Here is a 114,485-nt window from a genome sequence, read left to right on the forward strand (position 1 = left end):
CCCCGTTCCCGGTTCCCCGCTCTTTGGAGCTCCCATGCTAGAAAAAGTCGTCATCGCCAATCGTGGCGAAATCGCGTTGCGCGTGTTGCGCGCCTGCCACAGTCTGGGCATCAAGACCGTGGCGGTGCATTCCACGGTGGATCGCAACCTCAAGCACGTCGGCCTGGCCGACGAGTCGATCTGCATCGGCCCGGGGCCGTCGGTCGACAGCTATCTCAACATCCCGCGGATCATCGCGGCGGCGGAGATCACCGACGCCCAGGCGATCCACCCGGGTTACGGCTTCCTGTCCGAGCGCGCGGATTTCGCCGAGCAGGTCGAGCAGTCCGGCTTCATCTTCATCGGTCCCACCGCCGACGTGATCCGCCTGATGGGCGACAAGGTCGAGGCGATCAAGGCGATGAAGGCGGCCGGCGTGCCGTGCGTGCCCGGCTCCGGCGGACCGCTGGGCGAGGATGTCGACACCAATATCAAGATCGCCCGCGAGATCGGTTATCCGGTGATCATCAAGGCCGCCGGCGGCGGCGGTGGCCGCGGCATGCGCGTGGTGCGCACCGAGGCGCACCTGGGCAACTCCATCGTGATGACCAAGCAGGAGGCCAAGGCGGCCTTCGGCAACGACGTGGTCTACATGGAGAAATTCCTGGAGAACCCGCGCCACGTGGAAATCCAGGTGCTGGCCGACGGCCAGGGCAACGCGATCCACCTGGGCGAGCGCGACTGCTCGATGCAGCGCCGCCACCAGAAGGTGGTCGAGGAAGCGCCCGCCCCCGGCATCACGCCCGAGCTGCGCGCCGAGATCGGCAAGGTCTGCGTGGATGCCTGCATCCGCATCGGTTACCGCGGCGCCGGCACGTTCGAGTTCCTGTTCGAGAACGGCCGCTTCTACTTCATCGAGATGAACACCCGCATCCAGGTCGAGCACCCGGTGACCGAGTGGATCACCGGCGTCGACCTGGTCCGCGAGCAGTTGCTGATCGCCGGCGGCGAGAAGCTGTCGATCAGGCAGGAAGACATCGTGATCCGCGGCCATTCGATCGAATGCCGCATCAACGCCGAGGACCCGGACACCTTCATGCCGAGCCCGGGCACGGTGAAACGCTTCGAGGCACCGGGCGGCCCGGGCGTGCGCGTCGACACGCACCTGTACGATGGCTACCGGATTCCGCCGAATTACGATTCGATGATCGGCAAGCTGATCGTGCACGGTCCCGACCGCGCCACCGCGATCGCCCGCATGCAGCTGGCGCTGGCGGAAACCGTGATCGAAGGGGTGAAGTGCAACATCCCGCTGCAGCAGAAGATCATGGCCGACGTCGGCTTCCAGCATGGCGGGCAGAACATCCATTACCTCGAAAAGCGCATGGCCGAGCAGAAAGAGAAGGCCGGCCCGTCTCAATAAAGCAACGCGCTTCTTGCGTTTGCCTCCTCTCCCCTTGGGGAGAGGATCGTGACCGGAGGAAATCCCCTGGCGGGAAGGTGAGGGGGCGGACTTGCAGCACGCCCGATCAAAACTCGCTCATACACACTTCACCGCTGGCCCCGCCCCTCACCCCAGCCCTCTCCCTCAAGGGAAGAGGGGGACATCACCCCATGCCCTTTCTCGAACTCTCCCTGGTCGTCCGCCTCGAACAGCAACCCGGCGCGGAAGAAGCGCTGGAGGATCTCGGCGCGCTGTCGATCACCTTGCGCGACGCCGATGCCGAAACGCCGGACGAACAGGCGATCTTCGAACCCGGCGTGGGCGAGTTGCCGCTGTGGTCGACGATCACGCTGAATGCGCTGTTCGATGAAGACGCCGACCGCCGCGGCCTGGCCGCGGCGCTGGGTGAACTGTTGCCATGGCTGGAACCGGAGCAGCTGAGTTTCAGCGAGGTCGCCGACCAGAACTGGGAACGCGTCTGGATGGACCAGTTCAAGCCGATGCCGTTCGGCCGGCGCCTGTGGATCTATCCGTGGAACATCGAACCGCCGGTTGACGACGACCTCGTCGTGGTCCGGCTCGACCCCGGCCTCGCCTTCGGCAGCGGCACCCATCCCACCACGGCCCTGTGCCTGGAATGGCTGGACGGCCTCGACCTCGACGGCAAGACCATCACCGACTACGGCTGCGGCTCGGGCATCCTGGCGATCGCCGCGCTGAAACTCGGCGCGGCCAGTGCGGTCGGCGTCGACAACGATCCGCAGGCACTGGTCGCCTCGGCCGACAACGCCGGGCGCAACGGCGTGGACAACCAGCTCGCGCTGTTCCTGCCGCAGGACGTGGACGCCCCGCCAGCAGACGTGTTCATCGCCAACATCCTGGCCGGTCCGCTGGGCGAGCTCGCGCCCACCTTCGCCGCCGCCGCCAAGCCGGGCGCGCCGTTCGCGATCTCCGGCATCCTCGCCGGCCAGCAGGACGAACTGCTGCAGCGCTACGCCGAGTGGTTCGAGGATCTGCGGGTGGACACGCGCGAGGACTGGGTGCGCATCAGCGGACGCCGCCGCGGCTGAAACTTGGATGCAGGCTTGGCGGCGCGATCAGCCTGCTAAGCTTGGCCGATACCGATTCAAAACGGCCTGCATGTATACCCAATGCCCCGAATGCCTGTCCGTGTTCTCGCTGGATGCGCCGACACTCGCCAAGGCGCACGGCCATGTCGTGTGCGGCCATTGCCATGCCGGTTTCGACAGCCTGGCCACGCTCGCCGAACAGCTGCCGCCTGAACCGTTCGTCGAGTTGCCGCTGAACGAACCCGCATTCGAACCACCGCTGCTCGACCTGGTGATCTATCGCCCGCGACCGGAGCCGACGCCTGTCGTCGTGCTCGGCGAGGCGCCAGTCGCGGCGGCGTCGGCCACTCCCGTGGAGGACTTCTCGCAACTGGTGTTTGCGCCGCGCTTTGCACGCGAGCCGAAGGCCCGGGCGCCGAAGCGAACGGAACGAAGGGAACGGCGGCACCTGTCGTCATCGGACGAACGGCGCTGGCCATGGGTACTGGCCTGCAGCCTGCTGACACTGTCGCTCGGCGTCCAGCTGGCCTGGGCCAAGCGCAACGACCTGATCCGCGATCCGCTCACCGGCGGCTGGCTGCGCAGCGCCTGCGCGACTATGGGCTGCGAGCTGCCGCTGGTCGCCGCACCGGAACGGCTGCGGTTGCTGGCCAGCAACGTGCAGGCGCACCCGAGTGTCGCCCACGCGCTGATGATCAGCGCCAGCGTGCGCAACGATGCCGCCTTTGCCCAGCCGTACCCGGTGCTGACGATCACCTTGTCGAACGCGCAGGGCCAGCGCATCGCGATGCGCCGGCTGCAGCCGGAGGAGTACCTGGACGACACCTCGATCCTGCGCAGCGGGCTGGCGCCCGGGGGCACGGCGGTGCTGCTGCTGGAGGTGGAGGACCCGGGCGACAGCGCGGTGGCGTTCGAGATCGGTTTCGAATGAAGGCATCCCCGGTACTTAAAATTATCCGCCCGCGCGGGTAGACTCGACTCTTCGCGTCTGCATGCCTCGACCGCATGCAACAGGCGCCACGAAGCACCAGCATCATCCATAACCATTCGCGACGGCCCATGCAGTCGTCGTTTCGTACGTGAGGGAAAATGTCCGTGAATGCCGTAAGACTGCCTGCTGCCGAGCCCGCCAGAGCGGCCTCGTCGCAGAACGCAGGTTCGCCTGGCGCCAGCCACCATGGCCAGAGCGCCCTGAGCGAATGTGTCACCCGCACGGTGCGCCGCTATCTCGCCGATATCGGTGACACCGAGTGTGCCGAAGGCCTGCACGCGCTGGTGCTGCGGGAAGTCGAGGTGCCGCTGTTGCGCGAGGTGCTGGCCTTCCACGACGGCAATCAGAGCCGCGCCGCCAGCGCGCTCGGCATCAACCGCGCTACCCTGCGCAAGAAGCTGGCCGCACACGGCCTGCTGTAATTCCCACCCGCAAAAGCCGGCCTGCGTTTGGCCGGCTATAATGACCGGCTTTCCCCCTACGGAAACCCGCTCATGCCCGCTCCCCAGCTCGTCCCGGTTCGTCGCGCCCTGCTCAGCGTCTCCGACAAGACCGGCCTGATCGACCTGGGACGACGCCTCGCCGCGAAAGGCATCGAACTGCTCTCCACCGGTGGCAGCGCGAAGGCGCTGCGCGAAGCGGGCATCGCGGTCACCGACGTCAGCGACGTCACCGGTTTCCCTGAAATCATGGACGGCCGGGTCAAGACCCTGCATCCGAACGTGCACGGCGGCCTGCTCGGTCGCCGCGGCACCGACGACGCGGTGATGGCCGAACTCGGCATCGCGCCGATCGATCTGCTGGTGCTGAACCTTTATCCGTTCGAGGCCACGGTGGCGAGGCCGGACTGCACCCTGGAGCAGGCGATCGAGAACATCGACATCGGCGGCCCGGCGATGCTGCGTTCGGCGGCGAAGAACTGGAACGACGTGGGCGTGCTGACCTCGCCCGGGCAGTACGACGCGGCGCTGGCCGAGATCGAACAGCACGGCGGCCTGACCCGCGCCACCCGCTTCAGTCTGGCGGTGACCGCATTCAACAACGTGTCGAACTATGACGGTGCGATCAGCGATTACCTGTCGGGCCTGCAACTGGACGAGACGCAGCAGACGATCGCCGGCCACGCCACCTTCCCCGCGCAGATCAACGGCCGCTTCACCAAGCTGATGGACCTGCGCTACGGCGAAAACCCGCACCAGCAGGCAGCGTTCTACAGCGACCTGCACCCCGCTGCCGGCACGCTGGCCACCTTCCGGCAGCTGCAGGGCAAGGAGCTTTCGTTCAACAACATCGCCGATGCCGATGCTGCGTGGGAATGCGTGCGCAGCTTCGTCAAGCCGGCCTGCGTGATCGTCAAGCACGCCAACCCCTGCGGCGTGGCGGTGAGCCTGGACGGCATCGGCAAGGCCTACGACCTGGCCTTCCAGACCGATCCCACGTCCGCCTTCGGCGGCATCATCGCGTTCAACCGCGAAGTGGATGGCGCCACCGCGAAGGCGATCGTCGAGCGCCAGTTCGTCGAGGTGGTGCTGGCGCCGGCGTATGCGGACGAAGCGCTCAAGGCGTTCCACAAGAAAGGCAACGTGCGCGTGCTGGTCATTCCGATTCCCGAGGACGGCAACCTGCTCGGCGCGCATCCGGGCGGCCATTCCAAGCGCGTGGGTTCGGGCCTGCTGATCCAGAGCGCCGACACCGGCATGATCACCGCCGCCGACCTCAAGGTGGTGACCCGCAAGGCGCCCACCGAGGCGCAGATCCACGACCTGATCTTCGCCTGGAAGGTGGCCAAGTTCGTCAAGTCCAACGCCATCGTCTACGCCCGCGATCGCCAGACCATCGGCATCGGCGCCGGCCAGATGAGCCGCGTGTACAGCGCGAAGATCGCCGGCATCAAGGCCGCCGACGAGAATCTCGAAGTGCGTGGTTCGGTGATGGCATCGGATGCGTTCTTCCCGTTCCGCGACGGCATCGACGCGGCGGCCGCCGCCGGCATCAGCGCGGTGATCCAGCCGGGCGGCTCGATGCGCGATGCCGAAGTGATCGCCGCTGCCGACGAGCACGACATGGCGATGGTGTTCACCGGGATGCGCCACTTCCGTCACTGAACATGACGGAAGCAGATCCGGCATTGAGTCCGGGCGCGGACGGGCGCACGCTCGGCATCCACCCTCACGCGGGAGGCTGCCATGCATTATCAGCTGTTCTACTGGAGCGGCATCCAGGGTCGCGGCGAGTTCGTGCGGCTGGCGCTGGAGGATGCCGGCGCCCCGTATGACGACATCGCCCGCGAGCAGGGCGACGACGTCATGGTGCAGTATCTCGACGGTGTCCACGACGGTCCACTGCCGTTTGCACCGCCCTTCCTCAAGGCCGGCCGATTGCTGATCGCGCAGACGGCGAACATCCTGCACCATCTCGGGCCGCCGCTCGACCTGGTGCCGGACAGCGAGAGCCGCCGGCTGCTTGCGCAGCAGTTGCAGCTGACCATCGCCGACCTGGTCGCCGAAGTGCACGACTCGCATCATCCGATCGCGGGCAGCCTGTACTACGAAGAGCAGCGCAGCGAAGCCGTCCGCCGTGCCGCGGACCTGCGCGAGACCCGGCTGCCGAAATACCTCGACTACTTCGAACAGGTGCTGGAACGCAGCGGCGGGCATCACCCCCTGCATGCGCACTCGTACGTCGATCTGTCGCTGTTCCAGCTGATGAGCGGGCTGGAGTATGCGTTTCCGCGGGCGATGCTGCGCATCGGCCGGCAACTGCCGCTGTTGCGGGCACTGAAGGAGCGGGTGGCGCAACGACCTCGCGTCGCCGCGTATCTCGCCTCGCCACGACGCCTGCCGTTCAACGAGAGCGGCATCTTCCGGCACTATCCGGAACTGGACGACCCGGCCTAGGCGACCCGGGCGAACAGCGCCGAGCCCGGTGCGAACAGCAACCAGCTTTCACGCAGCTGCCCAGGACATCCTCACGACCGGCACCGGCCTGGCCGGGTGCCGGTGGAGCGCGCCGTCAGTGACCGCTGTCGTTCGGCGTGGCTTCGTCCGACTCTGCCGGGGGCCGCGCCTTGCCCCACTCCAGCACCTTGTACATCACCGGGCCCACCGGTTTCTGGCCATGCTCGTCGACCAGCCGACCCTGCGGGTCGACCATGTAGGTCTGGGCGATGCCGCTTTTCGGCGTGATCACCACCATGTAGACACGGCCGTTGCGGCTGTATTCCTGGATGCTGTTGTCGCCTTCCTGGTGCACCCGCACTTCCGGCGTCACTTCGTCGCGCGGATGCCGCGCGCCGTCGTCGTGCATCGCCGGCAGGGCCTGCGGCTTCAGGTTGAGGGACTTTGCGGGCGCGCTGGCGGCAGCGGCGCTCTTCGTCGCGGTCTTTTTTGCCGTCGGCGGACTGACGGCTTTCACTCCCGGGGCGTTGAGGCCAGGCGGCGGTGGCACGTTCGTCGATGGAGCGGATTGCGCCAACGCACTCGAGCCCGGCAGGCTCACTGCGAACAGGAAGCTGGCGGCAGCCAGCACGGCAACGGTCTTCATGGCGGCAACCTCGTTCGGGGAGGGCAGCATAGCAGCGCGATGCACCCGCTTTCGTGAAGCGCGGCGTTTCGCCCTGCATGCGAGAATGGCCGGCACTCTTCCCCGGGCCCGCCGGCCTGCAACGCCGGTGCGGCTGTTCCGCCCAGGTCACCATTGCCCATGCCCAAGCTCATCCTCATCGACGGCTCTTCCTATCTGTACCGCGCCTTCCATGCGCTGCCGCCGCTGACCAATGCGCAAGGCGAGCCCACCGGCGCGCTGTTCGGCGTGGTCAACATGCTGCGTGCCACGCTGAAGGCGAAGCCGGAGTACCTGGCTTTCGTCAGCGACGCACCCGGGCCGACCTTCCGCGACGCGCTGTACGACCAGTACAAGGCGAATCGCCCGCCGATGCCGGACGACCTGCGCGCCCAGGTCGAGCCGATGCTGGCAATCGTCGGCGCGCTGGGCTTTCCGATCCTGCGCGTGGGCGGGGTCGAGGCCGATGACGTGATCGGCACGCTGGCGATGCAGGCGCATGAGCTGGGCATCGAGGTGGAGGTGTCCACCGGCGACAAGGACATGGCCCAGCTGGTTGGCCCCCACGTCACCCTGGTCAACACCATGAGCAACACGGTGATGGACAGCAACGGCGTGATGGAGAAATTCGGCGTGCGGCCGGATCAGATCATCGACTTCCTCGCGCTCACCGGCGACGCCATCGACAACGTCCCGGGCGTGCCCAAGTGCGGCCCCAAGACCGCCGCGAAATGGCTGGCCGAATACGATTCGCTGGACGGCGTGATCGCCAACGCGGACAAGATCGGCGGCAAGATCGGCGAGAGCCTGCGCGAAGCGCTGCCGCGGCTGCCGCTGTCGCGGGAGCTGGTCACCATCAAGACCGACGTGCCGCTGGAATTCGGTCCCACCGAACTGGCCCAGCGCGACGCCGACGTGGCGCAGCTGCGCGAGCTGTACACGCGCTACGAGTTCAAGGCCGCGCTGAAGGAGCTGGATGGCCAGGAGCCGGGCATCGGGCATCCCGCAGGGGGACTTCCTGACGGTCGCCCGGCACCCGGCATCGATCAAGCCACGGCCGCCGGGAGCCCTGCCGCGCCTGATGCGGCATTGTCCGCGCCGGGTGACTACGAACTGGTCACCACCCGGCCGCAGTTCGACGCCTGGTTGGAAAAACTCCGCGGTGCCGAACTGATCGCCTTCGACACCGAAACCACCAGCATCGACGCGATGCGCGCGGACATCGTCGGCATCAGCTTGGCGGTGGAGCCGGGCAAGGCCTGCTACATCCCGCTGGGCCACGACTATCCCGGCGCGCCGAAGCAGCTCGACCGCGAAGAGGTGCTGGCTGCGCTGAAGCCGGTCTTCGAGGATCCATCGCGGCCCAAGCTCGGCCAGCACGCGAAGTACGACATCAACATCCTGGCGCACTACGGCATCGCGGTGCAGGGGCTGGCGCACGACTCGATGCTCGAATCCTACGTGTGGAACGCCACCGCCACGCGCCACGACATGGACTCGCTGGCGAAGAAATACCTGGGCTACGAGACGATCAAGTACGAACAGGTCGCCGGCAAGGGCGCGAAGCAGATTTCATTCTCCCAGGTGGACCTGGACACCGCCTGCCGCTATGCCGCCGAGGATGCCGACATCACCCTGCGCCTGCACCATGCGCTGTGGCCGAAGCTGGAGAGCGTGCCGTCCTTGCGCGACGTGTACCGGGACATCGAGATTCCGCTGGTGCCGGTACTGGCCGAGATGGAACGCCGCGGCGTGCTGATCGACGGCGACGAACTGCGTCGGCAGAGTCAGCAGCTGGGCAAGCGCATGCTGGAATTGCAGCAGCAGTCGTACGCGCTGGCCGGACGCGAGTTCAACCTGGATTCGCCCAAGCAGTTGCAGGCGGTGCTGTTCGACGAGCTCGGCCTCGAAGCGAAACTGAAGACGCCCACCGGCCAGCCTTCCACCAATGAGGAAGCGCTGGAGGCGATCGCCGAGACCCACGAGCTGCCGCGGCTGATCCTCGACTACCGCGGCCTGGCCAAGCTGCGCAGCACGTACACCGACAAACTGTCAGGCATCGTCAATCCGCGCACGGGCCGCGTGCACACCAGCTACCACCAGGGTTCGGTGGCGACCGGTCGGATCTCTTCCTCCGACCCGAACCTGCAGAACATCCCGGTGCGTACCGAAGAGGGCCGGCGCATCCGCCAGGCCTTCATCGCGCCACCCGGCTGGAAGGTGATGGCGGCGGACTATTCGCAGATCGAGCTGCGCATCATGGCCCACCTGTCCGGCGACGAAGGCCTGCTGCGCGCGTTCCACTCCGGCGGTGACGTGCATCGCGCCACCGCGGCCGAAGTGTTCGGCGTGGCGCCGGAGGAGATCACCACCAACCAGCGCCGCGCGGCCAAGGCGATCAACTTCGGCCTGATGTACGGCATGAGTGCGTTCGGCCTGGCCCGCCAGCTCGGCGTGGAACGCGGCGAGGCCGGCGACTACATGGGCCGCTACTTCTCGCGCTACCCCGGCGTGCGCGCGTTCATGGATGCCACCCGCGAACAGGCCCACCGCGACGGCTACGTGGAAACCATCTTCGGCCGCCGGCTCTATCTGGAGAACCTCAACGCTCGCAACGCAGGCTTGCGCCAGGGCGCCGAGCGCGCCGCGGTGAACGCACCGATGCAGGGCAGCGCGGCCGACATCATCAAGCGCGCGATGATCGCGGTGGCCACGTGGCTGAAGGATCGCGACGACGCACACATGCTGATGCAGGTGCACGACGAACTGGTGTTCGAGGTGCGCAGCGAGGCGATCGAGGAAGTGCGGGCGGCCGTGGTCGAACGGATGTCCGGCGCCGCGGCACTGGCGGTGCCGCTGCTGGTCGACGTGGGCGTGGGCGCCAACTGGGACGAGGCGCATTGAGCGGCGTTCCCGTTAATTTTCCATGAGACTGAATCGCTCGTAAATTTCTCTGCAACCCTTGCAACTTTTTCGATCCACCCCACTCTAATCCCACGGATGCACGCAACGGCATCCGCGGCGCGCTCACCTCCCTGAGCCGCCACAGGCACGAACCTCTCCCCTGGGTCTTCGTGTCTGCCCCGCCCCGGAGGCTCCCCCTAGCCTCCGGGGCTTTTTTTGCCCGCCGTCCATCCGCCGGCCTGCCGCCTCGCCTGTACGTTTCATGCACACCGGCGCACGGCATACTCCCGGGCACACTCACCAAGGGGAACACCATGCGCACAGGTCTGATCATCGTCGGCATCATCCTCATTGCCGCGGGTATCTGGGTGGTGGCCGGCCATGCCTTCTACCAGGACACCGACACCCTGGTGCAGGTCGGTTCGGCCAAGCTCACCGCCACCCACGACAAGGGCGTGCCGCAATGGATCGGCATTGCCGGCATCGTGGTCGGCGCGTTGCTGGCGCTTGGCGGCTTCATGCAGAAGCGCTGACGGCGACCATGCGCCAGCCGGAAACCGCCGCCTTCGCGGCGGTTTTCCTTTGTGCCCACTACAATGGGCACGATGGATGTCTCGTACCTGATCGACCCGCTCAACGACGCGCAGCGCGAAGCCGTCTGCGCCCCTCCCGGCCATTACCTGGTGCTCGCCGGCGCCGGCTCGGGCAAGACCCGCGTGCTGACCCACCGCATCGGCTGGCTGACCCAGGCCGAACGCGTGCCGCCGTGGGCGATCCTCGCCGTCACTTTCACCAACAAGGCAGCGGGCGAGATGCGCGCGCGGCTGGAGGCGCTGATCCCCGGCGGCACCCAGGGCCTCACCGTGGGCACCTTCCACGGCATCGCGCACCGGCTGCTGCGGCGGCACTGGCGCGAGGCGGGCTTGCCGGAGACGTTCCAGATCCTCGATTCGGACGACCAGCTGCGGCTGGTGAAACGGGTGGTCGCCGGGCTGGGCCTGGATGACGCGAAGTACCCGCCGCGGCAGGCCATGTGGCAGATCAACCACTGGAAGGACGAAGGCAGGCGCCCGGACGGCATCGAGCATCGCGATCACCCGGTCACGCAGACCTTCGTCAACATCTACAAGGCCTACGAGGACGCCTGCCGCCGTGCCGGCCTGGTCGATTTCGGCGAGCTGCTGCTGCGCGCGCACGAATTGTGGCTGAAGCATCCCGCCGTGCTGGAGCACTACCAGCAACGCTGGCGCCACCTGCTGGTCGACGAGTTCCAGGACACCAACACGCTGCAATACGCCTGGATCCGCGTGCTGGCCGGCGCCACCGGCCAGGTCTTCGCGGTCGGCGACGACGACCAGTCGATCTACGGCTGGCGCGGCGCCAGGGTGGAGAACATGACGCAGTTCCTGCGCGACTTCCCTGGCGCCCGCACGATCAAGCTGGAACAGAACTACCGCTCCACCTCGACCATCCTGAAAGCCGCCAACAGCGTGATCCAGCGCAACGGCAGTCGCCTAGGCAAGGAGTTGTGGACGGCCGGCGACGACGGCGAACGCATCGCGCTGTACGCGGCGTACAACGAGCAGGACGAGGCGCGCTTCGTGATCGAGCGCATCCGCGAGTACATCGACGAGCACGGCTCGGCGAAGGACTGCGCGATCCTGTATCGGTCCAACGCGCAATCGCGCAACTTCGAGGAACAGCTGGTCCAGCGCAACATCGGCTACCGCGTCTACGGCGGCCAGCGCTTCTTCGAGCGCGCCGAGGTCAAGGACGCGCTGGCGTATCTGCGCCTCACCGCGAACCGGCACGACGACGCCGCGTTCGAGCGCGCGGTGAACACCCCACCCCGTGGCATCGGCGATCGCACGCTGGATGTGCTGCGCCGCCGCGCCCGCCACGACGATACGTCGATGTGGGAAGCGGCGCTGCTCGAATTGGCCGGCGGCAGCGAACTGGCCGGGCGGGCGAAGAACGCGGTGAAGGCGTTCCTGGCACTGGTCGACGGGATGGCGCGCAGCTTCGCGGGAATCGGAGAAGCCGATGCTGCGCTTCCCGCTGTTGATCCTCCCATGCCCGACTCCCCATTGCCGATTCCCGGCCTCACCCTGGCCGAACAGATCGACCACGCGATCACCCACACCGGCTTGCGCGATTTCTACGAGAAGGATTCGCGGGGCAACGCCGAGTCGCGGGTGGAAAACCTGGACGAACTGGTCAACGTGGCCAGCCGCTTCGAGCGCAACGCCGAGGACATCGACGCGGGCCTGAGCGAACTCTCCGCGTTCCTGTCCCACGCCACCCTGGAAGCGGGCGAGAACCAGGGCGAAGCCTGGGACGATTGCGTGCAGCTGATGACGCTGCACTCGGCCAAGGGGCTGGAGTTCCCGGTGGTGTTCCTGGTCGGCATGGAGGAAGGCCTGTTCCCCAGCCAGCGTTCGGTCGACGACGAAGGCCGGCTGGAGGAGGAACGCCGGCTCGCCTACGTCGGCATCACCCGCGCCCGCGAAAGGCTGGTCGTCACCCACGCCGAATCGCGCCGCATGCATGGCACCGAGATGCTGGCGCGACCGTCGCGTTTCCTCGGCGAAATGCCGGCCGAACTGATCGACGAAGTGCGCCCACGCGTGCACGTGACCCGACCGATGTACAGCGGTCGTCCGCGCGAAACATCGTCATCGCTGGAAGAAACGCTGCCGGTGAAGCTCGGCCAGCGCGTCAGCCACCCCAGCTTCGGCGAAGGCGTGGTGGTCAGCGCGGAGGGCAGCGGGGCGCACACCCGGCTGCAGATCAATTTCGAAGGCGTGGGCAGCAAGTGGCTGGTGGCCGCCTACGCGAATCTGACGGCGCTGTAGCGGCGTTACCCCGGCAGGCGCGGCAGCCCGTGCGCGTCACGCTCCTCGATCGCGACCGGATGCGTGTCCGGCTGCAGCGGATTGGCGGTCTGCGCCAGCGGCGTGACGACGTCACCACGGGTGAACGCCAGCGCGTTGCGATAGCAGCGTTGCGCCTGGGCGGGGTCGCCCTGGCCGGCGAAGGTGTCGCCCAGGGCTTCCCACGCGGCGGCGCCCGGCGCCAGCGCCAGGGAGCGCTGCAGGTACTGATGGGCCTTGCCCCAGACTTTCAGTCGCACGCACATGCGGCCAAGGGTGAGCAGCAGGTTGGCGTCGTTCGGATGCGCGTCCAGCCAGCCTTCGGCGCGACGCAGGCGCGCCTCGACGTCATCGCCGGACAGGCTGCCGTAGGTTTCGATCAGCAACGGCGACCACTCGCGGCGCAGCGCGGATTCCACTTCATCCATGGCCGGCAGGGTCAGGCCGAAGCCGGCGGCGCGACGCGCGTAGGCATCGATCACGGCCGGCACCCGCCGCTGCGGCTTGGGCCATTGCGACCACATCGCGTTCAACGTGGCTCCGTCGGGCGCGGCGTTCAGCGTGGCAACCAGCACCTGCGCCTCCAGCACGGCGTAGGCACGATGGCCCAGCGCGCCGCTCTTCTGCAGCGGCGCCAGCGCCTCGCGGGCGCGCCGGGTGTCGCCGGTGGCCAGCGCGGCCTGGACCAGTTCGCGCCAGCCGCCGGGAGTCAGCGTGCCCTTGTCCGACTCGGGCAGCAGCAGGGCCAGCGCTTCGGCCGGCTTGCCTTCGCGACGCAGCACGCGGGCACGCAGCACGCGCGCGGCCTGCGGTACCGACTGCGCCGCCTGGTCCAGCGCCTCCAGCGCGCGGCCGGGTTCGCCGCGGCGCGAAGCGGCTTCGGCCGAGGCGAGCAGGGCCGGACCACGCAGGCTGTCCAGCCGCGAGGCACGATTGAGATCACGTTCGGCATCGCCGTGGCGACCTTCGATCAGCGCGATCAGACCCGCGCCGAGGCGCTGCTGGCTGAGCCGCCGATGCCGCCGCGAGAGCGCACCGAACGGCCAGCGCAGCAGCCGCCACAAGCTGGTCAGCACGGCCCACGCCAGCAGCAGGATCACCAGTGCGGCGACCACCGTGGTTTCGATCCTCCAGCCACGCAGGCGCAGCAGCACGTAGCCGGGGTCCTCCGCCACCCAGTGCCAGCCGAATGCGGCCAGCGCGGCGGCGAGCACCGCCAGCAACACCCCGTACCAGAGCCTCATGGCTGGGCCTCGGCCGGCGCTGCGCTGCTGGACGGTGCCGGGCCCAGTGCATGCACCGCGCGCAGGTTGCGCAGTTCGGTCAGCGCGGCGCCGAGCTGCACCGACGGCTTCGCCGGCAATTGCGCCGCCAGTTGCCGCAGCGTGGCGCGCGCCTGCTGCACGGCAGGCGCGGCGGCGTCGAACTGGCTGGCCAGGGTGGCGTCCGCGCGCTGCAGGGCCGCAGCATAGTCCTTGCTGTCGTAGGCCAGCAGCGCCGCCTGTGCCTGGGCCAGGTCGAGCGTCGCCAGTTCGCGGGCAAGACGCGCGTCGGCGACGGCCAGCGGTGCGCCGTTGTCGCGCTGCACGCTGACCACGCTGGCCAGCGCGCGACGAATCCGCGACCAGGTGTCGGTGCCGCCGGCGGTGCCGCTGTCCAGCGGCTTCAGCGGCAGCGTGGCCAGCTCGCCACGCAAGGCCAGCAACTGTTGCAGGGCGGCGGCCTGGCTGGCCGGCTGGCTCCTGGCCAGGGCCTCGCGCTCGGCCTCGATGCTCTGGCGCAGCCCGCCGAATGCGCCATCGTTGACCGCGGCCAGGGTCTGGTCGGCCAGCGCATAAGCCGCCGCCGCGCCCTGCGCGTCGTGGAACAGCGTGTAGCGTTCGCTGGCCATGCGCAGCAGCGATTCGGTTTCGTCCAGCAGCATGCCGTCATGGCCACTGAGGCTCTTCTCGGCAAGCCTGGCCACTGCGTCCTCGACATGGCGGGTGCGTTCGGCCTGACCCAGCAGCTCCTCGCGCAGCGAACGGTTGACCTGGGCTGCATCGTCCAGCCGCTGGTTGAGGCTGCTGCGCTGTTCGCTCATGGCGGTGAGGGAGGTTTCCAGGGTCTCCACGCGCTGCTGCAGGCTGGCCACGTTCCGCGTGTCGACCGCCGCGCCCTGCTCCTGCTGCCACTGGCGCCAGCCGACGTAGCCGGACGCGCCAGCCGCGACCAGCGCCAGCAGGATCGCCAGCGCCAGCGTGCCACTACCGCGGGGACCCGGTGCAGGGCGATGGGAAGCCGGCCGTGACGGACGCAGCGGCGGCTCGACCAGCACCGCATCGGGCGCGACGGGTGCGGAACGGGCGCCCTCGGGCGCGGCGGGCTCGTTGGGCATGTCGTGGTTGCTCATGAGCGCATGCTAGCAGCCCATACGCGCGCGTTCGTAGCAGGCGGATGTGAAGATTCGCTCAACCCGCGGTAGCGGCCTCGGCCAGCAGATCGGCCGACACGGCCGAAGCCGCCACGCGGATGCGCTGGAACCCGGCCGCCCGCGCCGCCTCGGCCAGGCGTTCGCTGCTGACCACCGCAGTGGCCGCGCACAGTCGCGCCCATGCCGGCGCCGGCAGCAACTGCTGCAGGTTGTGCAAAGCCTCGGCGCTGGACAGCAATACCCGCGCCGAGGCGGGCAGCTGCAGCAGCGCTTCCGCGTGACGGCGATCGAGTCGCGGCGGCACGCGATGGTAGACCTGCAGCTCGCGCAGGCGCGCACCCCGCGCCGCGAGCTGCTCGCGCAACACGCCGCGTCCGCCCGGCGCGCCGATCAAGGCCACCCGGCGGCCGCGCAACGACTGCAACTGGGAAAGTTCCAGCAGCCCCTCGCTGTCCTGCCGGCGCGGTGCCAGCGGTGCAGCGACACCGTGTCGACGCAGGGCCTGCGCGGTGCCCTGGCCCACCGCCAGGACGCACGCGGTGGTGCGCAGCGGCAGCAGCGCCGCCGCATGGCGGACGGCGGCAGGGCTGGTGAACACGATCAATTCGTCGCCCAGGGCGGCGCACAGGCCGGCGCGTACCGCGTCCGCATCGGGTGCGGCACGCAAGCCCATTCCGGGCAGGCGCAACGGCACGCCGCCCAGCACACGCACCTTCCGCGCCAGCGCGGAAGCGGTGCCCGCCGGACGGGTGATCACCACGATCCGGCCATGCAGGCCTGGGGTTTTCCGGCTGGATGGTCGCTGCATCCGCGCACCGCGCACGCTTACTGTCATGGCTCCAGTGTAGCGGTGGCTCAGGATGTTCTGATCTATTCAGCGCAGGCGGCATGACGTCCAGAAGGCCCCCAGGTGGCAGTGCGCGGTGCCGGCAAGGCTGGCCGCCTTGGCAAGCCGTGCGCTGCCGCCTGGGGGCCTTCTGGACGTCACCCCATCTTTGTATTCAATCGGTTGGGGCCGGCTCTGTCTGCCCGCATCTCCGCGGCGCGCCTCCTCGACAGGCCGACGCCTGTCTTCGTCCGCGCACCACGAATCTGCGGGCAGACAGAGCCGGTGACGCCAGTGCTGAATAGATCAGAGCATCCTTTACACTGCCGGGCTTTCCCCACGCGAATCCCCGATCACGTGAGCAAGACCGAAGCAACCCTGCTGGCCCGGCAACTGATCCAGTTCGTCCGCGACGAGATCCCGCTGGCCCATGCGATGGACCTGGAACTGGCGGACTGCGACGAGCACAGCCTGACCCTGCGCGCGCCGCTGGCGCCCAACGTCAACGACAAGGGTTGCGCGTTCGGCGGCAGCCTGGTCAGCGTGATGACCTTGAGCGGCTGGGCGCTGGTCGAACTGGCGCTGCGCAAGCGCGGCACGGACTGCGACGTGTTCGTCGCCGAGTCCAGCGTGCGCTACCTGGCGCCGCTGTGGGACGACTTCCACAGCCAGGCGCGGCTGGCCGAGGACGCGGACTGGGCGACCTTCTTCTCCACCCTGGACAACCGCGGCCGGGCGCGCATCGCGGTCGACTGCGTGGTGCCCGGCGAGAACGGCGAACCGGCGTGCGCCTTGAACGCACGCTTCGTGGCCAAACGCCGGGCCTGAGTGGACTGCCTGCGCATCAGGCAGAATGGGCGGGATTTCATCGGGGAGCAAACCACATGCGTCGGATCACCAGCCTTCTGATCGTGCTGTTGTCGGGCCTGCTGCTGGCCGGCTGCGCCACCAAGACCCGCAGCGATGCCCTCACCACCACGCTCAAGGCCTACGGCAGCACGCTGCGCTGGGGCGATTTCCAGAGCGCCGCCCAGTTCGTCGAGCCGAAGGTTCGCGCCGCGCATCCGCTGACCTCGCTGCAGCTGGCGCGCTTCCAGCAGGTGCGGGTCACCGAGTACAACGACGATGCGGGCCCGGTGCCGACCGGCGACTTCGACGTGCAGCAGACGGTGGTGATCAACCTGGTCAACATCCACAACCAGTCCGAGCGCAGCGTCGTCGACCACCAGACCTGGCACTACGACGAGGCGACCAGGCACTGGTGGCTGACCAGCGGCCTGCCGGACATCACCCAGGACTGAGAGGTTGTGCGTTTTTCAACCTCTCAGGTCGGCCAGGCATGGCCGACCGCGGATCGGGCACGCCGTGCCTGATTCGCGTGAGCGAGTCCGGGCGTGTACCGGACTCGCGATAGAAGAAACCACAGGATGTGGTTTTCTTCCCAGGCGCTGAGTCGACGCCCCCCGCGCAACTGGCGGCAACTCCGTATAATCGCCGGTTTACCCGAATTGGTGCGATCAAGGCACCTGTGGACTGACGATGAACGATTTCCTGCACAAGCTGCCCGAATTTGTCGGCAACCATGTGGCCCTGGTGGCCCTGTTCGCGATCCTGCTGCTGGCGCTGATCGTGATGCAGGTCAGCGCCCTGTTCAGCAAGGTCGGGGAACTTAGCCCGGCCGGCCTGACCCACCTGATCAATCGCGAAAACCCGCTGCTGATCGATCTGTCGGCGATCGCCGAATTCGAGAAGATGCACGTGCCCGGCGCCAGGCACGTGGCGATGAGCCAGTTCGATCCGGAGAACAAGGATCTGGCCAAGGCGAAGGAACTGCCGGTGGTGGTGATGGACAAGGACGGTCGTGGCAATTCGATCAAGGCCGCGCAGCGGCTGGTCAAGGCCGGCTTCGCCAAGGTTCATCGGCTGGACGGCGGCGTGCTGGCCTGGCACGCGGCGCAGTTGCCGGTGGCCAAGGGCAACCGGTAAGTAACCCGCTGGCGGGCCACGCTCCCGCCCCGCTGCCCGATCAGACAGCGATCGTCAGGTGTCTACGGCAGCGGCAAGTCATGGATGCCCGCGCGCCCGGCGATGATCTGCGCCAGCACGTCGGGGGCGTATTCGAACGAGTCGTAGTAGAGACGCTCTTCCGGCAGGCCGGCAGCCAGGAAGCGCGGATGCGCGGCATCGATCATCGCCGGCGGCCCGCTCATGTAAAGGTCGTGCCCTGACAGGTCCGGCTGGTCGGCCAGCACCGCCTCGTGCACCAGGCCGGTGCGCAAACCCGCCGCGCCGTCCGCGTCGGACACCACCGCGTGGAACGCGAGGTTCGGCAGTTCGCCCGCCCAGCGTTCGGCCAGCGCGCGCAGGTACAGGTCGCCCGCCACGCGCGCCCCCCAGTAGACCTGGATGGCGCGACGCGTGCCCAGCGCGATGAAGTGCTCGACGATTGCCTTCACCGGCGCAAAACCGGTGCCGCCGGCCATGAAGATCATCGCTCGCTCCGAATCCTCGCGCGGCACGAAGGTGCCCAGCGGGCCCTCCACGCGCAGGTGATCACCCGGCTTCAGCGTGCTGCTCACCCACGACGTGAAACCGCCGCCGGCCACGTGGCGCACATGCATCTCGATCATGCCGTCGGCCTGCGGGCCGTTGGCGATGGAGAACGGACGGCGCTTGCCATCCTCCAGCAGCACGTCGACATACTGGCCGGGCAGGCGCTTCAGGCGACGCTCGCCGCGTGCCGGCAGCAGGCGCAGGCCGGTGACATCCGGCGCCAGCGGCCACTTCTCGGTCACCACCATGCCGAGCTGGCGCCGCGCGATGTCCTCCACCGAGGTGACTTCGCGCGCTTCCAGCAACAAATCCGTCACCGGCACGGCCTGGCACAGCAGCACCGCATGGTGCGCCTGCTCATCCGCATTCAGCGCCAGCGGCGGATTGCGCGGATACTCGCAGCGCCCGTCCAGCAAGGTGGCCTTGCAGCTGCCGCAGACGCCGGCCCGGCACGAATAAGGCAAGGCCACACCCGCCCGTTGCGCCGCTTCCAGCACGGTTTCGCCCGCGACCACCGAAAACTGGCGGCCGGATGTCTTGAGGGTGACCTTGAACACGTGTGCATTGTCGCGGCGATGACCCCGGACGACAATGCGGGTTCGATCCACGGGAATCAACGATGAGCATCTGGAAACAATCCACCGACCTGGACCGCGTCAACGCATGGAGCGCCAACACCATGATGGAGACGCTGGGCATCCGCATCACCGCGATCGGCGACGACTGGCTGGCCGGCACCATGCCGGTCGACCATCGCACCCATCAGCCCTACGGCCTGCTGCACGGGGGCGCCTCGGTGGTGCTGGCCGAAACGCTGGGCAGCACCGCCGCGATGCTGACCTTGGACCCCGCGAAGGAGCTGGCGGTGGGACTGGACATCAACGCCAACCACATCCGCGGCGTGCGCGGCGGCAGCGTCACCGGCACCGCCAAGATGCTGCACATCGGCCGCACCACCCAGGTGTGGGAGATCCGCATCGAAAGCGAGGAAGGGGCTCTGGTGTGCATTTCGCGCATCACCATGGCGGTGATCGCGGCGCGCGGCATGGGCACGCGTTGAACATGCCGCATCTCGATAGAGCGTCCCCTCACCTCAATCCTCTCTCCGACACGGGGAGAGCAGGCGAAAGCAAGAGGCGCGTTTCCTGATGGCGGCTGCGCCGTATGAGAGCCTCACGCCCGATCTCGTGCTCGACGCCGTGAGCGCCTGCGGGCTGTGGCCGGACGGTCGCCTGCTGGCGCTGAACAGCTACGAGAACCGGGTGTGGCAGGTCGGCATCGAGGACGCTGCTCCGGTGATCGCGAAGTTCTACCGGCCGGACCGCTGGAGCGATGCGGCGATCATCGAGGAACACACCTTCGCGCAGGAGCTGGCCGACGCCGAACTGCCCGCGGTCGCCCCGCTGCTGTTCGACGGCCGCAGCCTGCTGCATCACGGTGGCTTCCGCTACGCGCTGACCCCGCGCCGGGGCGGCCGCGCGCCGGAGCTGGAAGCGCTCGACCAGTTGCAGTGGCTGGGTCGGCTGATCGCGCGCATGCACGTGATCGGCGCCCGCGCGCCGTTTGCACATCGCGGCCGGCTCGACCGCGACACGATGGTGCAGCAGCCGATGCATGCGGTGCTCGGCTCGTCGTTGCTGCCGGCCGGCCTGCAGGCCAACTACCGCGTCGCCGCGACCCGGCTGGACGCGGCGATCGGCGCACGCATGGAGGCGCTCGGCCCGCTGCGCCAGTTGCGCCTGCATGGCGACTGCCATCCGGGCAACGTGCTGTGGACCGATGCCGGCCCGCACTTCGTCGACTTCGACGACGCCCGCAGCGGCCCCGCCGTGCAGGACCTGTGGATGCTGGCCAGCGACGAACGCACGATGGAGGCGCTGCTTGAGGGCTACCAGCAGTTCCGCGATTTCGACCACGGCGAACTGGCGCTGATTCCGGTGCTGCGGGCGATGCGCCAGCTGCACTACGCCGGCTGGATCGCCGCGCGCTGGCATGACCCGGCCTTTCCCGTCGCGTTCCCGTTCGCCGCCGAATCGCGCTGGTGGGAACAGCACATCGCCGACCTGCACGAGCTGGCGGACGAACTCGAATAGCCGGACGGCCATCCGCAGCGCCCGCCGCGGTCATTCGCAAGAACTTTCATCCACCCGCCCGAACAGGCATGCTTGAGCGGATTCCCCTGGCCGAGCATCCCCATGAAACGATCCCGCACCGCCGCCCTGCTGCTGATGGGCACGGCCCCGCTGCTGCTGACCGCCTGCGACCGCAACGAGGCGCGCGAAGGCCTGTACACCTCGGTCGAGGCCTGCGTGGCGCAGACCAATGACAGCAGCACCTGCAACCAGGCCTTTGCCAAGGCCGAGCAGGAAGCGGTGGCCACCGCGCCGCGCTTCGCCAACCGCGAGGAATGCGAGGCCAGCTACGGCAAGGAAAAGTGCGCCGAACGCAGCGACGGCAACAACCATTCGTTCTTCGGCCCGCTGATGACCGGCTTCTTCCTGTCGCAGATGATGCGCAACGGCGTGGCCGCCAACGGCTTCAACAGCGCCCCTGCATTCCGCGACAGCAACGGCGGCTGGCAACGGCCGGCGGCGGGCGGCGCCAGTGGCGGCGTCTATCGCGGCGGCACCGCAGGCACCGGCATGGTGCCGATCAACGCCACGCCGAATCGCGCGGTCACCACCAGCCGCTCCGGCTTCGGCCGCTCCAGCGGCAGTCGCGGTTTCGGCAGCTGATGCGCCGCATCGCGCTGGCCGAGCGCCCCGACTGGCGCGCCAAGGCCGCGGATTGCGGTTTCGGTTTCCACACCATCGACGATGCGCCGTACTGGGACGAGTCCGCGTACTACGCCTTCAGCCTGCGCGAGATCGAGCACGACATCGAGTCGCCCACCGAAGAGCTGCACGCGATGGCGCTGGACATGGTCGAGCGCATCGTGGGCAGCGAGCAGCTCATGCAGCAGCTGGCGGTACCCGAGCCGTACCGGGACTGGATCGCCGAAAGCTGGCGCCGGCGCGAACCGCACCTGTACGGCCGGCTGGATTTCGCCTACGACGGCCGCGGTCCGGCCAAGCTGTACGAGCTCAACTACGACACGCCGACCTCGCTGTTCGAGGCCGCGTTCTTCCAGTGGCAATGGCTGGAGGACCAGCTCGCGCGCGGCCAGCTGCCGGCCGGCAGCGACCAGTTCAACTCGATCCAGGAATCGCTGGTGGAGGCGTTCGGCACGATCGCCCGCGGCATCGCGCGACCGTTCCATTTCGCCGCCGTGCGTGATTCGAACGAAGACCAGGGCACCATCGCCTACCTGCGGGACTGCGCGCTGCAGGCCGGCATCGAGTGCGGCACGCTGGCGATCGAGGACATCGGCATCTCCGAGGACGGCCGCTTCACCGACCTCGACGACCAGGTGATCGGCTGCCTGTTCAAGCTGTACCCGCTGGAAGACCTGTTCCGCGAAACGTTCGGCCCGTACCTGCCGCGCTCAGGGCTGCAGCTGATCGAACCGCCGTGGAAGGCGCTGCTCAGCAACAAGGGCATCCTGCCGCTGCTGTGGGATGCGCACCGCGGCCACCCGAACCTGTTGCCGGCCGAATTCGACCAGGGCGGCGCGCTGCCGCGCGGCTGGGTGCGCAAGCCGCTGCATTCGCGCGAGGGCGCCAACATCGCGATGCACCTGGACGACGGCCGCGAACTGCGCACCGACGGCCCGTATGACGGCCCGTGCATCCGCCAGGCCTGCCATCCGCTGACCGCGTTCGACGGCCACTATCCGCTGATCGGCAGCTGGGTGGTCGGCGACCGCGCCTGCGGCATCGGCATCCGCGAGGACAGCTCGCTGGTGACCCAGGACAGCGCCCGTTTCGTGCCGCATGCCATCGTCGAGGAAGCGCGCGGCGTGCTGATCGCCTAGGGCAACGCTGACCAGGTATCGCCGCCGTCATCACCTCGTCATTTCAGGTTCAACAGGTTGAGGCCCACCCTCTCTGTCCGCATGCCTTCGGTCCGTCGTCTCGACAGACGGCCAGTCTGCCTTCGTCGACGCCCCCGTGGTCTGCGAACAGAGAGGTGGGTGACGGTGGTGATACTTGATCAGCGTTGCCCTAAGCTTGCGTTTTTTTGCCAGGGCTACGCATGCGCACTGTTCTGTTCCGCCTGATCGGCGTCCTCGAAATCGCCGGCGGCTTCTACGGGGTGGCGGCGATGCTGCACCGGCTGCTGCCATTCGGCGCCCACGACAGCCTGATCGCCCTGCTCGGCCTGGCGCTGTACGGCTTCGTGCTGGCCGCCGGCATCCAGCTGGTCGCCGGCAGCGAGCAGGGCGTGCGGATGTCGCGCTGGGCGCAGCTGCTGCAGCTGCCGCTGATCGCCCTGCCCGTGTTCAGTTACGGCCTGCATTGCGGCGCCTTCGTCAACGTGTTCGCCACGCTGCAGTCGACGCCGCGGCTGGGCATCGACTGGCACCTCGGCTCGCAGGGTTTCCTGCTGGCGATCGCCGGGCCGTCGGTGTCGCGGATCGGCATCAACCTGCTGGCGCTGCTGTCGTGGCTGGTGCTGCGACTGCGCTGAGGGGTTATGTTTCAACCTCTCAGCCCGGCCATGGACGGCCGGTCGCGGAGCAGCCACGCAGGTGACTGATTCGCGTGAGCACGTCCGGGCACGTACCGGACGTGCGATAGAAGAAAACCACAGGAAGTGGTTTTCTTCACAGGTGCTGACCTGTTCAACCCCGGAGAGTCCGCGATGGCGCGTCCCAACTACATCGAATTGCCGGCCAGCGACATCGCGGCGTCCAAGGCGTTCTACCACCAGGCCTTCGGCTGGGAGCTGACGGATTTCGGTCCCAGCTACGCGGCGACCATGACCGGCGACGTGGACGTCGGCCTGCAGGGCGATCCGACCGAAGCCACCCGCGCGCCGCTGCCGGTGATCGCGGTGGACGACCTCGAAGCCGCCCTGCTCGCGGTGACGGCCGCCGGCGCCAGCATCGTGCGCCCGATCTTTGCCTTCCCCGGCGGGCGGCGCTTCCAGTTCCTCGACCCGCACGGCAACGAACTGGCGGTGGTCCAGGCCGACTGAGCATTCGCCGTCGCAGCGCGGCCGGCGCCCGGCCACCAGCTATCATGGGTGGATGAATACTCCCGCCGCGCTTCCCGTCATCCGCCTGAAATCCGACCGCAGCCCCGGCCACCCGTGGGTGTGGTCGGCACAGATCTACAAGCCCGAGTCGAAACTGCCGCCGGGCAGCGTGGTCGAGGTACAGGACGCGAAGGGCCGCTTCGTGGGCCGCGCGTTCTGGAACGGCCACGCGCGCATCGCGCTGCGCCTGCTCGACACCGATCCGCAGGCCACGATCGACGCCGACTGGATCGCCGCGCGCATCGCCCGCGCCGTGCAGCTGCGCCGCGACTGGCTGCAGCTCGATGCGGTCAGCGACGCCTGGCGCGTGGTGCACAGCGAAGGCGACGACCTTTCGGGCCTGATCGTCGACCGCTACGCCAACGTCATCGTGGTCGAATACTTCGCCGCCGGCATGTGGAAGTTCCGCGAGGCGATCCACGCCGCCCTGCTCGCGCATTTCCCCGGCGCGCAGTTGTACTGGTTCGCCGAGTCGCACGTGCAGAAGCAGGAATCGTTCGACTGCCGCAGCCCCGACGTGCCCGCCGCGTTCGAGGTGCACGAACATGGCCTGCGCTTCCACGCCGCGCCGGGCTCCGGCCACAAGACCGGCTTCTTCGCCGACCAGCGCGACAACCGCAAGCGCTTCGCCGAACTGGCCAGGGGCCGCCGCGTGCTCGACCTGTGCTGCAACGCCGGCGGCTTCGCGGTGCACGCGATGGCGGCCGGCGCGCGCGAGGCGGTCGGCGTGGACCTGGACGCCGGCATCCTCGAAGTCGCCCGCGCCAACGCCGCGGCGAACAACGTCGCGGTGAGCTTCGAGCAGTCCGACATCTTCGACTGGGTGCGCGCCGCGGTAGCCCGCGGCGAACGCTACGACGCGGTGATCCTCGACCCGGCCAAGCTCACCCGCGACCGCAGCAAGGTGATGGACGCACTGAAGAAATACTTCGCGATGAACCGCATGGCGCTGGACATCATCCCGCCCGGCGGGCTGCTGCTGACCTGCTCGTGCACCGGCCTGGTCGGCGAAGGCGAGTTCCTGGAAATGCTGCGCCGGGTCGCGCTCAACGCCGGCCGCGCGATCCAGGTGCTGGAAGTGCGCGGCGCCGGCGCCGACCATCCGTTCCGCACCGACGTGCCGGAAGGCCGTTACCTGAAGGCGGTGTTCTGCCGGGTGGATTGAAGCTGCTTCGACAGGAGGGTCAGGCGCCGCGTGGCAGGCGCCCGCGCAGCGACGCGGCATCGAACGGGCCAGGCTCGGCGATCAGCTCGCGCGCGGCGTCGACCTGGTCCCAGGTGTTCCACAACAGCACGCCGCGCACGCGACCGCCGTCGAGGTAATACACCACGCCTTCCCGATACGGCTCGCGCCAGTCCTCGACCACCTGGAGCCGCGTATCGAGCAGGCCGACGGCTTCGTAACCCAGGTCGAACAGATCCGAGTAGAAGAACGGCTGGACGACGTAATCCTCCGCCACGCCGGCCATCGCGCGTCCCGCATGCCGGCCCATGCTGATCGCGGCGTCCTCGTGCTCCACGCGCATCCGGCGATCCAGCGCGACACTGTGGAAGTTGGCCACGTCGCCAGCGGCCCAGATGTCTGCATCGCTGCTGCGCAGTTGCGCATCGACGACGATGCCGTTGTCGACAGCCAGCCCGGCCTGCTCGGCCAGCGTCACGTTCGGCGTCACGCCAAGACCGGCCACCGCCGCTTCGACCAGCATGATTTCACCGTTGGACAGCTCCAGCTTCACGCCATCCTGGGTGGCTTCGCCGCCGACCACGCGGGTTCCGGGATGCAGGTCCACACCGCGGCTACGGTAGTAGTCGTCCAGGTAGTGCGCCAGCACTTCGGGATAGCGTCCCGCGCCGATCGTCTCGCCGGGAAACAGCAGGCTCACCTTGCAGCCGATGCTGCACAGCGAGGCCGCCAGCTCGCAGCCGATGAAGCCGCCGCCGACCACGGCGACGTAGGCGCCGGGTCGGGCGTAGCGACGTAGCGCTTCGTAGTCGGCCAGCGTGCGGTAGTGGATCAGCCTTTCGCCGCCATCAAACGGCAGCAGGCGCGGCGTGGCGCCGGTGGCCAGCAGCAGCCGGCGATAGCGATAACTGTCGCCCCGGTCGTCGCGGGCCACGTGGGCGACACGATCCAGCGAGGCAATGCGCCGCCCCAGGTGCAGCGTGGCGCCACTCCCTGCGGTGGCCAGGTCGATGTCCGCGAGCGACTTGTCGCCCTTCCACATCGCCTTGCTCAGCGGCGGCCGCTGATACGGCGCCGATGGGTCGTCGCCCACGATGCCGACGTTCGCCGCGCCGTCGACTTCGCGGATGGCCTTGGCGGCAGCGTCCGCGGCCATGCCGCCGCCGATGACCAGGTAATCGTGGACGTGTTCCATGAAGCTCTCCCGGGCTGAACTTCCGCCCATGATGCACCGCCCCGGCGACGGCAACATGAATCCGGGCGCAGTCGATGAGACCGCTCGACGTACACTGGATGCCTGATCCCGGGAAAACGTTCCATGCCGCTCAATGAAACCCTGCTGATTGTCCTCGTCATCCTCGCCGCGCTGGTGTTGCTGCTGCAGGTGGCGTTGCTGCTGCGCCGCCGCGGCGATCCCGGCCTCGAAGCCAAGCTGGACGCGCTGAAGGACGACAGCGCCCGCGTCGAGCGCACCCTGCGCGAGGAACAGCGCGCCGGCCGCGAGGAATTGCAGCAGGGCTTCGACCGCTTTCGCGGCCACCTGGGGGAGCAGCTCAACGGCATGTCGCAGCAGCAGTCCGAGCGCATCGACGGTTTCGGCCAGCGGCTGACCCTGCTCACCGAACGCACCGACAACGGCTTGCAGTCATTGACCCAGCGACTGGTCGAGGACGCGCGCAAGGGCCGCGAGGAGATCGCCACCACCCTCAACCGGCTCGGCGAACAACAGCAGCAACGCCTGGCCGCGCTCACCGCGGACAATGAAAAGCGCATGGGCGAGATGCGCGCCACGCTGGAAGCCAAGCTCGGCGCGATCCAGCAGGACAACGCGGCGAAACTCGAACAGATGCGCGCCACCGTGGACGAAAAGCTGCACGCCACGCTGGAAACCCGCCTGGGCGAATCGTTCAAGCTGGTGTCCGAGCGGCTCGAGGCCGTGCAGCGCGGGCTGGGCGAAATGCAGAACCTGGCCACCGGCGTGGGCGACCTCAAGCGCGTGCTGACCAACGTGAAGAAGCGGGGCATCTTCGGCGAGGTGCAGCTGGGCGCCCTGCTGGAGGACATGCTCACCGCCGAGCAGTACGCGTCCAACGTGATCACCGTGCCGGGCAGCAACGACCGCGTCGAGTTCGCGATCCGCATGCCGGGCCAGGACGAGGGCGAACATGTCTACCTGCCGATCGACGCGAAGTTTCCGGTGGAGGACTACCAGCGCCTGCTCGACGCCCAGGAGGTTTCCGATGCCGAAGCCGCGCAGGCCGCCGGCCGCGCGCTGGAGCTGCGGGTGCGCGAGGAGGCCAGGCGCATCCACGGCAAGTACGTGGCGCCACCGCACACCACCGATTTCGCCGTGCTGTACCTGCCCACCGAGGGCCTCTACGCCGAGGTGATCCGTCGCCCCGGCCTGTTCGAGAATCTGCAGCGCGACCACCGGGTCACCGTGGCCGGACCGACCACGCTCAGCGCCCTGCTCAACAGCCTGCAGATGGGCTTCCGCACGCTGGCGATCGCCAAGCGTTCGAGCGAGGTGTGGAAGATCCTTGGCGCGGTGAAGAACGAATTCGGCAAGTTCGGCGTGGTGCTGGAAAAGACCCGCAAGCAGCTGGACGCGGCCCGCAACAGCATCGACAGCGCAGGCCAGCGCACCCGCGCGATCGAGCGCAAGCTGCGCGACGTGGAATCGCTGTCCGGCGACAGCCCGTTGCTGCTGGAAGATGTGCCGGCGCTGGACGACGGCGGTGACGACGCCACTGCACCGTAGGTCGAAAGCGTCTAGGAACAGACGGCGCTCACCGTTTCCACTGGAACACGTCTTCCACGCCCACGCCGAACACGCGGGCGATGCGGAACGCCAGCTCCAGCGAGGGCGCGTACTTGCCTGCCTCCAGCGCGATCACCGTCTGCCGGGTGATGCCGCAGGCATCGGCCAGCGCTTGCTGGGTCATCTCGTCATGCTCGAAGCGCAGCTTGCGGATCAGGTTGTCGATCGGCGTGCCGGTCATGCGCCGCGCCGGTCGTGCCAGCAGGTGATGCCCGTCACCGCGTACCCGAGCAGGCAGGATCCGGTCAGGCCGGCCATCAGCAGGCTGGATATCGCCAGCGGCCTTGCCCAGCCCGGATGACCCAGCGGCGAGAAGACGAACATCACCGCCAGCGCCAGCGCGAAGATCGACAGTCCTGCCCGCGCCCAGCCACTGGCGCGCGGCCCGATCTGGCGATCGCACTCGGCCTCCACGGTGTCGCGCCAGCGCTTGCGCAACACCTGCATCACCACCAGCCAGGCGACCACCAGCCGGCCGACGGACAGCGGGACCAGGACAAGGTAGCGCAAGGATCGAGGAGTCATGTCATCTCTACAGGACATAATGTAACTTATACATTACGTCATGCGTCGTCAGGAAGACCTTTCGCCTGGGTGTCGCGGTTCTCTCATCCCGTCGCGAGGAGCACTGCATCCGATATCGGAACGACTCCGTACCTACGGCGCTGCCAAGAGCGGCAACTGCATCAGCTCCGGCGCAACCGGTGAAGACCGGCATCCGGTTAAACTTTCCTTTCGAACGATCCAAGGACCCGGCATGAACGACCGCGCCAAGCACCCCGAAGTCACGCCCGAACAGGCCGAGGAGGCCGTGCGCACGCTGTTGCGCTGGGCTGGCGAAGACCCGTCGCGCGAAGGCCTGCTCGACACGCCCAAGCGCGTGGTGAAGGCATATCGCGACTGGTTCAGCGGTTATGAGACCGATCCAGGCGAGTACCTGCGCCGCACTTTCAAGGAAGTGGCCGGCTACGACGAGATGGTGGTGTTGCGCGACATCGAGTTCGAGAGCCACTGCGAGCACCACATGGCGCCGATCATCGGCCGTGCCCACGTCGGCTACCTGCCGACCAATCGCGTGGTGGGGATCAGCAAGCTGGCCCGGGTAGTCGACGGTTACGCGCGGCGCTTCCAGGTGCAGGAAAAACTCACTGCGGAAATCGCCCACTGCATCCAGGAAACCCTGCAGCCGGCCGGCGTGGCGGTGGTGATCGATGCCAGCCACGAATGCATGACCACCCGCGGCGTGCACAAGCGCGGCGTGTCGATGGTCACCAGCCAGATGCTGGGCACCTTCCGCGATGACGCCAGGACGCGCGCCGAGTTCCTGCAGTTCATCGGCATCCACGGCGGCCACCGCTGAACATCCGGATCATCGCTGCCGCCGCGGTTCTGCTGCTGGCCTCCACGGCGACCCATGCCCAGCAAAGCCGCCAGGCGTACCTGCAACGCTTCGACGACAACGGCGACGGCCGGGTCAGCGCGGCGGAATACGTGGCCTACATGAGCCAGGGTTTTCGCAACATGGACAGCAACGGCGACGGCATCATCGAAACCGATGAACTGCCCGGTGGCCGCGGCCAGCCGATCACGCTGCAGGAAAACCGCGACAACCTGCGCCGCCAGTTCCACAAGCTGGACCGCAACCGCGACGGCTACCTCGACGCCCGCGAACTGACCGCGCCACCCGGCTGACCCCTTGCCGGAAGAGACGCGCTTCGCGGCGCGAGATCAAAAGCCAACCCCCTCCCAACCTCCCCCTGCACGCAGGGGGAGGAGCATGGCGTCGCCATGCTTCCCCCTCCCCGCTTGCGAGCGAAGGAAGTCCCTGTGGGACAGGGGGAGGGCCGGGGAGGGCCGGGCTCAGGCCGAGATCGCCAGCTTCTCGGAGCGATACAACTGGGCGGTCACCAGCACCGCCACCAGCGCCGCCGCCAGACTGCCGGCCAGGCACAGGCCGATCTGTTCGCCGGTGACGCCATCGCCGCGCAGCAACTGCATGATGCCGAGGTTCTGGCCCAGCAACGGGATCGCGTACATCCACGCCTGCGCCTTGATCGGCATGAACGACAGCAGCGCACTGGGGATGATCGGCACCAGCATCAGCAGCGAGATGTAGGTCTGCGCCTCGCGATAGCTCTTGGCAAACGCAGCCACCAGCGACTGCAGCGCGGACAGCAGCAGCACCAGCGGCAGCATCAGCAGCAGCACGTAGGTGGCGAAGTGCAGGCCAAGGTCGAGCTCCATGCCGATCTTCTCGGCGGGGATGAAGCGGCCGACCACCGCGAAGCCCAGCAAGGTGATCAGCAGGCTCGCGGTGGAGAACGCGCAGATCGCCGCCAGCTTGCCGCAGAGGATTTTCCAGCGCGCCACCGGGTTGGCGAACAGCGGCTCCAGCGATTGCCGCTCGCGCTCGCCCGCGGTGAGGTCGATCGCCAGGTACATGCCGCCCATGAAGATGGTGATCACGAAGAAATACGGCAGCATCGCGAACATCAGCACCGCGCGCGACTGCGGCGTGGCCTGGTCGCGCCTGGCGACCTGCAGCGGCCACGCGGTGCCGGGCGACAGCCCGCGCGCGACCAGTCGCATCGCCCCCTGTTGCCGGGCATAGTTCTCGACCAGGTCGCTGACCCGCTCCACCGAAGTGTTCGCGTCACGCCGCGAGGAGTCGTAGAACAGCTCCACCTGCACCGGCTCGCCCTTGCGCCAGGCCTTGCCGTAGTCGGGGGCGATGCGCAGGACCACGTCGGCATCCTGCTTGCGCACGGTCTGCGCGGGATCGGCCACCGCCGCGCCCGGCACCACGCCGCCGGCCTTCAGCGCATCGATCAGGTTGGGCGCGTACGCGGCGCCCAGCACCGGCACCGGCAGCGGCTTCTCGGCCTTGTCCAGTTCGCGGTTGAGGGTGACGTTGATCAGCATCACGAACAGCAGCGGGCCCAGCAGCGGGCCGGTGAGGAAGGCGCTCATCAGGGTGCGGCGGTCGCGCAGGTTTTCCTTCACCTCCTTCAGGAACACGGTGAGGAACGCGCCGCCGCGGCGGATTTTCGCGGACATGTCGTTCATGCGGCGAGGCCCTCTTCGCTGCCGATGATCTTCACGAAGGCATCCTCCAGGTTGTTCTCGCCGGTCTGGGCGCGCAGCGCGTCCGGCGTCTCGTCGGCCACCACGCGGCCGTGTGCGATCACCACGATGCGGTCACACAAGGCGCCCACCTCCTGCATGATGTGGCTGGAAAACAGCACGCAACGCCCCTCCTCCTTCAGCCGCGTCATGAACTGGCGCAGCGCGCGGGTTGCCATCACGTCGAGGCCGTTGGTCGGTTCGTCGAGGATCACGTTGCGCGGGTCGTGCACCAGCGCGCGGGCGATCGCGGTCTTCACCCGCTGCCCCTGCGAGAAACCCTCGGTGCGGCGGTCGGCGATGTCGCCCATCTCCAGCGCCTTGACCAGCGCTTCGCGCCGGCTCGCCAGCAGTTCTTCGGGCAGACCGTGCAGGCGTCCGAAGTAGTCGATGTTCTCGCGCGCGCTGAGCCGCTTGTACAGCCCGCGCGCATCCGGCAGCACGCCGAGCTGGCGACGCACGGCCAGCGGATCGGCCGCCGCATCGATGCCATCGACCAGCACCTGGCCACGATCCGGCGCCATCAGCGTGTACAGCATGCGCAGCGTGGTGGTCTTGCCGGCACCGTTGGGGCCGAGCAGGCCGGTGATCTCGCCGTCGCGGGCCGTGAAGCTGACGCCGTCGACGGCCTTCACCGCGCCGAACGCCTTGTGCAAATCCCTTACCTCGATCATGGGGTCGCTCCGTTGAAGTCGATGAAGATCGGCGTCGGCTGCAACCGGTCCAGGCAACCCGCGTCCAGCGTCTTCGGGTCGAGCTTCTCGATGAAATGCTGGATCAGCTGCGGCGTGCAGCCGGTCGCCATGACACTGTGCGCCTGGCCCTTGAGGGTCAGCACCCGTGCGTTCGGCAGGCCCTTGGCCACTTCCTCGGCGTAGCGCGGCGGGGTCACCGGGTCGTACTGGCCGGCAAGCAGCAGCACCGGCTTGTCGGTTTTCAGCGGAGCATGGAAGTCGGCCGGGCGCGTGCCTTTCGGCCACACCGAACACACCGCCTTCAGCGCGTCGACCATGCGCGTGCCGAGGATGGTCTGCGCATCCTGCGGGCGCACGGCCAGCAGGTCGGCGTCCTCGCTGCAGATCACCGAATACTGCATGCCGCTGCCCATCAGCTCGGACAGTTCGCCGGACAGCAGCTTGGCCTGGCCCAGCAGCGGACCCACGTCACCATGCGCCGCCGCGTCGATCGACAGCGGCAGCAGCGCGGCGGTGGCCGGCGTGTACGCGAACATGCGCACCACGCTGGCCAGCGAGTCCTCGTCCAGCATCTGCTTCACCGTCTGGTAGTTCTGCGGGTCGCGAAAACTGACCTGGTGCGGATTGGCCCGCAGCGCATCACGCAGCTGGTACAGGGTCTGGTCCGGATCGCCGAACTGTTTCTTGCAGGCCGGCTCGGCGGTGCAGCGGGCGAACTGCGCCTTCAGCGCGTCGTCCAGGTTGCGGGCGAAGTCCTCGCCCAGGGCCAGCGAATTCGGCACGGCACTGTCCAGCACCACGCTGCGCACCGACTGCGGGAAACGCATCAGGTACTGCTGCGCCATCCGCGTGCCGTACGACACGCCGATCAGGTCGAACTGCGGCGAACCGATGGCCTTGCGCACGTCCTCCAGGTCCTGCGCCGCGATCGTGGTGGTGTAGTAGCGCGGATCGGCGCGACCGGCCAGCAGCTTGAGGCACTGCGCCGCCGCTGCGCGCAGCTTGTCGGCGTCGAAGGTGCTGTCGTCCGGCGGGCTCGTGGCGGCGGATTCCTTGCAGCTGAGCGCATTGGAACCACCGGTGCCACGCTGGTCGAGCAGCAGCACGTGGCGATGGGCCAGCAGCGGCTTCAGCACCGTCGCCACCTGGGCCGCCGAATCGGTGGCCGCCTGTCCCGGGCCACCGGCAAGAAAGGCCAGCATGTCGGGACTGGCCACCTGCGCCCGCGAACGCAGCACCGCCAGCTTCAGCTCGATCGTGCGGCTGTGCGGATCGGCCCGGTTTTCCGGCACGGGGAAGTCCGTGCACCAGGCCGCCGTGCTCAGGCCGCTGTTCGGCGCGGCAAGCTCGCATGCGGTCAGGGTCAGGCTGCCGAGTTTCCAGGTGGCGGCCGGCGCGGGTGCAACGGCCGCAGTCGAGGCCGAAGCCGGTGCCGGTGGCGTCGGTTCCTTCTCACGATGATGGGCGACGCGGTTGGCCGAGATGATCGCCACCGCGACGGCGACCACCACGCCCATGCGTTTTCCGGGTTTCATGCTCACGTGTCACTCCCCAGGTTCAAAAATGGATTCGATCGTTTGCCCGAACAGACGGGCAATCTTGAAGGCCAGCGGCAAACTCGGATCGTACTTGCCGGTTTCTATGGCGTTGACGGTTTGCCGCGAAACATCCAGCCGCTCGGCCAGGTCGGCCTGCGACCAGGCCTGCGCGCCGCGCAGTTCACGCACATGGTTATTCATGACTGCGGTAGCGCCACAGCACCACCAGCTTGGCGATGCCGAAGCTGGCGAACAGGCACGGCATCACCCAGATGGCGACCGCCTGCCCCGACACCGTCCAGCCCGCGTTGGCGCCCATCAGCAGGCCGAAGCTGAAGAAGCCGAAGCCGGTGGCCATGGCGGAGATCGCAAACGCCTCCAGGTCGATGCGCCGCTCCAGTTCGTCCTGGTCGCGGACCACGCGAACCATCGCGCGAATGGCCAGCAGGATGGGCAACAGGGGCAGCAGGGCCAGCACGACGCGCCCGGCCACGCTGTCGACCCGCGCCGATGCCAGCGCCGAAAGGAGGATCAGCACGACATACGCAGCCATGGCCGGCAGGAATTCGCGCAGGTAGCGCTTGTGCACTTCACGCATGGCCATCAGTCATGTCTCCCGGTTGATGGTGTCCCCGACGACACGGGATTCATCGTTGCGCCCTGTCGTCTGCCAGGGCCGCCTTCCGCTGGCGGCGAACCAGCTGCAGTCCTGCAAAAACGATGAATGCCGCCGCCATTCCCGCGAACACGCCCCACAACTGATCGTCGTTCTTCACGTAGGCAAAGACGGCCACCGCCGCCATCAGCACGGCAACCAGCAAGGCACGCACGTAAGCGGGAATCCCGGCATCGCCGGCGCAGGCAAACATGTCGCCGCCGTAGCGCCTGACCAGCAGCGACCGCGTGATCCCGTAGCCGGCCAGCATCACCGGGAACACCCAGATCAGGATCGATCCATCGATGGCGAGCACGTGTGCCGCCGCCAGGAAGCCTCCGATCAGACTGAGCGCCGCCGTCAGCATCGTGGCCACGCCCAGCGCGACCAGATGCATGCGCTGCTCCAGTTCATCGCTTTCGCGGATGCGGCGGGCCATCAGCGCGAACAGATAGAACATCGGCAGCACCGGCGCCAACGCCAGCAAGCCCTTGGCGGCCCAGCCCTCCACCGAGCGCGCCAGCGGCCACACCAGCAACAGCAACGCGACGTAGGCGCTCATGCTGAGCAGGGTCTGCCACTGGTAGCTCTTGTTCGAAAGGCGAGTCATCGAAGGCCTCAAAGCGACTGCAGGAAAGCGCCCAGCGCCTGCTGGAACCTGGCCGGCTGGTCGAGCATCACGAAATGCCGCGACGGCGAGATCGAGACCACCTTCGCCTTCGGCGCATCGGCCAGCAGCGACTGGTAGTACGCCGTCTTCTGCGCCTCGCTCATCATCATCGGCGGCTGGCTGAAATCCGGGGCGTTGTATGGCGAGATCTCCAGGATCGGCACGTTCGCATTCTTCAGCGCCGCACGTCCGTCGAACGCGAGATCCTCGGCCATGTACTGCGCACTGGCCTTGATGTCGCTGCGCGCATTCATCGGCGCGTAGCGCGCGGCCAGCTGCGGATCGATCACGCCGATCTTCTGCATGTAGCCCAGTGACTGCGCCTGGAACTGCTCCGGCGTGGCCGCCGACATCTGCTGCTGCATCTGCGCCGCCATCGCCTTGCGCTGCTCCGCGCCCACCCGCTCCATGCCGGGGAAAATCGGCAGGCCGTCCACCGCCACCACACCCGAGATCAGTTCGGGATGCTCGCCGGCAAAACGCAGCGCCAGCGTGCCGCCCAGGCTGTGGCCCACCAGCACCGGCCGGTCGATCTTCCGCTGCTCGATCAACTGCTCCAGCGACGCATCCGCCCGATCGAACAGTTCGCCGCCATCAGCGGGCGCCGGCATGCCATCGAAACCCGCCAGCGTCACCGCGTACACCACATGGTCCTTCTGCAGCTGCTCGATCGTCCGCTGCCACACCCACGGCCCGCCCTGCAGCCCGGGAATCAGGATCACCGCACGACCGTGGTCGCCATGACGCTCGACTTTCAGGGTACCCACGGCGTTGGTGGCCGACCCCTCATCGTGGGCGAGCGCGGCAGCGCCATTGCCCCACACCAGGCCAGTTCCCAGCAGCAAACATGACGCACGGCGAAACCACTTGTTCATGAAGAATCTCCCTGTTCAATGATGTCAAGCAAACTTGACAAACACAGATTAGCGACGGTCCACGCTCGTTGTCAAGCGAGCTTTACATCGGCGCACAACATGAGGCTCGCTGTCCGGAGCGGTGAAATCGAAGTGACGAAGGCATTCGGATTAAGTGACGGACTTCGCAGTTTTGGTGTCACAAATTGTCAGGGAACACTGACAATTTGCGCGGAATCCGCATCAGGACTGGATTCTTCGCCAGCGCCAGCGGTTACCGACGGGGAACGTAACCGTTTACACAATGAACATGGCATGCTCATTGCTTAAGCCACTCACGAAATCACTTTCCACCGATCCGGAGACACTCGTCATGATGTTCAAGAAGACCCTGCTTGCCGCCGCCCTCTTCACCGTTGCCGGTTTTGCCATGGCCAGCCCCAGCGCCACCGACACCGCGCAGTTCGATGTCAAGATCCATATCGACAACACCTGCGACGTGCACACCACCGCGCCCACCGCGGTCGACTTCGGCAGCCACCTGTCGACGGACACGTCCATCTCGGCACAGAACGACATCACCGTGACCTGCACGCCCGATGCGAGCTACAACATCGGCCTGGATGGCGGCTCCAGCGGCAGCGTGGCGGCACGCAAGATGGCTTCGCAGAGCGGCGCGGCGGCGACTGTCGGCTACCAGCTCTACCAGGAAGCCGGCCATACCAACGTCTGGGGCAATACGATCGGCACCGACACCGTGACCGGCACTGGCACGGGCAGCGCGCAGACTCTTCACGCGTATGGCGTGGTTGCCAGCGCCAATGTCCACGCAGGCGACTATCTCGACTCCGTCACCGTGACCGTCACCTACTGAAGATGGACCTCTCGCGCATCCAGCGGCTTGGCCGCGCGCTGACAGCCACCCTGACGCTTGGGGTGACCGGCACGGTGGCGGCCACCGGATTGCAGGTGGCGCCCATCTCGCTGCAGCTGCAGGCCCGGCAGAATGCCGACGGTCTGTGGCTGAGCAACACCGGGGCTTCCGTGCTGAATGCGCAGGTGCGGGTGTATCACTGGACGCAAGAGGATGGCGAGGAGCGCCTCGTGCCCTCCCGCAATCTGCTCGCCAGCCCGCCCATGCTGGCGATCGGTCCGGCCGATCGCCAGCTGGTGCGGGTGATCCGCATCGGTCCGCCGCCGATGGGGGCCGCCGCCACGGAAGACGCCTACCGCGTCATCATCGATGAGTTGCCGGTCACCGCTAGCGGCAAGCAGGGCGTCCAGTTCGTACTGCGGTATTCGGTGCCGGTATTCATCGAGCCCGAAGGCAAGTCCAGGACGGCGCCACACCTGAACTGGTCGCTGCAGCGCGAAGGGGATCGCGCGGTGCTGAACGTCTCCAACGCCGGCAATGGCCACGCCCAACTGAGCCAGATCACCTTTGTCGATCGCCACGGCAAGAAAACCGACGTCAACGCCGGCCTGCTCGGCTACGTGCTGCCCGGCGCCCACAAGCGCTGGACGCTAAAGACACCAGCAGCGGTATTTGCCGCTGGTGGCACCCTCAACGCCAAGGTCAACGATGAAGTGGTTGCGCAACCAGTATCGCTGGACGCTGCTGCTCGCTAGTCCGCTGCTTGCCAGTCTGGCGACGGCAGCAACGGCGGACGCCACGGCCAGCAGTGGTCCAGCCGATGGCAGTGCCCTCTCGGTGCTCGATGACGCCGGCATCAGCATGGGCGTGGGCGACGATCTCTATCTGGAAGTGGTGCTCAACGAACAGCCCACCGGCCAGCTGGTCCATTTCGGCCTGCGCAATGGCGAACTCTGGGCGAGTCGGAGCACATTGGATCGACTGGGCTTCCGCCTGCCTGCCGGCGGCGCCGACCCACAGTCGCTAAACCGGTTGCCCGGAACGATCGTCAGTTACGACGCCAGCCACCAGCGTGTATCCATCACCGCGCCGATTTCCCTGCTCGACCTCAAGACCACGGTACTGAATCAGGCGTCCGGCGACGACATTCCGCAGGCCACGGCGTCCCCGGGGCTGCTGCTGAACTACGACCTTTACGGCACCGCTGACGACCAGCGCAGCAGCAGCTTGAGCGCCTACACGGAACTGCGCGCCTTCAGTGGCAGTGGCGTGCTCAGCAATACGACACTCAGCCAGTCGAGCCGACTCCCGGGTGCCGGCTGGCAAGGCCGCTCGGTCCGGCTGGACACCAGCTGGCAAACCTCATTTCCGGCAAGAATGCTGACGCTGCGGGTGGGCGACACGCTCACCGGCTCACTGGCGTGGACCCGCTCCACGCATGTGGCCGGAATCCAGCTGTCACGCAATTTCTCGCTGCAGCCGTATCGCGTCACCACACCGGTACCGGCTTTCCTTGGCCAGGCCGCGCTGCCTTCGGCGGTGGATCTTTACGTCAACGGTATCCGGCAATACAGCGGCAAGGTCGCACCCGGCCCGTTCCAGTTGAACAGCGCACCGACGATCAATGGCAGCGGTGATGCGCAGGTGGTCCTGACCGACGCACTGGGACGAAGCACCACCGTGGAATTCCCGTTCTACACCAGCGAACAGTTGCTGCAGCAGGGGCTGTCGGACTGGTCCGCGGAACTGGGCGTGGTGCGCCAGAGCTATGGCCAGAAGTCGTTCGACTACGGTCACGACCCTGCCGCCAGCGGCACCTGGCGCTACGGCGCGAGCGATCGTCTCACGGCGCAGCTGCACGGCGAGGCGAGCGCAGGCGTGGTGAACGCGGGTCTCGGCGCCACCTGGCTGCTGGGCACGGACGCCGGCGTCGTCAACACTTCGTTCGCGCGCAGTCATGGGCGGGGCTTGCAGGGCTTCCTGTACAGCCTGGGCTACCAGTGGCGTCGCGGCCCGTTCAACATCGCCCTCAACAGTATCCGCAGCAGTGGCAACTATCGCGACGTCGCGTCGTTGTACGGGGCGCCACCGCCCAGTGTGAGTGAACGTGCCACGCTTGGCCTGAGCACCTCTCACCTGGGCAGCTTCAGCCTCAGTTACCTGCATCTGCGCCAGGCCCCCACGAACGCTCAGGCCAGTTTGGCGTATCCGTCTCCCCTGCCCTTCGGCAGCAGCCCGGGCAGCACCTCCGACCGGGATTCTCGCTATGCCAGCGCGTTCTGGTTCCGCTCCATCGGCAACAGCGCGTCGATCAATGTCAGCGTCAACCAGAATCTGGCCGAGCGCAGCGATCGCAGCATTTTTCTGGGCTTCTCGATGAGCCTTGATGACCGCACCCAGCTCAGCGCCTCGGCGCAGCGCGACAGCGGCCGCGACAGCTTCACGCTCAGCGCCGACCATGTCGTGCCTGGCGACGGCGGCTTCGGCTGGCGCGCGCAGGCGCGCAGCGGCGACCACCAGCAGGGTGGCCTGGCCGAAGTCGGCTACCGCGGCGACTATGGACAAATCAACACCGGGGTGAACGTGTTCGGCGACAGCCGGTACGCGTATGCCAGCGGCAACGGCGCCCTGGTATTGATGGGTGGCGGCCTGTTCGCCTCGCGTCGTATCGATGATGCCTTTGCCGTGGTCTCCACCGACGGCATCGCCAACGTGCCGGTCAAACTGGAAAATCGGCCGATCGGCCATACCAACGGCAGCGGCCTGTTGCTGGTGACACCGCTCAGCGCGTGGCAGAAGAACCAGCTGGCCATCGATCCGATGGACCTGCCCGCCGATGTGCACATCGACCACGTCAAGACCATCGCCACGCCAAGCGACCGCGCCGGCACCCTGGTCCGCTTCGGCATCACCCCGGTTCGCGCAGCCTCGATCGTCCTGCACGATGCCGCCGGCAAGCCGCTGCCGCTGGGCAGCGTGGCGCACCTGCGAGGGCAGGATGGTGCGGCTGCCTTGGTCGGTTTCGACGGCGTGGTCTACCTCGATACCTTGCAGAAGCACAACACGCTGGAGGTGACCACGCCGGAGGGCGGCGCATGCAGCGCCAGCTTCGACTATCACAAGCAGGGCGATACCATCCCCGAGATCGGACCACTGGCCTGCCGCAAGAGAGGCGGACCGTGACACAACAGCATCTGCTGCGCCTGCTCCTGCTGCTGGTCCTGCTGCCGGCCGTCGGCCTGATGCTTCCGGGCAAGGCCCAGGCCGGCATCACCTGCAGCGCCACCGGCAGCGCATTGAACTTCGGCACGATCGACCCGCAAAGCGGCAATCAGGATGTCACGGCAACCATCGACTACACCTGCAGGCAGACATTTTTCATCAGCCTTCCAGAGCAGGTGACGTTGTGCGCGAGCATCGGCACCGGCAGCGGTGGCCAGCTCACTCCCCGCCTGATGAGCGATGGCGGCGGCCATGCCCTGCAGTTCCAGATCTACACCGATGCCGGCCGCACTTCGGTCTGGGGCTCGCTGGCCACGGCACAAGCGCCACCGCAATTGCCCCCGTTTACCGTCCCCGGGGGGTTTCTCAGCTACGGCAGCCACTCTGGGAGCGTGAATGTGTTCGGCCGGGTGCCGGCCGGCCAGAGCAGCGCCGTCACCGGCAGCTACGCCAACCTTCTCGGTGACTCGTTCCTCACCTACGACCACCAGACCAACAGCACGCCGGCGAGCTGCGGCAGCGGCAACGTCGTCAGCTTCCAGATCAATGCCACCGCTACTGTCCAGAAGGCGTGCACGGTCACCGCGACCGACCTTAATTTCGGCAACGTGGCCGACCTGCTGTCCCTGGCCAATCACGACGGCACTTCCAGCGTGGGCGTGCGATGCGTCAACGGGACGGCCTACAAGATCGGACTGGACGATGGCCAGCATGCCATCGGGGGCGTGCGCCACATGGCCGGGCCAGGCGGGCAGGTGATCCAGTATGGGCTGTATCGTGATGGCGGCCGGACCCAGCACTGGGGGGCCACCCCCGGCACCGACACGGTCGACGGGACCGGCGACGGCAACAGCCACGCCACCACCGTCTATGGACGCGTGCCCATGCAAGGCACACCATCGGCGGGCGACTATGCCGACACGATTACCGTCACCGTCACCTACTGAGACCTTCAGGCCCATGATCGCCAGCGAAAATCCCCGCGGGCCTTGCTGGTTTCATCCGGGGCTGGCGCCATGGCTGTTGCTGCTGCTGGTGTCCGCCGTGCTGCTGTGGCCGCGCCCAGCCCGGGCAGACGACGTCCTCTGTCAGGCAAGCATCCCCGGCGGGATCAGTTTCGGCACCATCGACCCGACTTCGGCGACCGCCAGCGACAGCCAGGCGCAGGTCAACTACAGCTGCACCAACTCCACGCCGACGAATTACTACATCACGCTGTGTCTCAATATCGGCACCGGCCCCCAGGGCTTGAGTCCGGGCGGTTTGCGACAGATGGCCGGCGCCAATGGCCTGCTGGTCTTCCAGTTGTACCGTGACAGCGCGCGCAGCCAGCCATGGGGTTCGATTGATACTCCGTCCACGCCTCCGGTCAGCGTGAATTTCTGGGCGTTTGGCCACGCCAATGGCACACCGCCCACGACAACGGCCGGCGCCGTCACGATCTACGCCCGCACGCCGGGCAGCCAGGCAAATGCCGGCGACGGCACCTTCAACGCCACCTTCAGCCCGGCCGATCTGAAAATCACCGGCAGCGCCAGTACCACGCCCTCACCGGGCACCTGCAGCTCGGCCGGCGCCGATGTCAGCGCCTTTTCCGGCTTCCTGGTCAGCGCGACAGTTCCCCCGACCTGCACGGTCACGGCGGACCCCCTCGATTTCGGCCAGGTGGCGGGCTTGCTGTCCAGCAATGTGGATGGCACCTCCCGCGTCCACGTGCAATGCGTCAACGGCACTGCCTACAAGATCGGCCTGGACAACGGCCTGCATGCCATCGGCAGCACGCGCCGGATGCAGGGGCCCGGTGGCTATATCCGGTATGAGTTGTACCGAAACGCTGCCCGCACCAATCGCTGGGGCGATACGCCAGGTGTCGATACGGTCAGTCGCACGGGCAACGGCCTCGTGCAGAACCGCGCCGTGAACGGCCGGGTTCCGCCGCAGGCCACCCCGTCGGCGGGCGATTACAGCGACACCATCACGGTCTCCGTCACCTACTGAGTGGCCCCGCACGGCCACGTCCGCCACCCGCAGGATACGCGCAGGTACCGATCCTGCCGCCGCCCGGCACACCGGGAGACGGGCGCCACCGCGGCGACCGCTGAGTCCCGGTGACCCAATTTCAGCGTTTGTGACGCAAACCTCATTTCCAAAAGAGCTCTTTGCGTTCATAAATTGTGAAAAAAAAGTAATAAGATGCCCGCCGGCGAGTGTGACAGGGGGTTTGAGTGTCAAAAGCCGTGCCGTGGTGGTGGCGCAGCGAAAGCGATGTCGGGCGAATTCCTGATATTGGCATATGTCTTGCTTTGGTACCAACGCCGCCTCTCATAACAAGTCTGCCGAGGGATTTCTGATCGTGACGCAAGCGGAACACCACATGGCCGATCACCGGAGCACTTCTTCTCCGGCGGGCCTGCGTGTCCGGTTTGCCGGCCAGGCCGGCAAATGCTTGCTGGCGGCCATGCTCCTGCTCGGCTCGGCGTTCGCCACTGCGGCATCGGCGGCAAGCGCAGCTGCGGGTACCCCGATACACAACACCGTGACGATGAGTTACGTGCAGGGCGGCTCCACGCTCACCGGCACGGCCAGCACGAGCTTCGTGGTCGACCAGCTGGTCGACGTGACGACGACCTGGCAGGACGCCAAGCCGGTCCAGGCGGCGGCCGGATCGGCTGCGCAGACCCTACTGTTCCGGGTGACCAATCCCGGCAACGGCAATGACAGCTACAAGCTGGTGCCGACCGCCCTGCCCGCCAGTGGCAGCGACTTCGCGGTCGACCAGTGCCAGTTGTTTCTCGACCAGGACCACAACGGCATCCGTTCGGCCAACGACCCCGAATACGTGCCCGGCAGCAATGATCCGGTGCTCGCCGCCGGCGACCACATGGACGTTTTTGTCCTTTGTGCCCTGCCTGCCACGGCGAATGACGGCACGTTCGCGCAAGTCAGACTGGCTGCCACCTCGAACACCTTCAGCGGCACTCCGGGGAGCGCGAAGCCGTCTGCCGGCATCCCGGGCATGAACGTGGTGGTCGGCATGAGCAGCGGCAGCTCGTCATCCAATGGCACCTACCAGGCAAGCAGTGTCAGCTACCAGTTCACCTCGACGCAGCGGGTAACGGACAAGTCCGGTGGCAGCGTGGCGACTTCCGGCTCGCACATCCTCTACACCCTCATCGTCACGGCCGACGGCGGCAGCGCCATCGGCCGCAATCTGGTCGTGACGAACCCGATGCCCGAACACACCACCTACGTGCCAGGCAGCCTGACCCTGGACAGCGCCTCGCTGGGCGACAGCAACACCGACAGCGACGCCGGCGATTTCAACATCACCGCCACCAACGCCATCTCCGTCCGGCTGGGCAACGTACCCGGCTCGGCCAGTCCGCACACCATCACTTTCGAAGTCACGATCAATTGAGGTCAAGAGCATGAAATCGATCCGCATTCCCGTTCTTGTGTTTGGCCTGCTTGCCGCATTTGCGCTGCAGGCAGCGCCGGCCAGCGGCAGCATCGAGCTGCAGTCGGTGGCCACCCAGCAGAAGGTCACCGTGGAAAAGGACGGCAGCAAGCACACCGAAATGGTGCCGGCTGCACGCGTGGTGCCCGGCACGGAAGTCACCTACACCATCAACTACCAGAACGTCGGCGCCAAGCCGGCGGACGACGTGGTGATCAACAACCCGGTGCCCGCCCACATGGACTACGTGGCGAACTCGGCAAGCGGCACGAACACCACCATCAGCTACTCGGCCGATGGCGGCAAGACGTGGGCTGGCACGCTGGCGCAGCTGTCGGTGAAGAACGCCGACGGCAGCATGCGCCCGGCCACCGAAAAGGATTGCACCCATGTCCGCTGGGTGGTGAACGGCAAGGTCGCGCCTGGCGCGAGGGGTTCGGTGAGTTTCCGTGCGGTGCTGCAGTAACTCGGGAGTCTGCGGCACGGCAATGACATGACAGAAGGATCAGTTCACAGGTTTTGCTGACCGGGCCGAGCAGGCCCGGTTACTCGGGGAGCATGGCGTTGTGACGTAACCGCCGACGGGGCAAACCCGCACGGCTCGGGGTGTTCACGCACTGCAAGTTAGAGCCGGCCAGACACGACGTGTCTGGCCGCAGCGACAAGTGCGTGCCGAAAACACGCAAGCGACACGGGCCAACGGCGCAAGAACCGGTGTCCCGGCAACACGGCCAGCCAGGCATGGCGACGCCGATCCGCACGGCCAGCGGATCAACAGTCCTGAAAAACCTTTACAGAGGAAACACCCATGAAACATCTCAATCGAGCCAGGCTCGCATCGACCTTGCTGGTCGGCGCGCTGCTTGGGCTGGGGTCGATGGCGGCGAATGCAGCCACCACCGCCGCCGGCACGGATGTCAGCAATACCGCCACGGTGGCGTACAAGGTCGGTACGGTCGACCAGACGCCCATCAGCAGCAACACCGTGACATTCAAGGTCGACGCGAAGCTCGTCCTCAGCGTCATCAAGCAGGACGGCTCCATGGTCGTGCTCAACACGCAGCCGGGCAGCACCACTGCCGTCACCACGTTCAAGGTCCAGAACAACGGCAACCAGGCGCAGGACGCGGTTCTGTCGGCCGTGAACATGGCGTCGGGCACGGCCAATCCGTTTGGCACGCCCGCCAACTCCAACCTGGCGATCGCCACCTCCGCGGTTTACGCGGATACCAACAACAACGGCGTCTACAACCCGGGCACGGACCTTCCCATCACCGTGTTGAGCAACCTCGCCGTCGGTAGCGCCGGGGCAAAGACCGTGTTCGTGGTGGCCACGATTCCCGCCACGGCAACCGATAGCCAGGTGGCCGTGGTTGGCCTGCTCGCCAAGGTCGGCACCGCGGGCTCCGGCACCGCCCTCGCCAGCGACGATCACCTCGCTGCCTGGACCCCCGGCACCGTGCAGAACATTTTCGCGGAAGCGGCGTCGGCCCATCCGGCCACCGGTGACGGCGCGGCGTTCGACGGCGCCGCTTCGGATCTCGACACCTATCTGGTGAAGAGTGCCTCGCTGACGATCGCGAAGACCTCGGCGGTGATCAGCGATCCGACCGGCTCTTCCGCGCCGCATGCGATTCCGGGTGCCGTCGTGGAATACACCATCACGGTGACCAATGCCGCCGGCTCGGGCGCGACCGCGAGCAGCGTCGCCGTTTCCGATGATCTGAGCACCGAAATCGCCAACGGCCACCTGGCTTACAACGCCGGCTCGATCGTGTTGACCGCACCCAACTTGAATGGCGGCGCCGCCACTGGTTGCACCGACGCCACCGACGGTGACACCTGCGCCTACGACAGCACGACCCACAAGGTCTCGGCCGCCGGCATCGATCTGACGGCAGGTCAGGTAGCGACCGCCAAGTTCCGCGTCACCATCCAGTAACGGCGGACTGATCGCACCGTGTTCCACACTCTGCTCAGGATTTCAGGACTGCGCTCGCGCACGGGTCGGCAACGACCCGTGCGCGACGCGTTCCTGCGCCTGCAGCACGCAGGTACGCACGATGAATGCATGGACAAGTCGCGGTTGATGCAGGAAGTTTCCGCATCGACCCGCCTTGCCAAAGCCTCTTCCCCCCGCAAGGGCCGGGCAGGACGTTTTGGCAAGGCGTGGCTGCTGGCCGGCCTCGCCCTGTCGGCACTGCCGGTCGCGTGGGCGGCCACGCCCACGCCGCCGGGCACCATCATCAACAACCAGGCGACGCTCACCTGGCAGGGTCCGGTCGGCTCCGCCGGACTGAACGAAGCACCCACGTTTTCGCTGATCACCACCCAGGCCACGACCGTGACCGGCGCACGCACGCCGTCGAGCGCAGCGTTCCTGGCCTACGCACAGGGCTCCGCCACCGCGCTGATCGGTCCGACCCAGTGCAGCCGCGATGGCGGCGCCACCTTCAACGCCCTGCCGGCACCGTCATCGGCGCAGGGCACCACGCTGGATCCGAACAGCGCGCAGCCGCTGGGTCCGGCGCAGATCTACTACCCGGGCGATCCGGTGTTCGTGCAGATCACCGACCACGACCAGAACCTCAACCCGCTGGCGCGCGAAACGATACTGGCCACCGTGGCGGTCGTCGGCACCAGCCAGTCGCTGACCGTGCGCCTGACCGAGAACGGTCCGGACAGTGGCGTCTTCACCGGCTACGTGCCCAGCAGCAGCGATGCCGGCTCGACCTGCGCGCTGAGCCTGCAGCCGAACCAGCATCTGGAACTGCACTACACCGACATCGCCGACGCCAGCGACACCGCCGCCACGCAGGCGCTGGTGAGCCCGTACAACGTGGTGTTCGACGCCACCACCGGCGCGCGCGTCAATGGCGCGAAGATCACCCTGGTCGACGCGGACACCGGCATCGCCGTGGCCCATGTCACCGGCCGCGACGGCGTCAGCAGCTTCCCGTCGAGCGTGACCTCCGGACAGAGCGCCACCGACAGCTCCGGTGCCACCTACAGCGCCTCCGCCGGCGCGTTCCTGCTGCCGCAGGTGCCCGCGGGTCGCTACCGCCTGCAGGTGGTGCCGCCGGCCGGCTATCGCTACGCGTCGAGGGCCACGCAATCCACCCTGCAGCAGCTGGCCGGCGCTCCGTATGTACTGGGGCCGGCCTCGTTCGAGCAGACCTTCACCCTGGCCAGCGCGCAGCCGATCGGCTTCGACATTCCGCTGGACCCGGTTTCCAGCAGCCTGTTCGTGCAGAAGACCGCCTCGGTGAATGTCGCTGCTGTAGGCGACATGATCCAGTTCACCGTGGCGGTGGAGAACAGCGACAAGGTGGGCGTGGCGCAGGCTGTGCGTCTGGTCGACACCTTGCCGCAGGGCTTCCGCTACGTGAAGGGATCGGCGCGCATCGGCACGGGCAAGGCCGCCGACCCGCGGATCGCCGCGAACGGCCAGCAGCTGCAGTTCGACCTGGGCGACATCGACAAGTCCAGCCAGCTGCAGCTGACCTACGTCACCGAAGTCACCGCCGCCACGCCGCTGGGCGCATCGATCAACCGCGCGCAAGGCCTCGCCGATGGTGGCACCGCCTCGAACATCGCCACCGCCCAGGTGGAGATCCGCGACGAGCTGATGCAGGACGTGAACACGCTGATCGGCCGCGTGCTGGTCGGCTGCGATTCACGCGAAGGCCTGGCCGGCGCGCGCGTGCTGATGGAAGACGGCAGCTACGTGGTCTCCGACAAGGATGGCCGCTTCCACTTCCAGGCGGTGAAGAACGGCACCCACGTGGTGCAGCTGGACACCGACAGCCTGCCGCAGGGTTACGCGACCGACGACTGCGAACGCAACACGCGCTTCGCCGGGCGCAGCTATTCCCAATTCATCGAGCTGCATGGTGGCGCGCTGTGGCGCGCCGACTTCCACGTCCGCCGGCTGCCGCCGCCGAGCGGCCATGTCGCCGTGCAGCTGGCACAGCAGGCTGACGGCGCGCTGATCCACAACACGCTGACATTGGCGGTCGCACAGGTGCCGGTGAGCAAGCTGAGCGCCACCGTGCTGGTACCGGCTGGTGCACGCTACGTCGATGGCTCGGTCCGGCTCGACGGCCACGCGTCCGCCGCGCCCGACGTGATGGATGGTGCCCTGGTATTCCGCCTCGGCGACCGTGCCGCCGGATGGCAGGGCAAGCTGAGCTTCGATCTGCAGTCGAAGGCCGGTGCCACCGCCACGCGGGTCACCCAGGCACTGACCAATTTCGATACGCCCGGGGCCGCCCACCAGCACACGCCGCCGGCCTCGGTGACGCTCCCGGCGCGCGGCGCCGCCCGCTCCGAACTGCAACAGGTCACCACGCTGGGCCTGGCCCCGTCCGCCGCGAAAGCCGCGACGACGCAGACCGTACCGGACGACAAAAGCGCGGATGGTGACGCTCTGGCTGACCACTTCCAGTTGAACATGCAGCAAGTGGAAAGCGCCGGATCGCGGGCCGGGTTCATCTGGCCCGACAGCAGCTATTCGCCGTCCGTGCCCAGCATCAAGGTGGCGGTCAGGCATGGCCCGAAGCAGCAGGTGCGCCTGTCGGTGAACGGCACGCCGGTGTCGTCGCGCAACTTCTCCGGCACCCGGCTCAATGAGGACCACACCGTTGCCGCCAGCGAATGGCTGGGCGTGCCGCTGGTGGAAGGCGACAACATCCTGCTCGCGGACATCATGGAAGGCGACAAGGTGGTGCAAAGCGTGGAGCACCGCGTGCACTACTCCGGCGTGCCGGTGCGCGCCGAGCTGGCGCCGGAAAAATCCAGCCTGGTCGCCGACGGCAAGAGCCGCCCCCGCGTGGCCATCCGCCTGTTCGACCGCTGGGGCTATCCGGTGCGTCGCGGCATGACCGGCCGCTACACGCTGCAGTCGCCGTACCAGCCGTACCAGAGCCAGCAGGAACTGCAGGACAACCAGCTGCTGGCGATCGCGCCGCGCGAACCGAAGTACACCGTCGCCGATGACGGCATCGCGTATCTGGAACTGGCGCCGACCACCGTGTCGGGCCAGGTCATGGTGAGCATTCCGCTGCAGAACGACACCCGCCAGGACCTGCGCGCGTGGATGCAGCCGGGCAAGCGCGACTGGATCCTGGTCGGCTTGGCCAACGGCACCGCCGCGTTCAACGGCGTGCGCGGGCATATCGAGAACGTGTCAGGCAACGATCCGAACCGCGACCTGTTCCAGGACGGCCGCATCGCGCTGTACGCCAAGGGCATGATCAAGGGCCAGTACCTGCTCACCGCCGCCTACGATTCGGCCAAGGCCAGCGGCGCCGATCGCGCCACGCTCAACGGCCTGCAGCAGAGCGTCGATCCGAACCAGTACTTCATGCTGTACGGCGACGCCGCCGAACAGGGCTATGACGCATCCAGCGCCAGCAAGCTGTACCTGAAGATCGAACGCGGCCAGTTCTACGCGATGTTCGGCGACTTCGACACCAACCTCAACGTCACCGAGCTGTCGCGTTACGACCGTCGCTTCAACGGCGTGCAGAGCGCCTACGAAAGCACGCACCTGGGCTACACCGCGTTCGCCGCGCGCAACGCGCAGTCCTATGTGCACGACGAGATCCAGGGCAACGGCACCTCGGGCCTGTACCACCTGGCGCACCAGCAGATCCTGCTGAACTCCGAGCGCATTCGCCTGGAGACGCGCGACCGTTACCACAACGAGCGCGTGATCAGCACGCAGCAGCTGAGCAGCTACCTCGACTACACGCTGGACTATTACAGCGGCGCGCTGTTCTTCAAGCAGCCGGTGCCCGGCTTCGACGAGAACATGAATCCGGTCTACATCGTGGCCGAGTACGAGGTGATGCGCGCCGGCGACCAGTCGATCACCGCCGGCGGCCGGGTGGCGGTGAAGGCTGCCGGCGACCGGCTGGAGCTGGGCGTGACCATGGTCAACGAGGGCGCCGACACCGGCAGCAACCGGCTGGGCGGCGCCGACCTGCGGGTGAAGCTGACCCGCACCAGCGAGCTGAAGGCCGAGGTGTCGCATACCTCGTCGGCGGCCGGCACCGCCAACCTGCTGACCGGTTTCAACAACGTGTCCGGCGCCAGCACCTCCGGCACCGCGCAAGGTTCCGGCACGGCCTACCTGGTGACCCTGCAGAACCATGGCAAGCGGCTGGAAAGCGAGCTCTACCTGCGCCAGCTCGGCGTGGGTTTTGGCCTGGGCCAGCAGTCGCTGGGCCAGGGTGGCACGCGCAAGTCCGGTGGCAACGCCCGCTACCTGCTGAACCAGCACTGGTCGTTGCAGATGGAAGCCTATCGCGAGCAATCACTGCAACTGGCCAGCACGCGCACCGTGGCCGACGCAGGCGCGCATTACCAGTCCGGCAACCACGCGCTGACGATGGGCGTACGCCACGTCGGCGACGACTACCCGCAGGCCGGCGCGACGGTGGCCGACGCGAACAACGGCGGCGTCACCAGCGGCATCCTCGGCAATGGCCAGCTCGGCAACGGTTTGGGCAGCTACGGCAGCGGCAGCGCCGATCAGGTCTATCTCGGTGGCAGCACCGGCATCTTCGACAACAAGGTCACCCTGCACGGCATCACCAGCCAGAACGTGAGCGGGAACGACCCGGCCTATCCGGCCAGCACCCTGCTCGGCGTCGACTACAAGATGACCGACGCGGCGACGCTGTTCGTCAACCAGCAGTTCAACGACGGTGCGCAGCAGCAGTACAGCCGGATGACCGAGCTGGGCGTGCGCGCCACGCCGTGGCAGCGCGCGCAGCTGACCAATTCGATCGGCCAGCAGATGACCGAGTACGGCCCGCGCACGTTCTCCACCTCCGGGCTGACCCAGGGCTGGCAGGTCAGCAAGTCACTCACGCTCAGCGCCGGCCTGAACCAGGTGAAGTCGCTGCACCGTCCGGATGCACCGACCACCGGCACGACCACCGATGGCGAAGCAGTTCCCGTGCCCGGTGCACTCAACGCGGCCACGCCGTCGATCGCCAGCTCGGCCACCGAGGACTTCACCTCGATGTTCGTCGGCAGCACTTGGCGCCAGAAGGACTGGTCGTGGACCAGCCGCGTCGAATCGCTGCATTCGACCAGCGAAAAGCGGCTGGGCCTGATGGGCGGTTTCTACCGCGACCTGTCCGCCGGCAACGCGTTCTCCAGCACCTTGCAGGCGTTCGACAGCCGCTTCAGTCCCGGCGGCAAGTCCAGCAATGCGACCTTGCGTTTCAGCTTCGCGCATCGCCCGGACGACGGTCGCTGGTCGCTGCTGGAGCAACTCGACCTGAGCTGGAACAACCAGCAGGGCCTGTCCGTGTCACCGTTCCTGCAGCAGGGCAGCACCGGCATCGCCGCCAGCCAGCAGAGCCCGCAACAACTGGCCGGCGCGCTTGGCAGCTCCGGCACGTTCGGCATCAACCAGCAGACCGCCAAGCTGGTCAACAACCTGCAGGCCAACTACCGCGGCGACCATTCGCAGTGGTCGATCTACTACGGCTCGAAGTACGCGCGCTACAAGTTCGACAGCGGCAGCTACGCCGGCTACACCGACCTGATCGGCAGCGAGTTCCGCTACGACGTGTCCGCGCGCTGGGACGTGGGCGTGATCGCCAGCCGCATGCACTCGTACCGCTCCGGCGTATCCAGCACCAGCCTCGGCCTGGAAACCGGCTGGGACGTGGGCACCAACATGTGGCTCAGCGTCGGCTACAACTTCAAGGGCTATTACGACCAGGACTTCACCGCCGCGCACTACACCGCGAAAGGCATGTTCCTGCGCTTCCGCTTCAAGTTCGATCAGGATACGGTGAAGGCCATGGCAGAAGGAATGGGCCGATGACATCGCTTCCCGTGCGTACCGAAACGATCCGCCAGCGCCATGCCGGGGCCACCCCGGCCGATGCACGGCCAAGCCATCGGTTGCGCAAGATCGGACTGATGCTGTTGCTGCTGGCCGGCTGGCTGGCGCTGACTCCAGCGCTTGCTGTCGATACCACCTGCGCGGCTGCGACCACCCAGGGCACCGCACCGGCCGACTACCAGTCTTATTGCTGGATCGATTTCAGCAGCTACGTCGACAGCACCGCGCGCAGTAGTGCTGGTCAGCCCTTCGTCGTCACGCTGTCGAACGGCGCCGTGATGCGTTTCACCCTGAAGTCGAACGCCGCGTTGAATCGCGTAGGCGTGCCGTCATGGTCGGGTGCAGCCTTCGGCAACAACGCGACTTTTGCCGGCATCCCCGGCCAACCGGTGCTCTACACGGCCACCGATGGAAGCACGGTCACGCTCAGTCTCAGCAGCATTACCGTCGATACTTCCGGTGGCCCCGCGCCGTTTGCCTTCGTGGCAGCGGATGGCGAATCGACCAACAACAACGAATCGCTGAGCTTCACCACCAGCGGAAGTCCGTGGGCCTTGCTGGCAAGCATCCCCTATAGCGGCTCAGGCCTGTACCCCAATCTGAGTGGCGTGGGAACCGCCACCGTGACCGAATCCGGCGCCGCCGGCACGGTCGGCAGCTATGCGTTCGCGAGTGCGGGCAGTCCGTCGACCGTCACGGCCGTGCTGACCGCCGGCGGCCTGCAAGGCGCACTCTTCGGCGTGAAGTTCGTCGGCCCCGATCTGGGCATCACCAAGTCCCACGTCGGCAATTTCGCCACCGGCACCAATGGCAGCTACAAGCTGGCGGTACACAACTACAGCGCGTATGCGACCTCGGCCGCCACTACCGTCACTGACACGCTGCCCGCGGAATTGAGCTATGTGTCTGCGAGCGGCACCGGCTGGACGTGCAGCGCCACCGGCCAGACCGTGACGTGCAGCAACCCCAGTACGCTGGCCAGCGGTGCCGACTTGCCGCCGATCACGCTGAACGTGGCCGTGGCCGGCAACGCGCCTGCCAGCATAAGCAATACCGCCACGGTCACCACCCTCGGTGACTACAGCAAGGCCAACAACAGCAGCACCGACATCGTCACCGTCATCCGCTCGGACCTATCCACCTCGACCAAGACCGTGCTGGATACCAACGGCGGCGACACCAATCCCGGCGACACGCTGCGCTACACGATCACCCTGATCAACAACACCGTCGCCGTCGCCAGCGGCGTCAGCGTCAGCGACGACATGCCGGCCGGCGTCGGCGGTCTGAGCGTGATCAGCACGCCCGCTGGCAGCAGCAATGGCAGCACCAGCAGCGGCGGGGCCAACGGCACCGGCAAGGTCAGCGTGAGCGGCATCAGCGTGCCAGCCAACGGCAGCGTCACCATCGTCTACGACGTCACCGTGTCCGGCAGCGATGCTCCGGGGTTCACCATCGACAACAGCGCGACGGTAAACAATCCCAACGGCACCGGTTCAACGCCCGCTGCACCCACCGTAGTCGTCTCCAAAACATTGGTGGCACCGCCGTCCACCGGCAACAAGATTCTCTATGTGCAAGATGCGGGCACCCTTACCCGTACCCAGCAAACATCAAACAGTACGACTGGTTCGCGCAAGGGAATTGATGGTGGGGGCGATACAGCCACGTGGACTCTGACTCCCGCCATTGCCTCCGGCAAGACGCTAGTCCTTCCTGCACAAACGGTTACTGTGCGATTGGTCATCGCCGCCACTGGTGACTATACATACGACGGTCGAAGCGTCGTCGCCACACTGCTGAACGGCACCAGCACGATAGCAAGCGACACTGAAAGCGTTGCCAATGGCAATGCAGTCTATACGTTCCAGATACCGATCTCGGCACAAACCATTGCCGCGGGAAGCGGCTTGAACCTGCGAATCACCAATAATGGCTATAGCAGCTGGTTCGCCAACGAATCAATCGCTGTTTCCCAGAAGACCGGCGGCCAAGGTATCAGTACGGTTTCCGTCTACACCACGACGGTCATCAACGTCGACAGCATCTCCATCTACTCTGCTGCGTACAGTTCCACCGCGACCAAAGCAAGCTATCTCCCCGCCGATCACGTCTATGTGCGTGCCGTCATCAGCGACCCCTTTGGCCAGTACGACATCACCAACGCAACACTGACTCTCACCGACCCCAACAATGCGACTCCTGTAAACGGCGTGAACATGACCCGGGTCGATTCGGCCACGAGCGGCGCGACAAGGATCTTTGAGTACGACTACACGGTGCCAAGCGGCGCAAAGACGGGCACCTGGCATGCAGCTGTCACGGGCATCGAGGGTTTCGAGGGTACCGTCACGCATACTCGCATCGGCCTGTTCGAGGTGGCGCTTCCGCAGCCCAACCTGCTGGTGATGAAATCAGTCACCGTGGCGACTGATCCCACCTACTGCACCACAGCCGGCAATCCCGCGAGTTGTTCGGTACCCGCGGGCAAGGCAATGCACTCCCTTCCTGGCGCGGCAGTGCAATACACCATCAACGTCAGCAACAACGGCGTGGGTCCTGCGGACAACAACAGCCTGGTGATCACCGACCCGCTGCCGGCGAACACCAAGTTCGTGCTGGGCAGTGTCGCCTTCGCCGACGGCACGCCCAACAGCGGCCTGACGCTTGCGCCAGCCAACGTGAGCTACTCCAGTGTGGGCAGCGCAGGGCCATGGACCTACACCCCAGCCAACGACGGCAGCGGTGCCGATGCCAACGTGAAGGCGTTGAAGATCGCCCCGCAGGGCATCATGGCCGGCAAGAGCGGTGCGACCGCGCCGAACTTCTCGGTGACCTTCCGCGTGATCATCCTGTAACCGGACGTGCCGAACGCCTGGCGATAGCTTCACCGCGACGAAATGTACTTCTCGCGCCGGATCTGCTTCACCGGCAGGCCGAATTCCTGCAGCGCCGCAAACGCCGCGTCGACCATGTTCGGGTTGCCGCACAGGTAGGCGATGTCCCGGTCGGCGTGGGGGCCGAGTTCGGCCAGCACGTGTTGCACGTGGCCGCTGCGGTCGCCGCTGCGGGGCACGGCGCGGGCTTCGCGGCTGAGGCAGCCGTGGAAGTGAAAGCCGGGGTGGGTTTGCGCGAAGGCCTCGAACTCTTCGCCGTAGAGCAGCTCGGTTTCGTTGCGGGCGCCATACAGCAGCACCACTTCGCGATCACCGGCGGCCAGCAACTTTTCAATCTGCGGCAACATGGCGCGGTACGGGGTGACGCCGGTGCCGGTGGCCAGCAGCAGGTAGCGCGGATGGGTGTCCGCTTCCTGCAGGCAGAAGCGGCCGTACGGGCCGCTGGCGTCGATCACGCCACCGTGCGGCAGCTCGCCCAGCAGTTTCGTCGCCGCGCCGCCTTCCACGTAGCTCACCGCGATCTCGATGCGCCCGACTTCCGTCAGTGCGCTCGGCGAGCTGCCGTCGCCGACGCTGCCCACCGAATAACTGCGCTTGGTCGCGGTGCCGTCGTCGTAGTGGAAATGCACCTGCAGGAACTGGCCGGGCTGGAAGGCCAGCGGCTGGCCGTCGACGCGCTCGAACACCAGGTGGCGCACGGTGGGCGCCAGCATGACGCTGTCGACAAGACGGAGCTGGAAATGATCGGCCATGGCATCCCTGAAACGGTACGTGCGGAAACAGTGTGTGCCGCCAGACAGGCTCGGGCGGTGCGGCTTGGCCCGCTATAATAAGGGCTAACCCCCTCGGTGCAGCCCATGTCCCCGGAAATCCGCCCCACGGCACCCGCACTTGTCGTCGACAATCTGCGCAAAACCTATCGCAATGGCGTCGAAGCGCTGAAAGGCATCAGCCTGACCGTGCAGCCCGGCGATTTCTTCGCCCTGCTCGGCCCCAATGGCGCCGGCAAGTCGACCCTGATCGGCATCCTGTCGTCGCTGGTGAACGCCACCGACGGTGACGCCCAGGTGTTCGGCGTGTCGGTGAACAATCAGCGCAGCGAGGCGATGAAGCTGATCGGGCTGGTGCCGCAGGAGATCAACTTCAACCAGTTCGAAAAGCCGTTCGACATCTGCGTCAACGAGGCGGGTTTCTACGGCATCCCGCGCAAGCTCGCTGCGGAGCGCGCGGAAAAGTACCTGAAGGAACTGCGGCTGTGGGACAAGGCCTTCTACCAGGCGCGCGAGATGTCCGGCGGCATGAAGCGGCGGCTGATGATTGCCCGCGCGATGATGAACGAGCCGAAGCTGCTGATCCTGGACGAGCCCACCGCCGGCGTCGACATCGAGATCCGCCGCTCGATGTGGCAGTTCGTCAGCGCGATCAACGCGGCCGGCACCACGGTGATCCTGACCACGCATTACCTGGAGGAAGCCGAGTCGCTGTGCCGCAACATCGCGATCATCGACCACGGCACCATCATCGAGAACACCAGCATGAAACGCCTGCTGGCCACGCTGGACGTGGAGACCTTCGTGCTCGACGTCAGCGAGGTGCCACCCGAGCTGCCGCGACTGGACGGCATCGGCTTCCGCCGCATCGACGAGCGCACGCTGGAGGCGGAAATGGCGCGCACGCAGAACCTCAACGCACTGTTCGGCGCGCTGACCGCCGGCGGCATCACGGTGAACTCGATGCGCACCAAGACCAACCGGCTGGAGGAGCTGTTCGTGCGGCTGGTCGAGCAAGGCCGTGCGCCGGCCCGGGAGAAAACGGCATGAACGCCTCGACCAACCTGGTCGCGCTGTACACCGTGGCGCGCCGCGAAATCGTGCGGATCGTGCGCATCTGGACGCAGACGCTGATCCCGCCCATCATCACGATGACGCTGTACTTCATCATCTTCGGCAAGCTGATCGGCAGCCGCATCGGCATCGTCGAGGGCGGCTTCAGCTACATGCAGTACATCGTGCCGGGGCTGGTGATGATGAGCGTCATCAACAACAGCTACATGAACATTTCCAGCTCGTTCTACGGCGCCAAGTTCCAGCGCTCGGTGGAAGAAATGCTGGTGTCGCCGATGGCCAACTGGGCGATCCTCTACGGCTACGTGATCGGCGCGGTGGCACGCGCCCTGGTGGTCGGCGCGCTGGTGCTGCTGGTGGCGCTGTTCTTCACCTCGCTGCACGTGGCGCATCCGCTGGTGGCGCTGGCTGCAGTCACCCTGGGCGCGGTCATCTTCGCGCTGGCCGGCTTCATCAATGCGGTATTCGCGAGCAAGTTCGACGACATCGCGCTGGTGCCGACCTTCGTGATCACCCCGCTGACCTACCTCGGCGGCGTGTTCTATTCGATCAACATGCTGGGCGAACCGTGGCGCGCCATCTCCCACGCCAACCCGATCCTGTACATGGTCAATGCGTTCCGCTACGGCGTGCTCGGCATCAGCGACGTGTCGGTGGGCGGTGCGTTCGCGGTGATGCTGGTGTTCATCGCCGGGCTGACCATCGCCGCGCTGCAGTTGCTCAAGCGCGGCGTGGGGCTGAGGTCGTAGAGCGAGAAGTGAGTAGGGAGGAGTGAGAAGCGAGAGAACGGCACCTCCGCTCACTTCCACCTCTCGCTCCGCTTTCCCGAATCGCCGCCCTGTACATTTGCGTGAGTCGCAGGATCGCCCTGGCTCTCTCTCATTTCTCACTCCTCCACCCTCACTCCTGCCCTATGCGCGTCAACAAGTACATCAGCGAAGCCGGCCTGTGTTCGCGCCGCGAGGCGGACGAGTTGCTGCTGGCCGGCCGGGTCAGCATCAACGGCGAAGTCGTCTCCACCGGCGCCAAGGCGCTGGAGGGCGACGAGGTACGCGTCGATGGCGAGATCGTCAAGGCGCGCGTGCTGGCCGCCACGCCGGGCGCGAAGAAGGCGATCTACATCGCGCTGAACAAGCCGGTCGGAATCACCTGCACCACCGACCAGGGCGTGGACGGCAACATCGTGGACTTCATCGACCATCCGCAGCGGATCTTTCCGATCGGCCGGCTGGACAAGGATTCCGAGGGGCTGATCCTGCTGACCAGCAACGGCGACATCGTCAACGAGATCCTCCGCGCGGAGAACCACCACGAGAAGGAGTATCTGGTCGGCGTGAACAAGGCGGTGACCGACGAATTCCTGGCCGGCATGAGCAAGGGCGTGCGCATCCACGGCCAGATGACCCAGCGTTGCCGCGTGCGCCGGATCGCCAAGTTCGGCTTCTCGATCGTGCTGACCCAGGGCCTCAACCGCCAGATCCGGCTGATGGCCGCCGCGTTCGGCTACCGGGTGACCCAGCTGCGCCGCGTGCGCATCGACAACGTCAAGCTGGCCCACCTGAAACCCGGCCAGTGGCGCAACCTCACCGAAGCGGAACTGAAGGGGCTGTTGCCGGGGCGCACGCAGTGGTGAGTCGCCGCCGGATGCCACGTTTCAACAGCCGCCGTTCCCGCGAAAGCGGGATGCGCTTTGTCAACAGCGAAGCTGGTCATCCATCTTCCACCGTGCCGAAACATCAAGATGGATTCCCGCTTTCGCGGGAATGACGGCAAAAAGGCGGTAGCCGCCCGTCGCCATGCCGCGCTATGCCGCCGGCAGCGTCTGCAGATCCCAGCGGGGGCGAACCTGGATGGTTTCGTCCTGGTGCTGGCCGCTGGCCAGGCGGATCGCGCCGGCCAGCGCGATCATTGCGCCGTTGTCGGTGCAGAAATCCAGCCGCGGGAAATACGCCCGGAAGCCGTCCTTCTCGCCGGCCCTGGCCAGTTCGCTGCGCAGATGCCGGTTCGCGCCCACGCCGCCGGCGATCACCAGCCGGCGCGCGCCGCTGGCTTCCAGGGCGCGGCGGCACTTGATGATCAGCGTGTCGACGATCGCCTCCTGGAAGGCACGGGCGATGTCGGCGCGGGTCTGTTCGCTCTGGTCGGATTTCTGCCAGGCCAGCAGCACCTGGGTCTTCAGGCCGGAAAAGCTGAAATCCAGTCCGGGCCGGTCGGTCATCGGGCGGGAGAAGCGGTACGCGCCGGCACTGCCCTGCTCGGCCAGTTTCGCCAGCGCCGGGCCGCCCGGATATGGCAGCCCCATCAGCTTGGCGGTCTTGTCGAACGCCTCGCCGGCCGCGTCATCCAGGGTGTCGCCCAGGATCGTGTACTGGCCGATCGCCTTCACCTCGACCAGCAGCGAATGGCCGCCGGATACCAGCAAGGCCACGAACGGCGGCTCCGGCGGGTTTTCCTCCAGCAGCGGCGCCAGCAGGTGGCCTTCCATGTGATGCACCCCGATCGCGGGCACGCCCAGTGCCCAGGCCAGCGCCCGGCCCAGCGACGCGCCGACCAGCAGGGCGCCGACCAGGCCCGGCCCGGCGGTGTAGGCGACCCCGCCCAGGTCCTGCACGGTCAGCCCGGCCTCGGCCAGCGCCTCGCGGATCAGCGGCACCAGCTTGCGCACGTGGTCGCGGCTGGCCAGCTCCGGCACCACGCCGCCGTAATCGGCATGCAGCTTGATCTGGCTGTACAGCGCATGGGCCAGCAGGCCCTTCCCGGGCGCGTCAGGCTGCCAGCGCAACAGCGCCACGCCGGTCTCGTCGCAGGAGCTCTCGATGCCCAGAATCGGCTTCATCGGCCCGGCCTTTGAAAATTCTTCTTCATGCACGGTATAATTCCCGGCTCACCACATTCCACTGTCCTGCAAGAGCAGGCAGATTACCACCCGGAGTTTCCATGCCCAACGTAAAAGTTCGCGAGAACGAGCCGTTCGAGATCGCACTGCGTCGTTTCAAGCGTACCTGCGAAAAGGCCGGCGTCCTGGCCGAAACGCGCAAGCGCGAGTTCTACGAGAAGCCGACCCAGGAACGCAAGCGCAAGCGCGCTGCCGCCGTGAAGCGTCACCTGCGCCGTCTGTCGCGCGACGTTTCGCGCAAGGTTCGCCTGTACTGAGTTTCCCGACCTGTCGCCCGGCAGGTCATGCGGCGCCCCGGCGCTGCGCACCCGGAAACACGGTCGGCGCCAGCTCTTCGACGAGAGCCGCTCGCAGCCACCGCAGGCACAGCCGATACGACATGGCCGGTGTTGTCCCCAGGGGCAACGCCGGCTTTGTCGTTTCCGTAGAATGGTCCATTCATCCCATAAGGCCCCGTCCATGACGCTCAAGCAGCAGCTCACCGAAGACATGAAGAACGCCATGCGCGCCGGCGAAAAGCACCAGCTGGGCGTGATCCGGCTGATGCTGGCCGCGATCAAGCAGCGCGAGGTCGATGAGCGGATCGAACTCGACGACGTCCAGGTGCTGGCCACGCTCGAGAAGATGATGAAGCAGCGCAAGGACTCGGTCAGCCAGTTCGACGCGGCCGGTCGCGACGACCTGTCGGCGATCGAGCGCGCCGAGATGGTGGTGATCGAGACCTATCTGCCCACCAAGCTGGACGAGGCCGAGATCGACGCGCTGATCACCGCTGCCATCGCCGAAACCGGGGCCAGCTCGCCGCGCGACATGGGCAAGGTGGTGGCTGCGGTGAAGGAGAAGGCCGCCGGCCGCGCCGACATGGGCGTGGTGTCGGGCCGCATCAAGAGCCGCCTGGCCGGCTGATCTCCGTTCGCGGCATGCGCTGCCTCAGCCCTGTCGCAACAGCACCATCAACGCCAGCAGGCCGAGCAGGATCGCCAGCACCACCAGCGCCACGCGCTGGCGACGTCGGCGCAGCCGCTGCCAGTTCGCCACGTCCAGGAAATAACGCCCCTCGCCGGGGCAGCGCAGCACCGCGTGCTGCACCAGCGGATACCAGGCCACGCCCTGTTTCAGGCCCAGCTGTTCCGGGCGGCACGCGGTGGCGGGCGTGGTCGCCGCCGCCCGTTCGAAGGCGCGGACAATCTTCCGCTGCATCACCATCATCACCGCGTTGATCACCACGATTCGTCACTCCCGGCTGGCCCGGCAGCTTGCCGCGGCCAGACGGCGCGGGCAAGCGGCGTGATGCATCGGCTTCACGCCACTCACGTTACAAAGCGTGCCGAGGCGGTGGAATCCCACCGCACAACCGTTGCAGGAGATCGTCATGCTGAAGTGGGCCATCATTTTCGCCATCATCTCGCTGGTCACCGGCTGGCTCGGCTTCGGTGGCGTGTCGGGCGCCAGCGCGACCATCGCCAAGGTGCTGTTCGCCTGCTTCGTGATCCTGTTCCTGCTGGCCTTGCTGGCGGTGATCGGCGTCTTCCACATCCTCTAGTCGTGCTCCGCCGGTGCCTGCCATTGCATGCGCCGGTGGCCCGGCACGAGGCCCTGCGGATTGGCCAGCTTCGATGGGCGCTCGGCGGTCACCACGAACCCCAGCCGCTGATAGAGGCGCTGGGCATCGGGATTGGTCACGGCCACGTCCAGCACGACGGGGCCGAGCGCAGCCGCCGGCCGCTGCGCCAGCAGGTGGGCGACCAGGGCGGTGCCCGCACCCTTGCCGCGCAGGGCCGGGCTCACACCCAGATGCCCCAGGTAATACAGGTCACCGGCCGGCGGCGGGATCACCGATTCCGTGCGCAGGCCACGCCCGATCACCCCGGGCGCATGACGCCAGCCGAAATGGCGCACGATCTGCCGCGCCGCCGCCAGGGTGAACGGCCACTTGGTGTCGCCGCCGTAGCCCGCCCCGACCGCCACCACCACACCATCACGCTCGCCCACCACGTGGTTGCGCCAGCCAAACTCGCCCGCGCCGTCGACGAAGGCCCGCCGCAGGAAGGCCTGCGCATCACCCACGCCCGGCACCGCGAAAACATAGTCGAAGGCCGCCGGCCCCGAGCTGTGGATCAGCGGCACCGCCGCCTCCACGTCGGAGGCGGCCGCCGGGCGGAACAGCCATCCAGCCATCGTCGTCACATTCCCGTTGAGACCCCGGCCGAGATTAGCGCAGTCCGCGGACGCGGCGGGGGCGCCGACCGACTAAACTAGGCCGCTTATGCGTGGCCTGATCCCCGACAGCTTCATCGATGAACTGCTTGCCCGCGTCGATATCGTCGACGTGATCGAGCGGCGGGTGCCGTTGAAGAAGGCCGGACGCGAGTGGACGGCATGCTGTCCGTTCCACAACGAGCGCTCGCCGTCGTTCTACGTCAGCCCGGCCAAGCAGTTCTTCCACTGCTTCGGTTGCGGCGTGCACGGCAGCGCGATCAAGTTCCTGATGGACTACGACCGGCTGGAGTTTCCCGACGCCGTCGAGGAGCTGGCGCAGACGGTGGGCCTGACCGTGCCCCGCGAAGGCGGCCGCGAAGCGGCGCCCCGCGAGGACAAGACCGATCTCTACGCGCTGCTGGATGCCGCCGCCGGCTGGTACGAAGGCGAGCTGCCGCGCAGCGGCGATGCCCAGGCCTATTGCAAGAAGCGCGGACTGGACGCCGAGACGATCAGGCGTTTCCGCCTCGGCTGGGCACCGGCCGGCTACGACGGCGTGATCAAGGCGCTGGGCAACACGCCGCGCCGGATGGAGCTGCTGAACGAGGCCGGCATGGTCGCCTCCAGCGAGCGCGGCAGCAAGTACGACCGCTTCCGCGAGCGACTGATGTTCCCGATCCTCGACCGCCGCGGCAGGGTGATCGCGTTCGGCGGCCGCGTCCTGAGCTCCGAACAATCTCCGAAATACCTCAACTCGCCCGAGACCCCGCTGTTCCACAAGGGCCGCGAACTCTTCGCGCTGTGGCAGGTGAAGCAGGCCAACCAGAGCCTGGCCCGCATCGTGGTGGTCGAGGGCTACATGGACGTGATCGCGCTGCACCAGGCCGGGCTGCCGATTGCGGTGGCCACGCTGGGCACGGCGACCACGCCGGAACACACCGAGGTGCTGTTCCGTGCCGCGCCGGACGTGGTGTTCTGCTTCGACGGCGACCGCGCCGGCCGCGCCGCCGCGTGGAAGGCGCTGGAATCCGCGCTGCCGCGCCTGCGCGACGGTCGCCAGGCGTACTTCCTGTTCCTGCCCGACGGCGAGGACCCGGACTCGCTGGTGCGCAAGGAGGGCAAGGATGGCTTCGAGAAGCGCATCCGGGAAGCGATGCCGCTGTCGGACTATTTCTTCAACGAACTGTCGCACGACGTCGACATGGCCAGCCTCGACGGCCGTGCCAGGCTGGCCGAGCGCGCTCGTCCGCTGATCGGCAAGCTGCCCGACGGCGCATTCCGCGACCTGATGGCGCAGGAGCTGGAAAAGCGCAGCGGCGCGCGGGCGATGCTGCAGGCCGACCCGGCCGCGCACCGCGCGGTGCAACGCCCCACCGCGGTGCAGCGCAGCCTGGTGCGCAGCGCAATCTCGCTGTTGCTGGCCCAGCCCGGCCTGGCCGACCAGGTGGAAAAGCCCTATCGCTTCCTGCGCCTGGACAAGCCCGGCGTGGAACTGCTGGCCGAATTGCTCGACCTGGCGCGCGCACGGCCCGGCATCAATCCGGCGATGCTGGTGGAACATTTCGCCGAGCGCCCCGAATACCCGTCGCTGCAGAAACTGATGGCGGCTACGGTCGTCGGCGAAGCCGAGGCCCAAGCGGCGGAATTCTTCGATGCCCTGCAGCGCATGGAAGACCAGGCGGTCACCCAGCGCCGCGATGCGCTCACCGCGAAGAGCCGCGAAGGCGCGCTGGACAGCGCCGAGAAGGCCGAACTGCGCGAACTGCTGGCCGCCCGCGTGCGCCCGCCGGTGGCGTCGGCGTGACTGCGGTGAACTGCCGCAGGCACGGCCACGTCGCGCACTTTGGCGTAACGCCGCGGACGGGCAGTCATGCGGGTGTGGGATCATGCCTGCCTTCGTCCTGGCGGATCACGCAGGACGCACGGGATTACTGATGGATCTGTTGCAACACCTCGTCACGATTTTTGCCGAGAACGGCTACGTTGCCGTCTTCCTCGCGCTGATGATCTGTGGCGCCGGCCTGCCGCTGCCCGAAGACATCACCCTGGTCGCCGGCGGCGTGATCGCCGGGCTGGGCTATGCAAACGTCCACGTGATGGTCGCCCTGGCGATGTTCGGCGTGCTGCTGGGCGACTGCGCGATCTTCCTGCTGGGCCACCATTACGGCGCGCGCATCCTGAAGTGGCGTTTCGTGGCGCGCATCCTCACGCCCTCGCGCTACTGCAAGGTGCAGGACAAGTTCCAGCGCTACGGCAACCGCGTGCTGTTCTTCGCCCGCTTCCTGCCCGGCATGCGCACCACCATCTACCTCACCGCCGGCATGACCCATCGCGTGTCGTTCCTGCGCTTCCTGCTGATCGACACCGTGGCCGCGCTGATCAGCGTGCCGTTCTGGGTCTACCTAGGCTTCCTGGGCGCCGACAACCATGCATGGCTGGTGAAGTGGATCCATCGCGGCCAGAGCAGCCTGTGGGCCCTGGTCGGCATTCTCGCGCTGATCGGACTGGTGCTGTGGTGGCGCCGGAAGCACCGCGACCAGTGCGGGCTGGACTGACTACCCGACATGTCGTCGCGTCGCCTGCTGCCGGACCCTTTCACCCTCGCCCTGCTCGCCACCGTCATGCTGGCCTCGCTGCTGCCTTGCCGTGGCGAGCTGGCGCGGATCTTCGACGGGATCACCGACGCGGCCATCGCGCTGCTGTTCTTCCTGCACGGCGCCAAGCTGCCACGCTCGGCCATCATGCAGGGGCTGAGCCACTGGCGGCTGCACCTCACCGTATTCACCGGCACCTTCGTGCTGTTCCCGCTGCTGGGCCTGGCGCTGCGACCATTGGGCCACGCGCTGCTCACGCCGGATCTCTACCTCGGTCTGCTGTTCGTCTGCGCGCTGCCCTCGACCGTGCAATCGTCGATCGCGTTCACCTCGATCGCCGGCGGCAATGTCCCGGCCGCCGTGGTCAGCGCCTCGATGTCGAACCTGATCGGCATCGCGCTGACCCCGCTGCTGGTCGGCCTGCTGCTGGCCACCCGCGGCGGCGGCGCCTCGTGGCAAGGCGTGCTGGACATCGTGCTGCAGTTGCTGCTGCCGTTCGCGCTCGGCCATGGCGCGCGGCGCTGGATCGGTGGCTGGATCGATCGGCACAAGCCCGTGCTCGGCTACACCGACCGCGGCACGATCCTGCTGGTGGTCTACACCGCCTTCAGCGCGGCAGTGGTCGAAGGCCTGTGGCGCGACACGCCGCTCTCGGCGCTGCTGTCCACCCTGGCGATGTGCGGCCTGTTGCTGGCGCTGATGATGCCCATCCTGGCCTGCGCCGCACGACGGCTGGGCTTCTCCCGCGAGGACGAGATCACGATCGTCTTCTGCGGTTCGAAGAAGAGCATGGCCAGCGGCATCCCGATGGCCAAGATCCTGTTCGCCGGCCAGCTCGGCGGCCTCGGCGCGCTGGTGCTGCCGCTGATGATCTTCCATCAGCTGCAACTGGTGGTGTGCGCAGTGGTGGCGCGTCGATATGCGACGCGCGGGGTGCGCCGCGTTGGCGAGGATGATCGCGACGCGGATTGATTCGGGGGTGTCGTCGAGCGGTTGTTTCGCACGCGATGCTTTTGCTGGATTCAGACGTCATCCTGCAGAGGGCACGTTACTTTTCTCCTTACCGATGCGACTCAAAAGCTCAAGTGCAGAGCGGTCGATCGCCTTCGGCGACCGAGTCACTTTTCTCTTGCGTGGCCACTCAGAGAAAGGTGGCTCGGCTGCCATAGGCAGACGAAAGCTTTTCGCTTTGAATGCTACGGGCAAAGCAAGAGCATCGCGCACAGAATGAACTTCGACAAAAAAGGCCGGAGCGCCGAGCGGGTCATAGCCAGCGGCCGTACCGTCGGATGTAGATCAGTTTCATCAGCTGGGTGAGCACGCAGTAGCTGACCAGGGTCAGCGCCAGCCAGGCGAAATACATCGGTGGCAGGGGTGCCATGCCGATCTTCGCGCCCAGTGCGCTGAACGGGATAAGCATGCCGATCACGATGACCGCGAGGGTCAGGCCCAGCACCGGAGCGGCGGCAATGCTTTGCACGAACGGGATGCGCCGGGTGCGGATCATGTGCACGATCAGAGTCTGCGACAGCAGGCCCTCGATGAACCAGCCGGACTGGAACAGCGACTGGTGGGCGACCGTGCTGGCGCCGAAGACGTGCCACATCAGCCAGAACGTGGTGATGTCGAAGATCGAGCTGACCGGGCCGATCCACACCATGAAACGGCCGATGTCGCCGGCATCCCACTTGCGCGGCCGGCTCAGGTATTCCTCGTCCATGCGGTCGAACGGAATCGACAGCTGCGAGATGTCGTACAGCAGGTTCTGCACCAGGATCTGCAGCGGCAGCATCGGCAGGAACGGCAGGAAGGCGCTGGCCACCAGCACGCTGAACACGTTGCCGAAGTTCGAGCTGGCGGTCATCTTGATGTACTTCATGATGTTGCCGAAGGTGACGCGTCCTTCCAGCACGCCCTCCTCCAGCACCATCAGGTTCTTTTCCAGCAGGATGATGTCGGCCGATTCCTTGGCGATGTCGGTGGCGGTATCCACCGAGATGCCGACGTCGGCGTCGTGCAGTGCCGGCGCATCGTTGATGCCGTCGCCGAGGAAGCCGACGGTGTGGCCGAGCCGCTGCAGCGAACGCACCACGCGGGCCTTCTGCAACGGCGACATCTTGGCGAACACGGTGACACGTGCCACCAGGGTGTCCAGTGCGGCATCGTCCAGAACCTCGATCTCGCGGCCCTCGACCGAATGGGTGACGTCGAGCCCGACCTCGCGGCAGATCTTGCGTGTCACCGCCTCGTTGTCGCCGGTGATCACCTTGACCTCGACGCCGTGCTGGTTGAGCGCGCGAATCGCGGTGGCGGCCGAATCCTTCGGCGGATCGAGGAAGGCCAGGCAGCCAACCGCGACCAGACCGCTTTCGTCGGCCACGCCGTAGGGGCGCGCGTGCGCGGGTTCGCGCCGCACCGCGACCACCAGCACGCGCAGGCCATCCTCGTTGAGGCGGTGGGTCATCGCCTTGATCTCGCGGCGGCGCTCGTCGGTCAGCGGCTCGGTGATGTCGCCGGTTTTCGCGAATGCGCAGATCGACAGCATCTCCTCGACCGCGCCCTTGCAGATCAGCACATGCTCGCCGTCGCCGTCGGCGACCACCACCGACATGCGCCGGCGCTGGAAGTCGAACGGGATTTCGTCGATCACCCGATAGCGCCGGGCCGCCGACTCAAGGTCGCGATGCTCCAGCACTGCCTTGTCCATCAGGTTCTTCAGGCCGGTCTGGAAGCGGCTGTTGAGGTAGCCGTATTCCAGTGCCTCGTCCGACTCCTCGCCGTCGAGGTCGAGATGGCGCTCCAGCACGATCCTGTCCAGGGTCAGCGTGCCGGTCTTGTCGGTGCACAGCACGTCCATCGCGCCGAAGTTCTGGATCGCGTTGAGCCGCTTCACCACCACCTTGCGCCGCGACATCGCCAGCGCACCCTTGGACAGGTTCGCCGTGACGATCAGCGGCAGCATCTCCGGAGTCAGGCCCACCGCGACGGAAAGGCCGAACAGGAAGGCCTGCAGGAAGCTGCCCTTGTCGATCCAGTTGATCGCGATCACCACTGGCACCATCACCAGCATGAAGCGGATCAGCAGCCAGCTGACCGAGTTCACCCCGCGATCGAAGCTGGTCTGCACGCGCTGGCCCGACATGCTGTGCGCCAGCGAGCCCAGGTAGGTCTGCATGCCGGTGGCCACCACCACGGCGGTGGCGGTGCCGCTGACCACGTTGGTGCCCATGTAGCAGACACTGGCCAGGTCCAGCGGATTGCCGCCGTCGGCGGGATCGACGCGGGCAGGCGTGGGCGCGGACTTCTCGACCGGCAGCGATTCGCCGGTGAGGATCGCCTGGCTGATGAACAGGTCCTTGGCGCCGAGCAGGCGCAGGTCGGCAGGCACCATGTCGCCCGCACCCAGGTGCACGATGTCGCCGGCCACCAGTTCGACCACCGGCACCTCGAGCTGCTCGCTGTGGCCGTCGGAGGCGCGCCGCGTCACCGTGGCGGTGTTGCGCACCATCGCCTTCAGGCTTTCGGCGGCGCGCGTCGAACGGTATTCCTGGGTGAAGCTCAGCAGCACGCTGATGCCGACCATCACCGCAATGATCAGCGGCCCGGTGAGGTCGCCGCCGTCGGTGAACAGCTGCACGCCGGCCAGCACCAGCAGCACCACGATGAACGGGTTCCTGAAGGCGTGCAGCAGCTGCAGCGTCCAGTGGGGCGGCTTTTCGTGCGAGACCTCGTTCGCCCCGTCGCGATGCAGGCGCGCCTCGATCCGGGCGGCGTCGAGCCCGCCGGTCGAGGTTTCCAGCTCGGCCAGCAAGGCGCTGTTTTCGCGAAACGCGTGCGCGGCCACGACGGCGGCCTTGCCACCCGGGCGGTGGGCGGGCGTGGGAAGGATCTTGCTCATGTTTCGTTTCCGTGGGGCGGAATGCGATGCGGCGAAGCGCCAGCCACGTCGGGCCGACGTCACGTCAACCGGAGTTGCAGGGACTCGGAAGCTGTTTCGGCGGGCGGCGCACGGCGCCCGCCGGCGCCGGCTACGCCGGCCCTGGCGATGGCGGAGGCCACCCGGGATGGCGGATTCCGGCCTTCATCAGCGCGTGGCACCGCGGCGGTGATGACGGGAGGATTTCAGGAAGGACGCCGGTTCGCGGCGAGCGGTGCCACGGCTGTCGCGCTCTGCGCAAGCCACGTCTTGCGTGCCCGGCAGGGGCGCGGGCACGGTCACGCTGAATTCGGGCATGGCGGCCCCGCCGCGAACGGCGGGCGCGCGCCGGCCTGCAAGGTGCAGGCGGAAAAAATCGTGAAGGAGCTTCATCAGCCCATCTCCTCATGACGACGCCGGTGGCGTCCTCAGGAGTGGGCCGGACTTTCCCTAGCGGAAAGCACCAGCCGACCGCAGGCGGTCGCCGCAGGCGTTCAACTTGTTATGCGGCGCCGGCACCCGAAGCGAGCGGATGTCGACGTTGCGACTAGGGTAAACGTCCATATGCCTTGGTTAGTCAGGACAGGAAGCCGGCCGGCGCAAGCGCGCCGGAGGGCGCGCGCATTTTGGTGCGGCGCCGCGCGGGTGTCAATCGGCAAACGCCGCGTCGTTTGCCGCCATGCGAAATCGCCGTCTTGCTATATTGCCCGACTACCGCGCGCCGGGAGTGCCTGAACCGGATCGACCGCACGGCGCCGACACCAACCGAATCAGCTGCGAAATCCCATGACCAACGCGACGTCGCACCACCCCCCAGAGGAGCTCCTGGCCCAAGCCGGCGCCGCGTTGAACCGGGGGGACTCGCAGCAGGCCGGTTCGCTTGCCATGCGCGTACTGCAGGTCGATCCGCGGCACCCCGAAGCCAACTACGTGGCCGGTCTGGCAGCCATGGCTCTGCGTCGGTTGCCCCAGGCACTCGAACATCTACACAAGGCAGCGAGTTTGCAGCCACGGCATGCCGGTTATGCGGTGCAGTTCGCCCGGGCACTTGTACGCGCCCATCGCACCGGCGAAGCGTTGCAGGTTGCCAATGTCGCATTGTCCCTGGATCCCGCCGATCCGATGCTGCTGGATCTGCTGGGGACGGTCTACATGCAGTGCCATGCGCATGAGCGGGCCGGTGCACTATATCGACGGGCCGCAGGCCTGCTCCCCGACAATCCGACCTGTCGCTTCAATTACGCCACCTCGCTGGTATTGAGCGGTGATGTCGTGCTGGCCGAACGCGAGCTTGACGCCTGTCTGGCGCTGGCACCGGACTACTGGCCTGCGTACAACGTGCGTTCGCGGCTGCGCCGACAGAGCCCGGCCCGCAACCATGTCGAACACCTTCGGGCACTCGCACGGCAGGCGGATGATCCGCGTGCAAAGTTCCAACTGCACACGGCACTGGCCAAGGAATACGAAGATCTTGGCGAGTATGCCAAGGCATTTGAACATCTGGTGACCGGCAAGGCTGCAAACCGCGGCGCAAGGCAATATTCGATTCAACGCGATGAAGCTGTGGTGGAGGCGCTGATCCACCGCTTTCCCGAAGTCCAGCCGCAGCCATCGGCCTGTCTGTCCGATGAGCCAATCTTCGTCATGGGCATGCCGCGCACAGGCACCACTCTGGTCGAGCGCATTCTGTCCAGTCACCCGGAAGTCTATGCAGCGGGTGAACTGCAAAACTTCGGCGTCATGCTGGAGCGTCTTTCCGGTGGCCGCTCTCCGGTGATGCTGGATGCGAACGTGATCGATCGCACTCGCCATATTCACTGGCAGCAGCTGGGCGATCTCTATCTCTCCAGCACGCGACCCGCGACCAGCCTGAAGCCGCGATTCATCGACAAACTGCCTCACAATTTTCTCTATGCCGGCTTCATCGCGAACGCCTTGCCCAACGCGAAGATGATTTGTTTGCGACGCAATCCACTGGACAGTTGCCTCAGCAATTTTCGTGAGCCGTTTACGGAGAGTTCGCCGCTCCACGGCTACTCTTTCGACCTGCTCGACACCGGTCGCTATTACATCCTTTTCGACCGATTGATGGCGCACTGGCAACGTGTCCTGCCTGGCCGCATCCTTGAGGTGGACTATGAAACCCTGGTGACGGAGCCCGAGACCAGCACCCGCCAGTTGCTGGAACATTGCCGCCTTCCTTGGAACGACGCATGCCTGCACTCCGAGCACAACAGGGCACCCGCGACCACGGCCAGCGCAGTGCAGGTGCGCGCACCGATCCATCAGGCCGCGGTGGGGCGCTGGAAGAAGTACGCGGCACAGTTGGGCGAATTGCAGGAGCTGCTTGGCTCGGCCGGAATCAGCTCTGACCGCTGACGCGGTGTCCCGCCTCGAAGGCCATCGGAACAGCAGAACCAGCGAGCCGGAACGCGGCAGCGCGATCAGATCGCCCGCTGTTGCGCCAATTCAAGATGCATGAGCGGGTCTGTCAGCCAGTGGTCAGCCAGCAGAAACGCGAACAAGGCCATCAAATAGATGATGGAGTAGTTGAATACCTTCATCGCGTACAGCTCGTCGGGCGGATTCAACAGACGCACTGCGTAATACAGGAACGCCCCGCCCAGCACCACGGCGCCGCCGAGGTAGACCAGCCCGCTCATCCCCGTCAGCGCAGGCAACAGGGTCACCAGCACCAGCAGTACGGTGTAGAACAGAATGTGCCAGCGGGTGAACGCCACCCCGTGGGTCACCGGCAACATCGGCACCTGAGCGCGCGAATAGTCTTCGCGCCGAAAAATTGCCAGCGCCCAGAAATGCGGTGGTGTCCACACGAAGATGATCAGGCACAGCTGCAATGCATATGGATGCAGGGAACCCGTGACAGCAGTCCAGCCGAGCACCGGCGGAATGGCGCCGGCGAGGCCACCGATCACGATGTTCTGGGGCGTCGCGCGCTTGAGAAACGCGGTGTAGATCACCGCATACCCGATCAATCCGGCAAAAGTCAGCACCGCGGTCAGCGTGTTGACCAGCAGCATCAAAACCACCATCGAGGCGATTCCGAGAACTGACGCGAAGACGAAGACCTGCCTCACGTTGAGCTCTCCGGTCGCCAGCGGACGGTGCGAGGTGCGCACCATCACCTTGTCGATGCGCTGGTCGATCAGCTGGTTGAACGCGGCTGCGGAAGAAGATGCCAGCCAGATACCCAGTGTTCCGAACACCAGCGCCTGCCATTGCGGCAAACCCGGAACGGCGAGAAACATGCCAATCACGGCGCAAAACACCAACAACGCGACAATGCGTGGCTTCGTCAATTGCAGGTATTGAGAGAGATGCGGATTCACGTGAACATTCGGCAACGGGTGGCTGGCCGCGTAGTGTAATACCTCACGAGCGGAGCCGGCCGGATCGCCACCCAGGCTCACGGTGCCCCGGCAAGTTCACTGGGCATCGTGTCGGTGTAATTGGCGAACTCCGAATAGTTGAGGCGATGATCGTGATCCAGATCGTATTTTTCGAACTGCGCACGCAGGATGGTCATCTTTTCCGGAACCTCCGACCGCGTCAGCAGCATGTCGTGGTTCTTGTCCAACTGCAGGAACATGTCCGTCGACTGCAACGGCGTCATTGACGGCTTCTTGCGCGAATGGCGAAGGGCTTCGGTCGCCTTCTCGTCAAATGAATCGGCGTTCGCGGCACGTACCTGCTGACTCATTTCCAGCCGGCCGGGAGCCTGTCCCTTCTGTGCCCGCTCCTGCGCCATTGCGCTGCCGATCCCGACAAGGCAACCCAACGAGAAACCGAACAGCACCATGTACGCGTTAGTCTTCATGAGGGCACTCCTTCGCGATGGGGGTGGCATCACCACGGATACCATTGGTGGCTTGTATACCTCAACGGACATCCGCCCGACCAGATACCCCGGTTTCCGCGAGGCTTTTCAGCGTGCGGGCCCTCCCGTCAGGGCGGGGAGGTGCCTCCTGCTTGCCGCTGCGTACGCGCCAGCGTGGCCAGCAGGGTGAACAGCAGCAGGGCCGCACCGCCATTGTGTGCAGTCGCCACCGGCAGCGGCAGGCCCAGGTAGACGTTGCTGATGCCCAGCATGACCTGGATCGCCAGCGCCAGAACGATCGCCAGGCCGGCCAGGCGCAGGCCGCGCCGCGCCGCGCCAACCGCCAGCGCGCCGAGGTAGCAGAACACCACCAGCGCGCCGATCCGGTGGGCGATCTGGATCGCGCTGCGCGCGGCCATGTCCAGCACACCACCCTCGTAGTTCACGCCGATGCCGCGCCACAGCACGAAGCCTTCGTGGAAATCGGTCGGCGGCGTCCACTGGCCGAGGCATTGCGGGAACGAGCCCGGACCATAGCCGCAGGCCAGCGCGGCGTAGTTCGCGGAGGTCCAGCCGCCCAGCGCGATCTGGCAGAACAGCAGCACCACGCCGAGCGCGACCCAGCGGCGCAAGCCGGCATGCCGGTCGTCCGCCGCGGCCACGCCCGCGAAGCGCAGCGCGGCCCAGGCCAGCAAGGCGAACGTGGCCATGCCACCGAGCAGGTGGCCCATCACCACCACCGGCTTCAGCAGCAGGGTCACCGTCCACATGCCGAGCATGGCCTGGAAGATGATCACCGCCAGCGCCAGCACGCAGATCCTCCATGCGCCCGGACGCGGCAGCCGGGCCGCGGCGATCAGCGGCAGCGCGATCGCGCAGGCGGCCAGCAGCGACGACCACAGGTGTTCGCCGCGCATGTACAGGCCCACCCCGAGCGCCGCGAACAGCGCCCCGGCAACGATTGCCAGCAGCGCAGCGCGACGGCGCCAGCTCGCCAGCACGGCCAGCAGCAGCACCATCACGCCCAGGGTGCCGGCGAGGAAGCGGTGCACCTGCTCGCGCCAGGCCTTGTGCGCTTCGTACGGACGATCGGGGAAGCTCGCATCGGCGTGGGCCACCGCCTGCGCGTGCTGCGGCCAGGTCACCTGGCCGTAGCAGGTCGGCCAGTCCGGGCAGGACAGGCCGGCGTTGGACAGCCGCACGAACGCGCCGAACATCACCAGCCCGAATGCAAACACGGTGGCGAACAGGGCCAGCCAGCGCAATGCCTTCACCGCATGCCGGGACATCACTTGATCACCTTCAGCATGTCGCGCAACAGGCCGGGCACATCGAAACCTGCCGGATACAGCGACAGCGCGGTGCCATTGGACTCGACCAGCACCGCACTGATGCTGTCCGGCGTGGACGGTACATACGTGGCCAGCTTGCCTTCGACATCGCGACCGAAGATCCAGTAAGCCTGCATCGCGGTGCGCTGGTTCGCATCCGCCGGCGGCGCGCCGATGTAGAGCAGACGCAGGCGCGACTGATTGCGATTGAGCATGACCCGCGCCTTGGCAATCCCTGTCAGCGTCTCGAAGCAATGCGCCGCGCAGTCCGGGCCGGCCAGCGCCACCAGGGTGAAGCGCGGCGAGCTGTCGCGCCACGCATAGGTCTTTCCGTCAGCAAGCTCCACGCGCAACTGCTCGGCCACGAAGTTGCGCTGCGGCACGATCGCCTCGCCGTTGCCCTTGGTGCCGGGCATCCAGCCCGCCCAGCCCAGCAGGGTGGCGGCGATCATCGGTGCGGCGAAAACCAGGGCTACCAGCACCAGGAAGATTCGGCTCTTGCGCACGGCGGCGGGATCGGCAGCATTCATCGGACGTCGTCAACTCTGGTGGAATCGGGTTTGCGCGGTTTGCGCTTGCGATGCACGACCAGCAGGATCACCACCGCGGCGAGCGCAAAGGTGAACCACTGGAAGGCATAGGCCCGATGCCGCGCCGGCGGCATCGAGGAGAAATCGAGCGTGTGCACGCGCACGTAGATCGACGCGGGGTCGGCATCCAGCGCCAGCAGGTGGGGATACAGGGGCTGGCCGAGATCGCGCGCGACTTCGCTGGTGTCGAGGAAGATCGTGGTCTTTGGCCAGCCTGCCTGGCGGGCCAGCGCGTTGCCGCCCATCTCGAAACCCGACGGCGGCGGCGGCACGTACAGGCCCTGCAAGGTCACCTCGCCGGCGGGTAGCGGCGGCAGCTGGGGCGTCTTGCCATTGCCGTTGCCGGGCAGGAAGCCGAGGTCGACCAGCAGCAGACGCGAGTCGCCATGCAGCGCCAGCGGCACGAAGACCTCGACCCCGCCAAGCCCGTCGTGCTTCGGGTTGTCCAGCAGGTAGATGCGGTCGGCCAGGTAACGGCCGTGAACCCGCACCCGCGCGAAGCGATCCGCCGCCGGCATCGACGAGCCCGACGCCGGCGGGAAGTCCTGTACGGGTGCCGTGGCCGCCGCGGCATACCGTCGCAGAAGGGCTTCCTTGAAGTCGGCACGATGCAGCTGCCAGAAGCCCAGACGCACGAACAGCAAGGCTCCGGCCACGGTCAGCAGCAGCGCCCACCACGACGGACGGCGAAAACCGCTCACGCCGGGCGCCTGCCAGCGACCGCTATACTGGGCATGTCGAACTGGATCGGATCAATCACGTGGAAACCGTCTATAAATTTGCGCTGGTCGTGGTGCTGCTGGTGGTGATCTTCAGCCTCGGCCAGGCGCTGTTCTTCATGATGAAGGATCAGGACGACGACCGACGCACGGTATGGGCCCTGACCCGCCGCATCGGCCTGTCCCTGCTCCTGATCGCGATGGTGATCATCGGCTGGAAGATGGGCTGGATCCATCCGCACGACGTCGGCCAGTAATTGTAGCGGTTGTACCGCCGGCCCGCCCGCCGAGACGGACTCGCCAGCAACAAAAAACCCGCCAATGGCGGGTTTTTTGTTGTTTTCGGCCCTGCTCTCCGCGAGAGGGCCTCGCGTCGCTCTTCTGAAGAGTCCGGCCCGGACGGCCGGTCTTGCTCTTCGCGAGAAGGACCTCGCGTCAGAGAATATAGACGAACATGAACAGGCCGAGCCAGACCACGTCGACGAAGTGCCAGTACCAGGCCACGGCTTCGAAACCGAAATGGTGCTCCTTGTTGAAGTGACCCGCCAGCACGCGGAACCAGATCACCGCCAGCATGATCGTGCCCAGCGTCACGTGCAGGCCATGGAAGCCGGTCAGCATGAAGAAGGTCGAGCCATAGACGCCGCTGTGCAGGGTCAGGTTGAGCTCGCGGTAGGCCTCCATGTACTCGTGGGCCTGGAAGTACAGGAAGGTCGCGCCGAGCAGGACGGTGAGGCCCAGGAACAGCAGGATCTTGCCGCGATGGCCCGCGCGCAGCGCGTGGTGCGCGATCGTCACGGTGACGCTGGAGGTCAGCAGGATCAGCGTGTTCAGCAGCGGCAGGCCCCAGGCCGGCACGGTGTGGAAGGAACCGCCGATCTGTTCCGGGCCGTTGCCGCCGTTGGCGCCCCACGCGGCAGCGTAGTCGCTCCACAGGAACTGGTGGGTCAGCACGCCATGGCCGTCACCGCCGAGCCACGGCACGGAAAACATGCGGATGTAGAACAGCGCACCGAAGAATGCGCCGAAGAACATCACCTCGGAGAAGATGAACCACATCATGCCCATGCGGAACGAGGTGTCGACCTGGTGGCTGTAGCTGCCGGCCAGCGATTCGCGGATCACCGAGCGGAACCAGCCGAAGAACATGGCAAACACGCCGATCACGCCGACGGTCAGCACGGTCTTGCCGAAGCCGGCTTCACCGGGCGCCGCATTCAGCCAGTGCGCGGCACCGAACACGGTGAGGAACATGACCACCGCGGCCACAATCGGCCACTGGCTCTTGGCCGGTACGAAATAAGCGTCGTGCTGCTGACCCATGGTGTAACCCCGTGGATTTCTCTTGATGGCTCTGCCCCGTCGTGCCGCCCGGGGAACTGCGTGCCGGCCGCCGCCACGGCGAACCGGTGAAAACTCTGTGGCAATCGCGACCGACTACTTCATCAACACGATCTGCACGAACGAAATCAGGAAGAAGAACGCCACGATCGCCACCAGCACCGTCACGGTGCGTCGGACGCCCCGGCGGCGACTGTCGTCGCCATCGGCGACCGGAGACCTCGTCGTTTCCTGCTTCATCTGCTGCCTGTTCCTGTGCGACATCCCGGCGCTGGCCAGGATGCCGCGAAAACCGTCAATCGTTCACGTGACCGTGCGCCAGTTCGTCGTCGTTGATCACCGGCGGCACTTCGAAGGTGTGATGCGGTGCCGGCGACGGCACGGTCCACTCCAGGCCCTTGGCACCTTCCCACACGCGGTCGGTGGCCTTCTTCTTGGAGAAGAACGCGCAGTGGATCAGCACGCCGATGAAGATCAGCTGGGTGGCGCCGAACAGGAAGCCGCCGATCGAGCTGATCATGTTGAAGTTGGCGAACGCGACGTTGTAGTCGGGGATGCGGCGCGGCATGCCGGCCAGGCCAAGGAAGTGCTGCGGGAAGAACAGCACGTTGACCCAGATCACGCTGTTCCAGAAGTGCACCTTGCCCCAGAACTCGCTGTACATGTTGCCGGTCCACTTCGGCATCCAGTAGTAGGCCGCCGAGATGATCGCGAACAGCGCGCCGGTCACCAGCACGTAATGGAAATGCGCCACCACGAAATAGGTGTCGTGATACTGGAAGTCGGCCGGCACCAGCGCCAGCATCAGGCCGGAGAAGCCGCCGATGGTGAACAGGATGATGAACGCCAGCGAGAACAGCATCGGCGTCTCGAACGTCATCGAACCGCCCCACATGGTGGCGACCCAGTTGAACACCTTCACGCCGGTCGGCACCGAGATCAGCATGGTGGCGTACATGAAGAAGATTTCCGCGCCCAGCGGCAGGCCGACCGCGAACATGTGGTGCGCCCACACGATGAACGACAGGAAGGCGATGCAGGCGATCGCGAACACCATCGCTTTGTAGCCGAAGATCGGCTTGCGCGCGAAGGTCGGCACCACTTCCGAGATGATCCCGAACGCGGGCAGGATCATGATGTAGACCTCGGGATGGCCGAAGAACCAGAAGATGTGCTGGTACAGGACGGGGTCGCCGCCGCCGCCCGGGTTGAAGAAGTTGGTGCCGAAATACTTGTCGGTGAGCAGCATGGTCACCGCACCGGCCAGCACCGGCATCACGGCGATCAGCAGGAACGCGGTGATCAGCCAGCTCCACACGAACACCGGCATCTTCAGCAGGTCCATGCCCGGCGCGCGCATGTTGAGGATGGTGGCGATGATGTTGATCGCGCCCATGATCGAGCTGATGCCCATCAGGTGGACCGCGAACACCACGTAGGCCAGCGAGTCGCTCTGCAGCGCCAGCGGCGGATACATGGTCCAGCCACCGGCCGGGCCACCGCCGGGCATGAACAGGGTGGACAGCATCAGGATGAAGGCGAACGGCAGGATCCAGAACGACAGGTTGTTCATGCGCGGCAACGCCATGTCCGGCGCGCCCACCATCAGCGGGATCATCCAGTTACCGAGGCCGACGAAGGCCGGCATGATCGCGCCGAAGATCATCACCAGCGCGTGCATCGTGGTCAGCTGGTTGAAGAAGTACGGCTGCATCAGCTGCATGCCGGGCTTGAACAGCTCGGCACGGATACCCATCGCGAAGCTGCCGCCGATGAAGAACATCGTCAGCGCGAAGATCAGATACAGCGTGCCGATGTCCTTGTGGTTGGTGGACATGACCCAGCGCTGGAAGAAATTCTTCGGCGCGCCGTGGTGATCATCATGGTGATCATGGGTGGCTGCGTGGGACATGACGTACCTCTAACCTGAAAGTGGAATGCAACTGCGAAATGAAGTCGTGCCGACGAGACTGACGCGGGTCAGCCCTGCTTGCCACCGGCCGGGGTGGCGACCTGTGCGGTTTGCGGCGTGGCGGCGGGCGCGGTGGACTGCGTCTCCTGCTCGGCCAGCCACTTGGCGAAGTCCGCCTTGGACTTCACCACCACCACGATCGGCATGAAGCCGTGATCCTGGCCGCACAACTCGGCGCACTGGCCGCGATAGGTGCCCGGCGTGGTGAAGTTGGCCCACGCGGCATTGATGATTCCGGGGATCGCGTCGATCTTCCAGCCGGTCGCCGGCACCCACCAGGAGTGGATCACGTCGCCGCTGGTGATCACGAAGCGGATCTTGGTGTCGACCGGCACGACCAGCGGCTTGTCGACATTCAGCAGGTAGGTGCTTTCGTCGCCGACCTTGACCGCGAACGGGTCCATGCCCGAACCAAGCTGGCGGGTCTGGTCGCTCTGCGTATCCAGCTTGGACATGAAGCCGACCTTGTCGATCGACTTGCCCATGTAATCGACATAGTCGTAGCGCCACTTCCACTGGTAGCCGGTGACCTTGACGGTCATCTGCGAGCCGGTGGTGTCGGCCCAGCTGGTGAGGCCGCCGGTGGCCAGGTAAGCCAGGGTGATCAGGATCAGCACCGGGATGGTGGTCCAGATGACTTCCACCATGGTGTTGTGTGACCACTTCTCGGCGACCGCACCCCGCGATTTGCGGAAGCGGAACATCGCCACGAACATCGCCCCGAACACCAGCACGCCGATCACCGTGCACACGGCCAGCGAGATGTTGTTGAGGTGGTAGGCCACCGGCGACCAGGTGCTGGCGCCGCGCTCCATGTTCAGTTGCCACGGACCGGGGGCGGCCAGGGCCACGCTGCCGAACGATGCAAGGGCGAGAGCCGCCGCTGCCGTGAATGATCGCCTGATGCCGCCAGATGTCATGTCTTGCACCTTTGTTGAACCTGCTTGCGTGGCTGTCCATTGAATTCGGCCAGCAACACCATGAGTTTCTTCGACAGCTCGACGCGTTCCTGATCCGCCAGGAAAACGCCGATCTCCAGCTCGCGCCCGTGCGATGACAGCAGCAGCCGCTGGCGCCCGTTGGCGGGCTCCAGCAACACGCGCACCCAGTACGACTGGAAACGCATGCGGCGCCGGCCTGGCAGCGATTGCACCTCCAGCGACACGGCGTCGAGAGTGATGCACTCACTACGGTCACCGGCCCGCCAGGCCACGCTCAGGGCGAAGGCCACGGCGGCGGATTCAACCAGGGCAAACAGCGGAGCGAACACATTCCCCTGCCACGATCCCAGTCCAGCCGTCATCAGCACCAGCGCTACCAGAACCATGATCAGTCGACGCAGACCGCGCCGGCTGAGCGTGCGATTGGGCTTGAGCCACATCGTCACGCAGGGCAAGCCGGCGGTAGCTGGTCGAAGCACGATCATGGGGACCCGGCGTGCCTGGAACGCGGGAATGATAGGCCGCGGCGGCGCAACGGGCAAGAATGTCGCACCCCGTTGACCTGGATCACGTCTCGGGGCAGGGCTTGCGGACATGCTCGCTTCCCCTGCGGAAAGCGGCCGCAGCCGCCCGAAACGGCAGGCTGCGGCGTACAATCCCGCGCTTCCCTCCGCCCCGAGCGGATTCTGGCAAGCTTCCCGTGACCCAAGCCATTCTCAGCCCCGAACTTCCCCTCGACTGCACGCCCGCGCGCGCGCGCATCACCGCGACCTGGCTGCGCGACGAGACCGAAGCGATCAACGACCTGCTGGTCCAGGCCAGCCTGCCGCCGGCCGAACGCGAACAGGTGATCGACGTGGCCGCCGGCCTGGTCACCCGCGTGCGCTCACGCGCCAGCGACCAGAGCGCGGTCGAATCCTTCATGCGCCAGTACGACCTTTCCTCGGAGGAAGGCGTGCTACTGATGTGCGTGGCCGAAGCCCTGCTGCGCATTCCGGACAAGGCCACCGCCGACAAGCTGATCCGCGACAAGCTGGGCGACGCGGACTGGAAGAAGCACCTGGGCCAGAGCGAATCGCTGTTCGTCAACGCCTCGACCTGGGGCCTGATGCTGACCGGACACCTGGTCAACCTCGCCGAGGACACCCGCCACGACTTCACCGGCGCGCTGAAGCGGCTGGTCGGCCGCGCGGGCGAACCGGCGATCCGCCTTGCCGTGCGCCAGGCCATGCGCATCATGGGTCACCAGTTCGTGATGGGCCGCAGCATCGACGAGGCGCTCGACCGCTGCGCGAAGAAGGAATACGCGGTCTACCGCTATTCCTACGACATGCTCGGCGAGTCCGCGCTGACCGCCGCCACCGCCGAGCGCTACCAGGAAGACTACCGCCGCGCGATCGCCGCGATCGGCGCACGTGGCCCGTTCGCCAACCACACCGACGCGCCGTCGATCTCGGTGAAGCTGTCCGCGCTGCACCCGCGCTACGAAGTGGCCAAGCGCGAACTGGCCCGCCGCCAACTCACCGAGAAACTGCTGGAACTGTCGCAGCTGGCGATGAAGCATGGCATCGCGCTGTCGGTCGACGCGGAGGAAGCGGAGCGACTGGAGCTGTCGCTGGACATCATCGGCGACGTCTTCAAGCACCCGTCGCTGGAAGGCTGGAACGGCCTGGGCATCGTGGTGCAGGCGTATGCCAAGCGCACGCCGTTCGTGATCGACTGGCTGATCGAGACCGCCCGGGCCGCCAATCGCCGCTGGTACGTGCGCCTGGTCAAGGGCGCCTACTGGGATGCGGAGATCAAGCGCGCCCAGGAAAACGGCCTGGCCGGCTATCCGGTGTACACGCGCAAGCCGAACACCGACGTGTCCTACCTGGCCTGCGCCCGCAAGCTGTTCGATGCCGGCAGCGAGCTGGTCTATCCGCAGTTCGCCACCCACAACGCGCACTCGATCGCCGCCGTGCACCACCTGGCGCACGGCCGGCCGTTCGAGTTCCAGCGCCTGCACGGCATGGGCACCGACCTGTACGCCGAGGTGATCGGCCCGCAGAACCTGAACGTGCCCTGCCGCGTGTATGCGCCGGTGGGCACGCACGAGGACCTGCTGCCGTACCTGGTCCGCCGACTGCTGGAGAACGGTGCCAACACCAGCTTCGTCAATCGCGTCGTCGATGAAAGCGTGCCGGTGCGCGAGCTGGTCGCCGATCCCTGCGAGACGGTGCGCAGCTTCAGCTCCATTCCGCATCCGCGCATCCCGCTGCCGGTGAATCTCTACGGCGACAGCACCGCGCCTGCGCAGCATTCCAATTCGATCACCCGGAAGAATTCCATGGGCGTCAACTTCTCCAACGACAACGAACTGAAGGCGATGGCCGACGCGGTCAACGCAAACACCGGCCCGTGGACCGCGGCACCCTTGGTGCCAGGCGCGGGCGCGAACGGCCCGACCGTGCAGGTGACCAACCCGGCCGATCGCCGCCAGGTGGTGGGCAGCTACACCGGCGCCGACAGCGCCACCGTCGACCGGGCGCTGGGCAACGCGGTCGCCGCCCAGTTCGGCTGGGATCGCCTGCCGGCGGCCAGCCGCGCCGCGATCCTCGAACACGCCGCCGACCAGCTCGAAGCACGCCGCGGCGAGTTCATCGCGCTGTGCGTGCGCGAGGCCGGCAAGAGCCTGCCCGACGCGATCGCCGAGATCCGCGAGGCCGCCGACTTCCTGCGTTACTACGCAGCCATGGCGCGCCGCCTGTTCGGCCAGCCCGAACAGCTGCCCGGCCCCACTGGCGAGAGCAATCAGTTGTTCCTCAACGGTCGCGGCGTGTTCGTCTGCATCAGCCCGTGGAACTTCCCGCTGGCGATCTTCCTTGGCCAGGTCAGTGCCGCGCTGGCCGCCGGCAACAGCGTGATCGCCAAGCCTGCCGAGCAGACCTCGCTGATCGGCCATGCCGCGGTGAAGCTGCTGCACGAAGCCGGCGTGCCGGTTGACGTGCTGCAGTACCTGCCGGGCGACGGCGCCACCGTGGGCGCTGCGCTCACCAGGGACCCGCGCGTGGCCGGCGTCGCGTTCACCGGCTCCACCGACACCGCGTGGGCGATCAACCGCGCGCTCGCCGCTCGCAACGCACCGATCGCCGCGCTTATTGCCGAGACCGGCGGGCAGAACGCGATGATCGCCGACTCCTCCGCACTGCCCGAGCAGATCGTCAAGGACGTGATCGCCTCGGCGTTCCAGTCCGCCGGCCAGCGCTGCTCGGCCGCGCGCGTGCTGTTCGTGCAGGAAGACATCGCCGACAAGGTCACCGCCATGCTCACCGGTGCAATGGCCGAGCTGAAGGTCGGCGATCCGGGCCTGCTGTCCACCGATGTCGGCCCGGTGATCGATGAGGACGCGAAGCAGATCCTGGTCGACCACGCCGCGCGCATGGACAAGGAAGCGAAGAAGATCGGCGAGGTCGCGCTGGACCCCGCGCTCACCGCCAACGGCACCTTCTTCGCGCCGCGCGCCTACGAAATCCCCTCGCTCGCCACGCTGACCCGCGAAGTGTTCGGGCCGGTGCTGCACGTGATCCGCTGGAAGGGCAGCGAGCTGAAGCAGATCGTGGACCAGATCAACGCCACCGGCTACGGCCTCACCCTGGGCATCCACAGCCGCATCAACGACACCGTCGACTACATCGCCAGCCACGCCCGCGTCGGCAACTGCTACGTCAACCGCAACCAGATCGGTGCGGTGGTCGGCGTGCAGCCGTTCGGCGGCGAGTGCCTGTCCGGCACCGGCCCCAAGGCCGGCGGCCCGCACTACCTGCTGCGTTTCGCCGGCGAGCGCACGCTCACCGTCAACACCACGGCGGCCGGCGGCAATGCTTCACTGCTGACGATCGGCGAGTAAACCCGCGCCGGAATCCACCGGGAGATCCGGCGCATCGTCAGCGGGGCTTCATCGAGCTGAACGACAGGCGGCTTGCGGATGAACGGGAGCCGTCGAGGGCGGCTCCCGTGGGCAGCGATGCGACTACCCGCGTGCTACTTCTTGCGTCCACCGCCACGAGAGGAAGCCGCCATGCGCCGATTCATGACCACCACCCTCATCGCCGCCAGCGTGCTGGTGGGCAGCCTGTCGCTCCAGGGCTGTATCGTGGTGCCGCCGCGCGACCACGGCTACGTCGGATATCACCACGACCATGACCGCGGCCACGACAACGACCGCCGCCACGATCGCGACCGGGATCGCGACGATGACCGCTGGCACTGATCCGTGCCGGGCGCGGGTCCTGCATCGATGCGGGGCCGCATCGCCCTGATGCGCGGCGCGATGCCGTCGCGCCGATGACCCGCGCATCATCAGCCAGGTCGATGTTGTGCGGCGCGCAAACGGCGCGGCACCAGCCCATGTTATAGAGACCCTTTCGTTGCCGGCCCGTGCCGGCAGGCCTTCGTGGAGCGCTCGCAACATGGCACGTCCCGCCGGCATGATCGGCCCGTCACCCGTCACCAGCCCCGCCATCGCGAGCGATGATCCGCGCTATACCGCGGCGGAATTTCCGCCCAACAAGCTGCTCTACCTGGTGCAGCTGGCCGATGCCGCCGGCGTGGACAGCCGCCCCTGGTTTGCCGGCCTGGCGCTGAGCCGCGAGCAGATCGCCGACCCCGCCTTGCGCGTGTCGTACCGCCAGGCCAACACCTTCGTGCGTCGCGCGCTGCAGGCGCTGGATGTTCCCGATGCCGGCCTGCGCATCGGGCGCGAAGGCACCATCGGCGGCTTCGGCCTGCTCGGCCTGGCGATGATGACCTCGCGCACGCTGGGCGAGGCGATGTTCGCCGGCATCGCCCATCACAAGATCTGCGGCTGCCTGCTGGAGGTCGCCGTCGAGCCGGCCAGCGAGCGCGAAGTCGCGCTGCTGGCCTGGCCGCGCTTCGGCGACACCGAACTGATGCCGTTCTTCTGCGAGGAACTGTTCGCCAGCTGCCTGATGATCGCCCGCGAACTGGTCGGCGCCGAGCTGTGCCCGGTGCGGGCGGACTTTGCCTATCCCCGGCCCGCCTATGCCGCCAGGTATGAAGCGCTGTTCGGTTGCGAAGTGCGTTTCGGCGCGCCGCGCAACCAGTTGCTGATCGACACCCAATGGCTGGCACGACCGCTGCCCGGCTACAACCCGCTGACCGCGCAGCAGGCGCTGGCCCTGTGCGCGCAGCAGCGCACGCCGGACGGCGGCGAACCGCACCAGGAAATCGTCGCCGCGGTGGAACGCCTGCTGCGCAGCCAGCTGGCGCAGCAGCCCAGGCTCAACGACGTGGCGCGCACGCTCAACCTCAGCGAGCGCTCGCTGCGCCGCAAGCTCGCCGAGAGTGGCCGCATCTTCCGCGAGATCCACGACCGCGTGCGGGCCGAGCGGGCGCTGCAGCTGCTGCAGGCCGGCACCCTGAGCGTGGCCCAGATCGGCAGCGAGGTCGGCTTCAACGACCCGCGCGAATTCCGCCGCGCCTTCAAGCGCTGGACCGGCATGCCGCCACAGGACGCCCGCCGCAACGCGAGCTGATGGAACAGGAGTGAGTGCAGGTGGGAAATGAGAGAAGAGCCTGGTGCACCGCGCTCCAGCTTTCCCGTCTACCCACTCCTCCCCCCCATCGCCCCACCACGCTGACCGGTTTGCCCCCCGTACCCTGGCCGTTCTGCCCTCCCCCTTTGGCGTGGATTGAGGGAGAGTGGGGCCATTGTCGGCATTCGATGCCTAACGGGGAGTCCAGCAACATGCGCACATTTTTCATCACGGTGGCGATCGCCGCGGCCCTGGCTGGCTGCAGCAAGTCCGAGCCGGCGTCACAGAGCGGCACCGACGCCGGCTTCGAAGCCAGGTTGCAGGAACAGTTGCTGGACGCCAAGCCCGGCAGCGTGATCGAGATTCCCGCCGGCCACTACTCGCTGCGGCGTGGTCTCAGCCTGCGCACCGATGGCGTCACCATCAAGGGCGCCGGCATGGACAAGACCGTGCTGTCGTTCAAGGGCCAGGTGGTCGGGCCGGAAGGCCTGCTGGTCAACGCCAGCGACTTCACCATCGAGAACCTGGCGCTGGAAGACACCAAGGGCGACGCGCTGAAGATCAACCAGGGCAGGAACATCACCATTCGCGGCGTGCGCATCGAGTGGACCGGCGGCCCGAAGACCACCAACGGCGCCTACGGCCTGTATCCGGTGAAGACGCAGAACGTGCTGATCGAGAACTCGGTGGTGATCGGCGCTTCCGACGCGGGCATCTACGTGGGCCAGTCGCACGACATCATCGTGCGCAACAACCGCGCCGAGTACAACGTGGCCGGCGTGGAGATCGAGAATTCGGTGAACGCCGACGTCTACGGCAACACCGCCACCAACAACACCGGCGGCATCCTGGTGTTCAACATGCCGAACCTGTCGCAGGAAGGGCACAGCACGCGGGTGTTCAAGAACAGGATCTACGCCAACAACACGGGCAATTTCGCCGCCAAGGGCGCCGCGGTGGCCAGCGTGCCGGCCGGCTCCGGCGTGGTGGTGAACTCCAACGACAAGGTGGAGATCTTCGACAACGACATCTCCGACAACCAGACCGCGAACCTGATCATCGCCAGCTACTTCTCGACCAACTACTACAACACCCGCGGCGTCTCGCCGAACTACAACCCGTATCCGAAGGGCATCTTCATCTACGGCAACCGGCTCAAGGGCGGCGGCGACTCGCCGGACGGACTCAAGCTGAAGACGCTGAAGACGGCCATGTACGGCCTCACCGGCCACTTCCCCGACGTGCTGTGGGATGGCTACGTCGATGCGAAGAGCCTGGTCGACGGCGTGCCGCCGGCCGCCGACCGCATCTGCATCCAGGACGTCAGTGGCGTGCTGAACGCCGACGGCCCGCACGACTACAAGAGCCCCAGCAACGACATCAGGCCCTACCAGTGCACGCTGCCGAAGCTGTCGCCGGTGGTGCTGAACCCGGAGCCGAAGGCATGACGGCAGGGCGACACTGGCGTTGCGCACTTCCACTGCTGGGATGGCTGCTGCTGGCGGGATGCCAGCAGGGCATGGCGCCGGTGGCGTTCCACGCCGAGGGCCGACCGCAGAAGCTCGGTGACTGGCACGTGGTCGAGGTCCACGACGGCAAGCTGCAGCTCAACGCCGGGGTGGTGCCGTACGACCTCAACACGCCGCTGTTCACCGACTACGCGCACAAGCTGCGCACGATCTGGATGCCCGCGGGCACGTCGGCAAAATACAACCCGACCGACACCCTGGACTTCCCGGTCGGCACGGTGATCAGCAAGACCTTCTATTACCCGCGCGCCGCCGACGGCAAGGTGGGCGAGGTCCTGCGCAATGACGACTACTCGCGCGACTTCGCCGGGCAGGGCCTGGACCTGGCGCACGTGCACCTGGTCGAAACGCGCATCCTGGTCCATCGCAAGGACGGCTGGGCGGCGATTCCCTATGTGTGGAACGAGGCGCAGACCGAAGCCACCCTGGCGCGCACCGGCGCGGTGCTGCCGATGACCCTGGTCGCCGACCAGCCGGCCGCCGGCATGCCTGCCCGCGAGGACTTCAACTACGTGGTGCCCGACGAAAGCCAGTGCGCCAGCTGCCATGCGCAGGACTGGGTCAGCCGCAAGATCCATCCGATCGGACCGAAGGCGCGCCACCTCAACAAGGACTATCACTACGCCGAAGGCAGCGCCAACCAGCTCGAACACCTGGTGAAGCTGGGCTACCTCGGCGGCCTGCCCGCGGCGGCCGACATTCCGCGCGACGCGGACTGGAAAGACCCGCGCGCCCCGCTGGACGCCCGCGCCCGCGCCTACCTCGACATCAACTGCGGCCACTGCCACAACGGCAACGGCGCGGCCAACACCACCGGCCTCACGCTCGACTACGCCACGCCGGAAGACCGTCACCTGGGCATCTGCAAGCCGCCGACCGCGGCCGGCCAGGGCACCGGCGACCACTTCTTCGACATCGTGCCGGGCCAGCCGGACGAGTCGATCCTGCCGTACCGGCTGTCGTCGACCGAACCGGGCGTGATGATGCCGGAGCTCGGCCGCAGCACCGTCCATCGCGAGGGCGTGGCGCTGATCAAGGCATGGATCGCGGCGCAGCCGGGGAGCTGCGTGGCGATCCACTGATTCCAGAAGAAAACCGTGCGCGGCTGTCCACGGCCGCGTGATCCGATGCAAGGGGAGAGCACCGAATGAACATGCGTCAACGCCCACTGTCGATCAGCCTGCGCAAACTGCTGTTCGGCGGCAGCACCCTGCTGTTGCTGTGCAGCCCGTCGCTGGCCTTCTGCGCCGATGCGCCGCCGCAGGATGCCGCCGCCAGCAACGCGCCGGCGAGCGACCCGGTCAAGGACGTCACCCAGCTCGGCAAGATCACGGTCACCGCGCAAAGCCGCTCGCAGGAAATGCAGGAAGTGCCGATCCCGCTGCAGATCGTCACCGCGCAGCAGATCGACACGCTGGCGGCTACCGACCTCAGCCGGATGGACATCTTCGTGCCCGGCCTGGTGGTCGGCGCCGACCAGCCGACCCAGCCGAGCTACCAGATGCGCGGCATCGAGACCAGCAACTTCGGCATCGGCACCGAGTCGGCCGTGGGCGTCTACGTCGATGGCGTCTATGCCGCCCGCTCCGGCGGCGCGCTGCTGGCGTTCAACGACATCGCCCGGATCGAGGTACTGAAGGGGCCGCAGGGCACGCTGTTCGGCCGCAATGCCGCCGCCGGCGCGATCTCGATCGTCACCAACGAGCCGACCGATCGCTTCGAGGGCAAGGCGCGCGTGCGCTTCGGCAACGACGGTCGCAAGTACGCCGACGCGCTGGTCAACGTACCGGTGAACCGCGACATGGCCGTGCGCATGAGCGTGCTGGACAATCGCAGCGACGGCTGGATCAAGGACGCCGCCACCGGCGAAAGCTACGGCAAGGACCACGACTGGGGCAGCCGCCTGGTGTGGCGCTGGAACGCCACGCCCGACACCCGCGTGCTGCTGGCGTGGGACCACGAACAACTCAAGCAGCCGCCGCAGCCGGCGATCGGGCTGATCGCGAAATCGGACTACGTGGCGCGCCCCGCCCCGTTCAACGACCAGGTCCCGCCGTTCCCGGCCGACCCGTCGAGCTACCTCGATCCGCGCCACGCACCGCTGTACAACGACACGGTGGACGCGGGCGAGAAGCGCCACTTCAACGGCGCCACGCTCACCGTCGACCATTCCTTCAACTGGGGCAGCCTCACCTCGACCACCGCCTGGCGTCACTTCAACACCTACAACCGCGGCGACTACGACGGGACCAACAATCGCGCCACCTATCTCGACACCGCCAACATCGAGAGCAACAACAGCTGGTACCAGGAGTTCAAGTTCGCCGGCACCGCCGGCATTGCCGACTGGGTCGCCGGCGTCAGCTACTACGACGAGCACGCGCGGCAGACCAGCCAGACCAACGTGTTCACCGACAGCGTCGATTCGCTGGCGATGAACGTGGGAGGTGCGGCGGCCACCGACACGTTCGCCTTCTACGAATCGTTGCTGCCGCTGGTCGGCTACGGGCAGTACCACCTGCTGGGAGATCCGTGGCGCGAACAGATCGACAACGTCGGACGCTTCAAGGCCTACGCCGCGTACGGCGACGTGATCTGGCACCTCACCGACCGGCTCAGCCTCACCACCGGCGCCCGCTTCACCCGCGACGAGAAGGAGTTCTCGTGGTTCAACCCGCCACGTCGGGCCGACGAGCTGGACGCGACGATCGACGCGCTGATGCCCCTGCTCAACCTGGTCGGCATCGACCCCGGCGTGTTCCAGCAGAACCTGATCTTCAACGCCGCCGGCGGCGCCCCGGTCAACGTGCTGGTGAAGGACAAGAACAGCTGGAACGACTTCAGCCCCCGCGTGGTGCTGGACTACAAGTTCACCCCCGACGTGATGGGTTACGCCTCGGTGACCAAGGGCTACAAGGCCGGCGGCTACAACAGCGTGCAGATCGGCTCGCGCTTCGACCCGGAGAAGGTGCTCAACTACGAGGCCGGCCTGAAGACCCTGTTCCCCGACCAGCACCTGCTGCTGAACGGCTCGGTCTACTACTACCGCTACGACAACAAGCAGTCGCTCACGCTCGATCCCAACAGCGCCGGCTCCGGCGTGCCGCGCTACCTGGTCAGCAGCACCGACCAGGAAGCCCACGGCCTGGAGTTCGAGGCGCAATGGCAACCGGTGGATGCGTTCAAGCTCAGCCTCACCGGCGCCTACATCGACGCGACCTACCGCCAGGCGGTGGCGCCGTCGGGCGCCGACCTGTCCGGCCAGCCCACCGGTGAACCGCTGTTCTCGTTCGCCAGCTCGCTGTCGTACACCTGGCAGGACGTGGCGGGCGGCGCGCTGGAGTTCGACCTGTCGCACGCCTACCGCGGCAAGTCGCGCTGCAACCGCGACTCGCAGTTGCAGGGCACCTGCCAGATCAGCCCGAACTTCGACACCGGCGTCGCCCAGCAACGCACCGACGCGCGGCTGGACTGGCATGCGGCCAACGACCAGTGGGGTGTCGCGCTGTACGCCAACAACGTGTTCAACAAGCGCTACGTGACCGGGGTGAACAATATCTCCACCAGCGTGTTCGGCACGCCGTTCGCCAGCATCACCCCGCCACGCGCCGTCGGCGTCGAACTGCGCGTGAAATTCTGAGAGTGTGATGTTTTCAACCTCGAAGTCCGGCCAGGGATGGCCGGACGCGGATCGGTCACGCAAGTGACTGATCCGCGTGAGCACGTCCGGGCACGTACCGGACCTGCGATAGAAGAAAGCGACAGGAAGTGGCTTTCTTCACAGACTCTGAGAAGCCCATGACCGAGAGCCAGCTGCTGACCGCCGACCTGCAACGCCTGCGCGATGCGCAGGCGCGCGAACCGATGCCGGGGTGGGCGCTGCGCGCGCAGCGCCTGCGCAAGCTGGAGACGATGCTGCGCGAGCAGCGCAAGGCTTTCGCCGCCGCGATCCACGCCGACTTCGGCCAGCGCCCGGTCGAGGAAACCGACCTGCTGGAGATCTTCCCCAGCCTGTCGGCAATCCGCCACGCGCTGGGCCACGGCCGGCGCTGGATGAAGCCGCGGCGGCGGCTGGCCGACTGGCTGTTCCTGCCCGCGCGCACCGAGCTGCGGCCGCAACCGCTGGGCGTGGTGGGCATCATCGTGCCGTGGAACTATCCGCTGTACCTGGCCGTCGGCCCGCTGGTCGACGCACTGGTGGCCGGCAATCGCGCGATGCTGAAGATGAGCGAGTTCACCCCGCGCTTCTCGGCGCTGTTCGCCGAGCAGATGTCCCGCTACTTCGCCGCCGACGAGGTGCTGGTGGTGAACGGCGACGCAGCAGTGGCGCAGGCGTTTTCCGCGCTGCCGTTCGACCACCTGCTGTTCACCGGATCCACCGCGGTGGGCCACCACGTGATGCGCGCGGCGTCCGCCAACCTCACTCCGGTGACGCTGGAACTGGGCGGCAAGTCGCCGGCGATCATCGGCCCCGGCGCGCGCTTCGAGCACGCGGTGGAGCGCATCGTGTTCGGCAAGCTGGTCAATGCGGGGCAGACCTGCATCGCGCCCGACTACGTGCTGCTGCCGCGCGCACGGATACCGGCATTCATCGAGGCCGCCGGCAAGGTGCTGGCGCAGATGTATCCCGCGCTGGGCCGGAACGGGCAGTACGCCAGCATCGTTTCCGATCGCCAGTACCAGCGCCTCACCGGCCTGCGCGATGACGCGCTGGCCGCCGGCGCGCAGGTGCACCGGCTCGGCGAGGCCGGCGAGGACGCCGCCAGCCGGCTGCTGCCGCCGCAATTGCTCACCGGCGTCACCGACGACATGGCGGTGATGCGCGAGGAGATCTTCGGCCCGCTGCTGCCGCTGGTGCCGTACGACCACCTGGACGACGCGATCGCCCACGTCCGCGCGCGGCCGCATCCGCTGGCCCTGTACCTGTTCGAGCACGACCAGGAGCTGGTCGACCGCGTGCTGGCGCGCACCCACGCCGGCGGTGTCAGCGTCAACGACACGCTGTACCACATCGCCCAGCACAAGCTGCCGTTCGGCGGCGTCGGCGCCTCGGGCATGGGCGGCTATCACGGCGAAGCGGGCTTCCGCACGTTCTCGCACCTGAAGCCGGTGTTCCGGCAGGCCCGCCTCAACGGCGCCGGCCTGCTCAACCCGCCGTACGGCGCGCGCTTCCGGCGCATGCTCGAGTTGTTGTTGAAGCGCGGTTGAACCGCGGGCCGCAACCGGGCACGCCCGGCTTGCGCACCTGCTACCCTCGATGCGATGCCGGGGCCGGCCCGGCACTTTCCGATGGGTCCTGCGATGCCATGTTTCGTCTACGCCAGCCTGCGCAAGGCTGGCAGCTACCTGTGGCTGGCCGAACGCGACGCGTTCGCCAGGCTGCCCGAGCCGCTGTTGCTGCTGCTGGGCGAACTGCGTTTCGTGATGGAAGTGCAGCTGGACGAACAGCGCAAGCTGCCGGTGGAAGACACCGCGCAGGTCCTCGCCCACCTGCGCGAGCAGGGCTGGCACCTGCAGGTGCCGCCCAATGAAACGCTGGCCGCGGCGAACCACCTGCCGTATACCCACTCCCCGCAGGATGACCGGGACGAGTGACGCGCCGACCTGCGCGAATTCCGTCGGCGTGCTCGCGCCGGCGGATTTCCCTCGGCAGACTTCCTTCGACGGATTTCCATCGGCATTAACACTTGGTTACCGTCTGCCCATCCAACGATTTCTATACTCCCTCCATGACCCAGCCCAAATCGCGTCGCCGCCCTCCCTTCCTGCAAGCCCTGGCCTGGTTCGTTCCCGGTTTGCTGGCGGTCTTCGTGGCCGGCCTGGTCAACCATCCGCTGACCCTGATTCCGCTGCTGGCCGCCAACGCGCTGACCCTGGCCGCGGTCTGCCATGCGATCGGCTTCGACCCGGAACCGCAGTTCATGCGCACCGTGCTGCGCCGTGGCGCCGCCCACCTGGTGATGTTCACCGGCTACACCGTGGCGGTGTTCGTGCTGGTGGCCTGGCCGATGATGCAGCTGACCCACGCGCCCAGCCTCAGCGGCGCCCTGCTGCTGGCGGCCGCCCTGGTGCTGGCGCTGGTCGCGCTGTGGCGGCTGTGGCCGGCGTTCGGGCTGGTGTTCCTGTGGGACGACGCCTATCCGAGCCAGCGTGATGGCTCGTGGATATTCACCGCCACCTTGCGCAGCGTCGCGTTCGGTCGCCACCTGTCGCGCGAGGAGCGCTTCTTCAGCCACTTCCTGCCGGTCGCGTTCTCGCTGCTGGTGCTGTCCTTCGGCGCGATCGCGCTGACCGGCCTGTACGGCGTGGTGCCCTCCGAGCCGCGCATCGCGGCGCTGGCCCTGTACGGCATCGTGCTGCTGCCGGCCGGCTGTCTGGTGATCGCCAACCGCACGCTGCGGGCGCTGCTGTGCGAGAGCCGGCATGCGCGCCGGCGGGCCGACCTGGCGCCGACCCCGGCGCCTCGCCCGGTCCTCACCGAGATCGAGCGCACTGCCGGCACCCCGGAACAGGCCGCTGCCCTGCTCGCCGCCACCCGCGACGGCGACATCGAGCGCGCGCTGGCACTGGTCGAGGTGGGTGCCGATCCGGACACCGCGCCCGCGGCCGACGATCGCGACCAGCGTCCGGTGCTGATGCTGGCCGCCTTGCTGCCTGATACCCGTTTGCTGCGCGCACTGATCGCCCGGGGCGCCGACGTCAATCGCGCCAGCGGCGGCATCACCCCGCTGCTGGCCGCCACCCGCGACAGCTGGCACGGCCGCGCCGAGGCGGTGCTGACCCTGCTGGCCAACGGCGCCAGCCCGCTGGTCACCGATGCCGAGGGCAACACCGCGCTGCACGGCGCGGTGCTCAGCGCCGACGCCGGCGTGGCCGCGATGCTGCTGGATGCCGCCGCACCGATCAACGCACTGAACCAGGCCGGCATCAGCCCGCTGGCCACCGCCTGTCGCGCGGCGAACTGGCCGCTGGCGAAGTTCCTGCTGGAGCACGGCGCCAAACCGGTCGTGCCCGATGGCGAGCCGGCCCTGGTCGCCGCCAGCGGCATCGCCGACGACGACGTCGAAGGGGTGAAGCTGCTGCTCAAGCACCGCGCCCCGGTGAATGCCTGCGATGCGCGCCACCGGCACGCCCTGCTCGGCGCCGCCGCCGAAGGCCACGAACAGATCGCCCGCGCGCTTTGCGCCGCCGGTGCCGACGTGAACCTGGTCGACCACCGCGGCAGCAGCGCGCTGATGGAAGCGGCCCGCGCCGGCGCCGGCGGCATCGTGCAATTGCTGGCCGAGGCGAAGGCCGACGCGGGCCTGCGCGACAACCACGGTCGCGACGCGCTGACCCTGGCCTGCCAGTCGCCGCACGCCGACGCCGGCACGATCAGCGCCCTGCTTGCCCTGGGCGCCGACCCGAAAGCACCGGCTGGCGACGGCCGCAGCGCGCTCGACCACGCCGCCGCCGCGGGACGCTGGGACCTGGTCGCCGTGCTCGATCCGGATACGCCGCTGCCGACCAGCCTCAGCCAGGACGTGCTGGCCGAAGGCGCCGACACCCCCGGGCACCTGCTCGATGCCTTGCGCTTCGGCCACTGGGCGATCGTCTCGGGCTTCGTTGCCCGCGTGCGCGAATGGCCGCAGGCCGAGCTGGCCCGCATGTATCTGGAGCTGGCCTCGCCCGGCCTGGGCGCGGCCCGCCGCTGGCTGCTCGAACACGGTCTGGCCGCCGAAGCGCGACTGGACGCACCGCAGATCGACGACGCCGACACCGGCGACACGCCACACCTGCCGCCGCTGGGCCAGCGCGTGTTCGATGCGCTGCTGCAGCGGTTGCCCGATGCCACCGAGGCACTCGACGACCTGCTGCAGGCCGGCGCCACGCCGGCCGGCGCCGGCCTGCTGGCGCAGGCGCTGCTGAACACGCACGGTGCGGCCCAGTCGGCCGCGCTGCCGCTGAAGATGCTCGAAGCGGGCGCCGATCCGTTCGGCCCCGACGCCCGGGCGCGCAGCCCGCTGCAGCTGGCCGCGGTGAACGATCAGCTGGAGTTGCTGCAGGCACTGCTGCAGCGGGGCTGCGATCCCAACGCCCGCGACCGCGACGGCCGCACGCCGCTGTTCGCCGCGCTGGAGCACGGCGCACAGGCGCTGCCGCTGGTGCGCGCGCTGATCGCCCACGGCGCCGACCCGGAAGCCACCGACGCCAACGGCGAGACCCCGCTGGGCCTGGCGCTGGAACATCCCGCGGTGGAACGCTGGCTGGACTGGCGCGACTGGGCGCGGCCGAATCGCGCGCTGCGCGCCAGTGACCTTCCCGCCGCCGCGCGCGCCGGCGCGCTGGCCAGCGTGCAGCGGCTGCTGGAACTGGGTTTTGCCGTGGACACCCTCGACGAACAGGGCGCCAGCGCCCTGCTGCATGCCTGTGGCGCCGGTCACCGCGAGATCGCCGCCTGCCTGCTGGACGCCAACGCCGATGCGACCCGCGCCGCCCGCAGCGGCGTGACTCCGCTGGCCGCCGCGGTCGCCGCGCGGCGCGAGTCGCTGGTGGCCCTGCTGCTGCAGCGCGAGGTCGCCGTCGACCAGCGCCTGCCGAACGACGCCACCGCACTGATGGCGGCGGCGGCGATGGGTTATCCGGAGATCGCCGAACAGCTGCTCGATGCGGGCGCCGACATCAAGGCGGTCGACAACGCCGGGCGCAGCGCGCTGCACGCGGCGGCGCAGTTCGGCTTCGAGCACAACGACAGCCTGCGCGCGCGGCGCCTGTTCGACGTGCTGCTCAAGCGCGGCGCCGACATCAACCACGCCGACCACGAAGGCAAGACGCCGCTGCTGCTGTTGCTCGGCGCCCAGCTGCGGCCGGGCAGCAGCTGCGACGCCACCCACATCGGGGCGCTGGTGCCGCTGCTGCTGGATGCCGGCGCCCAGGTCGGCCACGCCGACCAGCGCGGCGTCACCGCGCTGCACGCCTGTGCGATGCACGCCTTGCTGCCGCCCGCCCGGGTACTGCTGTCGCGCGGTGCCGACCGCAACGCGGCCGACGCATTCGGACGCAGCGCGGCGGACGTGGCCAGGCAACTCGGTTATGTGGACATCGCCCACGAGCTGGCCGCGCGCAGCAGCGCGATCCCCAGCGTGCGGCAGACCCTGCGCCAGCCCGCCCAGCCGGCCGACTGAGAGGTTGTGAGTTTTTCAACCTCTCAGGTCGGCCAGGCACGGCCGACCGCGGATCGGGCACGTCGGTGCCTGATCCGCGTGAGCGAGTCCGGGCGTGTACCGGACTCGCGATAGAAGAAAACCACAGGACGTGGTTTTCTTCACAGGCACTGAGGCGCGGTCGCGCCCATCGGCGCGGCCATCGCCCGATCAGCGTTTCACTCTTCCCCGGTCAGCGGAATGCCGGCATCGCGCTCGCGCACACGTTCGGCCTCGGGCGAGGCATCGGCCTCGAACAGGCGTTCCAGGTCGGCCAGCGCCTCGCGCGTGGTCTGCACCAGCTTGGTCTCGTCGTCGTAGACCAAGTATTGCGCCTTGATCAGCTCCGCATCCTGGCGCCGGAAACGTTCCACCCGGTCGACCGCCTGCTCCGGCGTGAGGCCCAGCGCGACCAGGGCCTGCTTGGTCATCTTCAGGCTCGAATACAGCGTCTCGCGCACCGGCTCGTCGACGCCCAGGTCCATCAGCCGCCACACGTGCTGGCGGTTGCGCGCCCGCGCGATGATCTTCAGGTGCGGATACTGCCGGCGCACCACCCGCGCCACGCGCAGGCTCGACTCGGGGTCGTCGCTGGCCAGCACGAACACCTCGGCCTTGTCCGCCTGCGCGGCACGCAGCAGCTCCGGCCGGGCCGGATCGCCGTAGAAAATGTCGGTGACGTTGCCAAAGCGCTGGATCAGGTCCATCTGCTCCACCGAGTGGTCGAGCGCCACGAACGGAATGCTCTGCGCGCGCAGCACGCGGGCCACGATCTGACCCATGCGGCCATAGCCGGCGATGATCACCCGCGGCACGTGCGTGTCGATGGTGTCGTAGGCGCGCGTGGGCTTCTTCGCCTTGCCGCCGAGCAACCGCGACAGCACGGCAACCAGCAGTGGCGTCAACGCCATCGACAGCGAGATCGCCAGCACCAGCAGGTTGTGCTGCGGGCCGTTGAGCAGTTGCTGCTCCTGCGCCAGCTTCAGCACCACGAATGCAAACTCGCCGCCGCAGGCCAGCAGCACCGCCAGCCGCAACGCCTCGGCGCGATCCAGCCCGCCGACCAGGCGGCCCAGCGGCCACAGCAACGCGCCCTTCAGCAGCATCAGGGTGAGCACCACCGCCAGTACGTGCAGCGGCTGATGCAGCAGCAGCGACAGATCCATCGACATGCCGACGCTGATGAAGAACAGGCCCAGCAGCAGCCCCTTGAACGGTTCGAGATGCGATTCCAGGTCGTGCCGGTATTCGGAATCAGCCAGCAGCACGCCGGCCAGGAAGGCGCCCAGCGTGGCGGACACGCCAGCCAGCTCCATCAGCCAGGCGGTACCCATCACCACCAGCAGCGCGGTGGCGGTGGAGACCTCCACCGCATCGGCCTTGGCCACGAAGCGGAACACCGGGCGCAACAGGTAACGGCCACCGACCACCACCGCCACGATCACGCCGATCGTGCGCATGGTGCCGGTCAGGTCCACGCCATGGCGGGCGGAGGCCGTGGCCAGCAACGGCACCATCGCGATCAGCGGGATCGCCGCCAGGTCCTGGAACAGCAGGATCGCGAACGCCTGGCGTCCGTAGGCCGAGCCGACTTCCTTGCGCTCGGCGAGGATCTGCAGGCCGAACGCGGTGGACGACAGCGCCAGGCTGCCGCCCGCGATCACCGCCGTCTTGCCGGGCAGGCCTTCCAGGAAATACGCCACCGCCGCGATCACCACGCTGCTGGCCAGCACCTGCAACAGGCCGGTGCCGAACACCGAGCGGCGCATCACCCACAGCCGTTGCGGCGACAATTCCAGGCCGATCACGAACAGCATCAGCACGATGCCGAATTCGGAAATCGTGCTGACCCCGGCGGTATCGCCGACCAGCCCGAGCAATTGCGGCCCGATCACCACGCCGGCCAGCAGGTAGCCCAGCACCGACCCCAGCCGGAAGCGCTTGGTCAGCGGCACCGCGATCACCGTGGCCAGCAGGAACACCAGCGCGGTCTGCAGGTAGTGGTGGTTGTCCAAGCGCGTGCGGCTCCGGTCGGGGAGGTTCGATTATTCCACGCGAAGGCCGGCCGCACCCGCTGCCGGTGCGGTTTCACATCGCAGTTTCCGAAAACGATCAGGCCCGCTTGCGGCGGGCCTGATCTTCCAGCGCGGAATGCTGCAACGGCTTACTTCTTCGGCGCGTCCTTCAAGCCGCGGTTTTCCAGCATCGGCTCGATCTGCGGGTCCTGGCCGCGCCAGTCCCTGTACATCTTGGCCAGTTCCTCGGTGTTGCCCCGCGACAGCACCATGGCGCGGAAGCGGTCGCCGTTCTCGCGGGTCAGGCCGCCGTGTTCCTTGAAGCCCACGAAGGCGTCGTCGGCCAGCATCTCGGTCCACAGGTAGGCGTAGTAGCCGGCGGCGTAGCCGTTGCCCCAGATGTGCTGGAAGTAGCTGGAGCGGTAGCGCGGCGGCACGTAGCCGAGGTCGATGCCGTCCTTCTTCAGCGCGGCGGCTTCGAACTTGTCGGCGTCCTGCAGCGGCGCGTCGGCGCCCAGCATGTGCCAGTTCATGTCCAGCAGCGCGGCCGAGACCAGCTCGGTCATGTTGTAGCCGGAGTTGAACTTGCCGGCCTTCGTCATCTTGTCGACCAGCGCCTTGGGCATCGGCTCGCCGGTCTGGTAGTTCTTCGCGTAGTGGGCGAACACCTTCGGATCGGTGGCCCAGTGCTCGTTGAACTGCGAGGGGAACTCGACGAAGTCGCGCGCGGTGTTGGTGCCGGACAGGGTCGGGTACTGCTCGTCGGCGAAAATGCCGTGCAGGGCGTGGCCGAACTCGTGGAACATGGTGATCACGTCATCGAACGACAGCAGCGCCGGCTGGCCCGCGGCCGGCTTGCTGAAGTTGCCCACGTTGTAGATCACCGGCTTGGTGCCCAGCAGTTTCGACTGGGTGACCAGGTTGTCCATCCAGGCGCCGCCGTTCTTGTTGTCGCGCTTGAAGTAGTCGCAGTAGAACAGCGCCATCGAGCTGCCATCCTTGTCGAACACCTCGAACACGCGCACGTCCGGCTGGTACACCGGGATGTCCTTGCGCTCCTTGAAGGTCAGCCCGTACAGCTGGTTGGCCGCGTAGAACACGCCGTTCTGCAGCACGTTGTCCAGTTCGAAGTACGGCTTGATCTGGTTTTCGTCGAGGTCGTACTTCGCCTTGCGCACCTGCTCGGCGTAGAAGTTCCAGTCCCACGGCTGCAGCTTGAAGCCGCCGTGCTGCTGGTCGATCACCGCCTGGATGTCGGCCGCCTCCACCTTGGCGCGGCCGGTGACGGCGGGCACCAGGTCCTGCATGAACTTCAGCGCGGTTTCCGGCGTCTTCGCCATCTGGTCGTCGAGCTTCCACGCGGCATAGCTGGGGAAGCCGAGCAGCTTCGCCTGTTCGGCGCGGATCTGCGCCAGCCGCTCGATGGTCTTGCGGGTGTCGTTCGCGTCGCCCTGCTCGGCACGGTTCCACGAGGCCTCGAACAGCGCCTGGCGGGTGGCGCGGTCGGTGAGGTCCTGCAGCTCCGGCTGCTGGGTGGTGTTCTGCAGCGACAGCACGTACTTGCCGTCCTGCTTGCGGTCCTTGCCGGCCTGGCTGGCGGCGGCCAGTTCGGCATCGGACAGGCCGGCCAGCTTCGCCTTGTCGGCGATCACCGGCGCGGCGTCCTTCGTTGCGGCCAGCAGCTTGTTGGTGAACGCGGTGCTCAGCGTGGACTCTTCCTTGTTGAGTTCCTTCAGCTTCGCCTTGTCGGCGTCGGACAGCTTGGCGCCGGCGTGCACGAAGTTCCGGTAGACCACCTCGACCAGGCGCGCCGATTCGGGGTCGAGCTTGAGCGTGTCGCGCTGGTCGTAGACCGTCTGCACGCGCTGGAACAGCTTGCTGTCAAGATAGATCGCGTCCTCGTGCGCGGCCAGCTTCGGCGCTTCGTCTTCCTGCACTTTCTGCAGCGCGTCGTCGGTGTTGGCACCGGTGACGGCGTTGAAGGCGGTCATCACCCGGCTCAGCATGGCGCCGGATTTCTCCATCGCCACGTAGGTGTTCTCGAAGGTGGGCGCTTCGGGGTTGTTCGCGATCTTCTCGATCTCGGCCATGTGCTGCTTCATGCCCTCTTCGATCGCGGGCTGGTAGTCGGCGTCATGGATCTTGTCGAACGGCGGCGCCTGGAACGGCAGCGTGCTGGCGCTGTAGAACGGGTTGCTGGTCATGTCGGTGGCCGCCGGCGCGGCGCTGCTGGTGCTGACGGCGGAAGCGGCCGGCGCGGGTGGGTTGGCGGCGCCTTCCGGCTGCTGCGAGCAGGCGGCCAGGGCCATCGTGGTGGCGATCACAATCGTGCGCAGTCGAAGCATCGGGTTCCCCAGGAGTGGTGCGCCCGGCATCGGGCACGGAAGTCTGACCGCCGACTGTAGGAGCGTGGACGGTAGAAACACAAGCGGCTGCGGCGGCGTGGTTTTGGCCAGCTTTTCCGCTCCTTTTCGTCGAATGGCTACGGCTGTTCGCCTCGAACGATCGAAAAACCTGACTCAGGACCGCGTTGCCTCGCTCACCTGGTTTGTACCGCCCACGCTCCTGGCGAGATGGCGGCCCGTTTCCAGACGGTGACGCCGTGAGGCGGCGCAGAATCCTGCGACTCAGGCGGCGCGCAGGTCGCGCAACTGCCAGGCGCCGCCGATCAGCAGGTACAGCCGATGGCGCACCACGCTCATCGGCAGATCGGTGATCAGGTCCACCTCGGTGTGCAGGTCGACCACCCGCGCGTCCACCTGCGCGGCCGGGTCGGTGGCGCCGAGACTGTCGTCGACCGCGTCCGGATCGGGCTGCGCCGCGCGCCAGCGCCGGAACAGCTCGTCGCTGCGCAAGGCTTGCTGCAGGGTGCTGGCGAAACCGTCCGGGCCGGCGCCATCCCACGAGAAACGCGGATCGTCGCCCCGTGCGTGGACGATGTCGGCGATCGAAAGGTAGTAGTGGTTGCGGGCCATGGTCACTCCGGCGTGGGAAACGTGCGCCATCCGAACACATCGGATGTGAAGCTCAGTCCAAGGCGGCCACGGCGGCGGCCAGGCAGCCCGCGGCCTGCGCCGGCGCCACGCCGTGCGGCAGCACGCCCAGGCACGGCGCGGGCAGCAACGCGCGCAGCGTGTCCAGATTTTCTTCCGGCGCGTCCATCGACGGGTCCACCCGGTTGCCGATCCAGCCCAGCAGGTGGCAGCCGTCGGCCACGACTGCCCGGGCGCTGAGCAGGGCGTGGTTGAGGCAGCCCAGGCGCAGGCCCACCACCAGGATCACCGGCAACTGCCATTGCCTGGCGATGTCCGAGGCCGACAGGCCGGGCGCCAGCGGCACCAGCCAGCCGCCCACGCCCTCCACCACCACCGTCGAGTGCCGCGCGGCCAGTTGCTCGAACGCGGCGCGCAGCGGCGCCAGGGTGATCGTCACGCCGTCGTGGGCGGCAGCAAGATGCGGCGACAGCGGGTCGCGCAGCGCCACCGGATTGACCAGCGCGTACGGCAACCCCGCATCAGCACCCGCCGCCAGCAACGCCAGCGCATCGTCGTTGCGCAGGCCTTGCGGGGTTTCCACGCAACCGCTGGCGACCGGCTTCATGCCGCAGGCGTCACGGCCGGCCGCGCGCAAGGCATGCAGCAGGGTGCAGGCGGCGTGGGTCTTGCCGATGCCGGTGTCGGTGCCGGCGATGAACACCGTCGTCGTCATGCCTGCGCGTAGCGCCGGTTGAACTGGTTCACCACCGGGCCGATCAGGAACAGCAGCGAGTACATCAGGCCGGGGACCGACCACATCCAGCCGGGCACCGACAACGGCATCAGCAGGGCGACCAGCGCCGAGGCCAGGCCGATCGCCGCCGGCACGATCCAGATCCGCATCTCGCGGCGTGCGTCCAGGTTGTCCAGACCGTGCCGGGCGGCGACCCTGGCCGCATCGGAGAACAGCAGGGCCAGGGTGCCGGCCATGCAGGCGTAGGCCAGCCCGTAGCAGACGAACAGCGTGCGCATGTCGGCCGGCCCGCTCACCGTGAAATCACCGGGCAGGTAGCCGCCGCTGATCGAGGAGAACACCCCTGAGAACACCATGTGCAGCGGATAGACGAAGATCATCGCGAAGAACACCAGCAGCAGCGACAGCCAGCGCCCGCTGGCGCCCGCGCCGAGGCAACGCTTGCGCCAGCGCACGTGGCCATGCCAGAAGAACGCGATCTGGAAGAAGCACACGGCAAACGCGGGGATGCCGCCCAGCGCGTGCAGCAACTTGCCGGTGCTGTCGGGAATCGATTCGCCGCCGATCAGCAGCAAGGTGAGGATGAACGCGAACGCGCCATCCACGAACATGTCCAGGCGCCCCGCCTCGATCCCTTCGCGCTGCTCGGTCAGACTCATCTGGCATCCCCCGTGATGGTGGCTCGGCGCATAATACGGGCTTTGCCGCGGGACGCATCGCATGTTCGACCTGAAAGCCCAGACCTACGCCAGCAAGCGCGAGCACTACGCCGACCTGGTGCAGCAGGCGCGCGGCATCCTGGCCGGCGAGCGCGACCTGATCGCCAACGCGGCCAATTTCGGCGCACTGGTCTATCACAGCCTGGCGCAGGTGAACTGGGCAGGCTTCTACCTGTACGACGGCCATGAACTCGTGGTGGGTCCGTTCCAGGGCAAACCCGCGTGCATCCGCATCGCGCTGGGCCGGGGCGTCTGCGGCACCGCTGCGCAGACCCGCGAAACCCAGCTGGTGCGCGACGTCAACGCGTTCGCCGGGCACATCGCCTGCGACGCCGCCTCGCAATCGGAAATCGTGGTGCCGCTGGTCAAGGCCGACGGCAGCCTGCTCGGCGTGTGGGATGTCGACAGCCCGGTCACCGACCGCTTCGACGAAGACGACCGCGCCGGCATGGAAGCGCTCTGCGCGGTGTTCATGGCATCCGTGCAGGGCTGAAACCCTGGTCGCGGCCGTGGCGGCTCAGCGCTCGCGGCCCTGATGTGCGCCTTCGCGCGGCTGCGCCAGCAAGTCCATCACCGCCTGCCGCGCCTCCTCCACCCCGGTGCCGGCCGACGAAGAAAACACCTGGGCGGTGGCGGACAGGTTTTCGGCGGCGAACTGCCTGCGCAACGCGGCCAGTGCCTGCGCCGCCTGGCCGCGCGAGATCTTGTCCGCCTTGGTCAGCAGCACGTGGCACGGCAGCTGGGTGTCAAAACAGAACTGCAGCATCAGCCGGTCGAATTCCTTCAGCGGATGGCGGATGTCGACGATCAGCACCAGCCCGCGCAGGCTGCGGCGCTGGTGCAGGTAGGCGTCGATCTCCTGCTTCCAGTGCTCGCGCATGTCCAGCGGCACCTTGGCGTAGCCGTAACCGGGCAGGTCGATCAGGCGCAGGTCGGGGGTCGGTCGCTCCTGCGCATCCCGGTGCGGCGGCAGGCTGAAAGCCACCATCTGCTGGGTGCGCCCCGGCGTCTTCGAGGTGCGGGCCAGGCCCTTGTGGTTGGTCAGTGCGTTCAACGCGCTGGACTTGCCCGCGTTGGAGCGGCCGGCGAAGGCGACTTCCGCGCCCTGGTCGGCGGGAAGCTGGCTGATGCGATGGGCGGCGAGCACGAATTGCGCGCCCTGGAGGGGATTGGACATGAGGATGGTTTGACCAAGCTGGGGTGGCGCAGGGATAATTCTTCGGTTTCTGCCTGTTGCGGGCCGCGTGGCCGCGATCGCTGGCAGTGTTTGCAAGTCTCTCGGGAGTCAAGTGTATGAGTTTTCGGTCCGCTGGTTTTCGGCCCGCTGTTCTCGGGTCCGCCATGGCCCTCGTGTTCGCGCTGTCCGCCAGCGCCGCGATGGCCCAAGATGCCAAGCCGGAGACCGCGGCCCCCGCTGCCGCAAGCACTGCCGCCGCGGCGCCTGCGGCACCGGCCGTCGCCGCTGCTGAAGCCCCGGCCAAGCCGGGTGACGCCACCGCGGGCCAGGCCAAGGCCGCCGTCTGCGGCGCCTGCCACGGCATGGACGGCAACTCCGCCGATGCGCAGTACCCGAAACTGGCCGGCCAGAGCGAGCAGTACATCGTTCGCCAGCTGACCAGCTTCAAGGCCGGCAAGCGCCAGAACCCGATCATGATGGGCATGGCCGCGCCGCTGTCGACCCAGGACATGCATGACGTGGGTGCCTACTTCTCCAGCAAGACGGCGCTGCCGGGCGTGGCCGACCAGGCCCTGGTCGAGCATGGCCAGACGCTGTTCCGCCAGGGCGATTCGACCCGTGGCATTCCGGCCTGCATGGCGTGCCACAGCATCGACGGTCGCGGCAACCCGGGCGCGATGTATCCGCAGCTGACCAGCCAGCACGCACAGTACATCGAGGCGACGCTGAAGTCCTGGCACGACGGCACCACCTGGGGTGACGACGCGCATGCGCAGATCATGCCGGCGATCGCCAAGCAGCTGACCCCCGACGACATCGCCGCCCTGGCCAGCTACATCGAAGGCCTGCACAGCGCCGACAGCCAGCCTGCCGCCACTCCCTGATCGAACCCGCGCCGACCATCAAGTGTCGGCGCGCTGGTTTTTCGCGCCCCACTTTCGAGGTCTGCCATGTTGAAGCGTCTGCCGTTCCTGTGTGCCGCCCTGCTCGCGCTCGCCGCCTGCAGCCATGACAGCAACAGCGATAACAGCGCCGCCGAGGCAACCGCTCCGGCCGTCACCAGCACGGCCCCTGCCGCCACGGCGCCGGCCGGCACCGTGAGCAGCCCCGCCACCGCCTCCACCGCCGCTGCCGCCAGCACCGCCGCCGCACCGGCCGGCAGCGCAAGCGTCGCGCCGACCGAGGCTCCCGCCGACACGGCGAAGCCGGCGGTGGCCGCCGCGCCGTTCGTGGACACCGGCAAGTGGGTCGAAGGCAAGAACTACTTCCGCATCGATCCGGCGCAGCCGACCAGCCATCCGGGCAAGATCGAGGTGACCGAGGTGTTCTCCTACGGCTGCCCGGCCTGCAACGCTTTCCATTCCACCGTCGACCGCATCGCCAAGAGCCTGCCGTCGGACGCGGTGATGAACTACCTGGCCGCCTCCTTCCGTCCTGACGAAAACTGGCCGATGTACCAGCGCGCGTTCTACACCGCGCAGGCGCTGGGCGTGGTCGACAAGAGCCACGACGCGATGTACGACGCGGTGTGGAAGAGCAAGGAGCTGTCGACCTACAACGCCACCTCCAGCGGACTGAAGCCGCAGGAGGCGTGGCCCACGATCGAGGATGCGGCGAAGTTCTACGCCAAGTACGGTGTCGACCCGAAGGAGTTCGTCGCCGTCGCCAACTCGTTCAGCGTCAACACCCAGATGAAGCGCGCCGACGACCTGATGAAGGCCTACGGCGTGGAAAGCACGCCGACCATGATCGTCAACGGCAAGTACCGCTTCACCGCGGGTGACGCGGGCGGCTACGCGCAGTCGATCGAGCTGACCCTGTGGCTGGTGTCGAAGGAAGCGGCTGGCAAGTAAGCGCTTCGGTTAAGCTGGTCAGCCGGCATCCCCACCGCATTCGAGCGAAGAAACCCATGTTCCAGCGATTCGCCTGTTCCCGCGTCCTGATCCTGCTTGCCGGCCTGCTGCTGGCCACCGCCTGTACCGCGAAATCCGGCGCGGTGGACCCGTACACCGACGGCACCGAGTACGTCACCCTGCCCGCCCCGCACCAGCGCTACAGCAGCGAGGGCAAGGTGGAGGTGGTCGAGGTGTTCTCGTATGGCTGCATCCATTGCGCCCACTTCGCGCCGGTGGCCGACGCGCTGGCCAGACAGTTCCCCAAGGGCGTGGAGTTCAAGCTGGTGCCGGCGCCGTTCAGCGCGGAATGGGTGCCATTTGCCCGGGCGTTCTACGCAGCCAAGCAGCTGGGCGTGCTGGATCGCACGCACCTGGCCCTGTTCCAGGCCAAGTTCGAGCAGCACTACCCGATCAACTCGATGGACGAGCTGGCCGATTTCTACGCACGCGCTGGCGTCGATCGCGCCGCGTTCATGCGGGCGGCCACGTCGACCCAGACCACCGACCAGATGAAGAGCGATCTCGCCCTGATCCAGAAGTGGCAGGTCGACGGCACGCCGACCATCGTGATCAACGGCAAGTACCGCGTCGCCGCGGTGCACTCCTACGACGAGATGGTCGCCGTCACGCAGTGGCTGGTGAAGCGCGAGCTGGCCGGCAAGTAGTTGCCGCCCTTCCGGCGGCTGGCGTGGCGTTCACACCGGATGGATCATGCTCGCCGCCAGTTCGACGCATGAGCTCATGCGCCGGCTTTCCCTTTTCGCGTAGCGGCCCGCCATGACTCGCGCCTCCGTTTCAACCGCCCCTGCCGAGCGTCACCTGCGCCTGCTGAGCTGCAACATCCTGGCCGGCGCCAGCGTGCAGCGCTATCGCCAGTACGTGACCCGCAGCCTCAGTGCGGTGCTGCCCGGACGCAGCAAGATGGACAACCTCGACCGGCTCGCCGAAGTGCTGGCGCAGTTCGACGTGGTCGGCCTGCAGGAAGCCGATGCAGGCAGCCTGCGTTCGGGCTTCCTCAACCAGACCCGCTACCTCGCCGAAACCTCCGGCCTGCCGTTCTGGAGCCACCAGCCCAACCGGGCGATGGCCAGGCTGGCGCATTCGGCGAACGGTCTGATCAGCCGGCTCGAACCGCATTCGGTGACCGACTACCCGCTGCCCAGCCGTATCCCGGGCCGCGGCGCCCTGCTGGCCCAGTTCGGCGAAGGCGACAACGCGCTGGCGGTGATGGTCGCCCACCTGTCGCTGAGCGCGCAGGCGCGTGCCCGCCAGCTCGGCTTCATCGCCGAGTTGCTGCAGGATTTCCCTCATGCGGTGCTGATGGGCGATCTCAACGCCGAGCCCGGCAGCGCCGAGATGAAACAACTTTTCACCAAGTCCACGCTGCAGCCGCCAGCCCAGCCCACGCCCACCTTCCCCAGCTGGAAGCCGCGGCGGGCGCTGGATCACATCCTCACCTCGCCGGCGATCACGCTGGAGAAAACCTGGGCCTTGCCGCAGGCATTCTCCGATCACCTGCCGCTGGCGGCGGAGATCCGCCTGCCGGCGCACGTCGGCGGCAAGGCCTCGGCGAAGCGCAGTCGATGACCTCGAACCGATGGCGACTGGCCTGGCCATGGCTGGCCCTGCTGCTGGTGGCGCTGCTCGGCGCGTGGTTGCGCTATGGCGTGGTCGAGCCCGGCTCGATGGCGCAGCAGTGCGGCGCCGGCCACGCGCCGTGGTGGTGCCCGTGGCGGCAGCGGCTGGTGCTGGGTTTCCTGCACAACGTGTATGGCATCGCGGCACTGATCGCGACCGCGTCGGCGTTGTTGTGGAAGCGCCGGTGGCTGGCCTGGCTGGCCGCCGCCCTGGGCATCGTGGCGCTGCAGCTGTACTGCTTCGAGAGCGGCGCGCTGGCTGCGCTGGTCGGTTGCCTACGCCTGCTCAGGTTGCAGGCGGACGGCCTGCCGCCACGCCGACCAGACCGGCGCGGCCAGCAGCAGGTTCATACCCAGCCATAACCACGCCACCGGAGTCAGCCCCGCCTCCTGCCACAGCACCGCCGCCGCCAGCAGTGGCAGCAGGCAGGCCAGGAAGCGCTCCTCCAGCAACGGCATCAGCGGCGCGCGACGATCGGACAGCCAGCCGAGCAGCGCGTAGCCGGCACAGGGCAACAGGAACAGGCCCAGCGGAAAATCCCGATAGCGCCCGTCGACCACCAGCAACAGGCCGTAGAAGGCCAGCGCGAACAACCAGCCCAGTCGCCACCACGGCCGCGGCAGCGGCGCCGCCGCCCCGCACAGGCGCGCGGCGATCCAGTGCGCCAGGCGCAGCGCGGCAAGCAGCGCCAGTGCGCACGCGCCCAGCGACACCGTCCACTCCCATGCGTCGCGACAGGCGTACCACATCTGGCGGAACTGCCAGGCCAGCGCGCCACCGCTGGCCGCGCCGGCCAGCATCAGGGCCAGCCAGCCACGCGCGCCGCGCCAGCGACGCCGCCACGCACCGACCAGCAGGAACACGCCGGCACCGGCCACGCCGGCCAGCCAGCCCGCCCACCAGTGCGGCTCTTCCACCACCGGCCCCTGCATCGCGAACTTCGGTCGTGCCTGCGCATCGAAGATGCCCCAGTAGCCGCCCACGGTGCCTTCCTGGGCGCGTTTCCACGGCTGGTCGAACGCTTCGATCACGTTGTACGGCATGTGTACGGTGGCCGCGTAGCGCAGGAACTCGCGCAGGTAGCGGGCCTCGTTGACCACGCTGGCGCTGGCCGCCTGGCGCGGGCGGCCCGCGCTGGGCCAGCCGGTCTCGCCGATCATCACGGCGCGGCCGGGAAACGCCTGCTGCACCTTCGCGTAGACGTCGGCCACGTGCCGCACCGCCCGCTCGGGTGACACCGGCTGGTCTTCCCAGTACGGCAGGATGTGGATGGTCAGGTAGTCGACCGAGCCGGCCAGCTCGGGATGGCGCAGCCAGAACTCCCACACGTCGGCATAGGTCACCGGCACCGTGACCGCCTGGCGCACCTGTTTCAGATAGACGGCCAACTGGCTGACCGGCAGATCGCCACGCAACAGCACCTCGTTGCCCACGATCACCCCGCGCAGCACCTGCGGATACCTGTTTGCGGTGGCGATGCCCAGTCGCACCTGTTCGGCGTTCGCCTTCGCGTCGCCGCCCAGCCAGATGCCCATCAGCACCTTCATGCCATGGCGTTCGGCGATCGCCGGCACTTCGCTCAGGCCCTGCCCTTGCGAATACGTGCGCACGCAATCGAAGCGTTGCGACAACGCGGCAAGATCGGCATCGATGCGCTCGGCGCTGATGTGCGCCGTCGGGTCCAGTGGCGTCTCGCCAGCACGACGAAACGGCGCATACGACACGCAGGCGATGCGCGCCGACGGCGCATCCGGCAAGGCCACGGGTCGACCGATCGCCCACCACCACCATGCGGCGGCCAGTGCCATCACCACCAGCGCGAGCCATGCCGGCCAGACGCGACGGAAAACAGGCGAAGCAGCTGGCGACATGCCGATCCCGGTAAAGGCGTGGAGGAAGCGCGACAGCTTAAGGGAACGCTGATCAAGTATCACCACCGTCACCCACCCTCTCTGTTCGCAGACCACAGGGCCGTCGCCTCGACAGACTGGCCGTCTGTCGAGGCGACGGACCGAAGGTATGCGGACAGAGAGGGTGGGCCTCAACTTCTTGAATTTGAAATGATGAGGTGATGACTGGAAGGCCTCCAGCCGATGCCGCGCAGCTTGGCAAGACGGCCAGTCTTGCCGGCGCCACGCAACATCACCTGCGAGCCTTCCAGTCATCATGACGGCGGCGATACTTGGTCAGCGTTGCCTTAACAGGGCCCACCACGCACTCACCGGATGGCGACAAGTCGAAACGGGCCATCCACTACACTGGCTGCGATCCACCGCAGGAGTTGTCATGTTTTCTTTCGCTTCGTCGCGGCGCGTGCCGCTGGCCTGGCTGGCGCTGGCCGGCGCCTGGCTGCTCACCGGCTCGACCGCACTGGCCGCCACGCCCGATGCCGCGCAGCGCGTCGCCTTCAAGCAGGCGTATGCCGTCGCCCAGCAGGGCGGCGACGGCTGGCGCCAGCTTGCCGGCAACCTGCACGACTATCCCTTGTATCCCTACCTGGCTGCGGCGGCGCTGCAACACGACATCCAGCAGGTCGACCGCGCCACGGTGGAAGCCTATCTCGCGCAGTATCCGGACTGGATACCCGCGGCCGACCTGCGCCGCGCGTTCCTGCTGGAGCTGGCGCGCCGGCAGGACTGGAGCGGCTTTCTTGCGCTGTACCAGCCCGGCCTCGGCGACACGCTCAGCTGCGACGCGCTGCAGGCGAAACTCGCCGGCGGCGGCAAGCTGGATTTCCAGCGCGACCTGGCCGAACTGTGGACCCGCGCCAACCTGCCCGGCGCCTGCGATCCGGTGCTCGACGCCGCGCACGACCAGGGCCTGCTCACCGACGCACGGCTGTGGACACGGATCGATCGCGCGGCCGACGCCGGCCAGGCCGGCACCATCGCCAGCCTGGCCAGCTGGCTGCCTGCCAGCGAACAGCCCGCTGCGCAGCAACTGGCCACCGCGCTGCGTGATCCGGCTGCCGCAATCGCTGACGCGACGAACTGGCCCGACGGTACGCGCCAGCGCCACGCCGTCACGCTGGCGCTGACCCGGCTGGCCCGACGCCAGAGCGACAGCGCCGACGCCGCGTGGCAGCAGCTGCAATCGCGCTTCACGCTGAGCGAGGCCCAGCGCAACCGCATCCTGCAGACCCTGGCGCTGTTCCGCGCCACCGACTTCGACGACGATGCCCTGGCCCGGCTGATCGCGCTGCCCGCCGCCGCGCAGACCGACAGCACCCGCGAATGGCGCGTGCGCGTGGCGCTGGCCCGGCAGGACTGGAGCGCGGCGCTGGCGGGCATCGACGCGATGCCTGCCAGCCAGCAGCAGGATGGCGAATGGCAATACTTCCGCGGCCGCGCGCTGGCCGCGCTGGGCCGCGCCGACGAAGCCCGGCGGCAGTTCGCCGAGCAGGCCGACCAGCCGACCTTCTTCGGCTTCATGTCGGCGGACCGGCTCGACCAGCCGTACGCGATCTGCCCGCTGACCCTGGCCGACGACCCGCAGCGCGAACAGCAGCTGCTGGCGATGCCGGGGCTGGTGCGCGCGTTCGAGCTGTACGCGGTGGACCTGCCGAAACTGGCCCGGCGCGAATGGACACGCGCCCTGCAGGGCAGCGACGTGGCCACGCAGAGGATCGCCGCCGACATGGCCAACCGCCGCGGCTGGTACGACCGCGCCGTATTCACCCTGAGCAGCGGCGATGCCCTGCGCCTGTATGACCTGCGCTTCCCGCTGGCCAGCCAGGACGGCCTGGTGCCGCAGGCCGAGCAGGCCGGCATCGAACCGGCCTGGGCCTACGGCATCCTGCGGGCGGAAAGCGCATGGATGAGCGACGCGCATTCCGGCGCCGATGCACGCGGCCTGATGCAGTTGCTGCCGGAGACCGCGGCGCGGGTGGCCAGTCGCAACGGACTGGACTGGGCCGGCGGCGACAGCCTGTACGACCCGGCCACCAACATCGCGCTGGGCACGCGCTACCTGGCGCAGATGGCGGCTCGCTTCAACGGCTCGCCGTGGCTGGCCAGCACCGCCTACAACGCCGGCCCGAACAAGGTCGACCAGTGGCTGGCCGCCCGCGGTACCCTGCCCACCGACCTGTTCGTGGCCAGCATTCCGTACAAGGAAACCCGCGAATACGTGGCCCGCGTAATGGCCTTCAGCGTGATCTACGACTGGCGTCTGGACGGCCATTCGGTGGTGCCGCTGGCCACCCGCATGGATGCGATCGGCCAACCGTACAGCCTGCCCGGCAATGGCACGCCACGCCGCAAAGTAAGCTGCCCGGCGCCGACTACCACGCCGACAACGGCACCGGCCGGCGCCGCCAGCGTTTCTCGCTGACCGATCTCCACACCTGTTCAAGCAAGGAACGCCGCCCATGGCCGCACAGCAACTCGTCATCCTCGGCGGCACCGGTTTCGTCGGCCAGCAGCTGGTCCCGCGACTGGCTGCCGACGGCCATCGCATCGTGCTGCTCAGCCGTGATCGCGAGCGGCACCGCGCACTCGCCGTGCTGCCGGGCGTGAGCGTCCGCAACGCCGACATCTACGATGACGCCGTGCTGCGTCGCCAACTGGCAGGGGCCGATGCAGCCATCAACCTGGTCGGCATACTCAACCAGGGTGGTCGGCACAGCTTTCAGCGCACCCACGTCGAGCTGACCCGACGGCTGATCGCCGCCTGCCACGACAGCGGCGTCGGACGCCTGCACCAGATGAGTTCGCTGAAGGCCGGCCAAGGCCTGTCGCAATACCTGAAGACGCGCGGCGAAGCCGAGGCCCTGGTCAGGACGTCCGCGCTGGACTGGACGATCTACCAGCCCAGCGTGATCTTCGGCCGCGGTGACGGACTGGTCAGCCGCTTCGCCGCGCTGCTGCGAAACATGCCGGCGCTGCCGCTGGCACGGGCGCAGTCGCGCCTGGCGCCGACCTGGGTCGGTGACGTGGCGGAGGCGATCGCCCGTTGCGTGAACCACGAGCGCCTGGGCCGGCAGTGCAGCTTCGAGCTGTATGGCCCCGACGTGCTCAGCCTGGGCGAGATCGTGCGCTGCATCCGCGACGCCGCGGGCCTGCACACGCCGATCATCGCCCTGCCCGACAGCCTCGGTCAGTTGCAGGCGCAGTTCGCCGAACTGTTGCCGGGAAAGCCGTTCTCGCTGGACAACTTCCGTTCGCTGCGCACCGATTCGGTGGGCAAGGTGGATGGCTACGCCATTCTCGGCATCACGCCCCAGCCGCTGGCACCATGGCTGCCGGTGTTGCTGGGCGAACCGGCGCGGCAACGCCGGCTGGCCGCGGCGCGTTCGCTGCGGCGCTGAGGGATGTTCGACTTCCCGGCTCGGCCAGGCATGGTCGACCGCGATGCGGTCACTGGCTGATTCGCGTGAGCGCTTTCGGACAGGTGCCGGACGCGCGATGGGAAGGAGAGCGCAGGACGTGGTTTTCTTCACAGGCCCTGAAAATCCGCCGCTCCCAGATTCACGCCAGGCCCAGCAACACCCGCAACCGATCCAGCTTGCCGCCGTAGCGTGGCGCCCGTGGTTCCTGCCAGCGCAATGGCTCGCGCAACCGCGCGGTGTTGCCGGCCGCGCCCTGGCGCCGGTTGGCACGGACGTCCAGGCAGGCCTGGTCCTCATCGAGTCCGAGGAAGTTCAGCAGGCGATGCAGCTGCAGCGGCGGATCGGCCAGCAGCGACTCGTGCTGATGCACGAACACGCGCCCGCGATACAGCTGCTGCCAGTGCGCGCAGAGTCCGTCGCAGTCGCGCCAGAAACTCGCCAGCTCGTCGAGGTCGTAGCTGAACTCGTGGTGGACTGCGAACAACTGCCGATAACAGCTCAGGCAGTTCTCCAGCGGATCGCGGCGGCAATCCACCAGGCGCGCGCCGGGCAACATGGCCATCGCCGCGCCCATCAGGTGCCAGTCCTGGTCGCTCTGGTCGATGAAACAGCGCTTGCCGTCCTGCGCGCGCACGGCACGCGCCAGATAGTCGCGGCCAAGCCGTGCCCAGTCCGCCGGCGTCGCCTCGATGGTCCATTGGGGAAATTCCCGCTGCCGCCGCCCCGATTCCTCCTCGATCACGGCGCGCAAATGCTGCGGCCGCTCGTTGGCGTCCACCTGGGCATGACCGGCAAGCACGCGCCGCAGCAGGCCGCCGCCCGAACGTGGCAGCCCCATGAGAAAGACCACCTGCTCGCCCAGCTGCGGATCCTCGACCTCGCCCGGCGGCCGGGCGAAGGCCGCGCGGATGCGCGCGATCCGCGCGGACACCACCGCCGCATTCCAGTTCACCAGCTTGCGCTTCTGCCCGTTGGCCTTGCGCAGCACGCGAAACGCGGCATGGTAGTCGCCCTGATCCTCCAGGCAGCGAACCAGCGCGAAGCCCAGCATCACGCGCGCCTGTGGCGACGTGCCGGGACGTTGCATCGCCTGCTGCAGGCGGGCCAGGTCATCCTTCGAAAACGGTTCGACCTGCAACCGGGCCAGGCCGAGCCACGCCTCGGCGTGATCCGGCTCATGCCGCAAGGCCTCGCGATAATTGGTGCATGCGGCGGCCACCGCACCCAGACTGGCCTGGGCCTCGGCCAGCAGGCTGCGCATCACCGGATCTTCGGGGGCCAGGTCCACCGCCCGATGCAGCGCCGTGATCGCACCGGCCGTGCGCCCCTGCTGCTGGAAGGCACGGCCCAGACTGAACCAGGCCGGGGGAAAGTCGGGAGCCAGTTCGCAGGCGCGGCGCAGGGAAGAAAACGCGGTGGCAAACTCGCCCGCGCTGTACAGCGACATGCCCAGGTTCATGTGCAGCAACGCGTTGTCCGGAGCCGTGACCAGCGCCCGGCGCAGGATCGCCACCGCCCCGGCATGGTCGCCACGGATATGCGCCACCAGCCCCTGCAGGCGCTGCGCCTCGACAAAATCCGGCGCCATCGCCAGCACGTCGGCCAGCGCCGCGCCGGCGGCGTCCAGCTCGCGACGCGCCATCGCCACCGTGGCCTCGTCGTAGCGCTGGCGCGCCGCCGCCGGCAGGCCGGCGGTGCGGCCGAGCAGCAGCGGATGAACCTGCATTGCCACCATCTTGCGTTTCCCGGATTACCCCATGCAGCCAGCTTAAGCGAGGGGGGCCGCATCTGGAAGCAATGATCCGGACGGGCCATCCGCTGCGTACCTTCGTTTCCGGCATTCGCGGAAGACTTCACGCCCCGACGATTCTCCGTCGCGACAGGAGCCCGTGGCATCATCCCCCCATGCACATCTACCTGGTCGGCGGCGCGGTCCGCGACAAACTGCTGAAGCGCCCCGTGGTCGATCATGACCGCGTGGTGGTGGGTGCGACGCCGGAGGCCTTGCTGGCGCTGGGCTACAAGCCGGTGGGCAAGGATTTCCCGGTGTTCCTGCATCCGCAGACGGGCGAGGAATATGCGCTGGCGCGGACCGAGCGCAAGAGCGGGCGGGGCTATCACGGCTTCGTGTTCCAGACCGATGCCACGATCACGCTGGAACAGGACCTGGCGCGGCGCGACCTCACCATCAATGCGATCGCCGAGGACGAACACGGCGCGCTGACCGATCCGTTCGGCGGCGTGGCCGACATCGAGGCCCGGGTACTGCGCCACGTGTCCGAAGCCTTCGTCGAGGACCCGGTGCGGGTGCTGCGGGTGGCGCGGTTTGCCGCGCGTTTCGCGCCGCTGGGCTTCAGCGTGGCCGCGGAGACGATGACCCTGATGCAGCAGATGGTGCGCGACGGCGAGGTCGACCACCTGGTGCCCGAGCGGGTATGGGCGGAGACGCGCAAGGCGCTGGGCGAGGCCCGGCCGTCGGCGTTCCTGCGGGTGCTGCGCGAATGCGGCGCGCTGGCGGTGCTGTTCCCCGAAGTGGACGCGTTGTACGGCGTGCCGCAGCGCGCCGAGTTCCATCCGGAGATCGACACCGGCGTGCATGTGGAGATGGTGCTGGATGCCGCGGCGGCGCTGGCACCCGGCAACGACGTGGTGGGCTTCTGCGCGCTGGGCCACGACCTGGGCAAGGCGCTGACCCCGGCCGCCGAGCTGCCGCGCCACGTCGGCCACGAGCATCGCGGCGTGGCGCCGTTGCGCGCGCTGGCTGCGCGACTGAAGGTACCGACCGAACACGCCGCGCTGGCCGAACTGGTCTGCCGCGAACACTTGAATGTGCACCGCGCGCTCGAGCTGAAGCCGGCCACCGTACTGAAGCTGCTGACCGCGACGGATGCGCTGCGCCGGCCGGCGCGGCTGGATCTCTTTCTCGCCGCCTGCACCGCCGACAAGCGTGGCCGCCTGGGTCACGGCGAGGACGCCTACCCGCAGGCCGATTACCTGCGCCAGGCGCGGGCAGTCGCCGCCGCCGTCGAATCGGCCTCGTTCATTGCACAAGGCATGACCGGTCCGGCGATCGGACAGGCGATGGAGAACGCACGCATCCACGCGATCGCCGGGCTGAGGGCGAACCCCTCGGGACACCGATCCGCGGTATAAAGGCGCGATGATTTTGCCGCCCGCAACGGGCGGCGGCGTCCCCCTGCCTGCTTCGGAGTTGCCCGTGCCGCGTGCCTTTACCCGCCCCTCTCCCGTTCCCCAGCGCTTCCGTCCGCTGTGGTGGCTGGCGATCAGCTACCTGGTGATCACCTTCGCCACCCGCGTGGTGCTGCTGGTGATGTCGGGTGCCGAGGTGCCGCACACCGCGTTCAATCTTGCCTATGCGTTTGGCGTGGGACTGTTCTACGACGTGGTCACCTTCATCTACGTGGCGTGGCCGCTGGTGCTGTTCCTGTGGATCGTGCCGACCCGCTCGGGGCGGGTGGCGCCGCTGTTGCGCTGGCTGGCCTACGCCGTGGCGATGGCCCTGGCGTGCACGCTCTGCCTGGTCGCGCTGCACCTGCACTATCACGCCGGGCTGAAGGAAACCTGGCCGGTGCTGCTGCCGTTCCTGTTCGTGCTGCCGCTGGCCGCGTTCACCTATACCTCGCGCATCGGCCAGTGGGCGCTGTATGCGCTTGCGCTGCTGCTGATCTACGGCCTGCTGTTCGTCGGCGCTTCGGAACTGGTGTTCTGGAACGAGTTCAGCGTGCGCTTCAATTTCATCGCGGTGGACTATCTGGTCTACACCACCGAGGTGATCGGCAACATCCGCGAGTCGTACCCGATCGGCCTGTGGGTGAGCCTGCTGGCGGTGCTGGCATTGGTGGTGTTCGCGCTCGGTCGCCGCGCCTTGCGCGTGCGCGACGACGGCAGCCGCTTCTGGCAGCGGGGCAAGGTCGTGTTGCT

The 114,485-nt window shown here is 67.4% G+C and carries 101 protein-coding genes and 1 pseudogene (1 of these 102 running past the window's edge); 63 read left to right on the forward strand and 39 right to left on the reverse strand.

All coding sequences use genetic code 11. From position 1 onward, the window contains the following. The first annotated feature begins 34 nt into the window (after positions 1–34). The 6 genes from accC to UU7_RS06690 all read left to right on the forward strand — a co-directional run bounded on the left by accC (position 35) and on the right by UU7_RS06690 (position 6,381). Entirely contained in the window at positions 35–1,402 is a 1,368-nt protein-coding gene (gene accC / locus UU7_RS06665; RefSeq protein ID WP_007806616.1) for an acetyl-CoA carboxylase biotin carboxylase subunit, read from the forward strand. 191 nt (positions 1,403–1,593) lie between these two features. After that, on the forward strand, positions 1,594–2,493 hold the full coding sequence (prmA, locus tag UU7_RS06670; protein WP_007806617.1) for a 50S ribosomal protein L11 methyltransferase: 900 nt from the start codon (positions 1,594–1,596) through the stop codon (positions 2,491–2,493). A 70-nt stretch (positions 2,494–2,563) separates the two neighbouring features. Next, positions 2,564–3,424 carry a zinc-ribbon and DUF3426 domain-containing protein gene (locus UU7_RS06675; protein ID WP_007806618.1) on the forward strand — a complete coding sequence of 287 codons (861 nt, stop codon included), beginning with the start codon at positions 2,564–2,566 and terminating at the stop codon, positions 3,422–3,424. Between the two features lie 158 nt (positions 3,425–3,582). Beyond that, complete coding sequence (locus UU7_RS06680; protein ID WP_050981427.1) at positions 3,583–3,906, forward strand: helix-turn-helix domain-containing protein; 324 nt, start codon at positions 3,583–3,585, stop codon at positions 3,904–3,906. A 72-nt stretch (positions 3,907–3,978) separates the two neighbouring features. After that, positions 3,979–5,589: a bifunctional phosphoribosylaminoimidazolecarboxamide formyltransferase/IMP cyclohydrolase gene (gene purH / locus UU7_RS06685; protein WP_007806620.1), complete on the forward strand. Its 1,611-nt coding sequence runs from the start codon at positions 3,979–3,981 to the stop codon at positions 5,587–5,589. An 81-nt stretch (positions 5,590–5,670) separates the two neighbouring features. Continuing rightward, on the forward strand, positions 5,671–6,381 hold the full coding sequence (locus UU7_RS06690) for a glutathione S-transferase (protein ID WP_007806621.1): 711 nt from the start codon (positions 5,671–5,673) through the stop codon (positions 6,379–6,381). A 115-nt stretch (positions 6,382–6,496) separates the two neighbouring features. Here UU7_RS06690 and UU7_RS06695 read toward each other — a convergent pair whose 3' ends face one another. After that, complete coding sequence (locus UU7_RS06695; protein ID WP_040673026.1) at positions 6,497–7,027, reverse strand: DUF2782 domain-containing protein; 531 nt, start codon at positions 7,025–7,027, stop codon at positions 6,497–6,499. 159 nt (positions 7,028–7,186) lie between these two features. On the opposite strand from UU7_RS06695, the gene polA reads away from it, so the two are divergent. From polA to UU7_RS06710, 3 genes are all read left to right on the forward strand, one after another. Next, positions 7,187–9,949, forward strand: a complete 2,763-nt coding sequence (gene polA, locus UU7_RS06700; protein WP_007806623.1) for a DNA polymerase I — start codon at positions 7,187–7,189, stop codon at positions 9,947–9,949. 314 nt (positions 9,950–10,263) lie between these two features. Next, a complete protein-coding gene (locus UU7_RS06705; RefSeq protein WP_007806624.1) occupies positions 10,264–10,482 on the forward strand; it encodes a hypothetical protein in 219 nt (72 codons plus the stop codon). Positions 10,483–10,554: 72 nt separating this feature from the next. Next, a complete protein-coding gene (locus UU7_RS06710; protein WP_040673027.1) occupies positions 10,555–12,804 on the forward strand; it encodes a DNA helicase II in 2,250 nt (749 codons plus the stop codon). 5 nt (positions 12,805–12,809) lie between these two features. Here the strand turns inward: UU7_RS06710 and UU7_RS06715 are convergent, their stop codons facing one another. From UU7_RS06715 to UU7_RS06725, 3 genes are read right to left on the reverse strand one after another with little or no spacing between them, the layout of a single operon-like run. Next, positions 12,810–14,066: a heme biosynthesis HemY N-terminal domain-containing protein gene (locus UU7_RS06715; RefSeq protein WP_007806628.1), complete on the reverse strand. Its 1,257-nt coding sequence runs from the start codon at positions 14,064–14,066 to the stop codon at positions 12,810–12,812. Then, positions 14,063–15,214, reverse strand: coding sequence for a uroporphyrinogen-III C-methyltransferase (locus UU7_RS06720; protein ID WP_007806631.1), 1,152 nt, complete (start codon positions 15,212–15,214; stop codon positions 14,063–14,065). Before UU7_RS06720 ends, UU7_RS06715 begins: the two co-directional genes overlap by 4 nt. A 58-nt stretch (positions 15,215–15,272) precedes the next feature. Then, positions 15,273–16,043 (reverse strand): uroporphyrinogen-III synthase, encoded by a 771-nt coding sequence (locus UU7_RS06725; RefSeq protein ID WP_007806633.1) that lies wholly within the window; start codon positions 16,041–16,043, stop codon positions 15,273–15,275. Between the two features lie 375 nt (positions 16,044–16,418). On the opposite strand from UU7_RS06725, the gene UU7_RS06730 reads away from it, so the two are divergent. The 3 genes from UU7_RS06730 (at position 16,419) to UU7_RS06740 (ending at position 18,047) form a co-directional block, all read left to right on the forward strand. After that, complete coding sequence (locus UU7_RS06730; protein WP_007806636.1) at positions 16,419–16,889, forward strand: YiiD C-terminal domain-containing protein; 471 nt, start codon at positions 16,419–16,421, stop codon at positions 16,887–16,889. Between the two features lie 56 nt (positions 16,890–16,945). Beyond that, complete coding sequence (locus UU7_RS06735; RefSeq protein ID WP_007806638.1) at positions 16,946–17,362, forward strand: hypothetical protein; 417 nt, start codon at positions 16,946–16,948, stop codon at positions 17,360–17,362. A 238-nt stretch (positions 17,363–17,600) separates the two neighbouring features. Further along, the gene (locus UU7_RS06740) at positions 17,601–18,047 is read left to right on the forward strand and encodes a rhodanese-like domain-containing protein (protein WP_007806640.1); all 447 of its coding nucleotides are present in this window, start codon (positions 17,601–17,603) and stop codon (positions 18,045–18,047) included. Between the two features lie 62 nt (positions 18,048–18,109). Here UU7_RS06740 and UU7_RS06745 read toward each other — a convergent pair whose 3' ends face one another. Beyond that, complete coding sequence (locus UU7_RS06745; protein WP_040672998.1) at positions 18,110–19,171, reverse strand: 2Fe-2S iron-sulfur cluster-binding protein; 1,062 nt, start codon at positions 19,169–19,171, stop codon at positions 18,110–18,112. Between the two features lie 62 nt (positions 19,172–19,233). Between UU7_RS06745 and UU7_RS06750 the strand changes: the two genes are divergently transcribed. The 7 genes from UU7_RS06750 (at position 19,234) to UU7_RS06780 (ending at position 24,918) form a co-directional block, all read left to right on the forward strand. After that, positions 19,234–19,674 (forward strand): hotdog fold thioesterase, encoded by a 441-nt coding sequence (locus UU7_RS06750; RefSeq protein WP_007806642.1) that lies wholly within the window; start codon positions 19,234–19,236, stop codon positions 19,672–19,674. Positions 19,675–19,762: 88 nt separating this feature from the next. Then, positions 19,763–20,707 carry a serine/threonine protein kinase gene (locus UU7_RS06755; RefSeq protein WP_007806645.1) on the forward strand — a complete coding sequence of 315 codons (945 nt, stop codon included), beginning with the start codon at positions 19,763–19,765 and terminating at the stop codon, positions 20,705–20,707. A 102-nt stretch (positions 20,708–20,809) separates the two neighbouring features. Beyond that, entirely contained in the window at positions 20,810–21,349 is a 540-nt protein-coding gene (locus UU7_RS06760; RefSeq protein WP_007806646.1) for a DUF1190 domain-containing protein, read from the forward strand. Further along, on the forward strand, positions 21,349–22,527 hold the full coding sequence (locus UU7_RS06765; RefSeq protein WP_007806651.1) for a glutathionylspermidine synthase family protein: 1,179 nt from the start codon (positions 21,349–21,351) through the stop codon (positions 22,525–22,527). The genes UU7_RS06760 and UU7_RS06765 overlap by 1 nt, the downstream gene beginning before the upstream one ends. A 221-nt stretch (positions 22,528–22,748) precedes the next feature. Continuing rightward, positions 22,749–23,183 (forward strand): hypothetical protein, encoded by a 435-nt coding sequence (locus tag UU7_RS06770; RefSeq protein WP_007806653.1) that lies wholly within the window; start codon positions 22,749–22,751, stop codon positions 23,181–23,183. A 174-nt stretch (positions 23,184–23,357) separates the two neighbouring features. Further along, on the forward strand, positions 23,358–23,693 hold the full coding sequence (locus tag UU7_RS06775) for a VOC family protein (protein WP_007806655.1): 336 nt from the start codon (positions 23,358–23,360) through the stop codon (positions 23,691–23,693). A gap of 52 nt (positions 23,694–23,745) precedes the next feature. Beyond that, entirely contained in the window at positions 23,746–24,918 is a 1,173-nt protein-coding gene (locus UU7_RS06780; RefSeq protein ID WP_007806657.1) for a class I SAM-dependent rRNA methyltransferase, read from the forward strand. Between the two features lie 19 nt (positions 24,919–24,937). Here the strand turns inward: UU7_RS06780 and UU7_RS06785 are convergent, their stop codons facing one another. Then, the gene (locus UU7_RS06785) at positions 24,938–26,131 is read right to left on the reverse strand and encodes an NAD(P)/FAD-dependent oxidoreductase (protein WP_007806659.1); all 1,194 of its coding nucleotides are present in this window, start codon (positions 26,129–26,131) and stop codon (positions 24,938–24,940) included. Positions 26,132–26,254: 123 nt separating this feature from the next. Between UU7_RS06785 and UU7_RS06790 the strand changes: the two genes are divergently transcribed. Beyond that, positions 26,255–27,697 carry a DNA recombination protein RmuC gene (locus UU7_RS06790; protein ID WP_007806661.1) on the forward strand — a complete coding sequence of 481 codons (1,443 nt, stop codon included), beginning with the start codon at positions 26,255–26,257 and terminating at the stop codon, positions 27,695–27,697. 28 nt (positions 27,698–27,725) lie between these two features. Here UU7_RS06790 and UU7_RS06795 read toward each other — a convergent pair whose 3' ends face one another. Together UU7_RS06795 and UU7_RS06800 are read right to left on the reverse strand one after the other, a co-directional pair. Next, a complete protein-coding gene (locus tag UU7_RS06795; RefSeq protein ID WP_007806663.1) occupies positions 27,726–27,938 on the reverse strand; it encodes a helix-turn-helix transcriptional regulator in 213 nt (70 codons plus the stop codon). Beyond that, positions 27,935–28,282, reverse strand: a complete 348-nt coding sequence (locus UU7_RS06800) for a hypothetical protein (protein WP_157581964.1) — start codon at positions 28,280–28,282, stop codon at positions 27,935–27,937. The genes UU7_RS06795 and UU7_RS06800 overlap by 4 nt, the downstream gene beginning before the upstream one ends. A gap of 232 nt (positions 28,283–28,514) precedes the next feature. On the opposite strand from UU7_RS06800, the gene folE reads away from it, so the two are divergent. The 3 genes and pseudogenes from folE (at position 28,515) to UU7_RS19150 (ending at position 29,449) form a co-directional block, all read left to right on the forward strand. Then, the gene (folE, locus tag UU7_RS06805; protein WP_007806666.1) at positions 28,515–29,117 is read left to right on the forward strand and encodes a GTP cyclohydrolase I FolE; all 603 of its coding nucleotides are present in this window, start codon (positions 28,515–28,517) and stop codon (positions 29,115–29,117) included. A 35-nt stretch (positions 29,118–29,152) separates the two neighbouring features. Next, a pseudogene (locus UU7_RS19145) lies at positions 29,153–29,248 on the forward strand (EF-hand domain-containing protein); the annotation flags it as partial. Between the two features lie 9 nt (positions 29,249–29,257). Further along, positions 29,258–29,449, forward strand: a complete 192-nt coding sequence (locus UU7_RS19150) for an EF-hand domain-containing protein (RefSeq protein WP_007806668.1) — start codon at positions 29,258–29,260, stop codon at positions 29,447–29,449. 168 nt (positions 29,450–29,617) lie between these two features. On the opposite strand, the gene UU7_RS06815 is transcribed toward UU7_RS19150, so the two are convergent. Genes UU7_RS06815 through UU7_RS06845 form a run of 7 tightly spaced genes read right to left on the reverse strand, consistent with a single transcriptional unit; the run spans position 29,618 to position 35,313 of the window. Continuing rightward, the gene (locus tag UU7_RS06815; protein ID WP_007806671.1) at positions 29,618–30,823 is read right to left on the reverse strand and encodes an ABC transporter permease; all 1,206 of its coding nucleotides are present in this window, start codon (positions 30,821–30,823) and stop codon (positions 29,618–29,620) included. Then, positions 30,820–31,554 carry an ABC transporter ATP-binding protein gene (locus tag UU7_RS06820; protein WP_007806673.1) on the reverse strand — a complete coding sequence of 245 codons (735 nt, stop codon included), beginning with the start codon at positions 31,552–31,554 and terminating at the stop codon, positions 30,820–30,822. Before UU7_RS06820 ends, UU7_RS06815 begins: the two co-directional genes overlap by 4 nt. Then, positions 31,551–33,110, reverse strand: coding sequence for an alpha/beta hydrolase (locus UU7_RS06825; RefSeq protein WP_040673002.1), 1,560 nt, complete (start codon positions 33,108–33,110; stop codon positions 31,551–31,553). The genes UU7_RS06820 and UU7_RS06825 overlap by 4 nt, the downstream gene beginning before the upstream one ends. Before the next feature lie 9 nt (positions 33,111–33,119). Then, positions 33,120–33,314, reverse strand: a complete 195-nt coding sequence (locus UU7_RS06830) for a helix-turn-helix transcriptional regulator (RefSeq protein ID WP_007806678.1) — start codon at positions 33,312–33,314, stop codon at positions 33,120–33,122. After that, positions 33,307–33,717, reverse strand: coding sequence for a hypothetical protein (locus UU7_RS06835; RefSeq protein ID WP_007806679.1), 411 nt, complete (start codon positions 33,715–33,717; stop codon positions 33,307–33,309). The genes UU7_RS06830 and UU7_RS06835 overlap by 8 nt, the downstream gene beginning before the upstream one ends. A gap of 43 nt (positions 33,718–33,760) precedes the next feature. After that, the gene (locus tag UU7_RS06840; protein WP_007806681.1) at positions 33,761–34,378 is read right to left on the reverse strand and encodes a hypothetical protein; all 618 of its coding nucleotides are present in this window, start codon (positions 34,376–34,378) and stop codon (positions 33,761–33,763) included. Between the two features lie 8 nt (positions 34,379–34,386). Then, entirely contained in the window at positions 34,387–35,313 is a 927-nt protein-coding gene (locus tag UU7_RS06845) for an alpha/beta fold hydrolase (RefSeq protein WP_007806682.1), read from the reverse strand. A 352-nt stretch (positions 35,314–35,665) separates the two neighbouring features. Here UU7_RS06845 and UU7_RS06850 point away from each other — a divergent pair, with 352 nt between their 5' ends. From UU7_RS06850 to UU7_RS17370, 10 genes are all read left to right on the forward strand, one after another. Further along, positions 35,666–36,166: a Csu type fimbrial protein gene (locus tag UU7_RS06850; protein ID WP_007806684.1), complete on the forward strand. Its 501-nt coding sequence runs from the start codon at positions 35,666–35,668 to the stop codon at positions 36,164–36,166. Positions 36,167–36,168: 2 nt separating this feature from the next. Further along, a complete protein-coding gene (locus UU7_RS06855; RefSeq protein ID WP_007806686.1) occupies positions 36,169–36,921 on the forward strand; it encodes a fimbrial biogenesis chaperone in 753 nt (250 codons plus the stop codon). Further along, complete coding sequence (locus tag UU7_RS06860) at positions 36,875–39,349, forward strand: fimbria/pilus outer membrane usher protein (RefSeq protein WP_040673006.1); 2,475 nt, start codon at positions 36,875–36,877, stop codon at positions 39,347–39,349. Before UU7_RS06855 ends, UU7_RS06860 begins: the two co-directional genes overlap by 47 nt. After that, positions 39,346–40,335, forward strand: a complete 990-nt coding sequence (locus UU7_RS06865) for a Csu type fimbrial protein (protein ID WP_007806690.1) — start codon at positions 39,346–39,348, stop codon at positions 40,333–40,335. Before UU7_RS06860 ends, UU7_RS06865 begins: the two co-directional genes overlap by 4 nt. Positions 40,336–40,348: 13 nt before the next feature. Beyond that, positions 40,349–41,386 (forward strand): Csu type fimbrial protein, encoded by a 1,038-nt coding sequence (locus UU7_RS06870; protein ID WP_007806691.1) that lies wholly within the window; start codon positions 40,349–40,351, stop codon positions 41,384–41,386. Between the two features lie 376 nt (positions 41,387–41,762). After that, entirely contained in the window at positions 41,763–42,806 is a 1,044-nt protein-coding gene (locus UU7_RS06875; RefSeq protein WP_007806692.1) for a hypothetical protein, read from the forward strand. A 10-nt stretch (positions 42,807–42,816) separates the two neighbouring features. Further along, positions 42,817–43,311, forward strand: coding sequence for a DUF11 domain-containing protein (locus tag UU7_RS06880; RefSeq protein WP_083845953.1), 495 nt, complete (start codon positions 42,817–42,819; stop codon positions 43,309–43,311). A gap of 342 nt (positions 43,312–43,653) precedes the next feature. Further along, positions 43,654–44,787, forward strand: a complete 1,134-nt coding sequence (locus UU7_RS06885; RefSeq protein ID WP_007806695.1) for a hypothetical protein — start codon at positions 43,654–43,656, stop codon at positions 44,785–44,787. A gap of 78 nt (positions 44,788–44,865) precedes the next feature. Continuing rightward, on the forward strand, positions 44,866–50,694 hold the full coding sequence (locus UU7_RS06890) for a DUF11 domain-containing protein (protein ID WP_007806697.1): 5,829 nt from the start codon (positions 44,866–44,868) through the stop codon (positions 50,692–50,694). Beyond that, positions 50,691–53,573, forward strand: coding sequence for a beta strand repeat-containing protein (locus UU7_RS17370; RefSeq protein WP_007806698.1), 2,883 nt, complete (start codon positions 50,691–50,693; stop codon positions 53,571–53,573). The genes UU7_RS06890 and UU7_RS17370 overlap by 4 nt, the downstream gene beginning before the upstream one ends. A gap of 29 nt (positions 53,574–53,602) precedes the next feature. Here the strand turns inward: UU7_RS17370 and UU7_RS06900 are convergent, their stop codons facing one another. Continuing rightward, on the reverse strand, positions 53,603–54,364 hold the full coding sequence (locus UU7_RS06900) for a ferredoxin--NADP reductase (RefSeq protein WP_007806699.1): 762 nt from the start codon (positions 54,362–54,364) through the stop codon (positions 53,603–53,605). Positions 54,365–54,469: 105 nt separating this feature from the next. Between UU7_RS06900 and UU7_RS06905 the strand changes: the two genes are divergently transcribed. The 3 genes from UU7_RS06905 to UU7_RS06915 all read left to right on the forward strand — a co-directional run bounded on the left by UU7_RS06905 (position 54,470) and on the right by UU7_RS06915 (position 57,089). Next, on the forward strand, positions 54,470–55,432 hold the full coding sequence (locus tag UU7_RS06905; RefSeq protein WP_007806702.1) for an ABC transporter ATP-binding protein: 963 nt from the start codon (positions 54,470–54,472) through the stop codon (positions 55,430–55,432). Next, a complete protein-coding gene (locus UU7_RS06910; RefSeq protein WP_007806705.1) occupies positions 55,429–56,205 on the forward strand; it encodes an ABC transporter permease in 777 nt (258 codons plus the stop codon). Before UU7_RS06905 ends, UU7_RS06910 begins: the two co-directional genes overlap by 4 nt. Before the next feature lie 164 nt (positions 56,206–56,369). Next, a complete protein-coding gene (locus tag UU7_RS06915) occupies positions 56,370–57,089 on the forward strand; it encodes a pseudouridine synthase (RefSeq protein ID WP_007806707.1) in 720 nt (239 codons plus the stop codon). A gap of 171 nt (positions 57,090–57,260) precedes the next feature. On the opposite strand, the gene tsaD is transcribed toward UU7_RS06915, so the two are convergent. Further along, positions 57,261–58,292: a tRNA (adenosine(37)-N6)-threonylcarbamoyltransferase complex transferase subunit TsaD gene (tsaD, locus tag UU7_RS06920; protein WP_007806709.1), complete on the reverse strand. Its 1,032-nt coding sequence runs from the start codon at positions 58,290–58,292 to the stop codon at positions 57,261–57,263. Positions 58,293–58,393: 101 nt separating this feature from the next. On the opposite strand from tsaD, the gene rpsU reads away from it, so the two are divergent. Together rpsU and UU7_RS06930 are read left to right on the forward strand one after the other, a co-directional pair. Further along, the gene (gene rpsU, locus UU7_RS06925) at positions 58,394–58,609 is read left to right on the forward strand and encodes a 30S ribosomal protein S21 (protein ID WP_007081639.1); all 216 of its coding nucleotides are present in this window, start codon (positions 58,394–58,396) and stop codon (positions 58,607–58,609) included. Between the two features lie 202 nt (positions 58,610–58,811). Beyond that, positions 58,812–59,258: a GatB/YqeY domain-containing protein gene (locus UU7_RS06930; protein WP_007806711.1), complete on the forward strand. Its 447-nt coding sequence runs from the start codon at positions 58,812–58,814 to the stop codon at positions 59,256–59,258. A gap of 24 nt (positions 59,259–59,282) precedes the next feature. On the opposite strand, the gene UU7_RS06935 is transcribed toward UU7_RS06930, so the two are convergent. Then, complete coding sequence (locus UU7_RS06935) at positions 59,283–59,579, reverse strand: hypothetical protein (RefSeq protein WP_007806713.1); 297 nt, start codon at positions 59,577–59,579, stop codon at positions 59,283–59,285. Positions 59,580–59,724: 145 nt separating this feature from the next. Here UU7_RS06935 and UU7_RS06940 point away from each other — a divergent pair, with 145 nt between their 5' ends. Continuing rightward, the gene (locus UU7_RS06940; protein ID WP_040673033.1) at positions 59,725–59,895 is read left to right on the forward strand and encodes a DUF1328 domain-containing protein; all 171 of its coding nucleotides are present in this window, start codon (positions 59,725–59,727) and stop codon (positions 59,893–59,895) included. On the opposite strand, the gene UU7_RS06945 is transcribed toward UU7_RS06940, so the two are convergent. Then, entirely contained in the window at positions 59,892–60,530 is a 639-nt protein-coding gene (locus tag UU7_RS06945) for a GNAT family N-acetyltransferase (protein ID WP_007806715.1), read from the reverse strand. The two genes, UU7_RS06940 and UU7_RS06945, sit on opposite strands and share 4 nt — an antisense overlap. Positions 60,531–60,618: 88 nt before the next feature. On the opposite strand from UU7_RS06945, the gene dnaG reads away from it, so the two are divergent. The 3 genes from dnaG to UU7_RS06960 all read left to right on the forward strand — a co-directional run bounded on the left by dnaG (position 60,619) and on the right by UU7_RS06960 (position 64,117). Beyond that, on the forward strand, positions 60,619–62,355 hold the full coding sequence (gene dnaG / locus UU7_RS06950) for a DNA primase (protein WP_007806716.1): 1,737 nt from the start codon (positions 60,619–60,621) through the stop codon (positions 62,353–62,355). Between the two features lie 130 nt (positions 62,356–62,485). Next, on the forward strand, positions 62,486–63,106 hold the full coding sequence (locus tag UU7_RS06955) for a DedA family protein (protein ID WP_007806717.1): 621 nt from the start codon (positions 62,486–62,488) through the stop codon (positions 63,104–63,106). 9 nt (positions 63,107–63,115) lie between these two features. Continuing rightward, positions 63,116–64,117, forward strand: coding sequence for a bile acid:sodium symporter family protein (locus UU7_RS06960; RefSeq protein WP_007806718.1), 1,002 nt, complete (start codon positions 63,116–63,118; stop codon positions 64,115–64,117). A 292-nt stretch (positions 64,118–64,409) separates the two neighbouring features. Here the strand turns inward: UU7_RS06960 and mgtA are convergent, their stop codons facing one another. Both mgtA and UU7_RS18280 read right to left on the reverse strand, forming a co-directional pair. Next, a complete protein-coding gene (gene mgtA / locus UU7_RS06965) occupies positions 64,410–67,043 on the reverse strand; it encodes a magnesium-translocating P-type ATPase (protein WP_007806719.1) in 2,634 nt (877 codons plus the stop codon). Positions 67,044–67,229: 186 nt separating this feature from the next. After that, positions 67,230–67,454: a hypothetical protein gene (locus UU7_RS18280; protein WP_007806720.1), complete on the reverse strand. Its 225-nt coding sequence runs from the start codon at positions 67,452–67,454 to the stop codon at positions 67,230–67,232. Between the two features lie 393 nt (positions 67,455–67,847). Here UU7_RS18280 and UU7_RS06970 point away from each other — a divergent pair, with 393 nt between their 5' ends. Further along, positions 67,848–69,440 (forward strand): tetratricopeptide repeat-containing sulfotransferase family protein, encoded by a 1,593-nt coding sequence (locus tag UU7_RS06970; protein WP_007806721.1) that lies wholly within the window; start codon positions 67,848–67,850, stop codon positions 69,438–69,440. Positions 69,441–69,505: 65 nt separating this feature from the next. Here the strand turns inward: UU7_RS06970 and cyoE are convergent, their stop codons facing one another. The 5 genes from cyoE to UU7_RS06995 all read right to left on the reverse strand — a co-directional run bounded on the left by cyoE (position 69,506) and on the right by UU7_RS06995 (position 73,521). Continuing rightward, a complete protein-coding gene (cyoE, locus tag UU7_RS06975) occupies positions 69,506–70,411 on the reverse strand; it encodes a heme o synthase (protein WP_040673010.1) in 906 nt (301 codons plus the stop codon). Between the two features lie 77 nt (positions 70,412–70,488). Beyond that, positions 70,489–70,899: an EF-hand domain-containing protein gene (locus UU7_RS06980; RefSeq protein WP_007806726.1), complete on the reverse strand. Its 411-nt coding sequence runs from the start codon at positions 70,897–70,899 to the stop codon at positions 70,489–70,491. 128 nt (positions 70,900–71,027) lie between these two features. After that, complete coding sequence (locus UU7_RS06985; RefSeq protein WP_007806728.1) at positions 71,028–72,188, reverse strand: COX15/CtaA family protein; 1,161 nt, start codon at positions 72,186–72,188, stop codon at positions 71,028–71,030. Beyond that, entirely contained in the window at positions 72,188–72,760 is a 573-nt protein-coding gene (locus tag UU7_RS06990) for a hypothetical protein (protein WP_007806730.1), read from the reverse strand. Before UU7_RS06990 ends, UU7_RS06985 begins: the two co-directional genes overlap by 1 nt. After that, positions 72,757–73,521, reverse strand: coding sequence for an SURF1 family protein (locus UU7_RS06995; protein WP_007806732.1), 765 nt, complete (start codon positions 73,519–73,521; stop codon positions 72,757–72,759). The genes UU7_RS06990 and UU7_RS06995 overlap by 4 nt, the downstream gene beginning before the upstream one ends. Before the next feature lie 59 nt (positions 73,522–73,580). On the opposite strand from UU7_RS06995, the gene UU7_RS07000 reads away from it, so the two are divergent. Continuing rightward, the gene (locus tag UU7_RS07000) at positions 73,581–73,796 is read left to right on the forward strand and encodes a twin transmembrane helix small protein (protein ID WP_007806734.1); all 216 of its coding nucleotides are present in this window, start codon (positions 73,581–73,583) and stop codon (positions 73,794–73,796) included. Positions 73,797–73,974: 178 nt separating this feature from the next. On the opposite strand, the gene UU7_RS07005 is transcribed toward UU7_RS07000, so the two are convergent. From UU7_RS07005 to UU7_RS07020, 5 genes are all read right to left on the reverse strand, one after another. Beyond that, complete coding sequence (locus UU7_RS07005; RefSeq protein ID WP_007806736.1) at positions 73,975–74,862, reverse strand: cytochrome c oxidase subunit 3; 888 nt, start codon at positions 74,860–74,862, stop codon at positions 73,975–73,977. A gap of 114 nt (positions 74,863–74,976) precedes the next feature. Beyond that, positions 74,977–75,120 (reverse strand): hypothetical protein, encoded by a 144-nt coding sequence (locus tag UU7_RS18285; RefSeq protein ID WP_157581966.1) that lies wholly within the window; start codon positions 75,118–75,120, stop codon positions 74,977–74,979. Between the two features lie 55 nt (positions 75,121–75,175). After that, on the reverse strand, positions 75,176–76,792 hold the full coding sequence (gene ctaD, locus UU7_RS07010; protein WP_007806738.1) for a cytochrome c oxidase subunit I: 1,617 nt from the start codon (positions 76,790–76,792) through the stop codon (positions 75,176–75,178). Positions 76,793–76,860: 68 nt separating this feature from the next. Next, positions 76,861–77,772, reverse strand: coding sequence for a cytochrome c oxidase subunit II (gene coxB, locus UU7_RS07015; protein WP_040673014.1), 912 nt, complete (start codon positions 77,770–77,772; stop codon positions 76,861–76,863). Further along, the gene (locus tag UU7_RS07020) at positions 77,769–78,233 is read right to left on the reverse strand and encodes a DUF2244 domain-containing protein (protein WP_007806741.1); all 465 of its coding nucleotides are present in this window, start codon (positions 78,231–78,233) and stop codon (positions 77,769–77,771) included. The genes coxB and UU7_RS07020 overlap by 4 nt, the downstream gene beginning before the upstream one ends. Positions 78,234–78,493: 260 nt before the next feature. Here UU7_RS07020 and putA point away from each other — a divergent pair, with 260 nt between their 5' ends. From putA to UU7_RS07065, 9 genes are all read left to right on the forward strand, one after another. After that, positions 78,494–81,682, forward strand: coding sequence for a bifunctional proline dehydrogenase/L-glutamate gamma-semialdehyde dehydrogenase PutA (gene putA, locus UU7_RS07025; protein ID WP_007806742.1), 3,189 nt, complete (start codon positions 78,494–78,496; stop codon positions 81,680–81,682). A gap of 171 nt (positions 81,683–81,853) precedes the next feature. Then, complete coding sequence (locus UU7_RS07030; RefSeq protein ID WP_007806744.1) at positions 81,854–82,045, forward strand: hypothetical protein; 192 nt, start codon at positions 81,854–81,856, stop codon at positions 82,043–82,045. 199 nt (positions 82,046–82,244) lie between these two features. Beyond that, positions 82,245–83,330: an AraC family transcriptional regulator gene (locus UU7_RS07035; RefSeq protein ID WP_007806746.1), complete on the forward strand. Its 1,086-nt coding sequence runs from the start codon at positions 82,245–82,247 to the stop codon at positions 83,328–83,330. Between the two features lie 212 nt (positions 83,331–83,542). Beyond that, positions 83,543–84,778 (forward strand): parallel beta-helix domain-containing protein, encoded by a 1,236-nt coding sequence (locus UU7_RS07040; RefSeq protein WP_007806748.1) that lies wholly within the window; start codon positions 83,543–83,545, stop codon positions 84,776–84,778. Further along, complete coding sequence (locus UU7_RS07045) at positions 84,775–85,941, forward strand: SO2930 family diheme c-type cytochrome (protein WP_007806751.1); 1,167 nt, start codon at positions 84,775–84,777, stop codon at positions 85,939–85,941. The genes UU7_RS07040 and UU7_RS07045 overlap by 4 nt, the downstream gene beginning before the upstream one ends. Positions 85,942–86,012: 71 nt before the next feature. Then, positions 86,013–88,499, forward strand: coding sequence for a TonB-dependent receptor (locus UU7_RS07050; RefSeq protein WP_238530902.1), 2,487 nt, complete (start codon positions 86,013–86,015; stop codon positions 88,497–88,499). Between the two features lie 158 nt (positions 88,500–88,657). Beyond that, complete coding sequence (locus tag UU7_RS07055; protein ID WP_007806755.1) at positions 88,658–90,067, forward strand: coniferyl aldehyde dehydrogenase; 1,410 nt, start codon at positions 88,658–88,660, stop codon at positions 90,065–90,067. 93 nt (positions 90,068–90,160) lie between these two features. Next, positions 90,161–90,454, forward strand: coding sequence for a YcgL domain-containing protein (locus tag UU7_RS07060; RefSeq protein ID WP_007806757.1), 294 nt, complete (start codon positions 90,161–90,163; stop codon positions 90,452–90,454). A gap of 134 nt (positions 90,455–90,588) precedes the next feature. Continuing rightward, positions 90,589–94,023: an ankyrin repeat domain-containing protein gene (locus UU7_RS07065; protein ID WP_007806758.1), complete on the forward strand. Its 3,435-nt coding sequence runs from the start codon at positions 90,589–90,591 to the stop codon at positions 94,021–94,023. Positions 94,024–94,220: 197 nt separating this feature from the next. Here UU7_RS07065 and UU7_RS07070 read toward each other — a convergent pair whose 3' ends face one another. From UU7_RS07070 to UU7_RS07090, 5 genes are all read right to left on the reverse strand, one after another. Then, the gene (locus tag UU7_RS07070) at positions 94,221–96,056 is read right to left on the reverse strand and encodes a monovalent cation:proton antiporter-2 (CPA2) family protein (RefSeq protein WP_007806761.1); all 1,836 of its coding nucleotides are present in this window, start codon (positions 96,054–96,056) and stop codon (positions 94,221–94,223) included. A gap of 149 nt (positions 96,057–96,205) precedes the next feature. After that, positions 96,206–98,401, reverse strand: coding sequence for a peptidyl-dipeptidase Dcp (gene dcp / locus UU7_RS07075; RefSeq protein ID WP_007806764.1), 2,196 nt, complete (start codon positions 98,399–98,401; stop codon positions 96,206–96,208). A 282-nt stretch (positions 98,402–98,683) separates the two neighbouring features. Further along, the gene (locus UU7_RS07080) at positions 98,684–99,031 is read right to left on the reverse strand and encodes a hypothetical protein (RefSeq protein WP_007806766.1); all 348 of its coding nucleotides are present in this window, start codon (positions 99,029–99,031) and stop codon (positions 98,684–98,686) included. A gap of 52 nt (positions 99,032–99,083) precedes the next feature. After that, entirely contained in the window at positions 99,084–99,764 is a 681-nt protein-coding gene (gene bioD, locus UU7_RS07085) for a dethiobiotin synthase (protein WP_007806767.1), read from the reverse strand. Continuing rightward, positions 99,761–100,444 carry a TMEM175 family protein gene (locus UU7_RS07090; protein WP_007806769.1) on the reverse strand — a complete coding sequence of 228 codons (684 nt, stop codon included), beginning with the start codon at positions 100,442–100,444 and terminating at the stop codon, positions 99,761–99,763. Before UU7_RS07090 ends, bioD begins: the two co-directional genes overlap by 4 nt. Positions 100,445–100,505: 61 nt before the next feature. Between UU7_RS07090 and UU7_RS07095 the strand changes: the two genes are divergently transcribed. Beyond that, positions 100,506–100,997 (forward strand): GAF domain-containing protein, encoded by a 492-nt coding sequence (locus UU7_RS07095; RefSeq protein ID WP_007806772.1) that lies wholly within the window; start codon positions 100,506–100,508, stop codon positions 100,995–100,997. 24 nt (positions 100,998–101,021) lie between these two features. Here UU7_RS07095 and yihA read toward each other — a convergent pair whose 3' ends face one another. Continuing rightward, positions 101,022–101,681, reverse strand: a complete 660-nt coding sequence (yihA, locus tag UU7_RS07100; protein ID WP_007806773.1) for a ribosome biogenesis GTP-binding protein YihA/YsxC — start codon at positions 101,679–101,681, stop codon at positions 101,022–101,024. A gap of 164 nt (positions 101,682–101,845) precedes the next feature. On the opposite strand from yihA, the gene UU7_RS07105 reads away from it, so the two are divergent. The 5 genes from UU7_RS07105 to UU7_RS07125 all read left to right on the forward strand — a co-directional run bounded on the left by UU7_RS07105 (position 101,846) and on the right by UU7_RS07125 (position 105,576). Next, on the forward strand, positions 101,846–102,565 hold the full coding sequence (locus UU7_RS07105) for a c-type cytochrome (protein WP_007806776.1): 720 nt from the start codon (positions 101,846–101,848) through the stop codon (positions 102,563–102,565). A 66-nt stretch (positions 102,566–102,631) separates the two neighbouring features. After that, positions 102,632–103,534 (forward strand): thiol:disulfide interchange protein DsbA/DsbL, encoded by a 903-nt coding sequence (locus UU7_RS07110; RefSeq protein WP_007806777.1) that lies wholly within the window; start codon positions 102,632–102,634, stop codon positions 103,532–103,534. Between the two features lie 56 nt (positions 103,535–103,590). Further along, positions 103,591–104,241, forward strand: coding sequence for a thiol:disulfide interchange protein DsbA/DsbL (locus UU7_RS07115; RefSeq protein WP_007806779.1), 651 nt, complete (start codon positions 103,591–103,593; stop codon positions 104,239–104,241). A gap of 112 nt (positions 104,242–104,353) precedes the next feature. Beyond that, positions 104,354–105,163 carry an endonuclease/exonuclease/phosphatase family protein gene (locus UU7_RS07120; RefSeq protein WP_007806781.1) on the forward strand — a complete coding sequence of 270 codons (810 nt, stop codon included), beginning with the start codon at positions 104,354–104,356 and terminating at the stop codon, positions 105,161–105,163. After that, positions 105,160–105,576, forward strand: a complete 417-nt coding sequence (locus UU7_RS07125) for a hypothetical protein (protein WP_040673020.1) — start codon at positions 105,160–105,162, stop codon at positions 105,574–105,576. Before UU7_RS07120 ends, UU7_RS07125 begins: the two co-directional genes overlap by 4 nt. Here UU7_RS07125 and UU7_RS07130 read toward each other — a convergent pair. Further along, on the reverse strand, positions 105,490–107,085 hold the full coding sequence (locus UU7_RS07130) for a glycoside hydrolase family 17 protein (protein ID WP_007806787.1): 1,596 nt from the start codon (positions 107,083–107,085) through the stop codon (positions 105,490–105,492). The two genes, UU7_RS07125 and UU7_RS07130, sit on opposite strands and share 87 nt — an antisense overlap. A gap of 415 nt (positions 107,086–107,500) precedes the next feature. Here UU7_RS07130 and UU7_RS07135 point away from each other — a divergent pair, with 415 nt between their 5' ends. Together UU7_RS07135 and UU7_RS07140 are read left to right on the forward strand one after the other, a co-directional pair. Beyond that, positions 107,501–109,546 (forward strand): transglycosylase SLT domain-containing protein, encoded by a 2,046-nt coding sequence (locus tag UU7_RS07135; RefSeq protein WP_007806789.1) that lies wholly within the window; start codon positions 107,501–107,503, stop codon positions 109,544–109,546. Positions 109,547–109,583: 37 nt separating this feature from the next. Beyond that, positions 109,584–110,522 carry a complex I NDUFA9 subunit family protein gene (locus tag UU7_RS07140; RefSeq protein WP_007806791.1) on the forward strand — a complete coding sequence of 313 codons (939 nt, stop codon included), beginning with the start codon at positions 109,584–109,586 and terminating at the stop codon, positions 110,520–110,522. A gap of 160 nt (positions 110,523–110,682) precedes the next feature. Here UU7_RS07140 and UU7_RS07145 read toward each other — a convergent pair whose 3' ends face one another. Continuing rightward, positions 110,683–112,278, reverse strand: coding sequence for a tetratricopeptide repeat-containing sulfotransferase family protein (locus UU7_RS07145; RefSeq protein ID WP_007806793.1), 1,596 nt, complete (start codon positions 112,276–112,278; stop codon positions 110,683–110,685). 170 nt (positions 112,279–112,448) lie between these two features. Between UU7_RS07145 and UU7_RS07150 the strand changes: the two genes are divergently transcribed. Further along, on the forward strand, positions 112,449–113,696 hold the full coding sequence (locus tag UU7_RS07150; protein WP_007806795.1) for a multifunctional CCA addition/repair protein: 1,248 nt from the start codon (positions 112,449–112,451) through the stop codon (positions 113,694–113,696). A gap of 64 nt (positions 113,697–113,760) precedes the next feature. Continuing rightward, positions 113,761–114,485 carry the beginning of an LTA synthase family protein gene (locus tag UU7_RS07155; protein ID WP_007806798.1) on the forward strand. It continues 1,510 nt past the right edge of the window, so the window shows 725 of its 2,235 coding nt (coding positions 1–725); the start codon lies at positions 113,761–113,763; its stop codon lies off the right edge, out of view.

Source organism: Rhodanobacter spathiphylli B39 (assembly GCF_000264295.1).
In the GTDB taxonomy this organism is placed as follows: Bacteria; Pseudomonadota; Gammaproteobacteria; order Xanthomonadales; family Rhodanobacteraceae; genus Rhodanobacter; species Rhodanobacter spathiphylli.

What these genes read in the sequence shown, in the direction of transcription:
- accC (WP_007806616.1), top strand. Translation starts at nt 35, where the DNA reads ATGCTAGAAAAAGTCGTCATCGCCAATCGTGGCGAAATCGCGTTGCGC.
- prmA (WP_007806617.1), top strand. Translation starts at nt 1,594, where the DNA reads ATGCCCTTTCTCGAACTCTCCCTGGTCGTCCGCCTCGAACAGCAACCC.
- UU7_RS06675 (WP_007806618.1), top strand. Translation starts at nt 2,564, where the DNA reads ATGTATACCCAATGCCCCGAATGCCTGTCCGTGTTCTCGCTGGATGCG.
- UU7_RS06680 (WP_050981427.1), top strand. Translation starts at nt 3,583, where the DNA reads ATGTCCGTGAATGCCGTAAGACTGCCTGCTGCCGAGCCCGCCAGAGCG.
- purH (WP_007806620.1), top strand. Translation starts at nt 3,979, where the DNA reads ATGCCCGCTCCCCAGCTCGTCCCGGTTCGTCGCGCCCTGCTCAGCGTC.
- UU7_RS06690 (WP_007806621.1), top strand. Translation starts at nt 5,671, where the DNA reads ATGCATTATCAGCTGTTCTACTGGAGCGGCATCCAGGGTCGCGGCGAG.
- UU7_RS06695 (WP_040673026.1), bottom strand. Translation starts at nt 7,027, where the DNA reads ATGAAGACCGTTGCCGTGCTGGCTGCCGCCAGCTTCCTGTTCGCAGTG.
- polA (WP_007806623.1), top strand. Translation starts at nt 7,187, where the DNA reads ATGCCCAAGCTCATCCTCATCGACGGCTCTTCCTATCTGTACCGCGCC.
- UU7_RS06705 (WP_007806624.1), top strand. Translation starts at nt 10,264, where the DNA reads ATGCGCACAGGTCTGATCATCGTCGGCATCATCCTCATTGCCGCGGGT.
- UU7_RS06710 (WP_040673027.1), top strand. Translation starts at nt 10,555, where the DNA reads ATGGATGTCTCGTACCTGATCGACCCGCTCAACGACGCGCAGCGCGAA.
- UU7_RS06715 (WP_007806628.1), bottom strand. Translation starts at nt 14,066, where the DNA reads ATGAGGCTCTGGTACGGGGTGTTGCTGGCGGTGCTCGCCGCCGCGCTG.
- UU7_RS06720 (WP_007806631.1), bottom strand. Translation starts at nt 15,214, where the DNA reads ATGAGCAACCACGACATGCCCAACGAGCCCGCCGCGCCCGAGGGCGCC.
- UU7_RS06725 (WP_007806633.1), bottom strand. Translation starts at nt 16,043, where the DNA reads ATGCAGCGACCATCCAGCCGGAAAACCCCAGGCCTGCATGGCCGGATC.
- UU7_RS06735 (WP_007806638.1), top strand. Translation starts at nt 16,946, where the DNA reads ATGCGTCGGATCACCAGCCTTCTGATCGTGCTGTTGTCGGGCCTGCTG.
- UU7_RS06740 (WP_007806640.1), top strand. Translation starts at nt 17,601, where the DNA reads ATGAACGATTTCCTGCACAAGCTGCCCGAATTTGTCGGCAACCATGTG.
- UU7_RS06750 (WP_007806642.1), top strand. Translation starts at nt 19,234, where the DNA reads ATGAGCATCTGGAAACAATCCACCGACCTGGACCGCGTCAACGCATGG.
- UU7_RS06755 (WP_007806645.1), top strand. Translation starts at nt 19,763, where the DNA reads ATGGCGGCTGCGCCGTATGAGAGCCTCACGCCCGATCTCGTGCTCGAC.
- UU7_RS06760 (WP_007806646.1), top strand. Translation starts at nt 20,810, where the DNA reads ATGAAACGATCCCGCACCGCCGCCCTGCTGCTGATGGGCACGGCCCCG.
- UU7_RS06765 (WP_007806651.1), top strand. Translation starts at nt 21,349, where the DNA reads ATGCGCCGCATCGCGCTGGCCGAGCGCCCCGACTGGCGCGCCAAGGCC.
- UU7_RS06770 (WP_007806653.1), top strand. Translation starts at nt 22,749, where the DNA reads ATGCGCACTGTTCTGTTCCGCCTGATCGGCGTCCTCGAAATCGCCGGC.
- UU7_RS06775 (WP_007806655.1), top strand. Translation starts at nt 23,358, where the DNA reads ATGGCGCGTCCCAACTACATCGAATTGCCGGCCAGCGACATCGCGGCG.
- UU7_RS06780 (WP_007806657.1), top strand. Translation starts at nt 23,746, where the DNA reads ATGAATACTCCCGCCGCGCTTCCCGTCATCCGCCTGAAATCCGACCGC.
- UU7_RS06785 (WP_007806659.1), bottom strand. Translation starts at nt 26,131, where the DNA reads ATGGAACACGTCCACGATTACCTGGTCATCGGCGGCGGCATGGCCGCG.
- UU7_RS06790 (WP_007806661.1), top strand. Translation starts at nt 26,255, where the DNA reads ATGCCGCTCAATGAAACCCTGCTGATTGTCCTCGTCATCCTCGCCGCG.
- UU7_RS06795 (WP_007806663.1), bottom strand. Translation starts at nt 27,938, where the DNA reads ATGACCGGCACGCCGATCGACAACCTGATCCGCAAGCTGCGCTTCGAG.
- UU7_RS06800 (WP_157581964.1), bottom strand. Translation starts at nt 28,282, where the DNA reads ATGACTCCTCGATCCTTGCGCTACCTTGTCCTGGTCCCGCTGTCCGTC.
- folE (WP_007806666.1), top strand. Translation starts at nt 28,515, where the DNA reads ATGAACGACCGCGCCAAGCACCCCGAAGTCACGCCCGAACAGGCCGAG.
- UU7_RS19150 (WP_007806668.1), top strand. Translation starts at nt 29,258, where the DNA reads ATGAGCCAGGGTTTTCGCAACATGGACAGCAACGGCGACGGCATCATC.
- UU7_RS06815 (WP_007806671.1), bottom strand. Translation starts at nt 30,823, where the DNA reads ATGAACGACATGTCCGCGAAAATCCGCCGCGGCGGCGCGTTCCTCACC.
- UU7_RS06820 (WP_007806673.1), bottom strand. Translation starts at nt 31,554, where the DNA reads ATGATCGAGGTAAGGGATTTGCACAAGGCGTTCGGCGCGGTGAAGGCC.
- UU7_RS06825 (WP_040673002.1), bottom strand. Translation starts at nt 33,110, where the DNA reads ATGAAACCCGGAAAACGCATGGGCGTGGTGGTCGCCGTCGCGGTGGCG.
- UU7_RS06830 (WP_007806678.1), bottom strand. Translation starts at nt 33,314, where the DNA reads ATGAATAACCATGTGCGTGAACTGCGCGGCGCGCAGGCCTGGTCGCAG.
- UU7_RS06835 (WP_007806679.1), bottom strand. Translation starts at nt 33,717, where the DNA reads ATGGCCATGCGTGAAGTGCACAAGCGCTACCTGCGCGAATTCCTGCCG.
- UU7_RS06840 (WP_007806681.1), bottom strand. Translation starts at nt 34,378, where the DNA reads ATGACTCGCCTTTCGAACAAGAGCTACCAGTGGCAGACCCTGCTCAGC.
- UU7_RS06845 (WP_007806682.1), bottom strand. Translation starts at nt 35,313, where the DNA reads ATGAACAAGTGGTTTCGCCGTGCGTCATGTTTGCTGCTGGGAACTGGC.
- UU7_RS06850 (WP_007806684.1), top strand. Translation starts at nt 35,666, where the DNA reads ATGATGTTCAAGAAGACCCTGCTTGCCGCCGCCCTCTTCACCGTTGCC.
- UU7_RS06855 (WP_007806686.1), top strand. Translation starts at nt 36,169, where the DNA reads ATGGACCTCTCGCGCATCCAGCGGCTTGGCCGCGCGCTGACAGCCACC.
- UU7_RS06860 (WP_040673006.1), top strand. Translation starts at nt 36,875, where the DNA reads ATGAAGTGGTTGCGCAACCAGTATCGCTGGACGCTGCTGCTCGCTAGT.
- UU7_RS06870 (WP_007806691.1), top strand. Translation starts at nt 40,349, where the DNA reads ATGATCGCCAGCGAAAATCCCCGCGGGCCTTGCTGGTTTCATCCGGGG.
- UU7_RS06875 (WP_007806692.1), top strand. Translation starts at nt 41,763, where the DNA reads ATGGCCGATCACCGGAGCACTTCTTCTCCGGCGGGCCTGCGTGTCCGG.
- UU7_RS06880 (WP_083845953.1), top strand. Translation starts at nt 42,817, where the DNA reads ATGAAATCGATCCGCATTCCCGTTCTTGTGTTTGGCCTGCTTGCCGCA.
- UU7_RS06885 (WP_007806695.1), top strand. Translation starts at nt 43,654, where the DNA reads ATGAAACATCTCAATCGAGCCAGGCTCGCATCGACCTTGCTGGTCGGC.
- UU7_RS17370 (WP_007806698.1), top strand. Translation starts at nt 50,691, where the DNA reads ATGACATCGCTTCCCGTGCGTACCGAAACGATCCGCCAGCGCCATGCC.
- UU7_RS06900 (WP_007806699.1), bottom strand. Translation starts at nt 54,364, where the DNA reads ATGGCCGATCATTTCCAGCTCCGTCTTGTCGACAGCGTCATGCTGGCG.
- UU7_RS06905 (WP_007806702.1), top strand. Translation starts at nt 54,470, where the DNA reads ATGTCCCCGGAAATCCGCCCCACGGCACCCGCACTTGTCGTCGACAAT.
- UU7_RS06910 (WP_007806705.1), top strand. Translation starts at nt 55,429, where the DNA reads ATGAACGCCTCGACCAACCTGGTCGCGCTGTACACCGTGGCGCGCCGC.
- UU7_RS06915 (WP_007806707.1), top strand. Translation starts at nt 56,370, where the DNA reads ATGCGCGTCAACAAGTACATCAGCGAAGCCGGCCTGTGTTCGCGCCGC.
- tsaD (WP_007806709.1), bottom strand. Translation starts at nt 58,292, where the DNA reads ATGAAGCCGATTCTGGGCATCGAGAGCTCCTGCGACGAGACCGGCGTG.
- rpsU (WP_007081639.1), top strand. Translation starts at nt 58,394, where the DNA reads ATGCCCAACGTAAAAGTTCGCGAGAACGAGCCGTTCGAGATCGCACTG.
- UU7_RS06930 (WP_007806711.1), top strand. Translation starts at nt 58,812, where the DNA reads ATGACGCTCAAGCAGCAGCTCACCGAAGACATGAAGAACGCCATGCGC.
- UU7_RS06940 (WP_040673033.1), top strand. Translation starts at nt 59,725, where the DNA reads ATGCTGAAGTGGGCCATCATTTTCGCCATCATCTCGCTGGTCACCGGC.
- UU7_RS06945 (WP_007806715.1), bottom strand. Translation starts at nt 60,530, where the DNA reads ATGGCTGGATGGCTGTTCCGCCCGGCGGCCGCCTCCGACGTGGAGGCG.
- dnaG (WP_007806716.1), top strand. Translation starts at nt 60,619, where the DNA reads ATGCGTGGCCTGATCCCCGACAGCTTCATCGATGAACTGCTTGCCCGC.
- UU7_RS06955 (WP_007806717.1), top strand. Translation starts at nt 62,486, where the DNA reads ATGGATCTGTTGCAACACCTCGTCACGATTTTTGCCGAGAACGGCTAC.
- UU7_RS06960 (WP_007806718.1), top strand. Translation starts at nt 63,116, where the DNA reads ATGTCGTCGCGTCGCCTGCTGCCGGACCCTTTCACCCTCGCCCTGCTC.
- mgtA (WP_007806719.1), bottom strand. Translation starts at nt 67,043, where the DNA reads ATGAGCAAGATCCTTCCCACGCCCGCCCACCGCCCGGGTGGCAAGGCC.
- UU7_RS18280 (WP_007806720.1), bottom strand. Translation starts at nt 67,454, where the DNA reads ATGAAGCTCCTTCACGATTTTTTCCGCCTGCACCTTGCAGGCCGGCGC.
- UU7_RS06970 (WP_007806721.1), top strand. Translation starts at nt 67,848, where the DNA reads ATGACCAACGCGACGTCGCACCACCCCCCAGAGGAGCTCCTGGCCCAA.
- UU7_RS06980 (WP_007806726.1), bottom strand. Translation starts at nt 70,899, where the DNA reads ATGAAGACTAACGCGTACATGGTGCTGTTCGGTTTCTCGTTGGGTTGC.
- UU7_RS06985 (WP_007806728.1), bottom strand. Translation starts at nt 72,188, where the DNA reads ATGTCCCGGCATGCGGTGAAGGCATTGCGCTGGCTGGCCCTGTTCGCC.
- UU7_RS06990 (WP_007806730.1), bottom strand. Translation starts at nt 72,760, where the DNA reads ATGAATGCTGCCGATCCCGCCGCCGTGCGCAAGAGCCGAATCTTCCTG.
- UU7_RS07005 (WP_007806736.1), bottom strand. Translation starts at nt 74,862, where the DNA reads ATGGGTCAGCAGCACGACGCTTATTTCGTACCGGCCAAGAGCCAGTGG.
- UU7_RS18285 (WP_157581966.1), bottom strand. Translation starts at nt 75,120, where the DNA reads ATGAAGCAGGAAACGACGAGGTCTCCGGTCGCCGATGGCGACGACAGT.
- ctaD (WP_007806738.1), bottom strand. Translation starts at nt 76,792, where the DNA reads ATGTCCCACGCAGCCACCCATGATCACCATGATGATCACCACGGCGCG.
- coxB (WP_040673014.1), bottom strand. Translation starts at nt 77,772, where the DNA reads ATGACATCTGGCGGCATCAGGCGATCATTCACGGCAGCGGCGGCTCTC.
- UU7_RS07020 (WP_007806741.1), bottom strand. Translation starts at nt 78,233, where the DNA reads ATGTGGCTCAAGCCCAATCGCACGCTCAGCCGGCGCGGTCTGCGTCGA.
- UU7_RS07030 (WP_007806744.1), top strand. Translation starts at nt 81,854, where the DNA reads ATGCGCCGATTCATGACCACCACCCTCATCGCCGCCAGCGTGCTGGTG.
- UU7_RS07035 (WP_007806746.1), top strand. Translation starts at nt 82,245, where the DNA reads ATGGCACGTCCCGCCGGCATGATCGGCCCGTCACCCGTCACCAGCCCC.
- UU7_RS07040 (WP_007806748.1), top strand. Translation starts at nt 83,543, where the DNA reads ATGCGCACATTTTTCATCACGGTGGCGATCGCCGCGGCCCTGGCTGGC.
- UU7_RS07045 (WP_007806751.1), top strand. Translation starts at nt 84,775, where the DNA reads ATGACGGCAGGGCGACACTGGCGTTGCGCACTTCCACTGCTGGGATGG.
- UU7_RS07050 (WP_238530902.1), top strand. Translation starts at nt 86,013, where the DNA reads ATGCGTCAACGCCCACTGTCGATCAGCCTGCGCAAACTGCTGTTCGGC.
- UU7_RS07055 (WP_007806755.1), top strand. Translation starts at nt 88,658, where the DNA reads ATGACCGAGAGCCAGCTGCTGACCGCCGACCTGCAACGCCTGCGCGAT.
- UU7_RS07060 (WP_007806757.1), top strand. Translation starts at nt 90,161, where the DNA reads ATGCCATGTTTCGTCTACGCCAGCCTGCGCAAGGCTGGCAGCTACCTG.
- UU7_RS07065 (WP_007806758.1), top strand. Translation starts at nt 90,589, where the DNA reads ATGACCCAGCCCAAATCGCGTCGCCGCCCTCCCTTCCTGCAAGCCCTG.
- dcp (WP_007806764.1), bottom strand. Translation starts at nt 98,401, where the DNA reads ATGCTTCGACTGCGCACGATTGTGATCGCCACCACGATGGCCCTGGCC.
- UU7_RS07080 (WP_007806766.1), bottom strand. Translation starts at nt 99,031, where the DNA reads ATGGCCCGCAACCACTACTACCTTTCGATCGCCGACATCGTCCACGCA.
- bioD (WP_007806767.1), bottom strand. Translation starts at nt 99,764, where the DNA reads ATGACGACGACGGTGTTCATCGCCGGCACCGACACCGGCATCGGCAAG.
- UU7_RS07090 (WP_007806769.1), bottom strand. Translation starts at nt 100,444, where the DNA reads ATGAGTCTGACCGAGCAGCGCGAAGGGATCGAGGCGGGGCGCCTGGAC.
- UU7_RS07095 (WP_007806772.1), top strand. Translation starts at nt 100,506, where the DNA reads ATGTTCGACCTGAAAGCCCAGACCTACGCCAGCAAGCGCGAGCACTAC.
- yihA (WP_007806773.1), bottom strand. Translation starts at nt 101,681, where the DNA reads ATGTCCAATCCCCTCCAGGGCGCGCAATTCGTGCTCGCCGCCCATCGC.
- UU7_RS07105 (WP_007806776.1), top strand. Translation starts at nt 101,846, where the DNA reads ATGGCCCTCGTGTTCGCGCTGTCCGCCAGCGCCGCGATGGCCCAAGAT.
- UU7_RS07110 (WP_007806777.1), top strand. Translation starts at nt 102,632, where the DNA reads ATGTTGAAGCGTCTGCCGTTCCTGTGTGCCGCCCTGCTCGCGCTCGCC.
- UU7_RS07115 (WP_007806779.1), top strand. Translation starts at nt 103,591, where the DNA reads ATGTTCCAGCGATTCGCCTGTTCCCGCGTCCTGATCCTGCTTGCCGGC.
- UU7_RS07120 (WP_007806781.1), top strand. Translation starts at nt 104,354, where the DNA reads ATGACTCGCGCCTCCGTTTCAACCGCCCCTGCCGAGCGTCACCTGCGC.
- UU7_RS07125 (WP_040673020.1), top strand. Translation starts at nt 105,160, where the DNA reads ATGACCTCGAACCGATGGCGACTGGCCTGGCCATGGCTGGCCCTGCTG.
- UU7_RS07130 (WP_007806787.1), bottom strand. Translation starts at nt 107,085, where the DNA reads ATGTCGCCAGCTGCTTCGCCTGTTTTCCGTCGCGTCTGGCCGGCATGG.
- UU7_RS07135 (WP_007806789.1), top strand. Translation starts at nt 107,501, where the DNA reads ATGTTTTCTTTCGCTTCGTCGCGGCGCGTGCCGCTGGCCTGGCTGGCG.
- UU7_RS07140 (WP_007806791.1), top strand. Translation starts at nt 109,584, where the DNA reads ATGGCCGCACAGCAACTCGTCATCCTCGGCGGCACCGGTTTCGTCGGC.
- UU7_RS07145 (WP_007806793.1), bottom strand. Translation starts at nt 112,278, where the DNA reads ATGGTGGCAATGCAGGTTCATCCGCTGCTGCTCGGCCGCACCGCCGGC.
- UU7_RS07150 (WP_007806795.1), top strand. Translation starts at nt 112,449, where the DNA reads ATGCACATCTACCTGGTCGGCGGCGCGGTCCGCGACAAACTGCTGAAG.